Source organism: Pseudarthrobacter scleromae (assembly GCF_014644515.1).
GTDB classification, from domain to species: Bacteria; Actinomycetota; Actinomycetes; order Actinomycetales; family Micrococcaceae; genus Arthrobacter; species Arthrobacter scleromae.
The window spans coordinates 173,015-288,357 of the sequence record NZ_BMKV01000004.1 but is presented as its reverse complement, the minus strand read 5'-3'; the positions used below and the strand labels follow the sequence as shown (position 1 = coordinate 288,357).

The following is a 115,343-nucleotide window of genomic DNA, read 5'->3' as shown; positions in this document are numbered from 1 at the left end:
GGCGGGATCGGCCTCGCGGCGCGGCTGCGGCGGCTGGGCGTGCCCACCATCATCATCGAGAGGAACCAGAAGCCCGGGGACTCCTGGCGGAACCGCTACAAGTCCCTGCACCTGCACGATCCCGTCTGGTACGACCACCTGCCCTACCTGCAGTTCCCGGACGACTGGCCCGTCTTCGCCGCCAAGGACAAGATCGGCGACTGGCTGGAGCACTACACCCGCATCATGGAGCTGAACTACTGGTCCGGCACCGAGTGCGTAGGCGCGGAGTACGACGACGGCACGCAGGAATGGGCGGTCAGCGTCCTCCGCAACGGCGAACCTGTGACCCTCCGGCCCAAGCAGCTGGTATTCGCCCTGGGCGTCTCCGGCTACCCCAGCATCCCCACGTTCGACGGCGCCGAGAGCTTCCTCGGGGAGCAGCGGCACTCCTCGCAGCACCCCGGCGGTGGGGACTGGACCGGGAAGAAGGCCGTGGTGATCGGCTCCAACAACTCGGCGCACGATATCTGCGCGGACCTCTGGGAGCACGGCGCCGACGTCACCATGGTGCAGCGCTCCTCCACCCACATCGCCCGGAGCGAATCCCTGATGGACCTGGCGTTGGGCGGGCTGTACTCGGAGAAGGCGCTGGCCAATGGGGTTACCACCGAGAAGGCCGACCTCCTGTTCGCCTCGCTGCCCATGCGGATCCTGCCGGAAACCCAGGTACCGGTGTACCAGCAGATGGCTGAACGGGACGCGGAGTTCTACTCGCAGCTGGAGGCAGCCGGGTTCGATCTGGACTTCGGCGTGGACGGCTCCGGGCTCTTCGTGAAGTACCTGCGGCGCGGCTCCGGCTACTACATCGACGTCGGCGCCTCGCAGCTGATCATCGACGGGCGGGTGAAGCTGAAGTCAGGGCAGGTTTCCAAGATCACCGGCAACGCCGTGGTGATGGCGGACGGCACGGAGCTGGAGGCCGACCTGATTGTCTACGCCACCGGCTACGGCTCAATGAACGGGTGGCTGGCTGACCTGGTCTCGCCCGAAGTAGCGGACCAGGTGGGCAAGTGCTGGGGATACGGCTCAGACACGCCAAAAGACCCTGGTCCGTGGGAGGGGGAGCTGCGCAATATGTGGAAACCAACCAACGTTCCCAATCTCTGGATCCACGGCGGCAACCTGCACCAAAGCCGGCACTACTCCTCCTACCTGGCCCTGCAGCTTAAGGCCCGGATGGAAGGGCTGGAGACGCCGGTGTACGAACTGCAGCCCAGCCACCACACCCGCTGAAAGGTAGAGACCATCATGAAGGCAGCACGTTTCCATGGACGCAAGGACATCCGCATCGAGGACATCCCGGAGCCGCAGCTCCGCGCTGGAGCGGTAAAGATCGACGTCGCGTGGTGCGGCATCTGCGGCAGCGACCTGCACGAGTACCTGGAAGGCCCCATCTTCGTCCCGGCGCCGGGCCATCCGCACCCGCTGTCCCACGAGGAGGCGCCGGTGACCATGGGGCACGAATTCTCCGGGACTGTCTCCGAAGTCGGCGAAGGCGTGGAGGGGCTGGCAGTGGGTGACAACGTCGTCGTCGAGCCGTACTTTGTGGACGGTGACTGCGACATGTGCCAGGCCGGCAGCTACCATCTGTGCCGGCAGATGGGGTTCATCGGGCTCTCCGGCGGCGGCGGAGGCCTGAGCGAAACCATCGTGGTGGACAAACGGTGGGTGCACCCCATCGGGGACATCCCGCTGGATGAGGCGGCGCTGATCGAGCCGTTGTCCGTGGCGCACCATGCGGTGGAGCGCAGCGGCGTGAAGGCCGGCGATACGGCGCTGGTGGGCGGATCGGGGCCGATCGGGCTGCTGACCGCCGCGGTGCTCAAGGGTATGGGCGTGACCACGATCGTCAGCGAACTGACCCAGGCCCGGAAGGAGAAGGCCACGTCCAGCGGAGTGGCGGACCATGTGCTGGATCCGAGCAAGGAGGACGTCCCCGCGCGGGTACGGGAACTCACCGGCGGGACCGGCGCGGACGTCGCCTTCGAGTGCGCGGGCGTGAACGCCGTGCTGGACACCATGCTCGACGCCGTCCGGCCAGGGGGAGTGGTGGTCAACGTGGCCATCTGGGGCGCTCCCGCAACCATCGATATGCAGAAGCTGGTGCTCAAGGAAATCGATCTGCGCGGCACCATCGCCTACGTCCGCGACCACCCCGCCGTCATCAAGATGGTGCAGGAGGGCAAGGTGGACCTCAAGCCGTTCATCACTGGGAGGATCGCGCTCGATGACCTGGTGGATCAGGGCTTTGACACCCTGATCAACCACAAGGACACGGCCGTCAAAATCCTGGTGCATCCGTAGCGGACCCCGGCCGGGGAGGCGGGCGTGGCGGTCACGGCCGCGTCCCCGCCGGGTCCCTAGGATTGCACTCCATGGCGTACACACCGGCAGGCAGCTTCACCACCCGGCCCACCCTCCAGGGCACGTTCGGCATGACGGCCTCCACCCACTGGCTGGCCACGGCCTCGGCGCAGGCTGTGCTGGAGCGGGGCGGGAACGCGTTCGACGCCGCCGTGGCCGGCGCGTTCGTCCTGCACGTCGTCGAACCCCACCTGAACGGCCCGGGCGGAGACATGACGGGCGTGTTCACCACCGCCGGCAATCCCTCGGAACCGGTTGTGCTGATGGGGCAGGGACCCGCACCGGCGGCGGCAACCCGGGAGCACTACCTGGCCGAAGGGCTGGAGCTGGTGCCCGGGGCCGGTGCGCTCGCCGCCGCCGTGCCCGCCGCCGTCGACGCCTGGCTGCTGCTCCTCCGCGACCACGGCACGTGGGACCTGGCGGACGTGCTCTCCTTCGCCATCGGCTACGCCCGGAACGGGCACCCCGTCCTGGACCGCGTGGCCAGAACCATCGCCTCGGTCGCAGCGCTCTTCACAGAGCACTGGCCGACGTCGGCCGCCCTCTGGATGCCGGACGGGAACGTTCCGGCAGGCGGAGACATCGTGAAGAACGTGGCCTACGCGGACGTCCTGGAGCGGCTTATTTCCGCCGGCCAGGGTGTGGAGGACGACGGCGGCACGCCAGCGCAGCGGTCAGCGCGGATCGACGCCGCGCGGCGGGAGTGACGGGAGGGTTTCGTGGCCAAGGCGGCAGTTGCGTTCCTCGCCACACCGCACCGCCACTCCTCCGGCACGGACCACGCCGGCGTGATGACGGAAGCTGACTTCGCGGGATTTTCGGCCGGATACGAGCCCGCCGCCACCCTGGAGTTCCGCGGCCACACCATCGCCAAGACTGGTCCGTGGGGCCAGGGACCGGCGCTGCTGCAGACGCTCGCGATCCTGGACGGGTTCGACGACGAGTACCTGGATCCGTCCACCGAGCTCGGCGCGCACACCATCCTGGAGGCGCAGAAGCTGGCCATCGCGGACCGCGAGGCGTACTACGGCGACGCCGCGGTGCCCCTGGACTACCTGTTGAGCAGGGAGTATGCCGCGGAGCGCCGGCAGCTGATCGGGGAGAAGGCCTCGCACGCGTTCCGGCCCGGCGAGGTTCCCGGCCACACGCCTTTCCTGCCGCCGCTGCGCACGGAGTACCTCCCGCCGTCGCTCGCTGCCCGCGGGGAAGATGCGTTCGCCGGGGTGGGTGAGCCGACGGTGCAGCCCACCGGGGAGACCCGCGGCGATACCTGCCATATCGACGTGGTGGACCGGTGGGGAAACATGGTCTCAGCCACCCCGTCCGGCGGCTGGCTGCAGTCCTCCCCGGCGATCCCCGAACTGGGCTTCTGCCTGGGCTCGAGGCTGCAGATGACGTGGCTTGAGGATGGCGCCCCGTCCACGCTGACCCCCGGCAAGCGACCGCGCACCACGCTGACGCCTACGCTCGTGCTCCGGGACGGCCGGGCGGTGGCGGCTCTCGGGTCACCGGGCGGCGACCAGCAGGACCAGTGGCAGCTGTTGTACCTGCTGCGGACGATCGTGGGCGGGTATGAGCCCCAGCAGGCCATCGACGCGCCCGCCTTCCACACCACGTCCATCCCGGGTTCCTTCTGGCCCCGCACCTGGACGCCGGGCGGGGCGGTTGTCGAGGACAGGATCGGGGAGGATGTCATCGCCGGACTCGAGGCGCGCGGCCACGTGGTGTCCCGGGCGGGGGACTGGTCCCTCGGACGCCTGTCGGCTGTGGTTCGCTGTCCAGAGACCGGCGTGCTGAAGGCTGCGGCCAACCCCCGGGGCGGGCAGGGCTACGCGGCCGGGCGGTAGCTCATGGCGGTACCCGGCGCCGTGGGTTGGCGCCTGGCTCAGCGGACCTCAATGACTCCCATCATGCCCTGGTCCTCGTGGTCCAGGATGTGGCAGTGGTACACGGAGCGGCCGGTGAAACCCGTGAAACTGACCCGGACCTTCACCTGGCCATTGGCGGGGATATTCACCACATCCCGCCAGGTCACCGAGTCCGGGGCGGTCCCTGCCTCCTCAACCACCTGCATGGGCCAGACATGCAGGTGGAAGGGGTGGTCCATGGGGCTGGGGTTGAGCAGCGTCCACTCTTCCACCGTCCCTGCAGCCACAACGGTGTCTGTCCGGTCCGGATCGAAGGTCCGCGCGTTGATGGTGAATGTCATCATTCCCCTGCCCATCCCCATACCCGTGCCTGTGGCGAGGGTCAGTTGCCTGCGGGCTGCGACCACCGCGTTCCGCAGGTCTTCCGGTGCCGGCCGGGCGGGCGGCGGCGCCGGCGGCGTGGGCGGTGTGGTGGCCGGGGCTCCGGACGCCGAGAACGTTGCCAGCACCAGGTCCCCGGTGCCTCCGGCATCCGGTCCGCGGCCGGCCCGTCCCATCATGCCTGCCATGCTTCCCCGGTTGTAGTAGCCGGACCTGAGGGCGGACACACCAGCGGTGGCTGTGACCAGGACATCGGCACGGTTGCCCGGCGCAAGCAGCACCTCGTCCACCGTCTGCGGTTTGGGGAAACGGGCCAGGTCAATGCCCAGCAGCTCCCACTGATGTCCGTCCAGCCGGAGCCGCAGGTAGCGGGCAACGCACGTGTTCACGATCCGCCACCGCTCGCGCTCGCCTGGCCGGGCGGAAAGCTCCGGGCTGCTGTGGCCGTTCACCAGGACCAGCCGGCCTTCGCGCCCGAGCATCCGATCCATTGGTGTGGCCTCCGCCAAGGCACCTGAGCCGTCCACGGTTAGGTCCGAAACCACCAGGATGCGTTCCCGGCTGACGGCGGGCGCATCCTCCTCTTCAACGATGATGGCGCCGAAAAGGCCGGCGGAAACCTGGTCTGCCACCATGCCGTGGTGGTGGGGGTGGTACCAGTACGTTCCGGGAGGGTGGTCCGCGGGGAGGCGGTGCTCATAGCTGAACGACTGGCCCGGCGGGACCATGACGAAGACATTGTCACCATTGCCCTGGGGCGAGACGTGGAGGCCGTGGACGTGCAGGTTGGTGGGGACACCCAGGTTGTTGACCAGCTCGATCTGGAGTGCGTCTCCGCCCCGCACCCGCAGTGTGGGGCCGGGGACGCTTCCGTTGTAGCCCAGGATGGATGCCTGCAGGCCGCCGAGGGGCACCGATACGGGCGAAGCCTCGAGCCGGACCTTCAGTTGTCCGTCAGTGCTGCGCAGCTCCTCCGGCTCGGTGAACCCACCGCCGGCTTCGGGGGAGAAACGGGACGTGGCCGTCCACCAGAGCCCGGCTCCGCCGGCCACCGTGGCCGCCGCTCCCAGGCCTCCCAGCAGCAGCGCCCGCCGCCGGCTGATGGCACGCATCAGCGGCCCTCGCCGAGGACCCTCAGCCGTTCGCGGTATTCCTCCTCCGCGATTTCACCCCGGGCAAAGCGTTCATCGAGGATCTGCTGCGCCCGGGTCCGGCCGGCATCAGGTCCGGGCAACCGCGGCGGTCCAGGATGGCGTTCTGACGTCCTCCCGGTGCCTGACAACCGCACGGCCACCAGCACCAGCAGGGCGATGCCCACCAGCAGGAGGAGGCCCCAGAGCCACATCATCCAGCCCATGTTCGAGCCGTAACCCCACATCATGACCGGCGCCCTTTCGCCCGCAAACCGCTGATAGGGCGATCCTCCGCCGGTACACAGCCGGCCGCCAGAGTCCGAAGTCCTTTCAGGCGCGGTTTGTCTAAAGTCCCGGTCAACCCAATCCCGGTTAACCCGACAGGCGTGCCAGCACCCAGTCCCAGCGGATGAGTTCCTGCTCCAGCCGGACAGCTGTTCCGTATACGTCGTTTTGCAGTTTTTTGTAGAGCGCTGCCTCATCGGCAGTCAGCCGGCCAAGGGCCGCCGTGGACGGTGCCGGCTCGCTGCCCCACACGTCCCGGTGCGCCAGGAGCGTCGCTTCGTCCATCAATACGCTCACCACATGCGGGTGGACTGCCCTGAGCTGGTCGAGGATCTGGAACCCGTGGGTATCCAGGTCGCCCCAGTACAGGACGTTGCAGTCCCGCAGCCACGATGCATCCCGCAGTGCCGAGAAGCCGTACCCGCCGCCGTAGATCGCCAGGGTTCCGGGCTGTTCCGGGACCGCCAGGAAGTTCACCAGGTTCTCCGTGACCAGCACTCTTGTGACGGGCAGGCGCAGGGTGCTGAACGCCTCAGCCGTCACCGTGACATCCCGGGCGCTGCCCAGCAACGGCACAGCAGCATCCAGTGAACGGAACCGCACGAGCTCCGGAGGGTGCAGGAACCCATGCCGGACGGCAAATCGGGCGGCGGGAGTCCGCGGGGCTGGCTGCCCCAGGAGCGAGCCGGGTTCAGCGGCCACCCCGGCTACCTGCTCTGCGTCAGCCACCTGCTCTGCGGCAGCCACCAGCTCCGCGGCAGCCTCCGGGGCATCCCTGGTCGCCGTTTCCGCGGACAGCGCTCCGAGCAATTCATCGATCACCGTCCGGTTGCCCTCAATGAACTTGGTATGCACGCCGGAGAGGCTCAGCTGGCGGACGTAGACACCGGGCTCCGGGTTGTCCCGAAGCCACAGTGCAACGCGCGCTGCGGTGAGGGCATCCCCACCGAGGTCCAGCAGCTTCAGCGGACGCCGCAGCGCCCAGGTGCGGAATGCAGGATCCAGCCCGGCCAGCCCCTCGGCCAGGGCCACGAACCAAGCGGCATCTCTTGCCTTGCCTGCGAACGAAATTTCATCCTGTGCCGAAGCGAAGACCACTGCGGCCGGCAGATGATTGGCCCCAATGGTGTTGCGCCCCACCTCGGTAGTTTCCAGGGTGAAGGGCCCCGCGGCGGCAAACAACCCGGCCGCCCAGGCGCGCGCCGCCGCGTAGTCACGGAGGAGGGCCGCCGCCGTCGGCCGCTTTAAGGCACGACGGCGGGGGTACGCCCCGCTGGGATCCAGCAGTTCGCGGAGGAGGGCGCCGCTGCTCCAGGCCTTCAGCGTCAAGGTGCGAAGGTCCGCCGGCGTGGTCCATCCCTGTGCCCGGCCCGCGGAGCTGTCAGCGCGGAGGTCCCTTCCCGAACCTCGCAAGCTCGCTTCGGGCCCCTCGGGACGCCGCTTAGGCATGCCGGTCGCGCTCGTCCCGGTACTCCTGGATGGTCATGTTCCGCAGTTTCGAATCGTTGCCATTCGTATTTGCCACGAAGCCCACGTGTGCCACAAACGGCTCTATCACGTGGATCTTCTGCAGGGGAGTGACAATAAGTAACTGCAGCTTCATGCGCTGGAACAGCTCCAGGCCGTAGCGTGCAGACTCGTCGGAGCCGCGCCCAAACGCTTCGTCGATCACCACAAAGCGGAAGCTGCGGCCCTTACCCGCGCTCGTCCCGGCCCCGGCAGGAGCCTGGTTGGCGCCCAGCCCGAACTGGAATGCCAACGCTGCAGCCAGGATGGTGTAGGCCAGCTTTTCCTTCTGGCCGCCGGACTTTCCGCCGGAATCGGTGAAGTGCTCAAACTCCTCGCCGGTCTCGGTCCACTTCTCGGAGGCGGAGAACGTAAACCAGTTCCGCACATCCGTTACCTTCGCCGTCCAGCGCTCGTCCAGGGCGGTGAAGCCGTCCCGCCCGCGGAACCGTTCAATTAGTCGCTCCACCTGCAGATACTTCTGTTCGGAGTACTGGTCCTCGTCGCCGATGGTTCCCTCCGAACAGGCCCGCAGGTCCGTTCCGAACTGCCGCACGTCCAGGTCCGTGGTGTTCTGGTGCTCCAGCTGGATGTGCCGGCCACGGTTGTACTCAATGGTTGCCAGGGACTCGTTGATTTTGTTGATCCGGTTGACGATGTCCTGCCGGCGGCTGTCCAGGAACGCATTGAACGCCACCACCTCGTGGATGGTGTTCTGGTTCAGGGACTCCTTGAAGTGCGCCTCGAACTTGGGCAGGTCGTTCTTTTCCAGCTGATCAAGCAGGCGGCTGTAGTCTCCGGCGGCATCGAGTGAAGCGTCGATCTCCGTGGTTTCGTTCGGATACTTGTTCCGGAAGTCGGCCATTAGGCGCACCGTGCCGGCCTCCGCCGTGGCCAGACGCTTGGACAGCGCATCGATGGCCTTTGTCAGCTCCTGCCGCACCGCGCTTTCCACTGCGACCGTGTTCTTGTAGGTGAGGAGTCTTTCCCCGGGCGCGCCGGCGGCGAGGCTGGCCACGGATGCCAGCAAGCCGGCGTCTTCCGTCAGCGGGTCCTCCGCCAGCACAGCACGGCACTCGGCGATGGCCTCCGCGAGGTTCTCGGTGTCCTTCTCGTTGGCTCCGAGCCGCTGCTGGATCTTGCCGGCCCGCTCTTCGAAACGCAGCAGGTCAGCCTTCAGGACAGCCTCCCGGGCAGCCAACTCCTGGAGGATGTTGCTGGCTGACTCCAGCGCCCGCCGCTCCTCCTTGGACTCCTCGATCCGCCGGGCGGTGAGCTCCCAGCTGACCTCGCCGAAATCCGCCACCGAGCGCACGGTGCCCAGTTGCTGGTTCTTCCGGCCGAGGTCGCCCAGCTGGCGGTCGACGCTGGCCAGCTGCGTGGCGGCCACCTGGAGCTGGCCTTTTGCCTCGTCCAGCTCGGCCAGGAACCTATTGACCTTGTCCTGGTTGTCCCAGCCCAGCACGTAATTCCGCCGATCCGCGATGTCCTTGCGATCATCCTTCTCATGCCGTCCCCTGCCGCCCTTGAGCTGCCCGTTGGCGGTGAGCGCTTTGGGAAAGCGCCGGAATTCGGCCAGCGTGTCACAGCAGACGTAGTCGAACCGGCCGGCCAGTTCCTCCAGCAGGAAATCATGGAACGGCGTGCCCTGCTTGATGGCGATCTTGGCAGCCAAGGTTCCGGGTTCGGCGGTCCGGGCGGAGTACGAGTCAGCCACCTTCAGGTAAACGAGCTTGCCCTTGAGGTTATTCGAGTCCACCCAGCTGCTGACCGCAGCGTAGTGCTCGGCCGGTACCAGCAGGGACAAGGCGAAGCCTTTGAGGGTCCGTTCGGCTGCGCCTTCCCAGGCGGCTTCGCCGTCGCGGACGCGCAGCAGCTCGCCGACGAACGGCAGCGCCTTCTCCGGCACGCCGGTTCCCTCGCACAGCCGGCGGCGGATCCCCACCTGGTCCAGCGGCAGCAGGTTCCGCCGGGATTGGAGGCTGGTGAGTTCCGCTGTGAGGTCTGCAGCGCGTGCGGTCTGGACGGTGCGCGTCATGGTCAGCTCGGTGCGCTGCTCCTGGAGGTCCCTGTTCTGTTCCGCCAGCCCGGATTCGACGGCTCCCAAGCCGTCCCGGTTGGCGTCGAACAGCACCCGGTCCTCCGGTGCCCGCAGGCCCAGCTCCGCGGCGGCGGCAGCATAGGCCTGGTACCGGGTCCTTTGGACGGCTGCTTCCCGCTCGAGGCGGGCGATCTCAGCGTCGATGGCCGCGAGCCGGCCGCCGCCGTTGGAACGGATGTCCTCGGCAACCGCGCTCAGATCGTGCCGGAGTTCGGTGATGCGGGAGGTGACGGCTGCGTTGTCCTCGCGGAGCCGCTGCCCGGTGCTGTCAAGCTCGGCGGCATGCTCGAGGCTGAGGATCAGCTTCTGGTTGGTGAACCAGGGGTGCAGCTGGTCCCGCTGGTCCCTGGCTTCCTGGTCCTCATGCGTGAGCTGGGCATGCCGGGCGGCACCTTCTCGGATGGGGGCCAGCATGGCGATCTGGTCCTTGGCGCGCAGCACAGCGCCATGGGCCTTCTTGAGGTCGTCAAAGTGGTGGATCAGGTTCTTGATCCGGCTCTCGACGTCGTCCTCGTCCAGCATGTTGGTGCGCACGAAGGAGGTGATGTTCTCCACCTGCTTCATGGACACCGTCCGGTGGAACAGCTCCATGGCCTGGTTCCCGCTGATGCCGAACTGGCGCTTGAACGCTGCCGCGTAGGGCTCGAAGGTGTCGTGCACCGCGGCGCCGGCAGCCTTGAGCTTCTTTTTCAGCTTGAACGGGTCCTGGCCGAAGTTGGCGAAATCCGCTGCGATGCTCTGGTCCGTTTCCGCGAGTGAATAGAACCGGTTGGGCTGGCCTGCCTCCTGGACCGCCCACAGGGTGACGGCCAGCGTGACCGACTTGTCCAGCACAGCATTGCGGAAGACGGCGAGCACGACGGTAAGCGAACCCGTGCCGCGCAGCGACACAGGTTTGGAGTTCTCGCCGCCGGTGCTGCGGGTGCTCTTGTGGTACCCCCGCACGTAGGACATGAGGGTGCGTTCCTTCTTCTGGGCACCCGCAGCCTTGTTGTATTCGATCTTGTTTGCGGGCAGCAGGAGCGTGGTGATGGCATCCACCACCGTTGACTTTCCCGAGCCGATGTCGCCCGTCAGGAGGCTGTTCGCCCCGTCCAGGCGGAACGTGCGCACACCCTGGTGGAAGGTGCCCCAGTTGAGCAGCTCCAAACGGTGCAGCCGGTAGCCCGGGGGAGTGCCGGCGTCGTCCTCTGTGTTCTGTTCCGGCGACTCTGGCGCCTCCGCGGGGTCCTCGAGGCCGAACAGGCTGTCCTGCAGGTCCGCGGTCACGGCAGTTCCCCTTCCGTGGTGCTTTCAGGCGTTTGCGGTGGAGCGCCTGCGGGTTCCTCCAAGGACGCCCGGTAGTCAGCGAGCCGGGCGTCGAACTCCTCCAGCCATTGGGCGTCGACATAGGCCTTCAGGATCCTGGCGACCTCGTAGGTTTCCGACTGGCCGCGGAGCCTGCGGAGGAAGCCGAGCTCCACCACCTTTTTAAGGGTGGCGCCCAGCTTGTCCAGGATCTTGGCCTGGTTGCTGGACTCAGGCAGGAAAACCGCCACCATGTCCACGATGTCCTGCTCCGTCATGATGAGGCGGAGCTCGCTGCTGTTGGTGTCAAACTCAAGCATCCGGCCGCGCAGCAGGGCCAGCAGGAGGCTGACGTCGAACGTGAGCCGGCGGCGCGGGATCAGCCGGGGCAGGTTGCCTTCCGGGTCCTCCCTCGACCGCAGGAACGCGTAGCCCTCGGACTCGTCCAGGATCAGGTCCAACCCCAGCACGGCCACATAGTCCCGGGCCTGGGATTCCAGCGTGAGCAGGGACTGCCACGCTTTCTCGTCCGATTCGGCGTAGAGGACGCCGCGGAAGAGGCGGGTCACGACGCCGGGCAGTTCCTCGGGCGTGCGGGCGGTTTCCGTCATTTCACTCGGGTTCATGCCGGCCTCACAAAGATGATCTGATCGATGGTGGCTTCGCGGGTGCTGCCGTCGGGAAGCTTCCACTGCAGCTGCTGGGGAACGTCGTCATGGATGTTGGCCCATTCGGATTCGCTGGCCAGCTGGTAGTACGCCACGATCTCGGCGAGCCCCTGCTGCAGCGGATGGGCCTGGGTCACTTCAACGAGCGTGGCCTGCTCGGCGCCGGCCAGGACGGCATCCACATTCGCCTGCAGGCGCTCCTTATCCACGTGGAACTGGCTGAACAGGGCGCCGGCGTCCACGTCCGAATCATCGGCGGCCAGCACGTCGTCGTCCACCATCATCTTCCGGCTTGGCTCGTACAGCGGCCGTTCGAAGGGCAGCGCGACATCCACCGACTGCGCGGCGATCTCCATGAAAACGCCCGACGGCGGCGCCTCCCGGCTGCCCAGCGCACTGGATTCGATGCTACGCACAAGCCGCATGATGCGCTTGTTTTCGAGGAAGACTTTGTCATCCAGGAGCCGGCGCATCTGTTCGGAGAGTTGGCGGACGGTGCCCTGTGTCTGGTCGACGGCGGGCAGCCAGTCCTGGTGCAGCCTTGTCACGGCGTGCAGGTCCTCCACGCCGGAGAGCGCTTCGATTTCCGTGGCACGCTGCAGCAGGTCCTGCAGTTCGGTACGCAGCTGGGGCGACATTAGGTAGTCCCAAAAACCTTGGAACGTGCGGCCCTGGAGTGAACTGCTGATGCCCTGCTGGTTGGCGAAGATGGTCTCCAGAAGTTCGCCCTGGGTCCCGTCCCAGGTGGCGATCTGTTCGCGTACCTGCCGGTCCAGCTTCCGGAAGTTCTGCTCCACCTCCCGGAAATCGGACAGCAGATCCTTGGCGAGGGTGGTCAGCTGCTGGAAGTGGTCCAGCGCCTCAGGAGCGGTCATCACCCTGATGTTGCCGTCCCTGATCCGCTGTATCTCGGCATCGATGCCGTCCCGCTGGCGCTGCAGCTCGGCCAGCCGGACCTCGGGGTCCGTCTCCGACTGCTGCACCAGGGCCTTCAGGACTGCGAAGATGCTGGTAAGCCTGGACTGGGTGGCAACGAAGTCCCGCCCGCGAAGGTTCTCCACCCACCGGACCACGTCCTCGGCGGCGGGGGTGAGGTCGTAGTGCGGTTCGTCCTGGCCGGGAACGTAATACTTCCGCAGCCAGGCCTTTTCCGGCGCTGCCCAGTCGTCCAGGTACTCCCCGGCGGGCCGGGGGAACTTGTCCTCGCCGTAGACGTCCCGGAGGCCGAACAGGACGTCGTCGAGGTGGTCGACGAGCTGCTGCCGGCCGATATCCCTCTGGTTGGGCCCGGTGAAGGCCTTCATGAAGAAGGACAAGGCCAGCGGCGCGTTCTGTGCCCGGAGCAGGGACCAGCCGGCGTGGTTTTCACGCAGGCTGTTGATGGCGAAGAAATCCAAGGCGTCCTCAGGGGGCTTCCGGCGGCCGAATGACTTATGTGCCCAAGCTACACGCAGCCGCCGACAATTGCGGAGGAGGAGGGGTGAGTCACGTCCTCGTTACGGCCCGGTCCGCATTCCCGGGGACAGGACGTTGATGCCGGCATCAACCGCTGCGGTGAGGAGTTCGACGTCGTACGAGACAAGAACGTCAACCTGCAGACGGATAGCAGTGGCCAGGTGAATGGCATCCGCGCTGCGAAGCCTGCCCGGCAGAGCCGCTGCGTACATGAGGTCCGAACGTACAAGATCGACCAGGTTGATGCCGCCGAGGGCTGCATTGACCAGTTCGCCGTGTATCGCACGGCGGCGCGCTGCACAGTGGAGTTCTGTGTAGAGGAGCATGGAGGCAACCAGGCTGTGGGTCTGGGACGCTGTTGACAGGTACGCCGCCAAGGTGGGCGATTCCTGCTCCTCCACCACGAGTTTGAGGACTGCCGATGTATCCGCGTAAATGATCAACGGTCACCGCGAAGGTCGTCCAGAATCTCCTCCGTGCTGGATTCCAGACTGACCCGGTGCAGGGCGGTGAAGTCGACGGGTCCAGTTGCGGGGCGTACCTGGCCTGCCAGCAGCAACCGTTCAAGGGGGGAAGCTGACGGCGGGATGAGTGTAGCGGCGATTTCGCCATTGTTGGTGACGTCGATTGTCTCCCCGTTCTTCACGCGTTCGAGGATCTTGCTGCTCTCGTTCCGCAGTTCACGGTGTGGAATTGTTGCCATAACGCACCTCCGTAGCAAGTGTAGCAACCCAGCTGGCCTAAGGGCAGATTCAGCCGCGGCCTTCCGCCTGCTCCCAGTGCCGCCGCAGCAACTCCGCCAGCCGGACGGGCTCTATCCGGTGGGGCGGGTCGAAGTGGTGGCGCTGTGGGAAGACTTCAAGATGGAAGTCCGGGAAGAAGACCCGCGCCAACCGGCCGGCAATCTCGCCGTAGTCATCCGGGTTGCTCAGTCCGCCGAGGGCGCAGAACACGGGCGGGCGGAACGCCGCCAGGCGTTCCCGGTCCAGGTCGTAGCTCCTGAAGGTGCGCAGGAATGCCTTGATCCCTGCCGGCCGCCTGGCCATCCACGGCGGCGGGGGACCCGGCGGTGGTGGCGGCAGGACGACGTCGGGCTTGACTCCCAGCCTCATGAAGGCGGGCATGATCTGCTCCGGAGGGAGGGTCTCCAGCTGTTCGTACTTCTTCCAGACCTCCGCGTGGGCGGGGCTCCAGTCCCAGGTCCCGGCCCAGGCGGGCTCAAGCAGGGCGAGGCTGAGCAGCCGTTCGGGGTATTTCGCGGCGAAGGCCAGCGCCGCAGCCCCGCCGCCGGAATAGCCCACAAGGTGGAACGTTTCCCATTCGCGTGCATCGGCCTCCCTCTGCACGCCGCCCACCTCCGTGTCAAGGCTCCAGCCGGGCGGAGGCTCCTCGTCCGCATAAAGCTCCAGGTCCTTGGCCACTGCCTGGACATCCGCTCCCAGGGCTTCAATCAGAGCGCCGTACGCATCCTGCGCGGGGAGGACTGCGCCAGGAAGGAGGATGGCCCGCATCGGTTCCATGGCAGAACCATACGCCTGGTGCCGCTGCTCCTGACAGGCCTGCGGAAGGGGACTGGGGGAACCGTGGAGGCCGGTTGGTAATTGCTGTCCGCAATCTCCTGTAGAGTAGATCCTGTTGTTGTGTTTATGCAGTTCGTAGTTCAGGCAGTACGCACGGTCGAAAGCCCGTGTTCTTCTGAAGCAGCGGTTTTGAGCACCCCAAACAGGAGGACCCGAAAGTCGGGACAGTTCCTCCACCTTCACGAAGGACAAAAATAATGGCTACTGGTACCGTCAAATGGTTTAACGCTGAAAAGGGCTTCGGCTTCATTTCCCCCGATGACTCCTCACAGGACGTTTTCGCACACTACTCTGCGATCGCCTCCTCCGGCTTCCGCTCACTCGAAGAGAACCAGAAGGTCTCCTTCGAAACCGAGCAGGGCCCCAAGGGTCCCCAGGCCGTAAACATCCAGTCCCTCTAATTCCTTAGAGAAACTGGGGCCTTAGGGTTTCAAAGTTTGAAAGCATGGCCGGTCACTGACCGGCCATGCTTTTGTTTAACCCGCGTGTGCCAGCACACCGCACGACGCCCTGGCGCCGGGGCCTGGCGTGAACGTTTGTGCAGTCGACATGAACCACTGGCCTGGCCCGGGCACTGCCCGGGCATTGCGCGCGCGGCCCGCAATTAGCTACTGACCAGTAACAACGCGTGCTGAGCGCGCCAGGCGGTCCACGTCCCGCCGCCTTGCAGTCTGGTCCGCAAGTGGCGCACGTCCGTGCACTTCATGCCGGTGCCGCACCCGGCGTGCCTAGCATGGAAACCGGGCCCACAGCCTGGCTTCCGGCCCTGCACCCGCTGACACAAAACAAAGAGGTTTCCATGTCGCTGCTTACCAGAACCCTGTCCCTTGCCGCCTCCGCTGTCCTGGCCTCATCCCTGGCCGTGGCACCCGCCCAGGCGGGCGTCGTCGAAATTCCCCCTCCCGGCGCGAACGACTGGTCCTGCAAGCCAACCTCCGAACACCCCTATCCGGTGGTCCTGGTGCCCGGAACCTTCGAGAGCATGGTGAAGAACTGGTCCACCCTCTCGCCCTACCTCAAGAGCCAGGGCTACTGCGTGTTTGCCCTGAACTACGGCGAGACGAACGGCGTCTACGCCACCGCCCCCGTCGCGGACTCCGCCCAGGAACTCGCCCCATTCGTTGACGCGGTCCTGGCCGCCACCGGCGCCAGGAAGGTGAACCTCGTTGGCCACAGCCAGGGCGGCATGATGCCCCGCTACTACATGGGCTTCCTCGGCGGGGCCAAGAACGTCAACCATCTCATCGGCATCGCCCCCTCCAATCACGGGACCGAGGGCGTGATCATTCCGCCGCCCGAAGTCCTGGAAGACCCGGACTTCACCGCGCTCGGGTGTGCGGCGTGTGCCGACCAGCAGGCCGGCTCCGCGTTCATGCAGAAGCTCAACTCCATCGGTGACACCGTGGTCGGACCGTCCTATACGGTGATCTCCACGGTCTATGACGAAGTGGTGATCCCGTACAACAGCCAGTTCCTCGCCGGCCCGGCGCGGCAGGTCACCAACATCACCATCCAGGACAAGTGCCCGTTGGACGTCTTCGAACATGACCAGGCACCCAACGATCCCGTGGTCCACCAGATCGTGGCCCACGCCTTGGGCAGGAGCTCAGGCCCGGCCGACCCGGCCTACCAGCCCCGCTGCATCTAGCCTTTTTGTCACTCGTCCGGACTCGGGCTGCGGACGTCCTTCTGGCCGATGTCGGCTGCGCCCAGGGCCGCCGCCGCGGGGCTGTGCGTGGTGTCGTGCTCGCGGACCCGGAGCTCCGGGTGGTGCAGGTCCAGGGCCGGCCGCTCCGAACGGATCCGGGGCAGGGAGGTGAAGTTGTGCCGCGGCGGCGGGCAGGACGTGGCCCACTCCAACGAGGCGCCGAATCCCCATGGATCGTCCACGGTGACCTTCTTCCCGGTCCGCCAGGTGATGTAGACGTTCCAGAAGAACGGAAGCAGGGAGGCCCCCAGGAGGAAGGACGACATGGTGGAGAACTGGTTCATCCACGTGAAGTTGTCCTCCACCAGGTAGTCGGCGTACCGGCGGGGCATGCCCATGACGCCCAGCCAGTGCTGGATCAGGAAGGTGCCGTGGAAGCCCAGGAACAGCATCCAGAAATGGATCTTTCCAAGGCGCTCGTTGAGCATGGTTCCGGTGAATTTGGGCCACCAGAAGTAGAACCCGGCGAACATCGCGAACACTACGGTTCCGAACACCACGTAGTGGAAGTGGGCCACCACGAAGTAGGTGTCCGACACGTGGAAGTCCAGCGGCGGGGACGCCAGGATGATGCCGGTGAGGCCGCCGAACAGGAACGTGACCAGGAAGCCGATGCTCCAGAGCATGGGGGTCTCGAAGGTCAGCGAACCGCCCCACATGGTGCCGATCCAGTTGAAGAACTTCACGCCGGTGGGCACCGCGATCAGCATGGTCATGAACGCGAAGAACGGCAGCAGCACCGAGCCTGTCACGTACATGTGGTGCGCCCAGACTGTCATGGACAGTGCGGCAATGGCGATGGTGGCGTAGACCAGGCCCTTGTAGCCGAAGATCGGCTTGCGGCTGAACACCGGGAAGATCTCGGAGACGATGCCGAAGAACGGCAGGGCGATGATGTACACCTCGGGGTGGCCGAAGAACCAGAACAGGTGCTGCCAGAGGACTGCGCCGCCGTTCTCCGGATCGTAGATATGGGCACCGAAGCGCCGGTCGGCACCGAGCGCGAACAGGGCTGCGGCCAGCGGCGGGAAGGCCATGATCACCAGGATTGAGGTGACCAGGGTGTTCCAGGTGAAGATCGGCATCCGCCACATGGTCAGTCCCGGGGCGCGCATGCAGATGATGGTGGTGATGAAGTTGACCGCACCCAGGATGGTCCCGAAGCCGGACAGCGCCAGGCCGAACACCCAGAGGTCACCGCCGATGCCGGGGCTGAAGGTGGTATCCGAGAGCGGCGCATAGGCGAACCAGCCAAAGGACGCGGCGCCCTGGGGCGTGATGAAGCCGGACATCGCAATGGTGGAGCCGAAAAGGAAGAACCAGAAAGCCAGCGCATTGAGCCGCGGGAAGGCCACGTCCGGAGCACCGATCTGCAGCGGCATGATGAAATTGGCGAACCCGGCGAACAGCGGGGTGGCGAACATGAGCAGCATCGCAATGCCGTGCATCGTGAAAAGCTGGTTGTACTGCTCCTTGGTCTGCAGGATCTGCATGCCCGGCTCGAACAGCTCAGCGCGGATGAGCAGGGCCATCACCCCGGCCAGGCAGAAGAAGGCAAACGACGTGATCAGGTACATGTACCCGATGGTCTTGTGGTCAGTGGTGGTGATCCAGTTGACCACCAGGCTGCCTTTGCGGCGCTTCGTGACAGCCGGCGCGGCGGTGGCGGCGAGCCCTTCAGTTGAATGTTCCGCAGTGGCCATCTTCCACCTCACAGAGTCTTCCGTATGGCGCGGCAGGTCCTTCATGGGCCCTACTTTGAAGGCTACTCAGGATCATGGCCTCCGGGAAGGGGCCCGGACAGCCGCTGCGGCCCACCGCCCTCCTGCACGGCCCCGCTTTGCTCAGTGCGGCAGTGCCTGCCGCAGCGGGCCCACCCGGTTGCGCTCCGCCAGGAACGCCACCAGCGCGGGATTGTCGATCTCCTTTGCCAGCCAGGGAACTGCCTGTGCAGCAGCTTCGTCGCCGAGGACAGCCCGGTGGGACTGCCCCCGCACCACGAATTCCCGCATCCCGCTCCGGCTCGCCAGCTCTACCAGCTGCTCCACGAACGCGGCCGCACGGGGGGACATGCTGGCAATGGAAACCTCCGCCGCCGTATCCAGAAGCCGGGCGGAGTACCAGAGGTACCAGGGTGTGGGTTCGAGGCCCCGGTCTATCCAGTGCTCCGCTGCCGCCAGATCGCCGTGCACCATCAAGAGCCGTGCTTCGGCTCCGGCGGCCAGGGCCATGTAGCAGTGATCGCCGGCGAGCTCCGCCATCACCCATGACCGGTCAATCAGGGCCGCAGCCTTCTCCACCTGCCCTGCGGCAAGGTACGTCTCTCCCCGCACGCCGGCAACAAACGGTTCAAACGCCGTCCAGTGTTCCTCCGCAATCCACGCCTGCGCCCGGTCCAGGGAGTCAGCCGCCTGCTCCAGTTCCCCGCGGAGCAGCCGTACCCTGCCCAGCAGTGCCTCGCTGAAGGCCTGCTGCCGGCGGTTCCGCACGGCCTTCGCCAGCTTTCCGGACTCTGTCAGGGCCGTCACGGCGTCCCCGTACCGTGCGGTGTCTGAGGCCAGCATGCCCTGGATGGCCAGGATTCTCGCCTGTTCGTCGGGGAATCCCCTGGCCGCCAGCATGGCCCGGTCCAGCCACCCGGCAGCCCGGTCCGGCACACCCCTTTGGACAGACAGGTAGCCCAGCTCGCGGTATGCGGCGGCGGCCGTCCGGGAGGCGCCGTCGGGCCCTTCCGCCTGGAGTGCACGGTGCAGGAAGTCCGCCACCTCGGCGCCGCGGCCGCCCGCCTGGTGGATCAGGGCGCCGGACAAGGTGACCAGGGACTCTGCGATCAGGTGACTATCGTCAATGCGCTGCGCCAGCACCACCGCGAGCCGCAGCTGGTCCAGCCCCCGGTCCACCGCACCCGCCCACAATGACGCGCCGCCGGCGTCAAGGTAGGAACGCACAGTCGCCGCGGTGGCCGGCATTCCCGGATCTGCCTCCGGCGCAGCATCGGAGAGGGCACGCCGAATTTCCGCGGGCAGCGGCAACCCCAGCTCCTGCCGGTAGAGGGCGCCGCACGCGGTGACGTGCCTGCGGGCCCGGCGGTGCTCACCCAAAGCCACCAGCGCCTTGACCAGGACAGCGTTACAGTCCGCGTGGAAGGGATCCCGGTGCAGCGCCAGGGTGGCCAGCTCAGCGGCCTCGCCCGGAGCACCTGAGCCCAAGGCAGCCAGCGCGGCCTCGTACAGCAGGGACTGGACCACGTTATCCAGCCGGAAGCGCTGGTCGGCCAGCCAGGAATCGAAGACGGGGCAATCGGCGAAGGACAGTCCCTCCAGCAACTGGCCGGTGAAGCCGCGGGGGTCCAGGCCGGGCCTGGCGGCAGAGCCCACCACTTCGAGTGCGTCGCAGCGCCACGGCGGCCGAAGCACCAGCCGCAATGGATCGCCGGCCACCGTGACGCCGTCGAGGGTCCGCCGCAGCTCGGACAGGTTCCAGCGCAGGGCACCGAGCGGGTCGGCGGCATCCGGAAACAAGAGCGACGCCGTGCGGGACCGGCCGGTGCCCTCGGCCTGCAGCGCGAGGTATGCCAGCACCGCCCAAGCCTTGCGGCCTCTGGGCTGCAGGGGAGTTGCGTCGGGGGACTCGACCGCGGGCGGACCAAGGAGCCGAATCAAATACTCGGCCATACGGCCCATGGTACGCCGCCGGAACAGCGGCGTCTGCGGGCCTCACACGCTTGGTCACACGCGGCCCGCACACACTGAAATCGCCCAACCGGCACACCACCACGAGAGGTACAAAACCATGGAATTGCTCGGCATCCTGCTCTTTGGACTCTGGGTTCTGATTGTCACTGTCTGCGTTGTCCTGACCGACGGCCGGGGCCACACGCCCGAGATCCGGTCCACGGATCCGTGGTCCGTAGGCAACCTTCCCAGTGAGCCATACGCGTCGCTGCGGATGTAGGTTCCACAGCCCCAGCCACCGGGACGAACGAGCGGCCCTACACCACCAGGGCGCTCAGCATTCGCGGCCCTGGTCCGCATAGACGGTGCTGGCAAGCGCCGCTTGTGCGGGCCAGGGCCGTCCTTGTGGGAAGTCACCCCACACAGCGCCAGCGCAGGGAGTTAACCCAGGCCCATCGCTTCCCGCACTTCGTCCAGGATGTGGTGCATCGCCGATTCAGCCACGGCCGTATCGCCGCGCGCCACTGCTGCCGCCACGTCCTCGTGCGCCTGCAGTGCCTCATCCCGGGGCTTGAACGGCATGAGCCCCTGCTGGGTCCGGCTGGTCAGCACTTCCGCCACCATGCCTTCCAGCGCCTGGAACATCTCGTTTCCGCAGCTTCGCAGGAGCAGCTGGTGGAACTCGATGTCCGCGGCCAGGAACCCCTGGAGGTCGCCGGCTTCACCCAGCCGCCGCAGCGCAGCCCCGAGGGCAACGAGCTGGGCCCTTTCCGCGGCACTGGCACGCCGGGCGGCACCGGCGGCGGCGATGGGTTCGACGGCGATGCGCAGCTCGGTGAGGCTGCTGTACTGGAGCTCACGCCGGTCTGAAGCCAGCCGCCAGCGCACCAGCTTAGGATCAAAAACGTTCCACAGGGACCGGTCCTGCACCACAATGCCCACGCGCCGCCGCGAGTAGACCAGGTTCATGGATTCCAGGACCTTCATGGTGTCCCGGGCTACGGTCCGCGATATCCCGTACTCCTGCTGCAGCCCCTCGAGGGTGAGCCGGCTGCCGGGGGCCAGATTGCCGGAAGCGATGGCAACCCCCACCGCCTCCAGGACCCGCTCATGCATCGCGGGGGAGGCCCCGCCGTCGTGCGCTTTATCCGCGCCCTCACCTGTCGCCGTCGACATTCTGTCCGCCTCTCCTGCGCCGCAGCGCCTTCCCAGAATACCGGGAAAAAGAAGAAAGGTATGACCTGTAACACGAAAAGATAGTATCTTTCCCCTAAAAAGGTGATACCTTATGGCGTAGCCCACTTCTTAACGGGCCAACAGCGAGCTTCTTCGAAAGCCAAAGACGTCTTCTCCGGAGGTATGACATGCAGTATCCCCCCACGCACCTTGTGGTCATGGGCGTTGCCGGCTCAGGCAAAACCACCCTCGCGGCCGCCCTGTCCTCGCAGCTGGGCTGGGCCTGCGCCGAAGCGGACGAGTTCCACCCTGAGGCCAACATCACCAAGATGACGCAGGGCATTGCGCTCCAGGACGAGGACCGCTGGCCCTGGCTGCAGGAAATCCGCACCTGGATGACCGCCCAGGCGCAGGCCGGCTGCAGCACCGTCCTGACATGCTCCGCCCTCAAGAAGAGCTACCGCAAGCTCCTCTCCGAAGCGGAAGGCCGCGTGGTCTTCCTCCACCTCGACGGCGGCGCGGACCTGATCGGCCAGCGCATGCAGGGCCGGGCGGGTCACTTCATGCCGCCCACCCTGCTGCCCAGCCAGCTTGCCACCCTGGAGCCGCTCAGCCAGGAAGAGCTCGACGCCGGCAGCCTCCGCCTCGACATCTCCCAGTCGCCTGAGCAGCTGGTCGCCGCCGTCGTGCAGGCTCTGCAGCTTCCCACCGGCCAGGCGCCCTGCGCGCCCTGACCGCCCCCTAAACCCCCCAAAGTACTGTTTCAAAGGAGAACCATGACCATCGAAGGATGGACCCAAACGCTGGGCGCAGGACCCCTGCTGCTCATCGCCGGAGCAGCGATCCTCGTCCTGCTGTTCCTGATCATCAAGCTGCGTATGCACGCCCTGATCGCCCTGATCCTCATCAGCCTCGCCACCGCCTTCGCCACCGGCATTCCCGCCAACCAGGTGGTCCCGGTGCTGATCAACGGTTTCGGCACCACGCTTGGCACGGTGGCACTCCTGGTGGGCCTGGGCGCCATGCTCGGCCGCATCGTGGAAACCAGCGGCGGTGCCAAGGTGCTGGCCGACTACCTCATCGGCGTCTTCGGCGAAAAGCGTGCCCCCTTTGCGCTTGGCCTGGCCTCCCTGATCTTCGGCTTCCCCATCTTCTTCGACGCCGGCCTGGTGGTCATGCTGCCGGTCGTCTTCGCAGTGGCCCACCGCCTGGGCGGGGGAGTGCTCCGCTACGGCCTGCCTGCCGCGGGCGCGTTCTCCGTGATGCACATCTTCCTGCCCCCTCACCCGGGTCCGGTGTCCGCGTCCGCGTTCTTCGACGCCAACATCGGCCTGGTCACCCTCGCCGGCCTGATCGTCGCCATCCCCACCTGGTACGTCACCGCCTACCTCTTCGGCCTCTACACCGGCAAGAAGCTGGTCCTTCCCGTACCAGAAATCCTGGGCCACGCCTCCGCCGAAGCGGAATCCAACCCGCCGCGTTTCCGCACCGTGGTGGGCCTGCTGCTCCTGCCGCTGGTCCTGATCTTCATGAACACCGGGCTGAACACCCTGGCCTCCTCCGGCGTGCTCGCCGAAGGCGTCAAGGATGAGCAGTGGTACCAGGTCCTGCGGACGCTGGGTGAAACCCCGGTGGCGCTGCTGATCTCGGTGCTGGTAGCCCTGTTCGTGCTGGGCAGCAAGCGCGGCAAGGACGCCGGAGCCCTTGAGAAGCTCCTGGAATCCTCGCTCGGCCCGGTCTGCTCCGTCATCCTGATCACCGGCGCCGGCGGCATGTTCGGCGGCGTCCTGCGCACCTCCGGCATCGGCCAGGCACTCGCCGACGTCCTGGGCGACCTGGGCATCCCGCTCATCCTGGCCGGCTTCCTGATCTCCAGCATCCTGCGCATCGCCCAGGGATCCGCCACCGTTGCACTGACCACCACCGCAGGCCTGATCGCCCCGGCCGTGGCCCTGGCCGGACTGAACGGCATGCAGGTGGCCGCCATGGTGATCGCCGTGGCCGCCGGCTCCGTGGTGGTCTCCCACGTGAACGACTCCGGCTTCTGGCTGGTGGGCCGCTTCTTCGGAATGGATGTCAAGACCACGCTGAAGACCTGGACCGTTATGGAAACCCTCATCGGTGTGATGGGCTTTGCCATCGCGGCCGTGATCTTCCTGGTGGCCGGAGTGGCGGGCTAGCACCCTTCCCAGCCACGGCTGACTGAACAACAGCGGCGGGGCGGGCAGCAGACATGCTGGCCGCCCCGCCGTCGTCGTACCCGGAGACATTAAGCCGAGCCGCCCGGGGCGGGGTGGACCGGCGAAGGTGGGCCCGGCGGATGGCAGGTGCTAGGTGCGGGCGTCGATGTCCTTCTGGACCACCGCGGCGAGTGTCCGCAGCACCTGCTGGTCGGACGGGGAGAAGGTCCTGGGCTGCTGGTCGATGACGCAGAGCGTTCCGATGTTCCAGCCTCGCGGCCCGTGCAGGGGGTAGCCGGCATAGAAGCGGATGTAAGGCTCACCCGTGACCAGCGGATTGGAGGCGAAGCGGTCATCGGCAAGGGTGTCGTTGATGACCAGCATCGAGTTCCGCTCCACCGTTTCCGCGCACAGCGCGATGACGCGGGGAGCCTCCTCGCGCAGCGGCCCGACGGCCGACTTGAAAAACTGGGCATCCTCGGCGATCAGGGACAGCGACGCTGCACCCACGCCGAAGAACTTCCAGGCGGCGGCAACAACGCGGTCGTACACTTCCTCCGGGCCGGTGTACAGAAGGTCCGTCTCGTGCAGTGACTTCAGGCGTTCCGCTTCTGCCCGCTCCGGGGACAGCAGGGATTTGCCGGCGGCACCCAGGGCGGCAAGCGCATCTTCTTTGCCCGGTTTCTTGCCGTCCAGCGGGTGTCCGGGGCCGCCGCTCTTCGGCTTCACGGACCGGAACCGCCGCTGTCCTGCCTTGAGTTCCTTCACTGCATCAGGCCCGCGTTCGATCGCCGGCAGGGCCAGGGCTTCATGAAGATAGGCGTCCAGCTCGAACGCGGAACAGTGCGACCTGCCGAAGTAGGAAGGCCAGAGTTTCTGTGGATCCAAGCCGATTGTGGCAGCGAGTTCGAGCCGCCGCTTCACCTCTTTGTCGATTGCGTCCACCTCCCAGATGACGCGTTGCTGGGGTCCGCGTACTCTGTAGTTGCAAAAGCCATGTTGATAAGCTTACTTAGTAATTCGGCCCCCGGCTACCTGGGAGGTTCGGAGGCTTCCGGGGTGCCGCCGCCTATGGCCGCGTTGCAGGACTACGTGCCGGCGGTACGGGTCTTGCTTTTGGGTTCTTTCGGCGGCAGGCCCGCCACGTGTTCATAGGCTTTGTGGATCCATGCTTTGGCGCGGGCATCGTCGCCGTCGCCTTCCTCGTTCCAGATTTCCGGCAGGCCGGAGTACTCGCGCATCGGCCGGTCCGCCGGGCCGAACGGGACGGTCCGCTCACCGCTTTCGAGCTGCTGCCTGTCCTCCGGGGAGAGCCGGATGCCGATGGTGGGCCCGAAAAGCCCCGCGAACATGTTGCCGTTGACGAACGCGCCCAGGTTGCCGAACATCGGCTTCACGGTCACGTCCGGGACGTCCGGGACCAGCGACCGGAAGCGCTCCTTGTCAGCCTCCGTCGCTTTGGGCATCTCCATTGCTTCCCCCTGGGATCGGACGGCTGGTGTGTGCAGGATATGCCCTGCGGGGTGGGCTGGGGAACACCGGCCGGTCCGCCGTCGTTGTGCCGGTAGGCAGCGCGTCCACGCCGGGCGCCGGACGTTCCCCAACCAAAGGACACCCCTTGACCCCTCGCACCATCGTGATCACCGGCGCCAGCGACGGCATCGGCGCAGCAGCCGCGCGTACCCTGGCCAAGGCGGGGGACCAGGTGGTCGTCGTCGGCCGCTCTGAGGAAAAGACGCGGGCCATCGCCAAGGAGCTGGACGCAGACTACTTTGTCAGCGACTTCTCCGAGCTCGCCCAGGTCCGCACCCTGGCCGCGCAACTGGAGTCCGACTACCCGCGCATTGACGTCCTGGCCAACAACGCCGGCGGCATCATGGGCAAGCGCACCCTCACCGTGGACGGCAACGAGGCAACGTTCCAGATCAACCACCTGGCCCCGTTCCTCCTCACCACGCTGCTGATGGAGACCCTCGTTGCCAGCAACGCCAAGGTGGTCAACACGTCCAGCGGCGCCAACAGTTTCGGCAAGCTGGACCTGTTCGACCTCAACGCCGAGCACGGCTACTCCACCAACCGCGCCTACGGCACCGGCAAGCTCGCCAACATCCTCTTCACCTCCGAGCTGCACCGCCGCTTTGGCGGGCAGGGAATCACGACGGCGGCGTTCCACCCGGGCGTTGTGCGCACCAACTTCGCGGCGGACTCCACCAGCCCGTTCCGGCACGCCTACAAGACCCTGCTGAACCGCTTCATGCTGACCCCGGACCAGGGTGCCGACACCCTGCTGTGGCTGATCAACGGCACTGCGGGCAAGGACTGGATTTCCGGGGCGTATTACTACAAGCGCGCCCTGGCCAAGGCCAACCCCCAGGCCTACGACGCAGAGCTGGCCCGCCGCCTGTGGGAGCAGAGCGAGGAGCTGGTCAAGGCCGCCTAGGGTCTGGGGGCGGTGACGTCACGGAGGTGCGGGGATAAAAACTGGGTCGCGCTAAGTGTCGTTATGGGCCGTCAAAACGACACTTAGCGCTACCTAGTTGGGCCGGCGGGCGCGCTCTACATCCGCAGCGGCCCCTGACTGACCGCGGGCTATCAGGCCCGCCACTACGCCGTCCACGTCCGCTTCCGGCCGGTTCTGGCTCAGCTTGGCCTTGGCCTCGATCCGGGTAATGACCAGTTCCACGCCCACGATTGCCCGCAACTGCCCGGCAATGAAACGCTCCGGTGCGTCGTCCACGTCCCAGGGGTGGTCGAAGCCGGACTCGTGCACGCCGGTGAGCCGGCGAACCTGCCGGTCCAGCCACGCCGGATCGTCATGGATCACGAGCCGCCCGTACACGTGCGCCGTGGTGTAGTTCCAGGTCGGGACAACCCGCCCGTGCTCGGCCTTGGAGGCGTACCAGGATGGGGAAATGTAGGCGTCCGCACCCTGGATGATGGCAAGGGCCTCCCCGACGGCGGGCGCAGACCACTGCGTGTTGTTCCGCGCCAGGTGCCCCTGCAGCGCGCCGAACTCCCCGGCGTCGGGGTCGTAGACAAACGGCAGCAGTGTCGCCACGAGGCCTTCCGGGGTCATGGTGACCAGGTTCGCCGCACCCGGCCTGGTGAGCAGGTGCTGGACGGTTTCAGGAACAGCGGCGAAGTGGGCTGGAATGTACATGGGGCTAGTCCTTTACCGGCTGGAGTGATGCGGGATGAAGTTGGGAGGACGGGGCCGGTTTGAGCCGAACCCGGACGGCGGCCGCGGCGCACAGGATGACGGCCAGTCCGCCCAGGGCCGTGGACCAGGTCAGGGCCTCACCCAGCAGGAGCGCCGCCCAGCTGATGGTGAGGACGGGCTGGATGAGCTGGATCTGGCTGACCCGGGCGATGGGGCCGATGGCCAGGCCGCGGTACCAGGCGAAGAATCCCAGGAACATGCTCACCACGGCGAGGTACCCGAAAGCGGCCCACTGTTCTGGAGTCGCCGACGGCGGCTGCTGGGCGGCGGAGGCGGCGGCCAGGACCAGCATCAACGGCGAGGCAAGAACAAGCGCCCACGAAATGGTCTGCCAGGAGCCGAGTTCCCGGGCCAGCAGGCCGCCTTCCGCGTAGCCGATCGCGGCGGCCACCACGGAACCGAGGAGCAGCAGGTCCGCCCAGTGGAGGACGCCAAAGCCGCCCGACTGGACGGATGCGAAGACGGTCACCGCAAGGGCGCCCACACCGCTGACGAGCCAGAAGGCCACGGGCGGGCGTTCCCGCCCGCGAATGACGGCAGCGGTGGCCGTCGCAGCAGGGAGCAGGGCGATGACAACGGCGCCGTGGCTTGCGGCGGTGCTGGTCAGGGCAAAGGAGGTGAGTAGCGGAAAGCCAATGACGACGCCGGACGCCACTACCGCCACACGGAACCATTGCGTCCCGCGGGGGAGCGCCTGCCGGGTAAGTGCCAGTGCCGCACCCGCCAGAGCAGCCGCCACTACTGCCCTGCCTGACCCTATAAAGAGCGGCGCCAGGCCTGCGACCGCCACTTTGGTGAACGGGACCGTGAGCGAGAATGCCGCGACTCCAAGGAAACCGAGCCACAACCCGGCTGAGCCGGAGGGGGATAACGCTGTGCGCCGCCGAAGAGTAGCGCTACTATTGTCTCTCATGAACAACGATAGCAGTTCGCGGATTGTGGCGCATCTGAAAACGTGGATGGCCACTGCGGCGCCGGGCGCGAAACTGCCCTCCACTCGGTCCCTGGTGTCCGACTACCAGGCAAGTCCCGTTACGGTGCAGAAAGCGCTGCAGACCCTCACGGCGCAGGGGCTCATCGAGAGCAGGCCGGGCGTGGGGACCTTCGTGCGGGCGGTCCGGACAGCACGCCCATCCGATTACGGCTGGCAGACGGCGGCCCTCCGCTCCCCGCTGGCGGCCCTGCCACCAGCCTCCTCCACCATGCGGGAGGTGCCGCAGGACGCGATCTCCTTCCATTCGGGCTACCCTGCCAGGGAGCTCCTGCCCGAGCGGCTGGTCCGGGCAGCACTCACCCGAGCCGCCCGCGGAGACGCGGCGCTTTCCCGGCCTCCCGCCGCGGGGATGCCGGAGCTGCAATCGTGGTTCGCGCATGAGCTCGGCGCGTCCACGCCCGCTGGGATAACCCCGCCCAACCCGAGCGACGTCGTCGTACTCCCTGGCAGCCAGAGCGGACTGAGCTCCATCTTCAGTGCCCTGGTGGGCAGGGGGCAGCCGCTGCTGATGGAGTCACCCTCCTACTGGGGCGCCATCTTGGCTGCGGCGCAGGCTGGTGTCCGTGTTGTGCCCGTGCCCAGCGGACCGGACGGGCCGGAACCGGGGGAGCTGGCCCGAGCCTTCGACGAATCAGGCGCCAGGGTTTTCTACGCACAGCCCAACTACTCCAACCCCACGGGCGCGCAGTGGTCAGCGGAGACGCGCGACCAAGTCCTTGACGTGATCCGTGCCAAAGGTGCGTTCCTTGTGGAGGACGACTGGGCGCACGATTTTGGCATCAGCTCCCACCCCGTGCCGGTCGCCTCCCGCGACGACTCCGGGCACGTCGTGTACCTGCGCTCGCTGACCAAAAGCGTCTCCACCTCCATCCGGGTGGCAGCACTGATTGCACGCGGCCCGGCGCGGGAGCGCATCCTCGCTGACAGGGCCGCGGAATCGATGTACGTCAGCGGGCTTCTGCAGGCGGCAGCGCTCGACGTCGTCACGCACCCAGGGTGGCAGACGCACCTGCGCAGCCTGCGGCACCAGCTGGAGTCACGCCGGGACCTGCTGGTCACCAGCGTCCGGGAACACATTCCCCAGGCGCACATTGAACAGGTGCCGAAAGGCGGACTTAACCTGTGGCTGCGCCTGCCCGACGGGACGGACCTGCAGCGGCTGGTCCGGGACTGCGAGACCTCCGGCGTCATCGTCGCTCGCGGGGACGAATGGTTTCCGGCGGAACCGGCGGGTCCTTTTATCCGGCTCAACTTTTCGGGCACGAATCCGGGCGCCTTCCCGGAAGGCGCCCGGATCGTAGGGGAGATGCTGGAGCGGAACCTGGGCTAGGACACCGGAGCCAGCAACTTGCAGAGATCGGTCACTTTGCCTTTCCCAGTGAACATGTCACCGACTTCATTCCCATCGGCGTCAAGAATCCAGTTGACGGTTCCGGCCGTGTAGTAAACCCCTGCAGGATGGTCGTTGATCTCGGGCACCGTGATGACGTTAGTTCCAGTCGCGGTAAAGAGCACATTGCCATCCTTCAGCTTCTCGGTTGTCGTTGCCCCGGTGGCGATGTAAGTGCGAGACTCCCCCGTTGGTCCTGTAACCGTGACACGCAAGCCCGGAGCCGTGTAGATTTTCCGGCCTCCCGGAAGCGTGATTTCTCCCACCTTGCCCACCGCCGTGAAGGCTAGGATGTTGTCCTCGGATCCGGGACAAGGCGCGGTGTACTCATAAACAATCGGTTGAGGAACGGGGGTAGCTGCTACGGCAGGCACTGGTGCGACGAGCGCTGCTGCAGCCAGGGCAGCCGGGGCCAGTGTGCGCGCAATTGTGGTTTTCATCGGATCTTCCTTTCAGATGTACTCGGTGTGAGTGGCTCAAGAGTGGCCCCGGGGGCTTAATGGAGCCTTAATCCAACGGCTAACTCTGGATCCAGCACGGGCCCGGGAGCATGATGAAGGTGATGTCGCTCCTCGGGGCGCGTTAGGACAGGGCGGGCGCTCGGGGCCGCTGGTCGATAAACGCCGCGGGAGAGGGCACAGCCCGCTCCCGTGGCCGGTCAGTGAGGGGTGCTCGGCGATGGGCGCACTGTGGATCAGGGCACTGGGTCCCTTGGAGGTGATCACTGACGGCGTCCAGGTTCCCTTCAGCAGCCGCAACCTGCGTATTGTCCTCGAATGCCTGGCGCTGCGGGCGAACTCGGTAGTACCGGCCGATTTCCTGGTTGAAGTCCTCTGGGACGGCCACCCGCCCGCGCGTCCAGGCCCGCAGCTGCAGGTGCACGTCGCGAACCTGCGGAACCTGCTTGAGCCCAACCGCCTCAAGGGGGTTGCCTCGCACCGCCTGGCAAGCCGGCCCGGCGGCTACCTCCTGGCTGTTGAAGACGACGAACTCGACCTGTTGCAGTTCCGCGCGCACGTTGAAGCCGGAGAACGAGCAGTCGAAGCGGGCGAACTTGCCAGCGGTGCGGTCCGCCTGCGCCAGGCCCTCGAATTGTTCGTGTGCCCTGCTTTTCCGGACCTTGCCGACATTGAGCTGCTGGTTCCAGACCTGGAAGAGGTGGAAGAGACCCGGCTGGACACATACCAGGACCTCTTCGACGTTGAACTGGCACTGGGCCGCCACGCCAACGTTGTGGGGGAGTTGCAAAGGCTGGTAACGCAGCATCGCTTCCGGGAGCGCTTGTGGGCGTCCCTGGTACTTGCCTTGTATCGCTCCGACCGGCAGGCAGACGCCCTTGCCGCCTGCCGGATGGCCAGGAAAACCTTTGCGGCGGAGCTGGGCATTGATCCCGGGGAACGCCTGCGGGAGCTGGAAACGCTGGTGCTGCGGCAGGATGCATCCCTCGGGGCACCCGCCGTGAACGAAAAGCGCCGCGCCAGGCAGCGTCTCGACAACCTGCCTGCCGCACTCACCCCCATGGTGGGTCGGGATGCTGAACTTGGGGAGGTATGTTCGCTCTACCGCTCCGACGGATGCCGGCTGGTCACCGTAACGGGGGCGGGCGGGACAGGGAAGACCCGTCTCGCGATGGCGGCGGCCGCACGCTTGGGTGAGCGCATGCCTGACGGCGCGGGCTGGGTTAATTTGTCCCCGCTCACCCAAGTGAAGCAGGTGCCCGGCGCCATTACGGCGGCACTCGGACTGGAGGCGCCGGTGGGCGAAGACCCGCTGAAAATCGCGTCCCGTTTTCTGCAAGCCCGCCGCTTGCTGCTGGTCCTGGACAACTTCGAGCACCTGGAAGACGCCTGGCCAGTGGTGCTGGACCTGCTAACCGCAGCCCCGGAGCTTCGGATCCTCACTACCAGCCGGAGGCGGTTGGGGTTGCGTCCTGAGTACGAATTCGAACTTGCACCACTTGAGCTGCCGCCCCTCGACCCGCCCCTGCCTCTCCACCGGTTGCGGGAGGTGCCTGCAATGGAGCTGCTCCTTAGCCGGGGCAGGGCGGTCCGCCCCCGTTTCACAGTGGATCCGGGAAACGCGGCAGTGTTATCGCGGCTGTGCCACCGCCTTGACGGCCTGCCGCTGGCCATCGAACTGGCTGCAGCCCAACTGCGTCAGTTGAGCGAGCACGATCTCCTCATTGACCTGGAAGCCAGCCTGGCCGCGCTGCCTGCCGCCTTCCGCGACCTTCCCGACCGTCAGCGCACTCTCACGGCCACAATGGAGTGGAGCTACCAGCTGCTGGAGGATTCGGAGCGCCTGCTCTTCGTCCAACTCGGTGTTTTCGCCAACGATCCGACGACGGAAGCGATTGACGCCGTGCGCGGCCCTCTTCCCATTGGAGCGCCTTCCACCGAAGAACTGTTGTCCGCACTCGCCGGCCACAGCCTGCTCCGGCGCTACACCGACCAGGCAGGGCGCAGGAGAGTCTTCCTGCTCCAGTCCATCCGCGAGTTCGCCCGTGATCGGCTCGCGATGCTTCCAGCGGAACCCGAGGTGCGGCGCCGGCATGCAGGGCACTATGTCGCCTTGGCCGAGGCACTATGCCCGCTGCTGTGGAGCCAGGACCAAGTAGACGCTTTCCGGGAGCTGAAGGCTGATGCCCTGGATTTGCGAGCGTCACTCCTATGGGCAATGGGACCCGACGGCTCCAAGAACGTGGCACTGGCCTTAGTGGGGCAGCTCTGGCATTACTGGGAGCTGACGGGCGACGTGGCGGAACCGTGCGGGATCGCCCTGGAGCTGCTCGGCAGCACGCTTGACGCTCCACCGGCGCTGCAGGCACCCGCCCTCAGCGGAACCGCCACGCTGTGCTGGATGCTCGGCCGCGGCGACCAGGCGTCCGGGCTCCACCACCGAGCGCTTCAGGCGTTCCACAACGCCGGCAACGACCAAGGCGTTGCGTGGGCCACGATGTGCCTGGCAGTGCAGGCAATGCAGCGTGACGACGCCGCCAACGCCCAGCGACTCGCTGCAGAAGTATTGTCGATGCCACGTGCCGCCCAGATCACAAGAGTTGGCGCTTTGATTCTCCTGGGCATACTTGCCTTCTACGCTGGCGACCACGACCAAGCCCTGGAGTTGCGCCACGCGAGCGTCGAGCTTGCCCGCCCGATCGGCGATCGATGGTTGCTCGGAATAGCCCTGACCAACCTGGCCGAAAGCACACAGCAAGCCGGGGACTATGGTGCCGCCGAGCGCCTGCTCGTCGAGGCAGTCACCGCCGCACTTGAGCTCGATGCGCAGGGCCAGGTTGCAGCTTTCCTGGAACACATTGCGGACGTCTACGTCAGTACGCACCGCGTCGAGCGGGCCATCCACCTGCTGGCGGCCACTGACAGCTACCGCGCTGACCGCGGACTTCCGCTCTACTCCGCTGAACAGCAACACATTTCATCGATTCTCACTAGGGCGCGCAAGGTAGCAGGCCCCATCCGCTTCGGCCTGGCCTGGGAGCGCGGACGAGGTCTTACGCTACGGCAGGCGTTCAATGAGGTGCTGGAGGGCGCATGCTCCACCGAAGCGGCGCCAGGCCCTGCCCCGGGCCCAACGGAGCGGTATCGGTCCATGCCGGAGAGCGTCGTGGACCCTGCCCCGTGGTCTTGACGCCCGGCCAGTTGGACCGTCGCCCAGCGTAACAGCGTGCAATATAAGCATGACCACATGTATTTGATGACTAAAAATTCGGCTGCCGTGCTACTTTCAACACTGCCGCCGCGCATATCTTCGTTGCCAAGGACCGGGACCAGGGGACTGCGCGCGCTCCCATTGCTGAGTCCGACCCTTGGAGACGCCCGTGGAACCCACAACAGACGTGAAGCTGGATGCCCAGCCGGCCAGGCCCGCCGTTGCCGACTCCGGACTCCGCCGGTCCATGGGCCCGCGCCACCTGGTGATGATCGCCATGGGCGGCGTGATCGGCTCCGGACTGTTCCTCAGCTCCGGCTACACCATCTCCCAGGCCGGCCCGCTCGGTGCGGTCATCGCCTACCTCATCGGCGCCTTCGTGGTGTACCTGGTGATGGCGTGCCTGGGCGAACTCGCCATTGCCTACCCGGTGTCCGGTGCGTTCCACATCTACGCCGCCCGCTCCATCGGCCCCGCCACGGGATTCGCCACCGCCTGGTTGTACTGGCTGTGCTGGGCGGTGGCTATCGGCTCCGAGTTCACTGCCTCCGGCCTGCTCATGCAGCGCTGGTTCCCGGACGTGGAGGTCTGGGTCTGGTGCCTGGTCTTCGCGGCCGTCCTCTTCGGCTTCAACGCCGTGTCCTCCAAGTTCTTCGGCGAGTCCGAGTTCTGGTTCGCCATCGTGAAGGTCGCTGCGATCATCGGCCTCATTGTCCTGGGCGGTGCGGCCCTGTTCGGTTTCCGGCCGCTCGGCGGCGGGGGAGAGCACCCCTTCCTGTTCGAGAACTTCGCCACCGAGGGCGGACTGTTCCCCAACGGATTCACCGGCGTCCTGGTCACCGTGCTCGCCGTTTTCTATGCCTTCTCCGGCTCGGAACTCATCGGCGTGGCCGCCGGTGAAACCAAGGACCCGGCTACCAGCATCCCCAGGGCCCTGCGCACCACGGTGATCCGCCTGCTGATCTTCTTCGTCGGAGCCATTGCGGTCATCGCCGCCACCATCCCGTACAACGAGGTGGGCCTGGACGAAAGCCCGTTCGTGACGGTCTTCTCAGCAATCGGACTCCCGTTCGCCGCCGACATCATGAACTTCGTCATCATCACCGCACTGCTCTCCGCCGGCAACAGCGGCCTGTTCTCCTGCGCCCGCATGCTCTACTCCCTGGCCGACGAAGGCCACGCCCCCCGCTCCTTCAAGAAACTGACCCGCCGCGGCATTCCCCTTATCGCGCTCTCGGTGAGCATGGTGGGCGGGGTGGCATCCCTGATCAGCAGCGTGGTGGCCCCGGAGACCGTCTACCTGGTGCTCGTGTCCGTGGCCGGGTTCGCCGTGGTGGGCGTCTGGATGTCCATCACCGCCTCGCATTTCTTCCACCGCCGCGCGTTCGTCCGCAACGGAGGCGACGTCTCCACCCTCGCCTACAAGGCCCCGCTCTTCCCCCTGGTGCCCATCCTGGCGTTCTCGCTGTGCGTCATCTCCCTGGTGGGCATCGCCCTGGACCCCACCCAGGCCGCCGCGCTCTACTTCGGCATTCCCTTTGTGGCCGCCTGCTACGCCTGGTTCCACTTCCGCTACGGCCGCAAGGCCGTGACAGCCGGGTAACAAGGAAGCAAGAAGCGGACGACGGCGGCTGCCGGCAAGGTGCGTTGGGGCACCTTGCCGGGCGGGCGCCGTCGTCCTTTCCGGCTAAGTGCGTGACCCGCCCAAGGAGGGCACGGCCCATGGAACAATGGGGCGTGGTGACCGGCCGGGAGGGGCAGATAAGCGTGGATTCGTCCGCTGAGGCGTCGTCAATGGCGCAGGGGCTCCGAATTGTCCGGCTGGTAGCTGACAGGGAGAAGCTGGGACGCCAGCTGCTGGGCGTTTCACAGCTGGCGGCCGAACTGGCCATGGAGCAGAGCCGCGTCTCCCGCCTGGCGCAGGAACTGTGCGATCTCGGACTGCTGGAGCGGGTGGACCGCGGGCCGTTCCGGACAGGTCAGCGCTTCTTCAGCCTGGCCGCGGCACTGAATACCGGCTGGGTCCGGGAGGCAAGAACCGAACTTGAGGCGCTGGTCGCGGCGCTGGGACTGCGCGCGCGGCTCTCCGTCCGGGACGGCTACCGCGTGACCCTGGTCCGGGCTTCCAGCAACGACGCCGTCCCCGGCAGCTTCGTCAAGCCGGGCATGGTGACTCCGGCCTGGTGCACCGGCGCGGGCCGGGCGCTGCTGTGGGACCTTGACCGGCCGGCACTGGATGCCCTGCTGCAGGACGTGAACTACATCGGCATCGGGGGACCGGGGGCCGCCCACTCCACCGATGGGGTCTGGGACCTCATGGTCCGCGACCGTGGCGCCGGCTTCATCACCGCAGCCGAGGAATTCGAACACGACGTGCTGGAACTCGCGGTTCCTGTCCGCGACGCCGGCGGTGCCATCCTTGCCTCGCTGAGTGTGCTGGGCAGCCGCGCCGGGATCGGTCCGGATGCGGCTGCTGTGCTCAGCAGCGCTGCGGAACGGCTCGGATCCCGCGCGGGTGGCCGCTAGGGCTGCGGCCGGTACCCCAGCCGCTGCTCGAGCCATGCTCCCTGGGCCACCAGTGCGTCCGCGCACGCTTCCCGGCGCGGTTCCAGGCGGTCCCTGATGCCAACGATCTGCAGCGCAGCCACAACGTCGCCCTTGAAATCGCGGACGGGGACGGCCAGGGAATAGAGTCCCGGCTCTGCCTCCTCATCCACGATCGAATAACCCCGCTTCCGGGCAGATCCACGCCGCGCCAGGAAATCGTCCACGTCGGCCGGCGTATTGGGGCCGTGCCGCACAAAAGCCACATCCGCGAAGACGGTCCGCACTTCTGCTTCGGAGGCCTCCCACAGCACGGCCTGCCCGGCGTCGCTGCAGTACGCCGGGTAGGGCCGGCCCAGCCAGGAGCCCACCAGGTTGCTGCTGGCCGGGACGCTTTCGCCGATGGTCACCGTGCTGTCCCCGTGAAGGACGCCCAGGAAACATGCCTCATCCGTTTCTTCCGCCAGCGTGTCCAGGGCGGTGCCGCCGTCCGACTGCAGGCGGCGTTCGGTCAGCAGTTGGGCGTCGGTGAGGACGGACCAGTCCAGGCTGTAGGTGCGCTGGCTGGTCTTCCGGAGGAAACCCTCGTGTTCGGCGGTGCGGAGGCTGCGCGAGACCTGGCTGCGGTCCTTGCCAAGATCGGCGGCGGTTTCCGCCACTGTGCCTCCGGGATGCCCCGCTGCATGGCGTGCGCCCACAGCAAAGAGGGCCATGATTCCGCGGCCCATGCTGGAGGTATTTGGCATGGTGTCGAGTCTAGTTGAGGTGCTTTCCCTGGCCGGGCTGCCGGGTGCTTCGCCGCTGGATCGCCGGAATCGCCGGAACAGTGCCGGGACGCCGGAACGTAACGGCGACCGTGCACTTTTCCGGCGACTTCGGTGCAGGCCTGCGACCTCGGCTGAGGCGGACGCAGGGCAGGGGTGCAAAGTAGCGTCAGCAGATGGCAAACACCCGCGCCGGGAAGCCGCTGCCGCCCAGGGGCTTTGGCCAGGAAGCGACGACGGCGGCGCCGGATTCCGGGAGTCCGTCCAGGTTGGCCATCAGTTCGATCTGCCAGCGGCCCTGGTCCAGGACATACGTTTCCAGGCTGAAGTCCTGCCGGGACGTGGCCAGGCCGGGGTCGGTGTCCGTCTGCTCGTGCCCGATGGCGGCCACGGCACGCTGCTCAACCAGCAAGGAGAGCACTTCCCGGGACCAGCCGGGCGTGTGGCTCAGGCCCTCGCTGTCCCGGTTGGCCATTGCCTCTGGATCGGGCCAGCGGCGGCTCCAGCCGGTACGGAGGGCAACAAAGGAACCCGCCGGGACGGTGCCGTTCCGGAGTTCCCAGTCCTGTACGTCCTGCAGGGTGGGGGTGGCGTCCGGGTTGCCGGCCACCCGATGGCTGATGTCCAGGACCACCAGCGGGAGGATCATCTCCTCCACCGGAATCTGGTCCAGCGTCCTGCCGCCGCGGATGAAATGCGAGGGCGGGTCCACGTGGGTTCCCCACTGGCCCACGATCGTATAGCGGTGGGCGGTGAAGCCGTCACCCCTGTCCAGGTCGAAGAGGGCTTCGCGCTGCTCATCCGGAAAAGCGGCGAAGTGCGGCTGGCCCGGGTGGAAGGCGTGCGTCAGGTCCACGAACTGCCGGCCCGCGATCACGGACTGCAGGCCCTCCCAGAGCGACGTGGTGCTGGTGTCCGTCATGATGCTGCTGCTCCTTCTGCCATGGGTACTTCTGCCGTTGGGGCCAGTGCGGTGCTGGAGACGCTGATGGGGCCGGTCACTTCGATGACCGGGACTTCCCAGGGATGGATGTCCACGAGGTGGCGCATGAAACGCTCGACGGCGGCGTCCTCCAGTGAGGCGTCGAAATAGGTGGTGAAAACGAAGGTTGGCGAGAGGGTCTGCTCACCCACGCGTCCCAGGGTGGGGTTGGCGCCCTCGGCAGTAGTGAAGCCCTCGAAACCCAGGCTGGACTCAAACACGTGCTTGTAGTTGCCGAAGTCGCCGAGTTCCCGGAATTCGGCCAGGGCCTGCAGCAGGTGCGCGATTCCCGGATCATCCCGGAAGGCGTCCGGCTCGCCCTTGGACAGTTGCTCGAAGGTGGTGCCGCTGATGGGCCAGTGCACGCGCAGCTTGCGTACCGGGTGAAGTTGAACGTCCAAGAACCCTGCCTCTTTCCTCCGCCGGGTGACGGCTGCCAGCCATCGTGACAGAAAGAAATAATCATTACAAGCATAGGCAAATGCGTATTATGACTACTATGCCTTCGACCATGCAGCTCTCGTCCTTGCTGGAATCCGGGGAACACCTCGTGACCGACGGCGCCCTGGCCACGGAACTCGAGGCCCGCGGCTGCAACCTCGACGATCCCCTGTGGTCGGCCAAAGTGCTGCTCGAAGACCCGCACCTGATCAGGGACGTCCACCGCGACTACTTCTCCGCCGGTGCCAGGATTGCCACCACGGCCAGCTACCAGGCAACGCCGCAGGGCTTCGCGCGGCGGGGAATGAGCGGGCAGGATGCGCTGGGGCTGGTGGCGTTGTCGGTCCGGCTGGCGGACGAAGCCCGCCGCGCCCATCTGGCTGCCACCCCGGGCGCGGGCGCACTGCTCATCGCCGGGTCCGTGGGCCCTTATGGCGCCTACCTGGCAGACGGCTCCGAATACCGCGGCGACTACACGCTGGGGAAAGAGGAGTTCATGGACTTCCACCGGCCAAGGGTCGCCGCACTCGTCGCTGCCAGTGTGGACTTCCTGGCCTGTGAGACGCTCCCGTCGTTCGCCGAAGCCGAGGCGCTGGCGTCACTCACAGAGGAGTTCGGCGTCGAATCCTGGTTCTCCTTCTCCCTGCGGGACGGCGCCCATGTCAGCGACGGCACGCCGCTCACGGCAGTGGCAGGGCTCCTTGACGCGAACCCCCTGGTGGCAGCGATTGGCGTGAACTGCGTGCCGCTGCACCTGGTCACCCCCGCGCTTGCCGCCCTCCACAGCGCGACGGAGAAACCGCTGGTGGCCTACCCCAACTCAGGCGAAACCTATGATCCCGTCACCAAGACCTGGGGCCCAACCGCGGCATCCGGAGAGGGAAGCGGGGACGCGCACCCCGTGGACCCCGCCGGCGGGGCCGCCACCTGGCTGGACCACGGGGCCCGCATCATCGGCGGATGCTGCCGCACGACGCCAGCCGACATCGCCGCCGTCGGACAGGCCATTGCCGCGCAGCGCTGAATCCGAGGGCGCTGAATCCGAAGGCGCTGGACCTGACGGTCCTTAGCCGCCCTCCTCCTTGGTCTCCTTTTGATTGGTGTCCTTGTCCGGGGTGTCCTGTTCCTCCGCGTGGCCAGCCTTCTCCCGGGCCTCCTGCTGGTGCTGCTCAAGTTTCGCTTCGGCGTCCCTGCGCCGGTACCCGATGGACCGGGCCTGCTCAGGGGTGGGATGCCGGTGCTCCCGCTCCCAGGCGTGGTCATTGACGCCAGTGCCGGGCACAGCCTCATCGTCAGGCCCGATATTGTCTTCACCCATATCCAAACCCTGTCACAGTCGCGGGACGGTGAGTAGGGCCCTATGCCCCAAGCCGCCCGTAGGTGGTGATTACGTTGCCCTTGCTGGTCCGGGACTGGTCCAGGAGGACCAGCCTGGTGGTGGGGTCGCCGTCCTGGAAGAGGCGCCGGCCGCTCCCTGCCACCACCGGATGGGTCATGAGCGTCAGGGAATCCAGCAGGCCGGCGAACAGCAGCTGCCGCGTGACCGAGATGCTGCCGCACACGGCAATTTCGCCGCCGTCACGCTCCTTGAGCCCTGCTACGAATTCCTCCAGCGGCGCGTCCATGAGGCGCGAGTTTTGCCACTCGAGAGGTTCCGCCAGGGTCCGGGACGCCACGAACTTCTCCACCGGGTTGATGAAGGCGGCAAAGTCCTCGTCCACCGGCGCGGTGGGCCAGTACCCGGCCCACTCCTGGTAGCTCACCCGGCCCAGCACCACCGTGTCCACGGTTTCCATCATGGTGGTCAGGCCGGCTCCCAGTTCGTCGTCAAAGCTGTCGAACTGGAACTTATAGGGGTCGGACACCACGCCGTCCACGGAGTGGAACAGGCCGGCAGTGACTTTGCGCATGGGGACCTCCTGCAGGGCATTGTGAGCGGACACGCTTCACGCTAGTGCGCCCCTTGAGCCAGCGGAAGATCCCTGCAGCAGCGGACGACGGCGGCCGCGCCAGTAACGTTCATCACTCGCCGAGGCGTCTTGCACGGTTTGGCCGATCCTGAGCCCCATACTTGTGGTGAGCGGCTGTTGCCGTACCCCGGCCAGGCAGGAGGAAAGTGCATGGAAACCCTGAAAAAGATCGTGAGCAACCAGTATTTTCCGGCCGCTGCAGTCCTTACCGCCGTGCTGCTGTTCTGGGCCGTGGGACTCCTGGGCGGGCTGTCCCTCCTGCACAACAACCAGCCCCCGCTGACCACCCTGACCTGGATGCTGTTTGTCTACACGGCCGCGGTCCTCTCCCCGCTGGCAGGCATCCTGGCCGCCGCCGACCTGCTCCGCCGCTGGCGCCGCAACCGCGACGCCCAGACGGCCTACGCCGGGTACCCGGAAGACCAGCATTCAATGGTCCATCACGTGGTGCCCGAGCATGCACCAGAAGCGAAGTCAGCGGAAGCACAGACGGTGGCCCAGCAGGTGGTGCCCGAGCATGCAGCCGAAGAATCGGCAGTCCAGCACGCAGCGCCCACTGCCCCCGCAGCGTCCCAGCCGACGAAATCCCCGAAGCAGGCAGGACGCAAGCAGGCTGCTTAGCAGGCCTCCCGCCGTCGTCCTTCCTACCGATCCTTCAGCGCCGTGAGGGCTTCCTCCGCCTGCTGCAGCGCCTTCTCCATCCGCCGGCCCGGCTGCGGCAGCGAAAACAGGTATCCCTGCAGCGAATCGCACTCCAGGGCCGCCAAGTAATCCGCCTGCGCTGCCGTTTCCACACCTTCCGCGGTAACGGTCAAACCCAGGCTGTGGGCCATGTTGATCATGGAGCTGAGGATGGGCAGCCGCTCGCTTCCCGTGCGCACCATGGAGATGAACGTCTTGTCGATCTTCACCGTGTCCACCGGCAGGTCCTGCAGCCTGCCCAGGGAGGAGTAGCCGGTGCCGAAGTCGTCCAGGGCAACCCTGGCTCCCTCCTCCCGCAGCGTGCTGAGCTGTTTGATGAGGCTGCAGTCGGCGTCGAAAAACACGCTCTCGGTGACCTCAAGGACCAGCTGGTAGGCGGCGACGCCGCTGGCCTCCGCAAGCTGGAGGACCGTCTGGGCAAACAGGGGTTCCTGCAGCTGGACCCCCGAAACGTTCACGGCGAGCGACCGGGAAGGATCCTCGTTCAGCCACGGTGCCAGCTGCACCATCCCCAGCGCCATCACTTCAGCGCCGATTTCGTTGATCAGCCCCGTGCGTTCGGCCAGCGGAATAAAGACCGACGGCGGGACGCGCCCGCCGTCCCTGTCCCACCGGGCCAGTGCCTCGAACGTGACCACCTGCCCCATGCGGTGGGAAACGATGGGCTGGAAATCCACCGTGATTTCGCCCCGGGCCACGGCCAGCTGCAGGCCGGCTTCCATGTGGGTCCGCTGCACCAGGGCCGTCATCATGTCCGGATGGAACCGCAGGAACCGGTTCTTGCCGGCGGCCTTTGCCGCATACATTGAGATGTCCGCCTGCCGGAGCAGCTCTGAGGCGCCCACGCTGTCCCGGCCCAGGGAAGCGAGCCCCAGGCTGAGGCTCGGCCGCAGGACCGTGCCCTGGATGGTCACGGGGACATGCAGGCACCGGACGATGCATTCGGCGATCGCGTCCGCGTCGGGGCAGGCGGTCAGGAGCACCACAAACTCGTCTCCGCCCAGCCGGGCCACCACATCGGCAGTGGGGGTGCAGCCACGGAGCCTCCGGGCCACCTCAACCAGCATGTCATCACCGGCCTGGTGGCCAAGGATGTCATTGACTTCCTTGAAGTCGTCCAGGTCCAGGAGCAGCACGTCAACGGCCTTGAGCCGCGGTTCCCGCAAGGCATTAGCCAGGGCGTCGTTGAACACGGCCCTGTTGGCCAACCCCGTCAGCGGGTCCTGGAACGCCATCGCCCGCAGCTTCTCGGCCTGCGCCGCCAGGTCCAGCATTGCCTGGTGGGCCTGCTCCTGGGCCTGGCGCCGTGGCGTGACGTCCCGGAAACTCCACACCCGTCCAACGATTTTGTCGCCTACCCGCTGCGGCCGCGAATACCGTTCAAAGGTGCGCCCGTCCGTAAAATCCAGGACGTCATGGCTTTCTGCTGCCGGGTCTTCCTCCAGCGCGCTGATCCGTGCCAGGAAGCCCGCGGGATCTGCAACCTGCTCGATGATGAGCCGCATGACGGGCTCTTCACTGGTCCCCTCAAGGAGATCCGGCGGGATACCCCACATGGTGAGGAACTGGTCATTGAAACCGGCCACCCTGCCCCCAGAGCTCATCACCAGGATGCCGTCCGCGGTTGATTCCAGCGTGGCGGTCAGCAGGGACATCGCTTCCCGCAGGTCGGCGTCCGCGGCCTGGCGGTGGGAAGTGTCCCGGACCGAGAGCAGGAGCAGCGGGTGCGCGCGGCCGCCGTCGCCCGGTCCCGGCGTCCCGTCCGGAGCCACCGGAGGTACTAAAGGGAAAAGCGGTGCCGCATCCCATGGCAGCAATGATCCCGTTGCCTCGGCCGGGAATTCCGTTCCGTTGCTGTGGAGCCCATAGATTTCCCGCGGCGGCGGATGGTCCCCGGGCAGGGCTCGGAGCCGGGCGAAAAGATGGTCCGCTTCGCCGCGGAAGCCTTCAGCGAGGAGTGAGCGGTGGTCCCGCCCCGTGAGGTCACCGGCCGAATAGCCGAACAGCCTCCCGGCTGCAGCATTGGCCAAAGCGATGCTGCCATCCGCGGCTATGGCCAGCAGCGCGTCCGGGCTGGCATCCAGGACAGTTCCGAAAGTTCGTGCTGACGCACCCGTGCTGTGGTTCCAAGAATCAGTCAAGACACCACCCCCCTCGGACATCATAGAGCGCAGGAGCTGAAATGTGGCGGGCTGCCCGGAACCGGTTCCGGGTGGACTGCTCCGGCCCCTTGGCCGTCCTTGCAGTGCCAACGCAAAAGCGCTGCCCCCGCATGGAGGACAGCGCTTTTTGGGTTGTCTGAGTAAAGGGGCCGCTATGCCCGGCGGGAACTGCGGTTGGTGATCGCACCGTAAACGAGCAGCACGATGATTGCACCAAGAATTGCCAGCAGCCAGGTGCGGAGGTCGAAGAATTCCGCCAGGCCACCACCGAAAATCAACGAACCGATCCAGCCGCCCAGGAGGGCGCCGACAACGCCGAGGACCAGGGTAACCACCCAGCCTCCGCCTTGACGGCCGGGCAGGATGGCCTTTGCAATGGCTCCGGCGATCAGGCCCAAAATGAGAAATCCGAGAATGCCCATGGTGTCACTCCTTGTCAGTAAGTTGTGCCGGGCCCCCATTTCCGGTTCCATAATTCAATCAGCGTGCTTACTGCTCTGCAAGACTTTGATTATCACGGGATGACTATCAGTTTTCACGGCAGTAATGCGCCTCTTCGCTATTTGACCGTGTCCGCCGCCCCGGGCTACCGGCAGCCGCTTCGATAGGATTGACTGTCCCCGCAACAAACCAAGGAGTTCCGGCATGTGCAGCCAGCAGACCACTCGGCCACGTGCCATCTTCCTCGACATCGACGGCACCTACGCGGACCACGGACTGGCGCCTGCCGCGCACGTCGACGCGGTCCGGACAGCACGCCGGCTGGGACACCTGGTTTTCGTCTGCACCGGGCGGCCGCTGTCCATGGTCCCAACCCACATCCTGGAAGCCGGTTTCGACGGCAGCATCACCGGCGCCGGCGCCCGGGTGGAGCTCGGGGGAGAAGTCCTGAAGGACACCCGCTTCGACCCGGACCTGGCAGCCCTCATCGTGGAAACACTGGACGCACATGGTGCCGCCTACATCCTGGAAGCACCCGAGGCGCTGCACGGCCGGACGGGCGTGGACCAGAGGCTGCGGGAGGTGCTCGGCCCTATCTTCGCCGGGCGCCCGCAGCACGACGGAGTCCTCAGCACCGATGTTGACCCCCTGGAGGACATCCTGGGACCCATGCAGTACAGCGACGACCTCCGCTCCACGTCCTACGCCAAAATATCCTGCTTTGATTCCCCGGTTCCGCTGACGCAGCTGGTGGCGGGGCTCGGGCCGCAGGTGGGCCTGATCCCCAGTTCCCTCTCCGCTTTGGGCGACCGGGCCGGCGAGATCTTCATGGCCGGAACGCACAAGGCCGTGGGCATCCAGGTGGTGGAGGAGCACCTGGGCCTTGACCGCGCGGACATTGTGGCCATTGGGGACAGCGCCAACGACATTGAGATGCTGGAGTACGCAGGTGTGGGCATCGCCGTGGAAGGCGGGCACCCTGCGGTGCTGGCCGTCGCGGACCGGACCACCGCCGGGCCGGCCGGCAACGGCGTGGCACTCGCTTTTGAAGAGCTGGGACTGCTGGGCTGACCGGGCTTCCTGGCGCGGGCCGTCAGGAAGTGAGCGGTGCGGGTGCGTGCACGGGCGTGTGTGCCGCAGCGTCGCCGGTGCCCAGGCCGCGCACCGACCAGCCGGTGGCCTGCCAGGCCGCGGCGTCCAGCACGTTGCGCGCGTCCAGCACCACCCGCCGTCGTACCCGTGCCCCGGCAGCGGCGGGGCAGAGGCGGCGGTATTCATCCCATTCGGTAAGCAGCAGCACCAGCTCGGCGCCCTCGAGCGCCCGTTCCGTTGACGCTTCGAACCGCAGGCGCGGGTAACGCCGCCAGGCGTTGTTTATTGCCTTGGGATCCGTGACGGTCACATGCGCCCCGGCCGCCGCGAGCCGGTCGGCGACGTCCAGGGCGGGGGAGTCCCGGATGTCGTCGGTGTCGGGTTTGAAGGATGCACCCAGGACAGTGATGGAGCGGCCGGCCACGCTGCCCCCTGAAAGGTCCGCAGCCAGGGCAACGGTGCGTTCACGCTGGCCAAGGTTGACCGAATCCACCAGCCGCATCCAGTCATCCAGGGCTGTGACCCCTGCATGGACGGCCTGTGTCCGGAAGCTGCGGATGTCCTTGGGGAGGCAGCCGCCGCCGAAACCCAGGCCGGCGTGCAGGTACCGCCCGCCGATGCGCGGGTCCATGCCCATGGCCTCGGCCAGCTCCGCCACGTCCGCTCCCGACGCGTCGCACAGCCCGGCCACCGCGTTGATGAAACTCACTTTGGTGGCAAGGTAGGCGTTCGCCGCCGACTTGATGAGCTCCGCCGTGGCGAAGTTGCAGACCATGCGGGGAATGCCGGCCCGGAGAAGCGGTTCGTAGACGGCGTCCAGCGCCGCCGTGACGCCGAGCGGGGCGCCGCTGCGGGGATGGAACGCGGCTCCGCGCCCGCCGTCCACGCCGTACACCAGCCTGTCCGGCACCAGCGAGTCCTTCACCGCGGTCCCCTGGCGGAGGAACTCCGGGTTCCACCCCAGCAGCACGTCCGGCCGCCGGGCCAGAACGCCGCGCAGCATCTCCACCGTGCCCACGGGCACCGTGGATTTACCCACGACGACGGCGCCTGCGGCCAGGTGCGGAAGCAGCGCTTCGATGGCGGAGACCAGGAAGGTGAGGTCGGCGGCGTCGGACGTTTTGTCCTGCGGGGTGCCTACGCACAGGAAGTGGACCTGCGCGTCCTTCGCGCTGGCGGCGTCGGTGGAGAAGGTGAGCCGGCCGGTGCTCCGGCCGTCCCGCAGGAGTTCGTCCAGTCCGGGTTCGTGGAACGGGGCGGCACCGCGTGCCAGCTGGTCCACTTTGCCGGGGTCGACGTCGACCCCCACCACGGTATGGCCCATGGAGGCGAGCGTGGCCGCATGGACGGCACCGAGGTAGCCGCAGCCGATCACCGAGACCTTCACTGTTCCCACCCGCGCCCTAACCTCGCAGGCCCGGCCAGGGAACCCGGCGGGCGTGGGCCCACGGCAACTACCGGCTCACCACTGATCACTGAGTGGTAATGCCCGACGAGTTGTTCACAGAGCGCCGGCCACGTCCTGTCCTGCACGGAAGCATGGGCTGCAGCAGCGAACGCCCGGCGTTTGGCGTCGTCGCCCATCAGGTCGAGCACGTGGCCGCGCAGGCCGCACAGGTCGCCGGGTTCGTAGAGCCAGCCTGTCCGTGAGTTTTCCACCAGATCGAGCGGCCCGCCCCGGCCGGTGGCCACCACCGGGACACCCGATGCCATGGCCTCCTGGATGGTCTGGCAGAAGGTCTCGAACTCACCCGGATGCACAAAGAGGTCGAACGATGCGACGGCCCGGGCCAGCTCCTCGCCGCCCAGGAAGCCGGTGAAAAGGGCGTCGGGCAAGGCGTCTTGGAGGGCAGCACGCTGGGGTCCGTCACCAACAACCACGAGCCTGGTGTTGGGAATCCCGGCCAGGGCAGCCAGGTCCTCCACCTGTTTCTCCACGGCCAGCCGTCCCACGTAGCCGATGATCCGCTGCCCGCCGGGAGCCACGGAAGCCCGCCATCCGTCGTCGCGCTTTTCCGGCGAGAACCGGGCCGTATCCACTCCCCGGCGCCACATCTGCACCCGTGGGATGCCGCGGCCGCGCAACTGGTTCAGCGCGAACGTGGACGGCACCAGGGTGCGGGTGGCGAGCAGATGGATGTTTTCAACCCGGTTCCAGGCCCAGTTCTCCAGGAACGGCACACCGTATCTCGCCGCATAGCTGGGGACTTCGGTCTGATAAATGGCCACGCTGGGAATGCCCAGCTGGTGCGCCGCCTGTGCCGCCCGCCAGCCAAGGACGAACGGCGAGGCGAGGTGGACAACGTCCGGTGCGTAGTCGGCAAGGATTCGCTTGACCCGGTACACACCGCCCATCGCCACCCGGACGTTCGTGTAGCCAGCCAGCGGCACGGCGGGCAGCCGGAGGATCTCCGCGCCCCGGACATGGTCCGGCGCTTCCCCGTCCAGCGTGGAAGGCGCGATCACCAGGACGTCGTCGCCCCGGTTTTCGAGGTGTTCCAGCACGCGCAGGATGGAGTGCGTCACGCCGTTCATCAGCGGCAGGAATGATTCAGCAACAATTGCGATCCTCACCCCTCCACGGTGGGCGGGCGGCGTTGCCGCGCGGGGGATTGGATATGACTGCGGGGGAAAGGCTGTGTGAACAGCAGGACGCATCACTGAAAAAATTACTAAGTAAGCTTTGCATTTGATGCTAAGCATGCTTAGTGTAGAAGTGCAGCCAACGCAGAGCCTCAAGCAACGGGGCGGAGGCCAGCGCCGGGAACTCCCGGTGCCGGGACATCCACAATGTTGGCAAAGCCCAGCGCAACGACACATCCAAGGAGACGTCATGCTCAACAGGGAAAACATTGAAAACCTGCTCACCAAGGGTGGCAACGTCATCGGTTCAGATGGCGAGAAGATCGGCTCCATCGGCCAGCTGTACGCGGACGACGACACGGGCGAGCCCACCTGGGTCACTGTCAAGACGGGCCTTTTTGGCACCTCGCAGTCCTTCATTCCTGTCGAGGGAGCGCACAGCCAGGGCGACGACCTGGTGGTTCCCTACACGAAGGAACACGTCAAGGATGCGCCGCGCGTCGATGTTGACGGCCACCTCACCCCCGAGGAAGAGGACCGCCTGTACACCTACTACGAGCGTGGTGCCCGCACCTACTCGGACACCCGGAACGACGACGTGGACACCCGGAAGGATGTCGACTTCCAGGGCGATGCAGACCTGAACGCCGGCACCCCCACCGCTGGTGTGAGTGGAAACCGGGACCGCGACTTGGACCGGGACGCCACCGAGCGCCACACGGTTGGCCATGACACCTCCGGCCCCACCACGGACGACGCTATGACGCGCTCCGAGGAAAAGCTCCATGTTGGCACCGAGCGCCAGGAGACCAGCCGCGCCCGGTTGCGTAAGTACGTCACCACGGAAAACGTCACCAAGACTGTTCCCGTGCAGCGTGAAGAGGTCCGCCTGGAGCGCGAGCCCATTACGGACGCCAACCGCGGCGAGGCCCTGGGCGGCCCGGACATCAGCGAAGAGGAGCACGAGGTGATCCTGCATGAGGAGCGCCCCGTCGTGGAGAAGGAAACCGTTCCGGTGGAGCGGGTCCGCCTCGACAAGGACGTTGTCCAGGACGACGTCACGGTTAACGAGGAAGTCCGCAAGGAGCACATCGACGCGGACGGCGTGGACCGCGACGCGCGCCGCTAAGCTTCACCGCTAACGTTTGGTGCACCGCTGAGGCGGCATTGGCCGGACAGCCGCGGAGGCAAGCGCACAGCACACGACGCCGGGAGTCCATAGACGGGCTCCCGGCGTCGTTGTGCATGCGGAACTTTCTTGAACGCTGGTGCAGTCCCCGCGTACGGCGGCAACTGCACCAGCCAGTAGGACGAATATCTTCAGAACTTAGGGTTCTTCTTCATTCGCGGCTCCTGTTTCCCGGTTTACGGATTCCGGGCTATGGCCTGCGGGCCGCCGTCCTGGAGAACAGCCAGCCGGCAACAATCATGACGATGCCCAGCACCAGGTGTGCCCAGTTGTCCATCATGTTCAGGGCCAGGAAGTTCGCCGCCGAATCTACTCCGACGATCAGCCCGAAGATGGCCAGGACGATGTACAGCGCGCCCGCCCCCAGGAGGAAATTCCGTGCTCCGTGTTCTGTCCGGGACATGGCCCAGCCGGTGGCACCGATGGCCAACTGCACGATATTGAGCAGCATGGACACCTGGAACAGCCCCAGGAACATGGCGTGCGACGCCGGTCCGAGGAGCATCAGTTCGCTGTATTGCGTGGTGACACCCGGGATGAAGCCGAGCACACCGACCAGCATCAAAAGAATTCCCACTCCCATGCCAGCGTTTTGGACGTCTGCCCGGCCAAAATGAACGCCGTGTGCATGTGGGGATGCGGTAGTCATTTCTTCCCTCCAATCCACTCGTTGTGGACAGTTAAATTTTACGGCGGACCACCACGAAAAGCGCCGGAACAGTGTGCGCCGGACTTTCCGCCGATCCGGCGGATGAGCCTGTCGTTCCCGGCCCGGACGCCCCTGCCGTGACACCATGGGGCACGATGAAAATGCGTGCTGACCAGACCGGAGACCGTGGCCTTCCCATGCCCCTGTGGCTGCAGGGTGCCCTCGAAACGGCGCAGGCAGCCATCATTTCCGCGCTGGTGGTGATTGCCCCGATCATCGCCGTGTGGGCCACTGCCGGCTTCCAGGACAGCTCCTTCGACGTCCTGGCCCGGCTGGCGGGACAGTCCTGGCTGCTGGTCCATGGAGTTCCGCTGGAACTCAGCGCCGCGGGCTCCGACGCTGCCGGCAACGGGGAATCCGGCGTCCTGTCGCTGATCCCGCTGGGCCTTACCCTGCTGCCTTTCCTCCTTGCGTGGCGGGCCGGACGGCGCCTTGCCCGCGCTTCCTACACAGACCAGCTCTGGCAGGCATTGCTCGGCTCATGGGTTGTCTACGCCGCCTTCGGAACGGCCACCGGCTTCGTCTGCCGTACCCCGGATGTGGGCATCAACCCCTGGTTCTCCATGCTGATTCCTCTCATTCCCTACGCACTCGGCATGGTGATCGGCGCGCGGCGCGAAGCCGGTTCCTGGAGCCGGCTCATCGGCGTCGACGCCGTGGACTGGATTTCCCGCACCAGCCAGCATTCGCGGTGGGCGGGCTCCTACCTCGCTTCCGCCGGCAAGGCCGGTTTTGTGGCCACCGTTTCCGCGCTGGCCCTGGCTGGCGTGCTGCTGGCGGTTGACCTTTTCATCCACTGGAACCTTGTGGTTGCCGTCTATGAGGCGCTCGACGCCGGCGCCGTAGGGGGTGCCGCCCTGACCATCGCACAGCTCGGCTTCCTTCCCAACCTTGCGGTCTTCGCCCTGGCCTGGACGTCGGGGGCCGGCTTTGCCATGGGGGTCGGTTCACAGGTGGGTCCCCTGGGAACCGCCGTCGGACCGCTGCCCTCCATCCCGGTGCTGGCCGCCATCCCTTCCGGGCCGCTGGACTACGCCTTCGTGGCCCTGATCGTCCCGGTGCTGGCGGGCGTGCTGGCCGGCTGGTGGTTCCTGCGCGAAGGCGAAAACCACTTCGATGAGTGGCTTTCCATCAAGGTCCGTGCCCGCTGGTTCACGGCAACAGTCTCCACCCTGGTGCTGGGGATCCTGGCCGGTCTGACAGCCGGGGTTCTGTCCTTTGGCCTTGCCTGGCTGGCCCGCGGCTCGGCGGGAATCGGCCGCCTGACGGACATCGGTCCGGACCCGCTCTGGACCGCGGTGTGGCTGGCTGCGGAAGTGGCTGTCGGCGTCGTGATCGGTTACGCGGCCGGGCCGTGGCTGGAACGTGAGCAGGCGGCGTCGGACGAGGAAGCGGAACTGGTTTCCCGGGCTTAGCGGCAGCGCCGCTGCGCGGGGTGAGGGTGGCGCAGCTGGCTAGGGGAGCTGCCGGGGCAGCGAGCTTTCCAGCTGGACCCGGCACGCCGACTGCGCCTGGTCCGTGAGCGCCCGGCCCATGCATGCCTGGTACTGGCGCACTTCGTCGAAGAACACTGCGGTCACCAGGATCAGCAGCGCCATGATGGCGGACACCACCAGGCCGGAGATGGTGCCAATCAGGACGAGCTTGGATTCCTTCAGCTTCGCGGCCCGCACCAGGAGGACAACGCCCAGGGCCACACTGGCCACCGTGAGGATCCCGGTCAGCCAGAGGTAGTTGACGTCCAGCTGGTAGACGAAGAAGGAGCCGATCACGGCGATGACGAACATCCGGAACAGGGTATGGGTCTTGGACAGCGAGGCTTTGGCTGCCTCGCTGAGCGGCGGCCTGGTCCGCTGCTGCCCAGCCGGTTCGGGGGAGGTGTTCATGTTTTCCAGCCTACGCGAGCCTGCCCATAAGCTAGAGCCATGCGCATCGTAGTCCTCGTTTCCGGTACCGGGTCCAACCTCCAGGCTGTCATCGACGCGGTCAGGGCGGGGGAGCTGGACGTGGAAATCGCCGCTGTGGGTGCCGACCGTCAGGGGACCTTCGGGGTGGAACGGTCCGCGGCCGCAGGCATCCCGACGTTCGTGGTTGACTTCAAGGCGTACCCGGACCGCGCTGCCTGGAATGCCGCGCTGACCGGCGCCGTGGCCCGGTTCCAGCCCGATGTGGTGGTCTCCTCCGGGTTCATGCGCATCGTCAGCCCGGAGTTCATCGATGCCTTCAACGGCAAGTACCTGAACACCCACCCGGCACTGCTTCCGGCCTTCCCGGGCGCCCACGGGGTGCGGGATGCGATGGCTTACGGCGTTAAGGTCACCGGCTGCACCGTGCACTGGGCTGACGCCGGCGTGGACACCGGGCCCATCATCGCGCAGGAGGCCGTGGCCATCGAGGATTCCGACACCGAGGAAACCCTGCATGAGCGCATCAAAGTCGTAGAGCGCCGCCTGCTGGTGTCCACCCTGGCCTCCCTCGCCGCCGGCCACCGCGCCGGCGCCTCGAACCTCCCCGCCTGACCCCTCCGCCCCACCCAACTAGGTAGCAGCAGATGTCGGAATAGGGGCCCAAACCAACATCTGCTGCTACCTACTTGGGGAGCGGGGCCCCTCCTGTGGATAACTTCGGCGGTCCCGGCCGGAAATTTGCCACGATGAGCCATGAGAACTCCGCGGCCAATGCCAGAACTGCTTCCATCCGGCGCCTTTACTTTCCGGGAAGCGGCCGACGCCGGAGTTACAGTAGGGCGGCTGCGGCACCATTCGCTGGACACTCCGAGCCGGGGGATCAGGCAGACGTTTCACCCTCGGCTTTTTGACCGGGAGTCGATTGTCCGGCCGTTGACACTGGTCACCGGATTCTCTGCAGCCTCCCATGCGACGGCCTTCACGTTGTGGTCCTTCCCAGGGTTTCTCCCTGGGAAGGACGACCCCATTACCCACATCTCCAGGCCGGACACTAAAGCCATTCCGCGCCGTAGCGGAGTCCGGGGACACCGCGGCCAGTTTTTTGCTGACGAGATCGTGACCCATAACGGCCTTCTGATCACCTCTCGGGCGAGGACCTGGTTGGACTGTTCCCGCAAGATGAGCATCGAAGAATTGACTGTTGTTGCCGATCACCTGCTGCGGATTCCGCGGCCGGACTTCGAGGGCAGGTCCGGGCCCCATGCAACCCGGGAGGATCTTGAGGAAATGCTCGACCGGCACAAAGGGACGCCCGGTATCAGGAAGGCCCGGGTTGCGGTTGACCGGTCCCGGGTAGGGGCGGACTCCGCGCAGGAAACCAGGCTGCGGCTTGCGCTGGAGGACGCCGGATTGCCCGAACCTCTGCTGAACATGGTCAGGGACCTGGGTTCCGGCGTCTTCCGCCAACCCGACCTGAGCTATCCGGAACAGAAAGTAGCGGTGGAGTACGACGGCGAAGGGCATTCCGAGGCTGCTCAGATCGTCCGCGATATTGCCCGTGAGGAGGACTTTGCCCGGGCAGACTGGCTGCTTGTGAGGATCTCGAAGCGGCACATGGAGAACGAGGCGCGGTCCGCCGTCGCCAAAGTCCGTTCGGCACTGCTGAACCGAGGCTGGTCGCCCAACTAGGTAGCAGCAGATGCCGGAATACGGGCTCAAAGCGACATCTGCTGCTACCTAGTTGGGGTGGGGGAGGGGGTTACTCGAGGCGGCGCTGCTTGGTCTCCGGGGAGAAGAACGCCATCCACAGCACCGCAATCAGCACCAGCCCGCCGGCGAGGGCGAAGGACGTGGCCAGCCCCAGCTCGGGCCAGAAGTAGTTGGCGAAAATCAGCGGCCCGAAGCCGGCACCCAGGCGGGAGAACGTGGACGCCCAGCCGAAGCCGGTGCCGCGCAGCTCGGTGGGGTAGAGCTCGGACACGTAGGCGTACAGCACCGGGATGGCCACCTGCACCACGAACCCGAACACCAGCAGCCAGAACACCGCCGCCGTGGGGATGTCCACCACAAAAGCCACGATCACCAGGGTCAGCGCGGACAACGGGCCGGTGATGGCCAGGATCCATTTGCGCCCAACCCGTTCCACCAGCAGGGCGGCCACAACCACACCCAAAAGCCCGACGGCGGCCATGGACGCCGTGGTGACGAACGCTTTGTACTCTGCGAACCCTGCGCCGATCAGGATCCTGGGCATCCAGGTCAGTGACAGGTAGTAGACCAGCAGGATGCTGAAGAACAGGGCCCAGGCCGTGGCAGTAATCTTCCAGTTGAACTGCCAGACCAGCCGCAGCTGGTGCCAGGCGCTGCCGGCCGAGAGCCGCGGCACTTCCTTGGCGTCGGGCAGGCTGTAGGCGCGGGGTTCTGCTCCGGTTGCGGCCACCAGCCCGTCGATCACCTTGGCCGCCTCCTCACGCCGGCCCTTGCGGATCAGGAACAACGGGGACTCGGGAACGCTGCGCCGGACCCAGAACACCAGCAGGGCGGGCAGGACCATCACCAGCATGGTCAGCCGCCAGTCGCCGTAGAGGGCCACAAGCCCGGCGGACACAAAGCCTGCCAGGGCTGCCCCCACCGGCCACCAGCCGTCCATCGCCGTGAGGACCTTGCCGCGCTGCTTGCGGGGGGTGAACTCACCCACCAGTGCGTAGTCCACCGGGATGCAGCCGCCCAGGCCAAACCCGGCCATAAAGCGGAACACACAGAACCAGATGAAGTCGGGGGAAAAGGCGCCCAGGACAGTGAAGAGCGAGAAGATCAGCAGCGTGGCTGTGAAGGCCTTTTTGCGTCCGATGGTGTCGGCGATGGTGCCCCACACAAACGCGCCCACGGCCATGCCGATGAGGTTCGAGGTGCCCACCCAGGCCACCTCGCCCGGGGAAAGCGCCCAGTGGGTTGAGAGCAAAGGAATGAGGATGCCATTGAGCGTCACGTCCCAGGCATCGAACATGAAGCCGAGGCCGCCGATCAGAAAGATCTTGCCCTGGACTTTCCATCGCCAGGGCAGTTCCTGGACCACCTGTTCGCCGCTCGGCACAGTGGTGTAAGTATTCATCGCAGCCTCCTGGGAAAACTTTAGCCGGGCGTACTGGGGTTCACACTCCGGCCGACTCGCGGGGCAACCTCCGCTTCGGGATAAACTGGGCCGTATCCCCACCAACCGCGGCACTGTTCCGCGACATAAGACGGAGACATTTGTGAGCTTCACGCAGCATGAGCGCGTATCCATCGACCGTGTTCCCATCCGCCGGGCACTGATCTCGGTTTACGACAAGACCGGTCTGGAGGAGCTCGCGCAGGGCCTGCATGCAGCGGGGGTGAAGCTCGTGTCCACCGGTTCCACGGCCAAGAAGATCGCCGCCGCAGGCATCCCGGTCCAGGAAGTCGAGGAAGTCACAGGTTCCCCGGAGATGCTGGACGGCCGGGTCAAGACCCTGCACCCGCGCGTGCACGGCGGCATCCTGGCGGACCGCCGCGTGGCAGCCCACATGGACACCCTCACGCAGATGGAGATCGAACCCTTCGACCTCGTGGTGGTGAACCTCTACCCGTTCGTGGAAACCGTCAAGTCCGGCGCCGCCCAGGACGACGTCGTCGAGCAGATCGACATCGGAGGCCCCGCCATGGTGCGCTCCGCCGCGAAGAACCACGCCGCCGTCGCCATTGTGGTGGATCCGTCCTTCTACGGCCAGGTGGTCACCGCGGCCGCTGAGGGCGGCTTTGATTTGAAGACACGACGCCGGCTGGCCGCCAAGGCGTTCGCCCACACGGCTTCCTACGACAACGCCGTGGCCACCTGGACCGCGAGCCAGTTCCTGGATGAAGACGGCGACGGCGTCATCGACTGGCCCGCCTACGCCGGCCTGTCCCTGGAGCGCTCCGAAGTGCTGCGTTACGGCGAGAACCCGCACCAGCAGGCTGCCCTGTACGTGGACAAGGCTGCCCCGGTGGGCATCGCCCAGGCTGACCAGCTGCACGGCAAGGCCATGAGCTACAACAACTTCGTTGACGCGGACGCCGCCCTCCGCGCCGCCTACGATTTCAGCGAGCCGGCCGTGGCCATCATCAAGCACGCCAACCCCTGCGGCGTTGCCGTCGGGTCCGCGGATGCCGCAGACCCGATCGCCGACGCCCACGCCAAGGCCCACGCCTGCGATCCCGTCTCGGCTTTCGGCGGCGTGATCGCAGCCAACCGCCCGGTCACCGCGGCAATGGCCAATACCGTCAAGGACATCTTCACCGAGGTGGTCATCGCCCCGGGGTTCGAACCGGAGGCCGTGGAGATCCTGTCCAAGAAGAAGAACATCCGCCTGCTCGCCCTGCCGGAAGGCTACGGCCGCTACCCCACGGAGTTCCGCCAGGTCTCCGGCGGCATGCTGGTCCAGGTCAGCGACAAGGTGGACGCCGACGGCGACAACCCCGCCAACTGGACCCTGGCTGCGGGTGAAGCCGCCGACGAGAAGACGCTCGCGGACCTCGCCTTCGCCTGGACCGCCTGCCGCGCGGCAAAGTCCAACGCCATCCTCCTCGCCCAGGACGGCGCCGCCGTCGGCATCGGCATGGGCCAGGTCAACCGGCTGGACTCCTGCCGCCTGGCCGTCGAGCGGGCCAACACGCTGGGCCTCCAGGTGGAGTCCGACGTCGAAGGTGCGGGCGGTGCCTCGAACGCCAGCGGTGCCGGCGCACCTGAGCGCGCCCGCGAAGCCGTTGCAGCTTCCGACGCGTTCTTCCCGTTTGCCGACGGCCTGCAGATCCTGATCGACGCCGGCGTCCGCGCCGTGGTCCAGCCCGGCGGTTCCGTCCGGGACGAGGAAGTCATCGCCGCGGCCAACGCCGCCGGCATCACCATGTACTTCACCGGGGCACGCCACTTCTTCCACTAGTCCCACGCATTGCTCCCCACCGGCACCCTAGCCTCGCTGCGTCCGCACCGGCTCCCTGCCCTCGCAAGCTCGGGCCGGTTGCCCTCGCCGGAGCGGCTCCACGGCCAGGGAACCCTGCCGACGTGGGCCCACGTACCTGACGTTTTCGCATCCGATAACGGCAGGTATGGAGCAATCGATGAGTTAACGACGACGGCGCCCGCCCCGCGAAGGGGACGGGCGCCGTCGTCGTTGCCAGGCTTTGTCCTACCCAGGGGTTCCGGACCCCTGGCCATCAGCGTCCGCGCCCCTCTGCTTGAGGCGCGGACCCTCCTCCGGAAGCCGCAGCTCCCGGGGCTTGGCCTCCGCCATCCGTTCCGCTGTCCAGTACTCGAGGATCTCCTCGTGCGTCTGGCCCAGTTCGGCGCGGCTGACGGGATCCTGGCCGGACGGGGTGTCTCTAGGAGGCTGCTGCACTGGCGTAGGTCTGCTGGATGACGGATCCCCAGTACGGGCCGTACATCACTGCGGAGCGGTTGTAGCCGTAGCTGTTGACGGAGTTCTGGACGCCCGCGGAGCTGGTGCCGATGAACCACGGGCCGCCGGAGGAACCGCCAGTCATGTCGCAGGGGATGCCCTGGGTTTCAAACTGCGGGTTGTTGGGATCGTTCGTGGCCGTTCCGGTGCAGCTCTTGAGGGTTTGGCCGTTGAAGGGCGATGCCGCGGGGTAGCCGAAGGACTTGTAGGTGAGGCCGCGGGCCTCGTTGAACGCCACACCGGATCCGCCCACGACGTCCGTAAGGGTCTGGCCGTTCAGCGTGTTCATGACGGCAAAGCCGGTGTCGTAGGCCATGTCCCCGTTGGCGCTCCATTGGGTGGGGGCGTGGAGGGATTTGGCGGTCCACTTGCCGTAGGGCTCGGCGCCGTTCTCGTAGGCCGGCACAAAGGCGAAGTTGGTGGCGAAGGCTCCCGGCCCCTCGTTGAGGCAGTGGCCCGCCGTGGAGACGGTGCTCTCATTGGCGGAGGTTACGGCGTTGCCGGAGCAGACGTAGTTCGAGCCGGCCAGGGTGAAGAAGACCTTGCCGATGTGCTTCACCGGCGCCTCGCTCTGCGCGATGGTGGGCTTGCCCTTGGTGGCCTTGACCTCAGACTTCTTGCCCTTTTCCACGAGTCCGGCGTTGGAGCGGTTGCCCCGTTCCAGCGCCTTTCCGGCGAGGACGTCTCCGGGGATGGCGCTCTGCATCCGGTCGGCCGTCCAGTAGTCGGCCACGCCCGCGGCATCCACGACAGTGCTGGTGACGGAGGGGTTTGCCTTGTCCTTCGCCGGAGCAGCGGTGGCTCCGCCGGCGGAGGTGAGTGCCAGAACGGCAGCGGCTGAGAGGCTCAGGAAGCCGGTAGCCAGAGACCTGGTGCGAGTCATTTTTGTCCTGTCGTAACGGGGAGATGGCCCCGGTAGGGGGCGGAGTGACCCTGCGAATTTATCGCCATATGACAAGTTTGTAAATAGTAGTGACGTATCATGTATGGCCGTCAGCGGCCTGCCGGGGTGCAAAGGTGAGGAAAGCGCGACGGCGGATGGGCGCCCCAGGTGCGTGCCGGCGTCGTCCGTTCTCCATCGCTGTAATCCTGCCCGGGCCGGGGGTAACGCTGTAGTCCCGGTAGGGGTGAAATCCCTGTGCTCGGGTAAGTTGTACATGGTGAAATAGACCGAATTTTCACAACCAAGCCGACCCACAGGGAGACGCCCGCGCATGTCCAAGATTATCTACACCCACACCGACGAAGCGCCGATGCTGGCTACCTATTCGTTCCTGCCCATCATCGAGGCGTTCGCCTCGACAGCAGGTGTGGAGGTGGAGACCCGCGACATTTCGCTCGCCGGCCGCATCATCGCCGTCTTCGGTGACTACCTGACCCCCGAGCAGCAGATCGGTGACGCCCTTGCTGAACTCGGTGAGCTGGCAAAGACGCCGGAAGCGAACATCATCAAGCTGCCCAACATCAGCGCTTCCATCCCGCAGCTGAAGGCCGCCATTGCCGAGCTGCAGGAACAGGGCTACGCCCTCCCGGACTACCCGGACAACCCCTCCTCGGACGAGGAGACGGCCATCCGCTCGCGCTACGACAAGATCAAGGGCTCCGCCGTGAACCCGGTCCTGCGTGAAGGCAACTCGGACCGCCGCGCACCGCTGTCCGTCAAGAACTACGCACGCCAGAACCCGCACTCCATGGGCGCCTGGACTGCTGACTCGAAGACCAACGTGGCCACCATGGGCCAGGATGACTTCCGTTCCAACGAGAAGTCCGTGGTTGTGGAGTCCGAGGGCACCATCGCCATCCAGCTGGTCCGCGAAGACGGCTCGGTCAAGGTCCTGAAGAAGGCCTTCCCGGTCCTGGCCGGTGAGGTCATCGACGGCACCGTGATGCGCGCCGCCGCCCTGGACGAATTCCTGAAGGCGCAGGTTGCCCGCGCCAAGGAAGAGGGCGTGTTGTTCTCCGCCCACCTCAAGGCCACCATGATGAAGGTCTCGGACCCCATCATCTTCGGCCACGTGGTCAAGGCCTACTTCTCCGAACTGTTCGAGACCTATGGCAAGCAGCTCTCCGCCGCCGGCATCAGCCCCAACAACGGCCTGGCCGCTATCCTGAGCAGCCTCGAGGACCTGCCCGAGGACGTGCGCGAAGGCGTGCAGAACCTCATCAAGAAGGGCCTTGAGGAAGGTCCCGCGCTGGCCATGGTGGACTCGGACAAGGGCATCACCACCCTGAACGTCCCCAGCGACGTCATCGTGGATGCCTCCATGCCCGCCATGATCCGCAGCTCCGGCCACATGTGGGGCCCGGACGGCAAGGAAGCCGACACCCTGGCCGTCCTGCCGGACAGCTCCTACGCCGGCATCTACCAGGTGGTCATCGATGACTGCCGTGCCAACGGCGCCTACGATCCCACGACCATGGGCACCGTGCCGAACGTCGGCCTCATGGCGCAGGCCGCGGAGGAATACGGCAGCCACGACAAGACGTTCGAAATCCAGGAAGCCGGCACCGTCCAGATCGTTGACGGCTCCGGGAACGTCCTGGTTGAACACCAGGTTTCCGAGGGTGACATCTGGCGCGCCTGCCAGACCAAGGACCTGCCCATCCGCGACTGGGTCAAGCTGGCCGTGACCCGCGCCCGCGCCTCCCAGACTCCGGCCGTGTTCTGGCTGGATGAGGAACGCGCCCACGACGCCAACCTCATCGCCAAGGTCAACGAGTACCTGAAGGAGCACGACACCGAGGGCCTGGACATCCAGATCATGTCCCCGGTCAAGGCGATCGCCTTCACCCTGGACCGCATCCGCAAGGGTGAGGACACCATCTCGGTGTCCGGCAACGTGCTCCGCGACTACCTCACGGACCTGTTCCCCATCCTTGAGCTGGGCACCAGCGCCAAAATGCTCTCTGTTGTTCCGCTGATGAACGGCGGCGGGCTGTTCGAAACCGGCGCCGGCGGGTCTGCCCCCAAGCACGTCCAGCAGCTTCTCAAGGAAAACCACCTGCGCTGGGACAGCCTGGGAGAGTTCCTGGCCCTGGCCGTCAGCTTCGAGCACCTGGCCACCACCACCAACAACGCCCGCGCGCAGGTCCTGGCCGACACCCTGGACCGCGCCACCGGGACGTTCCTGCTGGAGAACAAGTCGCCCAGCCGCCGTGCCGGCGAGCTGGACAACCGCGGCAGCCACTACTTCCTGGCCCGCTACTGGGCTGAGGAACTGGCCAAGCAGACGGACGACGCCGACCTGGCCGCCTCCTTCAGCTCCATCGCCGGAGAGCTTTCCGCCAAGGAAGAGGCGATCGTCGGCGAGCTGGCTGAGGTCCAGGGCTCGCCGGTGGACATCGGCGGCTACTACCGCCCGGACGACGCCAAGGCAACTGCGGTGATGCGTCCTTCGGCAACACTTAACAAGGTCATTGCAACCCTGAGCTAGGACTGCAGCAAAGCGGCGTTCCGGATGTCCGGAACGCCGCTTTTGTGTTTTCAGGGTAGGCGCAGAGCTTGTGGCCGCAGGAATCGTTGCTAGGGTACTAAGTACGCTTAGTATCTCGGTTTGCGCCGAGACTGCTGACGTTGCCGATCCTGAGGAGAAAAAATCGTGCCAGAAGACAGCAACATCCAGATTCCCGGCGTCCCCGCCAGCGAACCTGCCAGCCTCCAGGAACCTACCACCCCACGCGAGCCGCTGCCTCCGAAGCCGGACCAGCAGGCCCCTGAGGCTGTGTCGCCGACGGGAAGCCCCACCGGCGCGCCGGCTACTGCCCGTGCCCAGTCCGGCCAGTACCTGACCACCGCGCAGGGGCTTCGCCTTGGCGATACGGACCACTCGCTGAAGGCAGGTTCCCGCGGACCCATCCTGCTGCAGGACCATCACCTGCGCGAAAAGATCACCCACTTTGACCATGAGCGCATTCCCGAGCGTGTGGTTCACGCCCGCGGGGCGGGAGCCCACGGTGTGTTCCGCTCCTACGGGACCGCGTCCAACATCACCCGTGCGGGCTTCCTGGCCAAGGACGTGGAGACGCCCGTCTTTGTCCGTTTCTCAACCGTGCTCGGCTCCCGCGGCTCCGCGGACACGGTCCGCGACACCCGCGGCTTCTCCACCAAGTTCTACACGGACGAGGGCACGTATGACCTCGTCGGCAACAACATCCCGGTCTTCTTCATCCAGGACGGCATCAAGTTCCCGGACATCGTCCATGCCGCGAAGCCGCACCCGGACCGGGAGATCCCGCAGGCCCAGAGCGCCCATGACACCTTCTGGGACTTCGTTTCCCTGCACACCGAGGCGCAGGCCCACACCATGTGGAACATGTCCGACCGCGGCATCCCGCGTTCGTTCCGGACCATGGAAGGCTTCGGCGTGCACACGTTCAGGTTTGTGAACGCCGAGGGCAGGACCACCCTGGTGAAGTTCCACTGGAAGCCGAAGCAGGGCGTCCACTCGCTGGTGTGGGAGGAAGCGCAGATCATCAACGGCATGGATCCTGACTTCCACCGCCGGGACCTGGCCGACGCGATCGAGGCAGGCGCCTTCCCTGAGTGGGAACTCGGCGTCCAGACCTTTCCGGACACCGAGGACCAGATGTTCGAAGGCATCGACCTGCTGGATCCCACCAAGTTCGTCCCCGAGGAACTGGCCCCCGTCCAGCCCATCGGCATCATGACTCTCAACGCCAACCCCACCAACTACTTCGCCGAAACAGAACAGGTGGCCTTCCACCCCGGCCATCTGGTGCCCGGCATCGACGTCACGAACGATCCCCTGCTGCAGGTGCGGCTGTTCTCCTACCTGGACACCCAGATCTCCCGGCTGGGCGGGCCGAACTTCGCCCAGATCCCCATCAACCGCCCGCAGGCCCCGGTAAACGACATGCTGCGCGACGGCATGCACCAGCAGGCGGTCCATGGCGGAGCGGCCCCTTACCGGCCCAACTCGCTTGACGGCGGCTGCCCGTTCCTGGCCGGCCAGGATGTGGGGGCCTTCATCGACGTGCCGGAGGAACTGGCCGCATCCATCAAGGAGCGGAAGAACCCGGCGTCCTTTGACGACCACTTCAGCCAGGCACGGCTCTTCTTCCGCAGCCTCAGCCCAGTGGAGCGGGACCACGTCATCCAGGCCTACACGTTCGAACTGGGCAAGTGCTACGAGAAGTCCATCCGCGAACGCCAGCTCGCGGCCCTCGCCAACGTGGACGCGGAACTGTGTGCCGCCGTCGCCAAGGGACTGGGCCTTCCCGCACCGGAGGCAACAGAACAGGTAGCGGACTCAGAGCCCAGCCCCGCGCTGTCCCAGATGGGCGGGACCTGGCCGGTCGCCGGCAGGGTTGTGGGCATCCTTGCGGACGCGGACAGCGACCTGGCAGCCGTGAACGCGGCTCGGAAGGCGCTGGATGCGGAAGGCATCGTCCCGCTGGTCATCGCCCCGGCGGGCGGCTTCCTTGGACCCGAGAACGACGGCGGGGTCCCCGTCCAGCGGACCTACCTCACCGCACGTTCCACCGAGTTCGACGCCGTCATCGTTGCGGCGGCCGCCCTGCCTGCCCCCGATGCTGCGCCCGGACTGGATGCCAAGGCCGGCGCTCCCGGCGGCGCCTCCGACCCGCGGGCAGTGCTGCTGCTCACGGAAGCGTACCGGCACGCAAAGGCAATCGGTACCTGGGATTCCGGCGCCGAAGCCCTGGCCGCAGCGGGCATCCCGAAGGACACCCCGGGCATCGTGTCCGCGGGCGACGCCGAGTCACTGGTCTCAGAGCTGACGGCCCTGCTGGCAGCCCACAGGGTGTGGGAGCGGTTCCCGGCATCACCGGCCCAATCCTGAGCGGTCGCGGCCGCTGACGCAACAGCCGGCTGACGCCTTTGGCTAACTCTGGCGCCGCCCGGTGATGCCACCGCCGGAGGGGAGCGCCGCCGTCGTCATGACGGGGTGCTCCCTTCCGCATGTGGCGTCAGTCGTTGCCTTTGCCCTTGCCCTCGTTGTCCTTCTTGTCGTCGTCCTTCTCACCTTCCGGCGCTGGCGCAGGGGCTGGCGCGGGGACCGGGACCTCGACGGCTGGCGGGGGAGTGGCCGCCGCGGCCTGCTCCTCAGCGATCCGTGCCTCTTCGGCCGCCTTGTCCGCCGCCGCTTTCTCCGCCGCAGCTATCGCTTCGGTGAGATCCGCCCGGACGGCCGTGGCGATCGTGGTGATGCTCCGGCGTCGTTCCTCGGAAATCTGGCCTTCAGACTGGGCGGCCTCCAGTTCGGCTTCAAGCCCCTCCAGCGCCCGCAGTGCGGCGGCGGGGTTGTTCTCCGACGACGCCTGTGTCACCTCGAGGACTCGTGCCTGCAGCTGCCGTGCCGCCTCGCGCTCAAGGCCGGCCTCCGCAGCCGCGCAGCCGCTCAGCAGCGCGGCCGCCACGAAGGCACCGGACCATGCGAGCACGGACGCGCGTCCAGCGGCAAAGCTCAGCCTCACGGTTCCACGCTCTTCTGGAGTTCCTCGAGGTGCTCGCCCAGGACACCGGTCACCGTGGGGTAAGGCACGACGTCGGGCGGCGACTGGGCTGACAGGGTCATCAGCGCTGCAGCCACCGCGGCCGCCACCACCACGAGGGCCAGGACCGCCGCGAGCCAGAACCGCTTTGTCCGCTTCTTACTGTCCTTCGCCCGGTCCTGGTTCAGGGCTTCGTGCGCGGTTCCCGGAACTTGCCCAACAGCGAGGGAAGCATTCGGGCCTGCCGCTTCCCGCAGCTCATCTACGGATTCCTCGGCGGTGATGGACGGCGGGTGGAAGGGCATCGCGGGCAGCACCCGGGTGGTCTCCGGGGCAAGTTCACCCGGCGTGGAGGCTGGTGAAACCAACGCCTGCCGCAACGCCGTTTCGATGTCCGCGGCGGCGGGCCGTTCGAGTGGTTCGATGGCGGTCATGGAGCGGATGAGGTCAGCCCATTCGGCGGGCAGGTCCTCGGGGATTTCCGGTGCGCGGTGCAGGCGCGCCACCGCAGATTCCACCGCGCTGCCCGGGTATTCCACGGTGCCTTTGATGCATTCGAGCAGCACCAGGCCGAGCGAGTAGATGTCGGTGGAGGGGCCGAGTGGCTTGCCGAGCGCCTGCTCGGGACTGAGGTAGGCAGCTGTGCCCACCATGGTTCCCGTTGCGGTCAACCGGGTTGCGTCCACGATCCGGGCGATGCCAAAGTCCGTGAGCTTGGGCCGCAGCGGTTCACCGGGGCGGATCTGGACCAGCAGGATATTGCCGGGCTTGATGTCACGGTGGATGACGCCGAGGCCGTGGACGTACGCCAGGGCGTCGGCGATGCCGGCCCCGATGACTGCCAGTTCCTCCAGCGGCACGGTGCTGTGCCGGATCCGGGCACGCAGGTCCTGTCCCTCCACGAGTTCCATGGTCAGGAAGGGCCTTGGCTCGTCAGGGATGCGGGTATCGATCCCGGCGTCGAACAGCGTCACCAGGCCGGGGTGGTTCAGGGTTGCCAGAAGCTGGATCTCCGCTTCCTGGCGCTTGAGTTCATCGGCGTCCGGGGCTTGGGGAGCGAAGAGCTTGAGTGCCACGTCGCGGCCCAGATTTTCGTCCCGGGCACAGTAGACCGACGACATACCGCCGCGGCCAATCACCTCACCCAACCGGTAACGTCCGCCGACCACTTCATTCTTGATGGAGCTAGGCGATTCCGCCACCATGACCCGTTCCTCCCGGTGCGCTGCGGCACTGTCGTACCTCAAATTATACGGGCGGTGGAGTAAACGGACGATTCACCCGGGGCCGCCGAGCTGCCGCACACCGGTGGTCCGGCGGCAAAGGTGTGCTTTCGCCGCCGGACCACCGTTCACAAGGACATGTGTGCTGAATACATGTTGTGCGTGGTCTTGATGTGGTGTTTTCCGGACCTCCTTTCCTTCAGCCCGCTCCGTTGCAGCCGCTTCAGGCGCGTGGTGCAGGCACTGTCAGCAGGTGGCCGGCGCTACGACAGCTTCCGCTTACGAAGCATCAGGAGTCCTGCCACCAGAAGCAGGAGGGCGAGGGGCGCCAGGGAGGCATCCACACCCGTGTTGGCCAAAGCAGTGGCCCCTTGGGCCGGGGAGCTGCCGGTGCCGCTGCTTGCACGGGTGTCCACTGCAATGGCACCGCCAACTGCGGTGGAACCGGCGGCAGGTGCTGTGGAGAATCCGTCGGTCAATGCGCCAGTGCCACTTCCGTTGCCCGTGGTGCCCGTAGTCCCAGTGGTGCCGTTGTCAGCGCCGGGATCCGTGGCCCCTGGGTCAACGGTGCCGACGCCGTCCGTGGTGCCGTTACCCGGGTCAGTGGTGCCGGGGTTCTCGGTTCCCGGTGTTCCCGTTCCCGGGTTTTCGGCGTCGGTCGTACCGGTGCCGCCGATGATGAGGTCAACGTTGGCATCGACAATCGCGCCGCTGCCGCCGGTGGTGCTGTTGCCGCCGATGGTGAGGTCGATGTTGGCGTCGGCGAGTTCACCGGTGGTGCCGGTGTTTCCGCCGATCGTGGCATCGACGTTGGCGTCGATGAATTCCCCGTTGCCGGTGGTGCCAATGCCGCCGATGGTCAGGTCAACTTTGGTATCCACGAGTTCGCCGGTGGTGCCGGTGTTTCCGTTGGCGCCGATGGTGAGGTCGATGTTGGCGTCGGCGAGTTCACCGGTGGTGCCGGTGCCGCCGATGGTGGCATCGATGTTGGCGTCGGCGAGTTCACCGGTGGTGCCGGTGCCGCCGATGGTGGCATCGATGTTGGCGTCGGCGAGGTCGCCGCTGGTGCCGGTGCCGCCGATGGTGGCATCGATGTTGGCATCTATGAGGTCGCCGCTGGTGCCGGTGCCGCCGATGGTGGCATCGACGTCGGCATCTACGAGTTCGCCGGTTGTGCCGGAGGCTCCGTTGGCGCCGATGGTGAGGTCGGCGTTGGCATTTACGAATTCCCCGGTGGTTCCGGTGCTGGACTCGTTGCCGCCGATGGTGAGGTTGACGTTGGTGTCGACGAGGTCGCCGCTGGTGCCGGTGCCGCCGATGGTGGCATCGGCGACAACGACGGCCGCCGCGGCGAGGCCGGTGGCGTCCGTCGTCGCGCCGGTGGCGTCTCCAAGCGCAACGTCGGCTGCGACGGCAGCGTCAGCTGAAACGGACGGCGTTGGGTCACCCAGCTGGCCCAACGATGTCGAGTCAACGGACGCCGCCGCCGAGATGAGGGCGAATGCGGAAAGGTCCGATCCACTGGTGGTGTCCGCGGCATGTGCCGCAGTGCAACTGAGGGCTAGGAGCCCGCCTGCAAAGAGGGTGCCGAGCATTCCCCGGCGGAGGTTCGAGTTCATGGTGATGTCTCCTGAAAAGTTGAGTACAGGCTGCTCAGCAGCAACCCGGATGGCCGTTTTCTGCCGCAATGGCAGGCGGCGTCAACTAGTCAGGAGATGAACCGGGGTCGAAAGACACCGGTGCGGGGGCATGCTCGGAGAACTCACCGGCAAGGACAACACCGGTGGTAGGAAGCTTGAGGTCGAAGGGGCTTAGCCATGCCGCCGCCCCGGCGGAGGCAGCCGACGTTGTGCTGCTTCCCGTGGCGGAACCAGGGGCGGGAGGAGCCTGGGCAGGGGCGGTCGATGGGTCTGCCGCCCCCGGCTGCTCCTCGCTGACATTGGGTACCAAAACCGCAGTTTGAAGTGCCGCGTAAGTGGTGGCTACGTCCACCGGACCCGCTGCGGGGGTGTCGGTTCCCAGGCCCTCAAAATGGCCGGTGGCAGCTAGTTCAGCCGACACCGCAGGTGCCGCCGCCACAGCCACGCTGGTTGCAGCATGGGCCCGTACCGCGCCGGGCACGGCTGCAGACAGCACCACATCATCAGGGACCGCCACGGGGAGCTCCGGAAGCACTGGCCCGGCGGATACCAGGTCTTCAACGGGCTGCAGGGCCGGCTCGAGGACCGGAAGTACTTCGGTCACAGGTGGAATAACAGTTTCCACTGCTTCCGCCACCGCCACGTCCACGGATTCGGCGATCGGAACAGCTATGACGGACACCGTTCCCGGAGGGATAACGTTGTTGACGACCGGTACCGACGAAACAATCTGGTCCGCAAGCCCGGAAACCTCTCCCGTCAGGGGCTGGAGCAGCCCCGTCGGCGAGTCCGGCGCCGGTGCCGAGGTGGCGGGTGCGGGATCAGCAAGACTGGCTACGGAAAGGGGCAGCTCTTCCGCCACCGAAGATACTGAACTGGTGACGCCCCCCAACAGGGAAGTTGCATCCTGCAGCGTGTCTGCCGAAGCGGCTGGCGCCGAAAAGGTCAGCCAGGTGAGGGTGGCGGCGCCTGCAAGGAACACAGGACGGAGGGCACGCCACGGCGAGCGACTACCAGCCATGCGTACCACCCCCAGTACTGATGCATTCGACGATGGCTACAGCCTAAGACCGAATGTTGCAGGAAGTCTAGGGTCTGCTCAAACAACTCGACAAAACTGAAAACTTCACATCTCAGGGATTATAGAGCCCCGGAACTGGTCATATGTCATACGTGACGTTGGGGCGAAGCTTCCCGTTGCGAAGCTCAGTGCCGGTCGTTCGGATAGCTGACACCGAGCTGCGCACGGACGCCGTCAAAGAGCCGCATTGTATTCAGGGTGTCCTCCAGCGGCATCACCGGGCTTTCCGTTAGCCCCTGCTGGATGCAGCGTGTTACTTCGCGCAGCTCGTACACGTATCCGCGGCCCACTGATTCAAAGGCTTCGGTCCTGCGGGAGTCCCAGCCCGTGGATACCGTCAGTTCACCGGGATTATTAATGGAGCCCACGCTTTGAAGGAAGCCGAGGCTTCCGGCCACTGTGGCGGTCCGGGGACCATGCGCCAGCAGCGAGGACGTAAGCTGGACCTGCGCCCCGTGGTTGTATCCCAACGTCAGCGCGTTTTGGGCGTCCACGCCGTCGTCATTGATGAACCCGGTGGCACTCACGGTCTGCGGAAAGCCGAGCGTGCCCAGCGCCCACAAAAGGGGGTACACCGATAGGTCCAGCAGGGCGCCGCCGCCGTCCTTCCTGGCCCACAACCTGGCGGTAGGGGAGTAGGGGGCCGGGAAGCCAAGGTCTGCCGTGACCCAATGGATGTCGCCGAGCTCGCCGGACGCGGCAATCTCGAACGCCCGCTGCATGCTCGGCAGGAAGCGGCTCCACACCGCTTCCATGAGGAACAGGTTGCGGCTCCTGGCAACGTCGATGAGCTCGGACGCTTCCCGGGCGTTAATGGTGAAGGCCTTTTCACACAGGACGTGCTTGCCGGCGTTGAGCGCGGCGAGGACGATTTCATGGTGCTGGGCATGGGGCGTCGCCACGTAGACGACGTCCACCTGCTCGTCCGCGAGCAGCCGCTGGTAGCCGGGCACGCCGCCGTCGTCACCGTAAGCCTTCGCGAAGTCATACGCCACCGCAAAGGCATCCGCCGTGTCCTGGCCCCGTGAACTGACGGCATACAGCTCCGCGTCCGCCAGCAGGGCCAGGTCCTGCGACACCGAGCGGGCGATACCGCCCGTGGCGATGATCCCCCAACGCAGGGGAGAACCGGTAGCGGAACGGGGGTCCTGGTCGGACTGGCTGGACAGCCACGGCTTGGCGATGGGAGCACTCATGGTGACCATCCTCTCATTGAGGTGGGCGAGGGTTCGGTTATGACCTGCAGTAAGTGCAAGAGCGCCGGGTAACTCCTGAAAATGCCGGGCGGCCGGTTGTGACAAACCCTTGACAGCATTGTCGCGGGAGACATATGAATAGAGAACCGCCATTAGAAACCGTTTTCTTGCGCGGCAGCTACCCTTCCATGATCCGCACCCACCTAGGCATGTGGTCTGTTTGGCATGCCGGAAAAAAGGCCAATGACGTCCACAACACACACCAGACCCACTACCCCAGCCGTCCCGAGCAGATTCCGCATCGGAGCAGGAGTCACCGCCTCCGCCTCCGTACTTGCGCTCGCAGCGGGGCTGGCGGTAGCCGCCCCGGCAGCCGCGGGTATGGCGCCCGCCAGTCCGGCACCGACCGGAGGAGGCATTATCCGGGCGGACGACGCGGCACCCACGGGGTGGGCCGCCGTCGGCAGCGGTACCAACGGCGGTGCGGGGGCACCCGCTGAAAGCCGCTACGAAGTCAGCACACTCGCCGGGCTCAAGGCTGCGCTGGCTAACGACGGCGATCCCAAGGCGCCTAAGATCATCTTTGTCAACGGGACCATCGATGGCAACCAGGCGCCCGATGGCCGCATCTTGGGGGAGCAGGACTATGCGCCGGGGTACGACATCCACAAGTACATATCCTGCTTCGGACCGGAGGGAAAGGTCTGGAGCGACCAAACCTATGAGTACTGCAAGAAGCAGAGGCAGCTCCGGCAGACCGGCAGCAACAACATGAAGCGGCAGATCGAAGTAAGCCTGCCCAGCAACACCACCCTGATTGGCCTCGGCGCTGATTCAGGTCTCGTTGGGGCCAACATCGTGATCCTCAGCGCCACCAACGTGGTGATGCGCAACTTGAGCGTCGAGGCACCGGTGGACTTCTTCAGCACCTGGTCCCCTGACGACGGCGATGGTGCCTGGAACGCGAGGTTCGATGCAGTATCTTCCGTTACCTCTGACCATCTGTGGATAGACCACGTCCGGCTGACCGATGGGAGGTTCCCTGACAGCGAGGCGCCGATCGGACCCGACGGCAAGCCGGCAAACCGGCACGACGGCCTCCTGGACCTCAAGGACGGCACCGATTATGTGACCATCTCCAACAGCAAGCTCGCCAACCATGACAAGACCATGCTGCTCGGGTCAGGTGACGAACACGTGGGCAAGGACGGCGGGAAACTGCGCGTCAGCTACATCGGCAACCACCTCGAAAACATCCAGCAGCGCGGTCCGCGGGTACGGTTCGGGCAGGTGCATGTGCTGAACAACTACTTTGTGGCCAGCACAGAACATCCGCAGTACCCCATGATCAGCGAGGGCCAGGGCGGTAACAGCTACTTCCTGGGTGCAGGCTACGAGTCGCGGATCTTCTCCGAGCGCAACGCCTTCGACTACACCGGACCCGGGGCTGACGAATCAATCATGGTGAGCAGCTACAACGGACACCGCTTCAAGGACATCGGGTCCTGGTTCAACGGTGAGGAGGCTGACCTCCATGCCGTGGCGCAGGCATCTTTCGAGCAGAACCGCGCGGAGGCCCTGGCGGAGGCGGCGTTCAACGGGGAGCCGGCCCCGGACTGGACGGGCTGGGACTTCAGCACCGACGTCGGCTGGGACCCTGCGGATGCATACAACTACAAGGCATTCGCAACGCCCCAGGCGGTACGGAACCACGCGCTGCACTTCACGGGTCCGGGGATCCTCACCGTTAAGCAATAGATCGAAGGACAGCCAGGCACAAGGAACGCCCGGCCCCCAACGGGGGACCGGGCGTTCTGCTTGCAGATGGCTACTTGGTGATCGGTTCGAGAACCGGGTCGCCTTCGTAAGCGGTCTTGACGTTCGCAGCGGTGACGATGACCGGCTCCAGCAGGTAGGCCGGAACAGTCTTCACACCGTTGTTGTAGGAGTTCTCGTCGTTGATTTCCAGTTCGTTGCCGGCCTGGAGATCCTTCACCATGGTGATGGCGTGCTCAACGAGCTTGCGGGTGTCCTTGTTGATGGTGGAGTACTGCTCGCCCGCCATGATGGACTTCACGGACTCAACCTCGGAGTCCTGGCCGGTGACGACCGGAAGCTCCTTGCCGGCTGCCTTGACGGAGGTCAGGACTGCGCGGGCCAGGGTGTCGTTCGGGGACAGGACGCCGTCCAGGGACTCGCTGGAGTAGCTGCCGGTGAGCAGGGTGTCTGCGCGGCGCTGGGCGTTTTCAGCCTTCCAGCCCTGGGTCACAGCCTGCTCGAAGCTGGTCTGGCCGGAGAGGACCTTGAGCGTGCCGTCGTCGATCTTCGGCTGCAGGACGCTCATGGCGCCGTCGAAGAAGACCTTGGCGTTGGCATCGTCCGGGGAGCCTGCGAAGAGTTCGACGTTGTAGGGACCCTCGCCCTTCTTCTCCTCGAGTCCTTCCAGCAGGGCCTGGCCCTGGAGTTCGCCCACCTTGAAGTTGTCGTAGGCCACGTAGTAGTCCACGTTCTCGGTGTTCAGCAGCAGGCGGTCGTAGGCGATGATCGTTGCGCCGGAGTCTTTCGCCTGCTTGAGCTGCGTGCCCAGCTGGGAGCCGTCGATGGCACCCACGATGATGACCTTGGCGCCCTTGGTGACCATGGCGCTGATCTGGTTCTGCTGTTCGGACACGCCGCCGTTGGCGAACTGTACGTCAGGCTTGAACCCGGCCTCGGTGAGGCCTTCGTTGAACAGCTTCTCCGCGAGGACCCAGTTTTCACTGGTCTTCTGCGGAAGCGCGACGCCGATGGCGGAGTCCTGCTCGAAGCCGCTGGCGCCCTCGGTGCCGCCGCCTGTGGAGGTCTCAGACCGTCCGCAGCCCGTCAGCGCCAGTGCTGCGATGGCAGCGACCGCTGCTGCCTTTCCTGCTTTACCAATCATTCGCATTGTTGGTTCTCTTTCTTTGTGGTGGTGTAACGCTATTCAGGCCGCAAGGCTCAGGCTTCCCTGGCGATCGCTTCCTTCGTGGAGGTGGTCTCGTCCGGCTGGTTGGGGTTGGAGGGCCCCTGCCTGCGGTTGAAGTTCTGGGTGAGCAGGCCGATGATCGACTTCTTGCCCTGGCTCTTGTTGTAGACGTCGAAGGCGACGGCGATCAGGAGCACCAGGCCCTTGATGATCTGCGTGAGGTCGGCGCCGACGCCGAGGAGCTGGAGGCCGTTGTTCAGCACAGCCATGACCAGGCCGCCGATGATGGAGCCGACGACGGTTCCTACGCCGCCGGTCACTGCTGCGCCGCCGATGAAGACGGCCGCGATGGCGTCCAGTTCCCAGCCGACCCCGTCAAAGGGTCCCGATGCGGTGGAGCGTCCTACGAAGATCATGCCGGCCAGGCCGGCCAGGATGGACATGTTCATCATGACCAGGAAGTTGACCTTCTTGGACTGGACGCCGGAGAGTTCGGCAGCGTGGCGGTTGCCGCCGACTGCGTAGACGTGGCGGCCCAGGACGGTGCGGGAGGAAATGAAGCCGTAGATCAGCACCAGGACGGCGAGGATCAGGCCGGGAATCGGGAACGACGTGCCGGGCCGGCCGGTGGCGAACAGGTACGTGGCGTAGAGGATGGCACCGCAGATCAGGACCAGCTTCAGCGCGGTGACCCACATTTCCGGAACCTCGGCGCCCAATGCCTTGGCCCGGGCACGGGACCGCAGTTCGCCAACCACCACGAATGCCGCGGCGGCGATGCCCAGCAGCAGGGTCAGGTTGTTGAATCCTGTGTTGGGTCCCACTTCCGGGAGGTAGCCGGAACCGAGGTACTGGAAGTCGGCCGGAACGGGGATGGTGTTGGACTTACCGACGAACTGGTTGAAGCCGCGGAACAGCAGCATACCGGCGAGGGTCACAATGAAGGCGGGTATCCCCACATAGGCCACCCACCAGCCCTGCCAGGCGCCGATCAGCGCTCCGAGCGCCAGGCCCAGAAGCACTCCGGCATACCAGGGGATGCCCCAGTCCCGGATGGCCAGGGCAACCGTGACCCCCACGAAGGCTGCAATGGAGCCCACGGACAGGTCAATGTGCCCCGCGATGATCACCAGGACCATGCCGATGGCGAGGATCAGGATGTAGGAGTTGCCGTTGAAGAGGTTGATGACGTTGCCGGGGGTGAGGGTCCGGCCGTCGGTGGCGATCTGGAAGAAGACGATCAGTGCAACCAGGGCGAAGATCATGCCGAATTGGCGGGTGTTTCCGCCAAACAGCTTTTTGAGGGCGTTCATGGTGTCAGTCCTTGTGTCCGGAAGGTTCTGGGATGATCCAGAGGGTCAGGCGGCGTCGGCTTTGCGGGCGGAGGTCATCAGTTTCATCAGGCTTTCCTGGCTGGCCTCGTCTTTGTTCAGGACACCTGTGATGGCGCCTTCGAAAATCGTGTAGATGCGGTCGGACAGGCCCAGGAGCTCGGGGAGTTCCGAGGAAATGACAATGACTCCCTTTCCCTGGTTGGCAAGCTGCTGGATGATGCCGTAGATCTCGTACTTGGCGCCAACATCAATGCCGCGGGTCGGTTCGTCCAGGATCAGCAGGTCGGGGTCGGTGAACATCCACTTGGCGAGGACCACCTTCTGCTGGTTGCCGCCGGAGAGCTTGGCCACGCCTTCCTCCACGGACGGGGTTTTCGTGCGCAGTGACTTGCGGTACTGCTCCGCCACAGTGAATTCCTGGTTCAGGTCCACCACCGAGTTGTGGCTGATCTTCCGCAGGTTCGCTGCCACCGTGGTGGTCTTGATGTCATCGAGCAGGTTCAGTCCCAGGGACTTGCGGTCCTCGGTGACGTATCCCAAACCGGAGTCGATGGCCTGGCGCACTGACTTGAGGGTGATCTCCTTGCCGTCTTTGTAGATGTGGCCGTCGATGAAGCGGCCGTAGGAGCGGCCGAAGACCGAGCGTGCCAGCTCGGTGCGTCCCGCGCCCATGAGCCCGGCGAAGCCGACGATCTCCCCGCGTCGGACGAAGAAGCTCGAGTCCTTGCACACCAGCCGGTCCGCCACGTTGGGATGGCCCACGGTCCAGTCCTTGACTTCGAAGAACACCTCGCCGATGTTGGGCGTATGGTCCGGAAAACGGGACTCCAGCGTGCGCCCCACCATGCCCTTGATGATCCGGTCCTCGTCCACGCCGTCAGCCTTGACGTTCAGCGTTTCGATGGACTTGCCGTCACGGATGATGGTGATGGAATCGGCGATCTGCTCGATCTCGTTCAGCTTGTGGGAAATGATGATGGACGTGATGCCCTTGGCCTTAAGGCCGAGCATCAGGTCCAGCAGGTGCTGGGAATCAGACTCGTTCAGCGCGGCGGTGGGCTCGTCCAGGATGAGGATCTTCACGGACTTGTTCAGCGCCTTGGCGATTTCCACCAGCTGCTGCTTGCCGACGCCGATTTCCTTGATGGGGGTATCGGGGTCCTCGCGCAGGCCCACCCTGGCCAGCAGGTCCAGGGAGCGCAGCCGGGCTTCGGCCCAGTTGATGACGCCGCGCTTGGTGGGCTCGTTGCCCAGGAAGATGTTCTCCATGATGGACAGCTCGGGGATGAGCGCCAGTTCCTGGTGGATGATCACGATCCCGGCGTGTTCGCTGGCCCTGATGTCCTTGAACTGCTGCACCTGGCCCTGGTAGACGATGTCGCCGTCGTAGCTGCCGTACGGGTAAACGCCCGAAAGGACCTTCATCAGGGTGGACTTGCCTGCACCGTTCTCGCCGCAGATGGCGTGGATCTCCGCGGCTTTGACCCGCAGGCTCACGTTATCCAACGCTTTAACGCCCGGGAATTCCTTGGTGATGGACCTCATCTCAAGGATGATCGGTTCCGTTTGCGTGGTCTGGGACGTCATGAACCCTAACCCTCCAATGCAATGACTTCTTTGTCCGGCCGGCAAAGCGCAGGGCCGTCTGATCCAAAAGTAAACTGGATCACGCCTATTGTCGTCAAGTCTTTAACGCAATCGGCGGGTAACGAAACGGTCTAGGTTTTCCGTATCCCGGCGTGCTGGAACACCAAGGCGGCCGCCCCGAGGGCCTCGGCACGGTCGCCCAGGGAGGACATGGCCAGGGTTGTGGTTTCGCCGATCACCGGGACGGCGTGCCTCACCAGGCCGCGCCTGATGGGGTCCAGCAGGATGTCGCCAAGGCCCGCGAGCGGCCCTCCCACCACAATGACTTCGGGGTTGATCAGGTTGGCGACGTTGCCCAGTGCCCGGCCGACTGAGAGCCCGGCGTCGTCCACCACCCGGAGCGTCGCGGCGTCCCGGTTAAGGGCCTTCTTGACGATATCCGCGGGCGTCAGGGGCCTGTCCTCGCCCCGGCTGAGGAGCTCGATCATGGTGGTGGTGGAGGCAATGGTCTCCAGGCATCCACGGTTGCCGCAGCGGCACACGAGGCCCTGCTCGTGGATGGTGGCATGGCCTATTTCGCCGGTGATGCCGACGTTTCCGTAGTAGGGGGCCCCGTTGAGGATCAGGCCCGCGCCGATGCCCGATCCGATCTTCAGGAACATCAGGTTGCTGACCCCCGAATGCTGTCCCCACGTGACCTCGGACCAGGCGCCCAGGTTGGCGTCATTATCAACGAACACGGGGATCTGCAGCGTCTCCTCGAGGTGCTGGAGGATGTTGATCCCCACCCACTCCGGGAGGATGGCACCTTGGGCCACGGTTCCGGTGCGCCGGTCTATAGGGCCGGGAATTCCGACGCCGGCGCCCACCACGGCGCTGCGCTCGATGCCGCTCTCCCGCAGCAGTTTTTCCAGCAGGGCCACGGCGGCCCGGATGCCTTCTTCGGCCTGGTGGCCGAGCGGAAGCATCACGGATTCCTCGGCGATGACGTGGTAGCTGAGGGAGGCCAGCACCACCCGGAGGTGGCGCCGCCCGAAGTCGATTCCCACTGCGACCGCGCCGTTGCTGTTGAGCCTGACGTTCAATGCGCGGCGGCCGGAGCTGGTGATTGGCTCTGCCGAGGCAAGGCCGGAGTCCAGCATGATTTTGACGATGTTGGAGACCGTCGCGGTGGAGAGGCCGGTCTGCCGGGCGAGTTCAGCCTGCGTGGCCGGTCCGCCCATCAGGGTTTCGATGATCCGTTGCTGGTTCAGCTGGCGCAGCGCGGACTGCGATCCCGGATTTTGTTGCTTGCTCCTCGTTGAGCGCGGGGTTGCGGACATGCTAAGAAGATTGCCCTATCCCGGCTCTTGTAGTCAAGAAGTTAACGCAAGGGGCGGTTTCGGTCCGGAATGTGGGAGCCGGGACAATCCGACCCCGCAGCCGCCCGCAGGGGTGCAAACAGCCCCGATTGCGCGAACGGGGCCTCGCTAGGCTGGAGGAAGGCCCAATCCGCGGCCGCTCCAACGAGGGAAGGTGGTAGCAGTGCTGCTGGCACTCCTGCAGGAAAACTCTGTGGTCCTTGACGTGGAGGCGAACTGCCGCGTAATCGCCGCTGCTGCCCGGACCGCGGCAGCCCGCGGGGCGGCCGTCCTGGTGACGCCCGAGCTTTTTCCCGTGGGCTATGCTCCCCGCAGGGTGCGTTCCGGCCTGGATCCTTCCCTGCTGCCGGCACTGGAGGAGCGGCTGGCGGGCATTGCGCGCAGCAATGGCATTGGGCTGGTCTACAGTCTCCCGCGGGTTATTGGGCAGGGTGACTGGCAGATCAGCGCGACCCTCCTGGACGCCAGCGGTGCCTCCCTGCTCAGCTATGGCAAGGTGCACCTGTTCGGCGATGACGAGCGGGCGGCGTTCAGCCCCGCCCGGGAGGCTCCCGCCGTCGTGGACTTCAACGGCATCCCCACTTCCCTGGTGATTTGTTACGACGTCGAGTTTCCGGAGTCCGTCCGCGCCGCTGCGGTCAGGGGCGCGGAACTGCTGCTGGTCCCCACCGCCCTGGCGCACGGCTTTGACGACGTGCCCCAGGTCCTGCTGCGGGCGCGTGCGCTGGAGAGCCAGCTGACGATTGCCTACGCGAACCACTCCGGGGAAGAGGACGGCTGCAGGTTCCTGGGCCGCAGCGTTGTTGCCGGGCCCGACGGCGGATTGCTGGCCGAGGCGGGCGGGGAACCACAGCTTCTCTTCGCGGAGGTGGATCCGGGCGCCGCCGCCCGTGAGCGGCAGAATGTGCCGTACCTGGCAGAACGCCGCCCTGACCTCTACCGACTGTGGGGCTCCTAGGCAGGGTCCGCCGGCTCGGCGTCATCCACGTACTGAAGCGCAATCCAGAGCTCGGCCCGGGCCTGGGCCTGCCCCAGGTCAATGCCCAGCAGCTCTGCCACGCCGTTGATCTGGCGGCGGACGCTGTTCCGGTGCAGTCCCAGGTCCTTGGCGGTTGCATCCCAGCTCCCGTGCGCGCCCAGCCAGGACCGGAGCACACGAAGCTGTGACGCCCTTCGCTCGGCGTCCAGCTCCAGCACCGGCGCCAGGAGCCGTGCGGCCAGCAGCGCACCGGCATCGCTTCCCAGCAGGCCGGTGACCGACCACGTCAGCTCCTCCTCCCGGAGGCTCTCGCGGGCGGTGGCCACGCGGGGGCGCAGCGCGCTGGCGCGCCGGTAGGCGGCGGCCAGCCCAGGCAGCTCAGTGGGTTCGCCCACCACCAGGCGCCAGCCCAGCTGTTCCACCTCTGCCAGCAGGGTTTCATCCACTTTGAGCCGGGTCACGGCCGCGAAACCGTAGTCCGTCAGCTCCACCATCTTGGTGTCGAAGAACCTGCGCCACTGGAGCAGCTCCCGGACCGGGCCATCGGCCATGGCGGTGGATGGTTCCGCGCGCACGCCCTGCACCACCCGGACCGGTCCTGGCCTGGTTCCGGAAACGCTCTGGGCCAGCAGGTCCTGGAGGCTGTTCAGCTCGCGGCTATTGCCCCCGGACAGGCTCTCCGGGCGCAGCAGCAGGGCTGTGGCCAGTTGGCTGGGGGCCAGGGAGCCGCTGGTCCGCTGCCGGACCAGCAACTCCAGCAGTCCCACCACCGACGAAACCACGTTGTTCTGCGCCGGGGTGAGGGGCTTCTCCGTCCCAAGCACCAGGCTTCCAAGGGTGGCGTCCCGGGTGCTCCGCAGCGGGTGGCCGAACACCAGCACCGGCCCTCCGGTTGCTTCCAGGGTTTCCGTTTCCACGCGCGGGCCGCTGCCGCCGAGGAGCTTCTTCAGCAGCGGCTGGAGCTGGGAAAGTCCGACGGCGGCGCCCGCCCGGGCGCGTACCCTCCCGTCCGAGCCCACCAGCACAGCCCACACTGGAACGCGCTGGATCAGCGCCGCCAGCAGTTCATGTTCCGGACGGGCGGAGAGGACCGCCCGCATCAGGTGGCGGTTGGTCTCCGCCAGCTGCCTGAAGACCCGTGCGTTGCCGGATTCGAGAAGCTTGGAAAACTCGAGCCCCAGCGCAGCGAACGGAACGCTGGCCGGAACCTCCACCAGCGTGAGCCCGTGCCGCCGGCAGGCCTGCACCAGGTGGTCCGGTACGGCGTCGTAGTACGGCTCCAGGCCGAAGCCCAGGGCCGCGACCCCGGCCGCCACGAGCCGCCGGACGTATCCGTCCGCCTTCGCCTCGCTGCTGCCGCCGCCGCGGAAGGGCAGGCCTGCCGTCAGGACGAATTCACCGTCCATCAGGTAGGGGGTGGGGTCATCCAGCTCGCTGGGCTCCACCCAGCGCAGGGGGACCTCGGCGGCGCCGGCGTCGTTCACCACGGAAACTTCCGGAGGAAGCGCACCGAGGAACTGCCCCAGCGTGACGGCGTCGAGCTGATCCTGGGTGCCGTCCTTGACTGGTGCATTGCGTCTCATGGATGAACACTATAGGTCATTCTGCACACTGTGAGATGCCGCTCACACACCTACGCTGGGTGAGGGGAAAACCAGACCAACCAGCCAACGACATGAACGGACGTCAACGATGACTGTGCCTACACTTACCGGCCCGGCAACGGGCGGCCCCGGCGGACCCCAGGCCCGTCCCGCCCTGGGCGCGCAACTTTTGCGCCGCAAGCCGATCGCCCAGATGGTCAGCGAGGCCGAAAACAACGGCGGCGGCCCCCGCCTGGTCCGGAGTTTCGGTATCCTTCAGCTGACCATGATCTCCGTGGGCGCCACGCTGGGGACCGGAATCCTGGTGATCCTGGGGGAGTCCGTTCCACTGGCCGGACCGGCCATCTGGATCTCCTTCACCATCGCCGGCCTGGCCGCCCTGCTGTCCGCCGTTTCCTATGCGGAGATGGCCGGCATGGTCCCTGCGGCCGGCTCCAGCTACTCCTACACCTACGCCACCATGGGCGAAGGCATGGCCTGGATCTGCGGCTGGTGCCTGGTGCTGGAGTACGCCGTCTCAGTGGCCGCCGTCGCGGTGGGCGCGGGACAGTATGTCAATGAGACCCTGGCGGTGTTCGGTTCCGTCCTCCCGGACGCGGTGTCACAGCCCCCCGGCGCCGGCGGTGTGGTCAACATACCGGCCATGGTGATCGTGGTGCTGGCAACCATCCTCCTGGTCCGCGGAGCGAAGGAGAGTGCTTGGATCAACACCACGATTGTCGTCATCAAGGTGGGCATCCTCCTCTTCTTCTGCGCCGTGGCGTTCACCGCCTTCAACGCGGGCAACTTCGAGCCCTTGCTACCGATGGGTGCCGCCGGCGTCTCGGCAGCCGCCTCCACCGTCTTCTTTTCCTACATCGGCTTCGACGCCGCCTCCACTGCCGGGGAGGAGGCCCGCAATCCCAAGCGGGACCTGCCGCGTGCCATCATGCTGTCCATGCTGATCGTCACGACCATTTACGTCCTGGTGGCAGTAGCGGCGATCGGCGCCCGCCCTTGGGGCTGGTTCGATGGAACCGATGCCGCGCTGGTCCGGATTCTCGAAGAGATCACCGGCCAGCCGTGGATTGTGCTCGTTTTCGCTGCCGGAGCAGTGCTGGCGATTGCGAGCATCGTGCTGATTGTCCTCTACGGCCAGACGCGTATCCTGATGTCGATGTCCCGCGACGGCCTCATCCCCAGCATCTTCGGCCGCGTTTCCCGCCGCACCGGCACCCCTGTTGCCGGCACGCTCCTGGTGGGAGCCGCCGTCGCGCTCACTGCCGGGCTGGTGCCCCTTGGCGCGCTCGCCGACGCCACCAGCATCGGTACCCTGTTTGCTTTCGCCCTGGTCAACGTGGCCGTCATCTACCTGCGCCGCACCCGGCCGGAGCTGGAGCGGACCTTCCGGGTGCCGCTCTTCCCGCTCACGCCCATCCTTGGGGCCGCGATGTGCGCCTACCTGATGGCCAACCTGGGCGCTGACACATGGGTGGTGTTCGCCGTCTGGATGCTGGTGGGCGTGGCCGCCTATTTCGGCTACGGACGCCGGAACTCCAGGGTGGCTGCCATGAGCAACGAGGAATACCGTGAGTTGTCCGGTCGCCAACTTCCAACCACACAAGCCCCCGAAACGACGAAGGCAGAAATCTCATGACCATCGCTACCGAACTGCCGGCCTCGGACCCGTCCAGCACCTCCGCCGGCCCGGCTGCTCCTGCCACCGCGGGCGGCGCCGCAGCCGGTCCCATCACCATGCTGAACCCGGATTTCCCTTTCAGCTACGACCACTACCTGGCCCACCCGGACGGGCTGGGATCCGTGCCGGCCGAACTGCTGGGAACGGAAGTCGCCGTCATCGGAGCAGGGCTCTCCGGCCTGGTCACGGCCTACGAACTCATGAAACTGGGCCTGCGCCCGGTTGTCTATGAGGCGGACCAGATCGGCGGACGCCTCCGCACGGCGGCGTTTCCCGCGGCGCCCGGAGTGGTGGCCGACCTCGGCGGCATGAGGTTCCCTGTATCCGGCAAGGCGTTCTACCACTACATCGACCTGCTGGGCCTGGACACCCAGGAGTTTCCCAACCCGCTGTCCCCGGCCACGTCCAGCACCGTGATCGAACTGGCGGGCAAGAAGCACTATGCGGAAAAGCCGGGGGACCTCCCGCCGTTCTTCCGGGAGGTGGCGGAGGCCTGGAAGGCCGCTGTGAATGACGGCGCCAGGTTCGTCGAGATGCAGGATGCCATCCGGTCCAGGGATACCGCCCGGATCAAGGAACTGTGGAACGAGCTGCTGCCCCTGATGGACGAGCAGACCTTCTACGGCTTCATCGCGGCCAGCGACTCCTTTAAGAAGGCAGGGTTTGCGCACCGGGAGGCCTTCGGCCAGGTGGGCTTCGGCACGGGCGGCTGGGATACGGACTTCCCGAACTCTATCCTGGAGATCCTCCGCGTGGTGTACACCGACGCCGATGACCAGCACCGGCTCATCAGCGGGGGAGCGCAGCGGCTGCCCGAGGCACTTTGGCGGCACGCGCCGTCGGGCATGGTGCACTGGCCGGACGGAACGTCCCTGGCGTCACTGCACTCCGGTTCGCCCCGCGGTGCCGTGGGAAAGATCAGCCGCGACCCCGACGGCAACCTGCGCATCCGTGAACGCTGGGGCCGCGAAGCCAGGTACCCCGCGGTGGTAACCACCTGCCAGTCCTGGCTGCTCTCCACCCGGATCCACACGGAAGAGGCGCTGTTCCCCGCGGAGCTGTGGACCGCCATCGAGCGCTCGCACTACATGCAGTCGTCCAAGACCTTCGTGATGGTGGACCGGCCGTTCTGGAAGGACATCGATCCGGACACCGGCAACGAGGTGCTCTCCATGACGCTGACGGACCGGCTCAACCGTGCCACCTACCTGCTGGACAACGGGCCGGACCAGCCCGCCGTCATCCTGCTCTCCTACACCTGGAACGATGACGCGCTCAAGTGGCTGGCGTTGGATGCCGACGAACGGGTGGAGCTGATGCTGCACTCGCTGGAACAGATCTACCCGGGAGTGGACATCGCCAGCCACATCGTGGGCCAGCCCATCACGGTGTCCTGGGAGGCCGACCCCAACTTCATGGGCGCCTTCAAGGCCAACCTGCCGGGGCACTACCGCTACCAGCAGCGGCTCTTCACGCACTTCAAACAGGATGCACTGCCCGAATCACAGCGGGGCATCTTCCTGGCCGGCGACGACGTCTCCTTTACCGCCGGCTGGGCCGAGGGCGCCGTAACCACCGGGCTGAACGCGGTGTGGGGCGTGGTGAACCACCTGGGCGGTTCCTCCGCTCCGGGCAACCCGGGTCCGGGCGAACTGCTGGATGCCATCGGGCCTATCAGCCTGGACTAGGAGGCGTGCAGGTCGCGGTGGGCGGCGGCCAGTTCGCGGTAGCGGGCGGCGTTGGCCCGGACGCCGTCGTACTCCTCCTCGGTGAGTTCCCGGCGGACCTTGCCCGGAACTCCGGCCACCAGCGAGCGGGGCGGCACCACCGTGCCTTCCAGGACCACGGCGCCGGCCGCAACCAGCGAGCCGGCGCCGATCACCGCACCGTTGAGGACGGTGGCGCCCATCCCGATCAGGCAGTCGTCCTCCACAGTGCAGCCATGCACGACGGCGGCGTGCCCCACGCTGACGCGTTCGCCCACCGTGCAGGGGAAGCCGGGATCCGCGTGCAGCACCACGTTGTCCTGCAGGTTGCTGCCTTCACCCACGGAGATGGCAGCGGTATCGGCCCGGACGGAGACGCCGTAGAAGGCGCTTGAATCCCGGGCGAGGGTGGCGTTGCCGATGATCGACGCCGTCGGGGCAACAAAAACGGAGTCGTGGACGGCCGGGGTGGTCCCGGCGAAAGGATACAGAGGAGCCATGGGCCAAGCCTAGGACACCGCGCGCACCGGCGTCCGGATGTCCGCTCCCCGGGGGGACCTTGGGCCTGATGACGGGGCAGGTCCCGATGGCTACGATGGGCCCCATGGAACTACGGCAAGCGGGTATTCCGGGCCTGCACCTGCGGACGGCCGGGCGCGGCAAAACCAGTCGGTTCCGCCAGCTCATGGGAAGCATTGAGCGGCTCAAGGCCCTCGACATACCTGTTGATGCGGCCAGGCCGCTGGCCGGACGGCTCGTGCGGAATGAGCGCCTCCGGAACGTGCTGCACGGCCAGGCCACCGGCATACCGCTGCACCCTGTCCTCACCGACGTTCCCTTCGGGGCCTGGTTCATGGCCGTCTTCCTCGATCTGTACCCGGATGCCGGCACGCAGCGGGCGGCCACCCGCCTTGTTGGACTCGGTGTGCTCTCCGCGGTGCCCACGGCGCTGAGCGGATGGGCGGAGTGGGCTCTTGCCGACAGGAAAACGCAGCGGATTGGCGTGGTGCATGCCGGCTTGAACGCGTCAGCGGTGCTGATCTTTGCCGGGTCCTGGGCTGCACGGCGGCGGGGCAGGCGCCGGCTGGGTGTCGGGCTCGCGCGGCTCGGGGCAGTGGTGCTGATTGCGGGAGGCTTCACCGGCGGCTACATGGGCAGGGACCGGCAGGAAGACCGGACCTAAGGTCCGGCCCGCCTCCCCGCGGTGTACATACCCGTCAGTTAAAGACCACAGTCCGGTTTCCGTCCAGCAGCACCCGGTGCTCCGCGTGCCACTGGACGGCCTGGACCAGTGTGCGGCCCTCCACGTCCCGGCCCATCTGGACGAACTGCTCCGGGGTGCGGGCGTGGTCCACGCGGATGACTTCCTGCTCGATGATGGGGCCCTCGTCCAGTGCCGCCGTCACGTAGTGCGCTGTGGCACCGATCAGCTTCACGCCGCGCGCATGGGCCTGGTGGTACGGCTTGGCGCCCTTGAAGGAGGGCAGGAACGAGTGGTGGATATTAATGGCCTTGCCGGTGAGTTCGGTGCAGAGCTCGTCGGAAAGGATCTGCATGTAGCGGGCCAGGACGGTCAGCTCGATGTCGTGCTCGGCGATGAGGGCACGGAGCTTGTCCTCAGCCTGGACCTTGGTGTCCTTGGTGTCCTTGGTGACCGGGATGTGGTGGAACGGGATGCCGTAGAACTCGGCCAGCCCGGCCAGGTCCTGGTGGTTGGAGACGATGGCCGGTATCTCGATGGGGAGCGTCCCGGACCGCTGCTGGAAGAGCAGGTCGTTCAGGCAGTGGGCGGAGGTGCTGGCCATCACCAGGGTGCGGACCTTCTGTCCCACCGCGTTCAGGCTCCACTGCATGCCAAAGGCCTCGGCGACCGGCTCCAAGGCTGCCCGGAGCTCTGACGCGGGGGCCGCCGTGGTCACCTCCACCCGCATAAAGAAGTTGCCGGTGGCGGGGCTGCCGTACTGCTGCGAATCCGTAATATTGCATCCCGCCACCAACAGGGCGCCGGCCACCGCGTGGACGATTCCCGGGCGGTCCGGGCAGGACAGGGTTACTACGTACGATTGCTTCAGCTGCTCTTCACTCACGCCTCATAGCCTACCCGCGCAGCGGCCCCCGGTTTTGGTACGCTGTGAGGGTCGCAACTGGCGTTGGGTGGCTAACCACCAGGGAGCGGCAATCACGAAGACCACGGATCGTACGCCTGGGCCGAGGGTCATGTCTTGCCGGATTTGGGGCTGCACCTGCGTCAGTACCGCAGCGCCATGCCCGCAGCTTCCACGCGCTGTCATCAGTGCGGCGTGAAGGTGCGCCAGCCGGTAGCCTGACCTTAGCAGTGCCCGTACGCCTAGCCAGGAGTTCTTTCGTGACTACAGCCACCTCCACCACCGCCGTCAGCAACCAGCCGCTGGCTGAGCTTGACCCAGAAATCGCAGCAGTCCTTGACCAGGAGCTCGGCCGCCAGCGCGGCACCCTGGAAATGATTGCCTCCGAGAACTTCGCCCCCCGCGCCGTTATGGAAGCACAGGGCTCCGTCCTTACCAACAAGTACGCCGAGGGCTACCCGGGCCGCCGCTACTACGGCGGCTGCGAATACGTTGACGTGGCAGAGCAGCTGGCCATCGACAGGGTCAAGGCCCTCTTCGGCGCCGAGTACGCCAACGTCCAGCCGCACTCCGGTGCCCAGGCCAACGCCGCTGCACTCTCCGCCATGATCACCCCCGGCGACAAGATCCTGGGCCTGTCCCTGGCCCACGGCGGCCACCTGACCCACGGCATGAAGCTGAACTTCTCCGGCAAGCTCTACAACGTGGCTGCCTACCAGGTGGAGGAAGACAACTTCCGCGTGGACATGGACAAGCTCCGTGAGCAGGCCATCGCCGAAAAGCCTCAGGTCATCATCGCCGGCTGGTCCGCCTACCCGCGCCACCTGGACTTCGCCGCCTTCCGCTCCATCGCGGACGAGGTTGGCGCGCTGCTCTGGACCGATATGGCGCACTTCGCCGGACTGGTTGCCGCCGGACTGCACCCCAGCCCGGTGCCGCACTCCGACGTCGTCACCTCCACCGTGCACAAGACCCTCGCCGGCCCGCGCTCCGGTGTGATCCTGGCCAAGCAGGAGTGGGCCAAGAAGCTTAACTCCAACGTCTTCCCGGGCCAGCAGGGCGGCCCGCTCATGCACGTCATCGCCGCCAAGGCCGTGGCCTTCAAGATCGCCGGCACCGAGGAATTCAAGGAGCGCCAGGAGCGCGTCCTGGAGGGTGCGAAGATCATCGCCGACCGCCTCAACCAGGCCGATGTTGCCGAAGCCGGCGTCTCCGTCCTTACCGGCGGCACGGACGTCCACCTGGTCCTCGTTGACCTGCGCAACTCGCAGCTGGACGGCCAGCAGGCCGAGGACCTCCTGCACTCGGTGGGTATCACCGTGAACCGCAACGCCGTTCCGTTCGACCCCCGCCCGCCGATGGTCACCTCGGGCCTGCGCATCGGCACCCCGGCGCTGGCCACCCGCGGCTTCGGCGCCGCCGAGTTCACCGAGGTGGCAGAGATCATCGCCACCGCGCTGAAGGCTGGCAACAGCGCCGACGTGGAGTCCCTGCAGGCCCGCGTGGACAAGCTCGCCGCCGACTTCCCGCTGTACCCGCAGCACGAGCAGTGGTGATCACATGACTGAAATGACCAAGACCGCACGGATCCTGGACGGCAAGGCAGCCGCTGCCGCCATCAAGTCCGAGCTGGCTGAACGCGTGGCCGCGCTCAAGGCCAAGGGCGTCACTCCCGGCATTGCAACCGTGCTCGTGGGTGCAGATCCGGCCTCGCAGCTGTACGTGTCCATGAAGCACAAGCAGTCCGAGGAAATCGGGATGAACTCGATCCAGCGGGAGCTGCCGGCGGACGCCACCCAGGCGCAGGTTGAGGACCTCATTGACGAGCTCAACGCGGACCCCGCCTGCCACGGGTACATCGTGCAGCTGCCGCTGCCGAAGCACTTGGACACCGACGCCATCCTTGAGCGCATCGACCCCGCCAAGGACGCGGACGGACTGCACCCCACCAACCTTGGCCGGCTGGTGCTCAACGTCAACGGGGAGATCACCTCGCCGCTGCCGTGCACGCCCCGCGGCGTCATCGAGCTCCTGGAGCGCAACGGCTTCAGCCTTGCCGGCAAGCACGTAGTGGTGGTGGGCCGCGGTGTCACGATCGGCCGTTCGATCGGACTGCTGCTGACCCGGCGGGCCGTGAACGCCACCGTGACCCTGACGCACACCGGAACCAAGAACCTGCCGGAGCTGTTGCGGCAGGCTGACGTGATCGTGGGCGCGGCGGGTGCCAAGCACATCGTCAAGGCTGCGGACGTAAAGCCGGGTGCCGCCGTACTCGACGTCGGTGTCACCCGCGAAACCGACCCCGAGACCGGCAAGAGCAGGGTCTTTGGCGACATCGATCCCGCCGCTGCCGAGGTTGCCGGCTGGATTTCGCCGAACCCCGGAGGCGTCGGTCCCATGACCGTGGCGCTGCTGATGACCAACGTGGTGGAAGCCGCCGAACGCCAAGCGGCACAGGCAAGCGGCCCGGCCACCGCCAGGTAGCCAGGTAGCCCCTTTTCATCGCCCGACGGCGGTACCGCACCTTGTTGGACAAAGGTGCGGTGCCGCCGTCGTCCTTTAAGCGAAAAGCTTGAGCGCAGAAGTGGAAGTCCCCTTCCACCTGCCCGCCGGCTCTACTAGTCTGCGGAGGGTGCACAACAAAGCCACCATGTCTTCCGGCGGCGCAACCGGCGCCGTCCAGCCAGCCGATGAGCCTCCCACCGAAGCCCGCCCGACCGTCATCACGGCAGAAAACCTGACCAAGACCTACGGCGACGTTGCCGCCGTGGACGGCATTTCGTTCAGCGTCCCCGCGGGGGAGTCCTTCGGCCTGTTGGGGCCCAACGGCGCCGGCAAGTCCACCACCATGAAGATGATCGGCGGCGTCACCCGGCGCACCTCCGGAGCCCTCCACATCATGGGACTCGACCCCGACTCGCACGGGCCCGAGGTTAGGGCGCACCTGGGCGTGGTGCCGCAGCAGGACAACCTGGACGAGGAACTCCGGGTCCGCGATAACCTCCTGGTCTACGGCCGGTACTTCGGCCTGCCCATGAGCTACCTGAAGCCGAAAGCCGATGAACTGCTGGAGTTCGCCCAGCTGACGGATAAGGCAAAGTCCAAGGTGGACGCGCTGTCCGGCGGCATGAAGCGGCGGCTGACCATCGCCCGTTCGCTCATCAACGAACCCCGGATCCTCTTGCTGGACGAACCCACCACCGGGCTCGACCCCCAGGCCCGGCACATCCTCTGGGACCGACTGTTCCGGCTGAAGGAACAGGGCGTCACCCTCATCCTGACGACCCACTACATGGACGAGGCCGAGCAGCTCTGCGACCGGCTGATCGTGGTGGACAAGGGCAGGATCATGGCTGAGGGATCGCCCGCGCAGCTGATCCGCGAGCACTCCACCCGCGAGGTGGTTGAGCTCCGGTTCGGATCCGAGCGGAACACCACCATCGCCTCGGAGCTGCAGGGCGTCGGGGAACGGCTGGAAGTCCTGCCGGACCGGGTGCTGATTTACGCGCACGACGGCGAGTCCGCCCTTGAGCAGGTGGCGTCCCGCGGCCTGCGGCCGCTGACATCGCTGGTGCGGAGGTCCTCGCTGGAGGACGTGTTCCTGCGGTTGACGGGCAGAAGCCTTGTTGACTGACGGCACGGCAAGGGAGGCGTTGCGGGCCCACAGCCCGGACATTGCGGCTGCCAGGGCACGGCGGTGGGGCGCGTTCTATTACGCCGAGCAGGTCCTGCGGGTGATGAAGGGCTACGGCTGGTCCATCATCATGTACAGCGTGGGCCACCCGGTGGCGTACCTGTTTGCCATGGGCGTGGGCCTGGCCACCCTGGTAGACGCGCAGGGCGCGGAGGCCTTCGGGGGAGTGGGCTACGTGACCTTCGTGGCCCCGGCGCTGCTGGTGTCCGCGTCCGTGATGACGGCCACCAACGAGTTCACGTTCCCCGTGATGGACGGGTTCAAATGGCGCCGCACCTACTACGGGCCGCACGCCTCGCCGCTGACTCCCCAGCAGATCGCGGCGGGCCACATCATGGCGGTAACCCTGCGCCTCCTGCTGCAGTCCGCCGTCTACTTCGCCGCTATTGTCCTGTTCGGTGCCGCGCCCGGCGGCTGGGGTGGGCCACCATCCTGGTGGCAACGCTCGCGGGCCTTTCCTTTGGCCTGCCGCTGATGGCGTACTCGGCCTCCATCACCGAGGACAAGGGCCAATTTGCGCTGGTGATGCGGTTTATCGTGATGCCGCTCTTCCTGTTCTCCGGGACCTTCTTTCCGCTGGACAGCCTTCCGCTGGCGGTGCGCTGGGTGGGCTGGATCTCGCCCATCTGGCATGGCACCGAACTGGGACGCGTCTTCAGCTACGGGTACCAGCAGCCGCCGCTGCTGACCGTCCTCCACGCGGTGGTGCTCGTGGCTCTTGCAGTGCTGGGCTGGTTCCTGACCCGGCGGCAGTTCGCGGCAAGGATGGGCAAGTGAGCGCCGGCCTGCCAGTGGAAAGCGCACCGGACCAGGCCCGCAGCAGGACGTTCGGGCCGCTGTATTCGCGCAACGCCAGGGCCGTCATTTCGCGCGGCCTGCTGGCCACCCGGAGCACAAACTGGCTGGTGATGCTCTCCGGGTTCTTCGAGCCGGTCCTGTTCCTCATCTCCATGGGGGTGGGGCTCGGCGCAATCGTGGGCTCCGTCCAGGGCCCCGGCGGCGGGGAGATCAGCTACGCCGCATACATTGCCCCGGCCCTGCTGGCAGTCTCGGCGATGAACGGCGCGGTCTATGACTCCACCTGGAACGTGTTCTTCAAAATGAACTTCGCGAAGCTGTACCAGGGCATGCTGTATACCTCGCTGGGGCCGCTGGACGTTGCCCTCGGGGAGATCTTCCTGGCGCTCCTGCGCGGCCTGCTCTACGCCACGGGTTTCACGGCGGTGATGGGGCTTATGGGCTTGATTACCACGCCCTGGGCGCTCCTGATGGTGCCTGCCTCCGTGCTGATCGCGTTCGGGTTCGCGAGTATCGGGATGGGGATCACCAGTTTCCTGAAGACCTTCCAGCAAATGGACTGGGTCAACTTCGTGATGCTGCCCATGTTCTTGTTCAGCGCCACCTTCTACCCGCTGAGCGTCTACCCGCAGGCCATCCAATGGCTGATCCAGGCCATGCCGCTCTGGCACGGTGTCGAGCTGCTGCGCCAGATCAGCGTGGGCACCTTCACCGCGGCCACCCCCGTCCACATCGGCTACTACCTGATGATGACCGCCGTCGGCATGCTGCTCACGACTGTACGGCTGCGGCAGCTCTTCCTGAAGTAGGGGTGTGTTCGCCTCGGGTGGAAGGCGGCGGGAGCATACTCCGGCATTTGAGAGAATGGGTGCATGCAATCTCTGGGCAGCTCCAAGTCATCCTCCAAACCCGCCAGGGGCGGATTCTCCATGTTCCGCATCAGCGGGCCGGGACTGATGGTCCTCGTCACCGCCTTCGTTGTGGCCGTCATCTTCGCGGCAAACCAAAACGACGTCGTGGGCTGGGTTGTTGCCATCATCGCCGCCTTCTGGCTGGCGCTGGCCTGCTTTGTTGTCTTCAGCATCCAGAAGGCCGCCAAGAAGGCAGGAGCAAAGCTGACGGAAGCCCAGAATGCCTTCAGCACCGCTGCAGGGCGGGGTCCGTACGCCTCGGCCGACCAGGGCGGAACCCGGGTGGTTGCCGAGCGCAGCCAGGCGGACGAGGTCCGTGACCTTAAGCTGGACCACTCGTTCAAGATCGTCCAGGTGCAGATCCGCGTGGTGGAAGAGGAACGCGCCAAGGGCGCCGCTGCCAACCAGGACACCATCAACCGGGCCCTGGAAACCATTGAGATCACAGCCACCAATGCACGGGACATGATCAAGTCCTCCGGCGGCAGTGGAGAGCCGGTCACCGGAACCATCATCGACTAGAGTGGAGCGGGTGATCTCGGCATTGAAGAAGGACCACCTTCGCATCGCGTCCGTTAATGTCAACGGCCTCCGGGCTGCCTACAAAAACGGAATGGCGGCGTGGCTTGAGCCGCGCGGAGTGGACATCCTCTGCCTGCAGGAAGTCCGCGCCCCTGACGCTATCGTCCGGCAGCTGCTGGGCGAAGGGTGGCACATCCTGCACGCCGAGGCTGAAGCCAAAGGCCGCGCCGGCGTCGCAATCGCTTCCCGGGAGGAACCCCTGGCAACCCGTAACGGCATTGGCGACGATTACTTTGCCACGGCCGGACGCTGGGTGGAAGCCGATTTCCGTTTCGCAGATGCCGCCGGACACCCGGTCCAGCTCACTGTTGCGAGCGCTTATGTCCACTCCGGTGAGGTAGGCACGCCCAAGCAGGATGACAAGTTCCGGTTCCTGGACGTCATGACCACACGGCTGCCGGAACTGACCAAACACAGCGACCACGCCCTGGTGGTGGGTGACCTCAACGTTGCCCACACACCGCTGGACATCCGCAACTCGAAGGCCAACCTCAAGAAGGCGGGCCACCTGCCGGAGGAACGCGCCTACTTTGACCGGTTCTTCGGCGAGGAAATCGGCTGGCAGGACGTCCACCGCAACCTGGCCGGCCCGGTGGACGGTCCCTACACGTGGTGGTCCCAGCGCGGAAAGGCGTTCGACAACGACACCGGCTGGCGCATCGATTACCACCTGGCCACCCCGGCCCTGGCGGCGGCCGCCATCTCGGCCGTGGTTGACCGGGCACCCTCGTGGGACACCCGCTTCTCCGACCATGCCCCGCTGGTAGTGGACTACCAGCTCTGAGCCCCGAAGGTTTCCTCTCCCATGACTAGCCAGATCTCCCCGGCAACCAAGAAGCGCATCCTCTCCGGCGCCAAGCCCACAGCCGACTCCCTGCACCTGGGCAACTACATCGGAGCCGTCCGCAACTGGGTTGACATGCAGGCGGAGTACGACGCCGTGTTCTTTATTCCGGACCTGCACGCCATCACGGTGGACTTCGATCCCGCTGAACTGGCCAAGCGCACCCGGATTGTGGCCGCCCAGTACATCGCCGCGGGCATCGATCCGGACAAGAGCATCTTTTTTGTCCAGTCCCATGTGCCGGAGCACGCGCAGCTCGCCTGGGCACTGAACTGCATCACCGGATTCGGCGAAGCCTCGCGGATGACCCAGTTCAAGGACAAGACCCAGAAGTCCGGCGCCGACGCCGCCACCCTGGGCCTGTTCGCCTATCCCACCTTGATGGCCGCGGACATCCTGCTGTACCAGACCGACCTGGTGCCCGTGGGAGAGGACCAGCGCCAGCACCTGGAACTCACCCGCAACCTGGCCCAGCGGTTCAACACCCGGTTTGGCCACACGTTCACTGTTCCCGAGGCGACCATCGTCAAGGAAAGCGCCAAGATCTACGATCTTCAGAACCCCAGCGCCAAGATGTCCAAGACGGGGGAGTCGCCCAACGGAGCCATCCAGCTTCTGGAGGACCCGAAGGTCGCGGCCAAGCGCATCAAGTCGGCAGTGACCGACGCCGGAACCGACATCCGCTTCGACGCTGAAGAAAAGCCGGGCATCTCAAACCTGCTGACCATCTACTCGTCCCTGACGGGCAAAACCATCCCTGAGCTCGAAGCTGAATACCAGGGCAAGATGTACGGCCACCTCAAGGTGGATCTTGCTGAGGTCATGGTTGAGTTCGTTACGCCGTTGCGGAACCGCACCAATGAGCTGATGTCCGATCCTGCGGAGCTGGACAGGCTGCTCGCACACGGCGCCGAGCGCGCCCGCGAGATCGCCTCGGCCACCCTCGCGCAGGTGTACGAGCGCGTGGGCTTCCTTCCGTCCCTCAGCCTTGCCGGAGTCCGTTAGCGCCATGTCGTCCAGCAAAGTCGCGGCAAGGGAAGCTGCCCGTGCCACCCGCCGGGTGGCGGGAACCCCCGGCGGTTCGCACGCAGACCCTGCGGATCACCGTGCTGCGGCTGCCAGCCCCGTGTCCCGGCCGGAAGACATCAGCGTTGGCGTCATCCTGGGTTTCCCGGCCGACATTGCCGAAGAGCTGCAGCGCTGGCGGGCATCCTTCGGCGATCCCCTGGCGGACGTCGTGCCGGCCCACATCACGTTGGTCACCACCACCACCACGCGGGACTGGGAGGGCACGCTGGAGCATGTCCGCGAGGTGGCCCGCCAGCAAAGCCCTTTCGACGTCACCATCGCAGGCACGGGGACGTTCCGCCCTGTTTCCCCGGTGGTCTTCATCAATGTGGAGGACGGGTTCGAGGACTGCGTCGACCTCCACGAAAAGCTCCAGCAGGGCCCCCTCCACCGTGAGCTGCCGTTTGCGTACCACCCGCACGTCACCATCGCGCACGATGTGGCGCCGGAAAACCTCGATGAAGCCGAAACGGTGCTGAGGAACTACAGGGCCACCTTCCCCGTGGTTAGCATGGGACTTTACGAGCACGATGCCAACGGCATCTGGCAGCTACGGGAAGAGCTGGACTTTGGGACCCAAACTGACAACGACGGCACCAGACCCGCGGATTCCGCCCCGGGCACAGCCGAAACAGGCGGGACAGCAACCGCTTCCCACTGACCAGGCCCACCTGAAGCTGGCCGCCATCCAAAAACGGATGGAATGGAACAGGGCCCGCAGGGCCGGCGGTGGACCCGTAGCCGGCCTAATGGCCATGTCCCAGTGGCTGCTTGCACGCCTGAACGCTTTCCGCCCCATGCGTGCCTTCCGGCACTACAGCCTCCAGCACGGCCCGCTGATGAGTGCAGGCATCGGGTTCAATATGTTCTTCTCGATCACCGGCCTCCTCGCCACCGGCTTTTCCATTGCCGGGCTGGTCCTGAGGGGGCAGCCCGTACTGCTGGAGACCATTATCGGCAGCGTGGCCCAGAGCGCGCCGGGCCTCCTGAAGGTCAACGGCAGTGAAGGATTGGTTGACCCCCAGGACCTTCTGAATCCGGACGGACTGGGCTGGACGGCGGCCATCGCGGCAGCCGTTACCGTCTATACGTCGCTGCGGTGGATTGCGAGCCTGCGGGACGGCCTCCGCGGCGTGATGGAACTGCCCCCGTCACTGGTCAATCCCATCCTCCTGAAACTGCGCGACGCCGGAACCCTGCTGCTGCTGGGCGTGGCCCTGGTCATCAGTGCCGGCGCGTCCCTCGTCTTTGGCACGGCCGCGGGATGGGTCGCGGACTTCCTGCGGCTCGACGACGCACTGGCTGTCCCGCTGAGCACCTCCATCAAAATTGGCGTGCCCCTCGTTTTGAACTGGGTGACCGCGCTCGTCATGTTCCGGCTCGCAGCGAACTTGAAGCTCTCGCGCCGCGCACTGCTGGAAGGCACCATCCTGGCGGCGTTGGGCACCACGGTCCTTCAGATCTTCAGCACCGAGCTTCTCGCCGGTGCCGGCCGCAACCCCCTCCTGGCACCATTCGCCATCATCATCGGACTGTTGATCTGGTTCAACCTGGTGAGTCAGGTGTACCTCGTTTCCGCAGGCTGGTCCGCGGTCCGCGAGGCTGACCACGGCATCTCATCCTCCGGCCACGAGAAGGGAACCTGGGGCGCCCGGCAGGTCCAGCCGGGAAAAGTGCCGGTACAGCCGGGCAAAGTGCCGGCACAAGCTGAGGCCGGCATGCGGAGCCCGGCCCGTGCCGCAGCTGCCCGGCGCAGGGGCAACGGGCGCACGCGGCAGCGCTGACCCCTGCCGCCGCCCGCCGCCTCAAGCCCCGCGCCCGGAATTGCTGCCTGACCGCCTGGACGTTGCTACGGTGCAGCCACCAGTCCTTCCCAGGCCACGGTCCAGCCGGCGGGAAATCCGGGTGCATGCCGGTCCGGTCCGCCGTCCCAGCCCGCTGCCATCAGCGCGGCAGCGGCAAGCAGTCCGCCGTTGCCGGGGAGGTACAGCGGCAGCGAATCAGTCTGGCGGTTGTGCCCGTTGGGCAGCACTGTATTCTTCCCGGCGTCCAGCAGGAGGGCGTTGACGGCGGCTTCCGGGTCCTCAAGGCGCGCGGCGGTCATGGCCATCACCGGATAGTCCCAGCCCCAGGTGCTGTCCCAATCCCAGTCGGCAAGGACGCTGGCGAGCGTTGCCCGCATGGTGTCCTTGTCGATCAGGTCGGTTGCGGGCAGGACGCCCAGTGCGCACAGCATCGAGGGGTGGTCCGTCCGGATGGTGAAGGGGTCCACGTCAATGGCCGCGTAGACGCCGTCCCGTACCCGTGGCTTCACCAGGTGGCTGGCTACTTCCTGCCACGCCGGAACGGGCTCAAGCCCCAACCGGTCCCGCCAGGCCGCTGCAACCCGCAGGGCCCACTGCCAGTAGGCCAGTTCGAAGGTGGGATTGGTGACAGACGCCCGGATGGAGCCGTAGCTCTCCTGCGCGGGAATCAGGGGCGGGCCCAGCTCAAATCCCCGCGGCGTCGGGTGCGCGAAGCTTGCCATGAACGCGGCTGATTCGAACACGATCTCCGCAAACTCCTCGAGCACCTCCCGGCTGGGGTTGGCGCGGTAGGCAAGTTCCGCCAGGTGGATGGGATGCGGCTGCTGCCAGACCAGGAAGGTGCCGATAGGGCTGGGGCTCTCCCTCCCGTCCGGACCTACCTGCTTGGGCCAGCGGACGCCGTCGAAACCCTGCGCCCTGGCGGTCTGCCGCGATGCCTCCATCACGGTGGAGTACCAGCGCAGCGACGGGAGCAGGTGTTCCACACGGTTCCAGTGGGCGAAGTGGGCGGCGTGCCACCAGTGCATTTCCAGGTGGAAGCGCCCCCGCCAGGAGTTGCACACCAGCCCGGTTTCCTGCGGAGGCAGGGACCCGGAGCAGTTGATGGCCGTCAGGTACTGCGAGAGGACGATCCTGCGTTCCAGCTCCTTGGCCCGGGGGTCGTCCGTCGCGGCAAGCTCGATGGCGCCGCCGGACTGCCAGAAGCCGGGCCAGTACGCCTCCGAGGCCGCTGCCACGCTGCTGCCCGCTGCAGCGCCTGGCGTGCCGGAAAGCACGACGGCGGGCCCGGCTGGCGTGCCCGCGCCCGGCTTGGCTGCGGCCAAGGTAGCACCGGTTTCACCGCGGGGGACGCAGTCCCCGTCCCCGGCGGAGACGAAAGCAATAGCCAGGTCCATCACGCCCTGGCCCTCGCTGCCGCCCGGGTTGGGGCATATCCGGAGACGGTGCTGCCCGCTCTGCAGCACGGCGAGGTCGCGTGCACTGATCACAACCTGGTAGCGGGATCCATCCAGCTCACGGTGGGCGGTCCAGGCGGTGGATCCGGCATGCAGTCCAGAGGCGGCCGGTTCCCCGAGCGTGGTGGTATGGGAGTCCGGGCTGGTCCAGTCCGCGGCGTCGTGCCATGCCTCCGAGCCGTAGGGGAAGTCGATGGTGATGGCCAGGCGGCCCTGGAGGCCCGCGGACTCCACGCGGATGCCGAGCTCGTCGCGTTCGGGGTGGCACGCCGTTATGACCGTCACCGGGTGGCCGGCCAGCGTGAAGCGGCTCGTGACTGTCCCCGTCCACAGGTCGAGCATCTGCTCGGCGTCGGTGACGTCCCCTTCGGAAAGGGCATGGTCTCGTCCTGCATCCACCAGCCTGAAGCCGATGCGTCCCAGATCCAGGCGGTGCGGGTTGGCCCGCAGCCACGTTTCGGCGAGGGACGTCCCGGTTTCGCGGTCGTTGACGATGCCGCCCACCATGTCCACGTAGGGCACAGGTCCATGCGGTGAGTCATAGAGGACCGTGGAGCCTGACAGTTCATAGGCCTGGGCGGGCGGTGTGGCGTGCCATGCCCACTGGGCCTGCGTGCCAAGGAGTGTTCCCGGCGGCAGTTCGTCCCTTGCCCCCACAGGATAGGAGCCAGGGAGTGACTGGAGGCCGGTGAGGTCCATCGTGAAGGCGAATTCACCATTGCCTACGGACACAGGGCTCCGCGGGTCCAGGGACTGCTGGCGGACGTTGTGGCGCCGGACGAGTGCGTTCCTGTCAATGGGGCCGCTTAGGTGTATCCCCGGGGACGGTGCCGCAGGCCTGGAGGTGCTGTTGGTGTTGCTCACTGTGTCCGCCTTCCTGGCGTTGACGCTTCGGCAGCATCTTGATACGTTTCACGAAACCGTTTTCTGATGCCAGAAGGAAGCATACCCAATGGAGCGTAGCCTTTTCCGGTCATTGCGTACATCAGTTGCAGCCATCGCTGCGATAAGCCTGGTGAGCCTCACCGCAGCCTGTTCCAGTGCGCCGTCCGACGAAGCGCAGGACGGGCCCGTTGAAATACGTTTCTCCTGGTGGGGCAATGAGGGGCGTGCGCAGCTGACCACCAAGGCCATCGCGGAATTCGAGGCCGCCAACCCGGACATTAAGGTCAAACCCGAATACGGCGATATCAGCGGCTACTTTGACAAACTGGCCACGCAGGTGGCCGCCAACGACGCTCCCGACGTCATCACCATGGGCGGGGCCTATCCCGCCGAGTATGCCAACCGCGGCGCACTGCTTGATCTGTCCAAGGTCGGCGGGTCGCTGGACCTGTCCACAATGGACCCGGGAGCCCTGGAAAACGGCCAGGTCCAGGGCACGCAATACGGGGTTTCCACTGGTGCCAACGCCCTCGCCATCGTTATCAATCCCACTGTTTTCGCCGCAGCCGGGGTCCCGCTTCCGGATGACAGCACGTGGGGCTGGGACGACTTCGCGAAGACCGCCGCGGACGTGACGGCCAAGAGTCCCAAGGGGACCTACGGAACGGCCACCGTCCTCACCCACGATTCGCTGGATGCCTTTGCCCGGCAGCGGGGTGAATCGCTCTACACGCAGGACGGCCAGCTGGGCCTGGGCAAGGACACCGTGCAGGACTACTTCGACTACTCGTTGAAACTGAGCGAGTCCGGGGCAGCGCCAAATGCGTCCGAAACGGTGGAGAAGTTGAACGTCAGCACCGAACAGACCCTCATGGGCATGGGCCAGGCCGGCATGATGCTCACCTGGAGCAACTCGCTCTCCGCGCTCAGCAAGGCCTCCGGCGCCGACCTGAAGCTGCTCAAACTCCCCGGCGAAACACCCACCGCGGGCATCTGGCTCCAGTCATCGCAGTTCTACACCATCTCGGCCCGCAGCAAGCACACCGAAGCTGCGGCAAAGCTTGTGGACTTCCTGGTCAACGACGAGTCCGCCGCCAAGATCATCCAGAGCGACCGTGGCGTCCCCAGCAATTCCGGCATGCGCACCGCCATCCAGGACCTGTTGACGCCGCAGGGGAAGGTGGAGGCGGAGTACATCGACCAGATCGGCAAGATGGACTTCGCCCCTACCTACATCGGACCCACCGGATCAACGGCAGTCTCCGAGATCACCGCCCGCATGAACACCGACGTCCTCTTCAAGCGGCTCTCGCCCGAGAAGGCTGCCGAGCAGTGGATCAGCGAAAGCAATGCCGCAATCGGCAAGTAGGCGCCGGAGCCGGGCAGGAGGCGGCACCCAGCAACCGGTTACTGCCCGGCGTCGAGGTACTGGTCCGCCCAGGCGGCGATGATCCGGGCAGCCCGCGCCGCCTGGCCCTTTCCGGTGAGGAGATGGTCGCTTCCCTCGAGGGAAACGAAGTTCCTGGGGTGGCGGGCTGTCTGGAAGATGGTGCTGGCATTCTCGATCCCCACGGTGTTGTCCGTGGGGGAGTGGAGCACCATCAGCGGCTTCTGCAGCTGCTTGATGCAATCCGTCAGGTCCGCGTTCTCCAGGTCTTCCACGAAGTGCTTGCGGATCTCCACCCGTTTCCCGCCAAGGTCCACTTCGGCGCTGCCCTCACTCAGGATCTTGTCCAGGGCTGCGTCAAAGACGTGTGCCACGTGCTTCGGCGAGAAGGGGGCGCCAACGGTAGCTACGGCGTCGAGCTCCGGGATCTCCCGGGCCGCAGCCAGGACGGCCGCGCCGCCGAAAGAATGGCCCACGAGCAGGGAAATCTGCTTCCCCTCGGCGCGCATGAACTCAGCAGCCTTGACGGTGTCCGCCACCTTGTGGCTGAAAGATCCTGCGGACCACTCACCGGCGGATCCGCCCAGGCCCAGGTTGTCGAACCTCAGCATGCCCACGCCACTGTCCGCCAGCGCCTTGCACATCCGCGAGGCGGACGGGCTGTCCTTGCCGAGCGTGAAACCGTGCGAAAAAACGCCCCAGCCCTTGACCGGCCCTTCAGGGACATCGATGATGCCGGACAGCGTTTCGCCGGTGGAGCCTTCGAAGGTGACTTTTTCGGAGCGGGACACGGCGTCCCCTTTCGTTTGGTACAACTGGCTGTGGGCCCACGCCCGCCGGGTTCCCTGGCCGAGCTTGCGAGGTCAGGGGGCGGGTGGGGAGAAACAACGACGGCGCCGCATCCCCGCAGTGGGGAGGGGCGCCGTCGTCCGCTGGATCCGTGTGGTCAGATCTTGCGGGAGAGAATCGCCTGCTTGACCTCGGCGATGGCCTGGGTCACCTGGATGCCGCGCGGGCATGCTTCGGAGCAGTTGAAGGTGGTGCGGCAGCGCCACACGCCTTCCTTGTCGTTGAGGATCTCCAGGCGCATGTCGCCGGCGTCATCACGTGAATCGAAGATAAAGCGGTGGGCGTTGACGATCGCGGCAGGACCGAAGTACTGGCCGTCGGTCCAGAACACCGGGCAGGACGACGTGCACGCGGCGCAGAGGATGCACTTGGTGGTGTCATCGAAACGCTCACGGTCCTCGGCGGACTGCAGGCGCTCCCGGGTGGGCTCGTGGCCCTTGTTGACCAGGAAGGGCATGACCTCGCGGAACGACTGGAAGAACGGTTCCATGTCCACGATCAGGTCCTTCTCCACCGGAAGGCCCTTGATCGGCTCGACCGTGATGGGCTTGGACGTGTCCAGGTCCTTCAGAAGGGTCTTGCAGGCGAGGCGGTTGCGGCCGTTGATGCGCATGGCATCGGAGCCACAGACGCCGTGCGCACAGGACCGGCGGAAGGAGAGGGTGCCGTCCGTTTCCCACTTGACCTTGTGCAGGGCATCCAGGACGCGGTCCGTGCCGTACATGGTCAGGTGGAAGTCGTCCCAGGTGGCTTCCTCGGAAACCTCCGGGTTGTACCGGCGGACGCGCAGGTGCACATCGAACGTGGGGATCTCGCCGCCACCACCGACGCCGGCAGGCAGTTCGATCTTTGAGGCTGGCTCAGCAAGTTCAGCTGACATCTTAGTACTTCCTCACCATCGGCTCGTAGCGGGTAAAGACGACCGGTTTGGTGGCCAGGCGGATGCCGGCGATTGACTCTGCCGATCCGTCTGCCGGCGCGTGGTCATCCTTGTACGCCATGGAGTGCTTCATGAATTTTTCGTCGTTGCGGTCCGGGAAGTCCTCGCGGAAATGTCCGCCACGGGATTCCTCGCGGTAGAGGGCTGCAACGGTCATCACCTTGGCCAGTTCCAGCAGGAAGCCGAGCTCAACGGCTTCGAGCAGGTCAAGGTTGAAGCGCTTGCCCTTGTCCTGGACGTTGATCCGCTTGTACCGCTCCTCGAAGGAGGCGATGTCGCGCAGGACCTGGTGCAGGGTTTCCGCCGTGCGGAACACCTGCATGTTGGCGTCCATGGTGTCCTGGAGTTCCTTGCGGATCACGGCCACCTTTTCGTCGCCGGTGCCGTTGCGGGCAATGTCCAGCAGTTCGGTGGTGTAGGCCAGCGGGTTCTCCGGCAGTTCCACGAAGTCGGCCGTCTTGGCGTACTCGGCCGCCGCGATGCCCGCGCGCTTGCCGAACACGTTGATGTCCAGAAGCGAGTTGGTGCCCAGGCGGTTGGAGCCGTGCACCGATACGCAGGCCACTTCGCCGGCTGCGTACAGTCCGGGGACCACGGTGTCGTTGTCCTGCAGGACCTCGGTGGTGATGTTGGTGGGGATGCCGCCCATGGCGTAGTGGGCAGTCGGGAACACGGGAACCGGCTCCGTGTACGGCTCGACGCCGAGGTAGGTGCGGGCGAACTCGGTGATGTCCGGCAGCTTGGCATCGATGTGCGCCGGCTCCAGGTGCGTCAGGTCCAGGAGGACATAGTCCTTGTTGGGGCCGCAGCCGCGGCCTTCACGGACCTCGTTGGCCATGGAGCGGGCAACGATGTCGCGGGGCGCCAGGTCCTTGATGGTGGGGGCGTAGCGCTCCATGAAGCGCTCACCCTCCGAGTTGCGGAGGATGGCACCCTCGCCACGGGCGGCCTCGGACAGCAGGATGCCGAGGCCCGCGAGGCCTGTCGGATGGAACTGGAAGAATTCCATGTCCTCCAGGGGGATACCGCGGCGGAAGGCGATGCCCATGCCGTCACCGGTGAGGGTGTGGGCGTTGGAGGTGGTCTTGAAGACCTTGCCCGCGCCGCCGGAGGCGAACACCACGGACTTGGCCTGGAAGACGTGCAGTTCCCCGGAGGCGAGGTCGTAGGACACGACGCCGGCAACACGCTTCTGCTTGTAGGGCGTGCCGTCCTCGCGGACAGCATCCTCTTCAACCGTCAGCAGGTCCAGGACGTAGTACTCGTTGTAGAACTCGACGTTGTGCTTGACGCAGTTCTGGTACAGGGTCTGCAGGATCATGTGGCCGGTGCGGTCCGCGGCGTAGCAGGCACGGCGCACGGGGGCCTTGCCGTGGTCGCGGGTGTGTCCGCCGAAGCGGCGCTGGTCAATCCGGCCCTCGGGCGTGCGGTTGAACGGCAGGCCCATCTTCTCGAGGTCCAGCACGGCGTCGATGGCTTCCTTTGCCATGACCTCCGCGGCGTCCTGGTCAACCAGGTAGTCGCCGCCCTTGACGGTGTCGAACGTGTGCCACTCCCAGTTGTCTTCCTCGACGTTGGCGAGTGCTGCACACATGCCACCCTGCGCGGCACCTGTGTGCGAGCGGGTGGGGTAGAGCTTGGTCAGTACTGCTGTGCGCGCGCGCTGACCGGATTCGATCGCGGCGCGCATGCCAGCGCCACCGGCACCGACGATGACGACGTCGTACTTATGGACCTGCATACCAGACGCTCTTTCTCTCAAAATTCGCTATAAAACAACGGGCCGGCGTTGCCTGCTCCGCAAAACAAGGCCCGCGGAGATGCCCGCGGGCCCGAGGTGGTGCCGGTGCTAGGCAGGGCAGAAACCGCCAGGCAGGGGCACACCGTCAACGACGGGGCAGGGATCGAAGGTGAAGATCACCAGGGTGCCCAGGACGATGATGACGGCGGTGGCCGAGTAGAGGACCGTCTTCAGCCAGCGGCGGGTTGAGTCCTTTTCGGCGTAGTCGTTGATGATGGTGCGCACACCGTTGGTTCCGTGCAGCATGGCCAGCCACAGCATTGCAAGGTCCCAGAACTGCCAGAACGGATCGGCCCACTTGCCGGCCACAAAGCCGAAGTCGATGGCCTTGATGCCTTCACCTACCAGGAGGTTCACGAAGAGGTGCCCGAAGATGAGCACCACCAGGACCACACCGGAGAGGCGCATGAAGAGCCATGCGATCATCTCGAAGTTGCCCTTGCTGCCGCCGTGGCGGCGGTACTCGGGTGCGATCCGCCCACTGCGTGGATTTTCGATGGTTGCACTCATGGACTAGTGACCTCCCAGGGCGAGGGACAGGTGGCGGATGGAGAAGGCGACCATGGTGACCAGCCACAGGCCCAGGACTGCCCAGAGCATCTGCCGCTGGTACTTGGCGCCCTTCTTCCAGAAGTCAACGGCGATGATGCGCAGGCCGTTGAACGCGTGGAAAACAATGGCGGCAACAAGGCCGGTCTCGCCCAGGGCCATAAGGGGGTTCTTGTACGCACCGATCACGGCGGTGTAGGCCTCGGGTGACACCCGTACCAAGGAGGTGTCCAAAACGTGGACCAACAAGAAGAAAAAGATCACTACACCGGTAATGCGGTGTCCTACCCAGGACCACATGCCTTCACGGCCGCGGTACAAGGTGCCAGCTGGTTTTGTCGGCACTGATAAACCTCCCTGCAACACAGCGGCGCTGGCATGAGATCCACGCGGGGGGAACGCCTGCTGCGAGAGCACTCGTAGCTCAGGCCTAAATTTAGGCTCCGCTCACAGCTTATTCAATTTAGGAGCTCCTTGGTGACCAGCAGTGGCGCGGATCTTCCTAATTTATGAGACAAAGGACACACTGCCCGCCAGCAGGTGCGCTGTGCAGGACTACTGTCCCGCCGGCGTTCGTGCGCACCCAGGGGCGGAAACTGCCTCCGAAGGCGCCGCGCCGGGGTTCCGCTAAAGTAGGCGGTGATGAGTACAGACAAAGTGACAAGCCCGGCATCACCCCTTGACCGCTTCATTGCGGTGATCCCGGCCGGCGGTGTGGGGACCCGCCTCTGGCCTCTGTCACGCGCCGCAGCTCCCAAATTCCTTCACGACCTCACCGGATCGGGCAGTACACTCCTGCGCGCCACCTATGACCGGCTGCAGCCGCTGGCCGGGAGCAAGGTGCTGGTGGTAACCGGAAAGGCCCACCGGGACGCCGTGTGCCGGCAGCTTCCCGAAGTCCAGGATTCGGACCTCGTCCTCGAATCCGAGCCTAAGGACTCCGCCGCCGCGATCGGCCTTGCCGCTGCAATCCTGCACGAACGCGACCCGGACACCATCATGGGTTCCTTCGCGGCCGACCAGGTGATCAGTCCGGACAACCTCTTCCAGCAGGCCGTCCGGGAGGCCATCCACACGGCCGCGGCCGGCAAGATCGTGACCATCGGCATCAAGCCCACCCACCCGTCCACCGGGTTCGGGTACATCCGGTCCGGCCAGGAACTGCACATTGATGGCGCACCCAGCGCCCTTGACGTGGTGGAGTTCGTGGAAAAGCCGGACGAGGAAGTGGCCCAGCAGTACGTGGACAGCGGCAACTACGTCTGGAACGCCGGGATGTTCGTGGCGCCGGTGGCGCTGCTGCTCAAGCACTTGGAAGCCAACCAGCCCGAACTGTTCCGGGGCCTGCAGGAGATCGCCCAGGCCTGGGACACCCCCGCCCGCGAGGAGGTCACCGCGAGGGTGTGGCCCACCCTGCCCAAGATCGCCATCGACTACGCAGTGGCCGAGCCTGCCGCCGAAGCCGGGGACGTCGCCGTCGTGCCCGGTTCCTTCCGCTGGGACGACGTCGGGGACTTCGCCTCCGTGGGCCGGCTCAACAGTGCCAAGGAAGTGGATGACGTCACGGTGCTGGGCGAAGGCGCACGCGTCTTCACGGAAAATTCCAGCGGTGTGGTGGTTACCGACACCAAGCGCGTCATTGCCCTGATCGGAATCCAGGACGTCGTCATCGTCGACACGCCGGACGCGCTCCTGGTGACCACCATGGCAAACTCCCAGCGGGTGAAGGCCGCCGTGGACGCCCTCAAGGCCAGCGGAGACACCGACGTCCTTTGATGTAATCCTGCGACCGTGATGGCCGGTAATCAGCTGACCCTCGCTAGAGTGAAACAGTGCGCAATTACACTACTGAAGCCGAGCCCACCGACCTGGTGGCTCCCTGGCTCGAGCCCCTCCTGCCGGAACTGATCGACTTCCGGCGGGACCTGCACGCGCATCCGGAACTGTCCTTCAAGGAGTTCCGCACCACGGACAAGCTGGCGGAGCGGCTCGAGGCTGCCGGACTCGCGCCCCGCCGCCTCGAGGGAACCGGCCTCACGGTGGACGTGGGGGAGGGACCTATCGCCACGGCTCTCCGCGGTGACATCGACGCCCTGCCCATCATCGAGGAAACAGGGCTGCCCTTCGCTTCGAAGAATCATGGTGTCACCCACGCCTGCGGCCATGATGTCCATACCACCACCATGCTGGGCATCGCCCTGGTGCTGCACCGGATGCACCAGGAAGAGCCGCTGGGCGCCACGGTCCGTATCATCTTCCAGCCCGCCGAGGAAACCATGCCCGGCGGCGCCCACGCCTGCATCGAGCAGGGGGTGCTGGAGGGCGTTCCGCGGATCCTGGCACTGCACTGCGATCCGCGGATCGAGGTGGGCAAGATCGGCACCCGCATCGGCGCCATTACCTCAGCGTCCGACACCATCCGGATCGAGCTGTCCGGGCGCGGCGGGCACACCTCCCGCCCGCACCTGACCGAAGAGCTGGTGTTCGCACTGGCGCAGATCGCGGTCAATGTGCCCGCCGTCCTCTCGCGCCGGGTGGATGTCCGCAGCGGAGTCTCCGTGGTCTGGGGGCAAATCTCCGCAGGATCCGCACCCAACGCAATTCCCGGCACCGGCTACATGGCGGGAACCATGCGCTGCCTGGACCGCGATGCCTGGCACGAGGCCGGCGAGCTCCTGGACGAGGTGGTCCACCAGGTGGCGGCACCCTACGGAGTGGATGTCCGGCTCGAACACACCAGGGGAGTGCCCCCGGTGGTCAACTCCGAACATGAAACCGCCATCATCGAGGCGGCCGCCCGCGCCGAAATCAGCGAAGATGCCGTGGTCCTGACGCCGCAGTCCATGGGCGGGGAGGACTTCGCCTGGTTCCTCGCCGAACTTCCCGGTGCCATGATGCGGCTGGGCACCAAGACTCCCGGCGGCGAGGAATATGACCTGCACCGCGGTGACTACATCGTGGACGAGCAGGCCCTCGGCCTGGGGATCCGGGTCCTGACCGCGGCGGCGCTGCGCACCATCCGCCACCGGTAGTCGCACGCCGCCCGCCGTCGTCGGGCTTTCACCTCACACCAAACTGTTCGCATCCCCATCTAAGTTGTGCACAACTTACTTGTGTACTATCGTTTTCTTCATGACCGATGCACCCAGGCTGGACCACCAGGTCTGCTTCGCGCTCTACTCCGCCTCCCGGGCCGCCACCGCGGTGTACCGCCCGGTCCTCGAGGAGCTGGGCCTGACCTATCCCCAATACCTCGTGATGCTGGTGCTGTGGGAAAACGAACCCCGCGGCGTGAAGGAGATCGGCGAAGAGCTCGGCCTGGACTCCGGCACCCTGTCGCCGCTGCTGAAGCGGCTGGAGGCCCTGGGGCTGTGTGAGCGCCGCCGTTCGGGCGAGGACGAGCGCCGCGTCGCCATCCACCTCACCCCGGCGGGGCGGGAGCTGAGCAGCAAGGCCGGTTCCATCCCGCAGCGGCTCGCGCAGGCGGCGGGGCTCACCGCGGAGGAGCTTGACCAGCTGCGCCACACGCTTGGGCGCCTGACCGCCGCGCTGCACGACGCGCACTGACGGCACCGGTCCGGAACTTTTCATCCCACCAACAGGACGGATACAACCCGTGAAAACTCTTTACACTGCCGAGGCCCTCGCCTCGGGCGAAGGACGCGACGGCACCGCGCGGACCAATGACGGCAAGCTGGACGTCGCACTGTCCAGTCCCGTCGAACTTGGCGGAAACGGCCAGGGGACCAACCCCGAGCAGCTCTTCGCCGCCGGATATGCGGCCTGCTTCCACTCGGCCCTCCGGCTGGTAGGCCGCAAGGAACGGGCCGACCTGACCGACTCCGCCGTGGCCGCGAAGGTTCACCTGGGCCAGCTGGACGGCGCCGGCTTCGGGCTTGCCGCGGAGCTGCAGATTGCGCTGCCCGCCCTGGACCTGGCCACTGCAGAGGCGCTGGTCGCCAAAGCCCACCAGATCTGCCCGTACTCCAACGCCACCCGAGGCAACATTTCCGTAGACATCAAGATCCTGGAGTTCGCCGCATGAGCCTCCCCTCCGTAACCCGCGAAATCCAGCTGGCCTCCCGGCCCGTGGGCCGGCCCGTTCCGGAGAATTTCAGGCTGGCCGAGTCCTTGCTGCCGGAACTTGGCGACGGCCAGATCCTGGTCCGGAACCTGTTCATCTCCGTCGATCCCTACATGCGCGGCCGCATGAATGACGTGAAGTCCTATTCCGCCCCCTTCGCCCTGGACGAAGCGCTCGACGGCGGCGCGGTGGGCGAGGTGCTGGCGTCCCGTTCCGGACAGTACAAGGAGGGGGACGTCGTCGTGCATTCCCTCGGCTGGCGGGAGTACGCGGTGGTTGAGGGGAAGGCGGCCACCAAGGCCGACACCGGGCTGGCACCGGCGCCCGCGTTCCTCGGGGCCCTGGGGATGACCGGCCTCACGGCGTATGCAGGGCTGCTGAAAGTTGCGGAGTTCGCGCCGGGAGATGCGGTATTCGTCTCCGGGGCGGCCGGAGCCGTGGGCTCGCTGGTGGGCCAGATTGCCAAGGCAATGGGCGCTTCACGCGTCATCGGCTCGGCTGGCTCGCCCGCCAAGGTGGCCCGGCTGCTGGAGCTCGGCTTTGACGCAGCTTTCGACTATCACGACGGGCCGGTTCGGGAGCAGCTGGAAAAGGCTGCGGGCCCCGGCGGAATCGACGTGTACTTCGACAACGTGGGCGGGGAACACCTGGAAGCCGCCCTGGCCGTCCTCAACGTGGGGGGACGCGTGGCCATGTGCGGCGCGATTGCCCAGTACAACTCCACCGAGCCGACCCCGGCGCCCCGCAACCTGATGCTCGCCATCGGCAAGCAGCTCACCCTTAAGGGGTTCCTGGTGGGCGGCCAGCGGCAGCACGCCGCGGAGTTCGCCGGGAAGATGGCGGGCTGGCTGTCCGACGGCACTGTCCGCTACGACGAGACCATCGTGGAGGGCCTGGACAACGCACCGCAGGCCTTCATGGACCTCCTTGACGGTGCCAACACCGGAAAAATGCTGGTCCGGCTCTAAGCCTGACCGGCCCGAACAACCAGGAGGGGCGCCGCTTTCACGCGGCGCCCCTACTGGTTGGTAACAACTTGTAAACAATCTTCGGGATACCCTGCCGCCGTGCTACGGGCACGTGGCGCAGGCCACTAAAGTTGGTGCCATCAGTGCGCTCCGGCGCAGTGCTGCGTGCCCTCAGTGAAAACAGAATTTCAGTGCAGAAACGGACACTCATTGAATTCGAGCCGTAGCGCCTCTCTCTTCATCCTGGAGGAAAATTGAAGAACTCACTGCGTGCAAGGTTCAAGCGGGGTTCAATGGCCGGCGTGGCTACCCTCGGTGCTTCGGCGCTTCTGTTGACCGCCTGCGGCGCAGCGCCCGAAGCCGGAAGCACCTCAACCGCGGAAGCCAGCGACTACACCGGCTGCATCGTCTCCGACTCCGGCGGGTTCGATGACCAGTCCTTCAACCAGTCCTCCTACGAAGGACTGAAGAAGGCCGAGACCGACCTGGGGATCAAGGTCAACCAGGTCGAATCCAAAACCAACAACGACTTCGAGCCGAACCTGCGCGCCATGGTCAGCGCCGGCTGCGACCTCACCGTCACGGTGGGGTTCCTGCTGGGAGACGCCACCAAGGCCCAGGCCGAGGCCAACCCGGACAGCCACTTCGCGATTGTCGACTTCGGTTACGAGACGCCTATCGCCAACGTCAAGCCGATCATCTACGACACCGCCCAGGCCGCGTTCCTTGCCGGGTACCTCGCAGCCGGCACCACCAAGACTGGCACGGTTGCCACCTTCGGCGGCATTAAGCTTCCCACCGTCACGATCTTCATGGACGGCTACGCGGACGGCGTCAAGTACTACAACGAGCAGAAGGGCAAGGACGTCAAGCTCCTTGGCTGGAACAAGGAAGCCCAGGACGGCAGCTTCACCGGCGACTTCGAGAAGCAGGACGTCGGAAAGCAGCTCACCCAGAACTTCCTGGACCAGGGCGCAGACATCGTGATGCCCGTAGCAGGTCCGGTGGGCAAGGGCGCCGGCTCCGCACTCAAGGAAGCCAAAGCTGCAGGCAAGGACGTCAAGCTGATCTGGGTTGACTCCGATGGCTACCTGACGGCTCCCGACTACAAGGACATCATGCTGTCCTCGGTCATGAAGACGATGGGCGACGCCGTGGAGGCCGTGGTGAAGGATGACAAGGAAGGCAACTTCGACAACACCCCGTACGTGGGCACGCTGGCCAACGAAGGCGTCCAGCTGGCACCGTTCCACGACCTCGACTCCCAGGTCCCCGCAGAACTGAAGTCCGAGCTTGAGCAGATCAAGAAGGACATCATCGACGGAAAACTGACGGTCGAATCCGAGGCAAGCCCGAAGGCCTGATCCCTGCCTGAGCGCCACCCCCGGCCGGTTACCGACTGGCCGGGCGGTGGCGCTTTTTGCTGGCTGCCCCGCACCGGACCGCAGCCCGCGTATCCCAGGACTGCACCCACTAGGCTGGTGCTGCAGCCACATATCCCGTCCGGTCGATCACTGGACGCTTCGAGATTGGTCAGAGTTTTGAAACTTGAACTCAGAGGGATCACTAAACGCTTTGGCACCCTGCTTGCCAACGACCACATCGACGTGGTGGTTGAGCCCGGACAGATCCACTGTCTCCTGGGTGAAAACGGGGCCGGCAAATCCACCCTCATGAATGTGCTGTACGGCCTTTATGAACCGTCCGAGGGCGAGATCCTCGTCGACGGCAAGCCCGTCTCCTTCCGAGGGCCCGGTGACGCCATGGAGGCGGGCATCGGCATGGTCCACCAGCACTTCATGCTGGTCCCCGTCTTCACCGTCGCGGAGAACGTGGCGCTCGGCGCGGAGCCCACCAAGGCCGCCGGCTTCCTCAACCTGGACGAGACGCGCCGCCGGATCAAGGAAATTTCCGATCAATACGGCTTCGACGTTGACCCGGACGCCCTGGTGGAGGACCTGCCCGTGGGCGTTCAGCAGCGGGTGGAAATCATCAAGGCGCTGGTCCGCAACGCCAAGGTCCTCATCCTGGACGAACCCACGGCCGTCCTGACACCCCAGGAAACCGACGAACTGCTGGACATCATGCGGCAGCTCAAGTCCGGCGGGACTTCCCTCGTCTTTATTTCGCACAAGCTGCGGGAAGTCAAGGCAGTCTCGGACACCATCACCGTGATCCGGCGCGGCAAGGTGGTGGGGACGGCTGACCCGGCTGCCTCCACCACCGAACTGGCGTCCATGATGGTTGGCCGCGCCGTCAGCCTCACCCTGGACAAGGCCCCGGCACAGCCCAAGGAGAAGACGTTCGAGGTCCGGGACCTCACCGTCATCGCCCCCAACGGCCAGCACGTCGTGGACGGACTCAGCTTTGACATTGCCCGCGGGGAAATCCTTGCGGTAGCCGGCGTGCAGGGCAACGGCCAGACGGAACTGACGGAGGCGATCCTCGGCCTCCAGGAACGCGTCCACGGTTCCATCCTGCTGGACGGGCAGGAGCTCCTGGGCCGCACCGTCAAAGAGGTACTGAACGCCGGCGTCGGCTTTGTCCCCGAAGACCGCTCCGTTGACGGCCTGATCGGCACCTTCTCCATCGCCGAGAACCTGATCCTGGACCGGTATGACCAAGCGCCCTTCGCCAAGGGCATCAGCATGAGCCCGGCCAGGGTGCTGGAGAACGCCAAGAGCCGGATCGACGAGTTCGACGTCCGGACCCCGTCGGGTGCACTGGCCGCCGGAACACTGTCCGGCGGCAACCAGCAGAAAGTTGTCATGGCCCGCGAGCTGTCCCGCCCGCTGCGCCTTTTCATTGCCTCCCAGCCCACCCGCGGCGTGGACGTGGGATCCATCGAATTCCTGCACAAACGGATTGTGGCCGAACGGGACCAGGGCACGCCGGTGATGATCATCTCCACCGAACTGGACGAAGTCATGGAACTGGCTGACCGTATCGCCGTGCTCTACAAGGGCAAACTCGTGGGTGTGGTCCCGGCCGGCACCAGCCGCGACGTCCTGGGCCTCATGATGGCCGGCATCCCGCCGGAGGAACATGTCCGTACCACCCAGGCCGGAAAGGCCGCGGACACCGCCACCATCAGCACCTCCGACGCCGAAGGAGGCGACCATGTCTGAAAAGCACCCACCCAAGCACGCTGGAGGCGAGCCCGCCGGGCGGGCGGAGCAGCCCACCCCCGCGGCGGAGGAGACCGCCGCAATCGTATCCGTTGATACCGCCGGCGGCGCCATGGAACCCTCGGCCGTCCCTGCAACGGCCCAGAGCGGCCAGCTCCCGGGCGGTCCCGACACCCTGCTCCGGAAAATCTTCACCGGCAGCGGCATGGTCTCGGTCCTGGCGGTCCTGCTGGCCCTCATCATCGGCGGGCTGCTCATTGCCAGCACGGACAGGCAGGTTGCCACCACGGCCACCTACTTCTTCGCCCGGCCCACCGACTTCCTGGCTGCCGTCTGGAACGCGGCAACACGCTCCTACATTGCCCTGTTCCAGGGCTCGGTCTTCAACCCACGGGGCAACGGGGTGGCAGCCCAGTTCGCGCCCTTCATGGAAACCCTCACCATCGCCACGCCACTCATCACGGCCGGCCTGGGCGTTGCCCTGGCCTTCCGAGCAGGTCTGTTCAACATCGGTGCGCAGGGCCAGATCATCGTGGCCGGCATCCTGGCCGCCTGGGTGGGATTCGCGCTCGACCTGCCGATGGGCCTGCACCTGCTCCTGGTTCTGGTGGCCGGCATCATCGGCGGTGCCTTCTGGGGCGGACTCGTCGGCGTCCTCAAGGCCCGCACCGGCGCGCATGAGGTCATCCTCACCATCATGTTCAACTACATCGCGCTGTATTTCCTGCGGTACCTCCTGAACACTCCCGCCTTCCAGCGGCCGGGGGAGTCGAACCCCATCTCGCCCATCCTGGACCCCACCGCCGTCTATCCGCAGATCTTCGGCAGCCAGTACCGGCTCCACCTTGGCTTCCTCCTGGCCATAGCGGCCACCGTCCTGGTGTGGTGGCTCCTCAACCGCTCCACGGTGGGCTTCGAGTTCCGTGCCGTGGGGGCAAACCCCAAGGCAGCGCAGACTGCGGGCATCAACGTGTCCCGCTCCACCATCCTGGTCATGGCCCTTGCCGGCGGCCTCGCCGGCATGTCCGGCGTGGCACAGGTGGCGGGTACGGAGAAAGTCCTCACCGACGGTGTGGCCGCCACGTACGGCTTTGACGCCATCACGGTTGCCCTGCTGGGGCGTTCGACGCCGTGGGGCACTTTCGCGGCAGGCCTGCTGTTCGGCGCCTTCCGCGCCGGAGCGGTCCAGATGCAGATCCAGACCGGAACCCCCATCGACATTGTCCTGGTGGTCCAGTCCCTGATTGTCCTGTTTATTGCGGCTCCGCCGCTGGTCCGGGCCATCTTTGGCCTGAACCCCCGCCGCCGGAAGCCCGCCCGCCCGGCCAAGTCCCGCGAGGCAGCAACCACCGGAGGTGCAGCATGAGCACGACAGTATCCTCATCAAGGCCCGGCAACCCGCAGCCCGGAAACGCCGGCAAGGATGCTGCCGCCGCCACTGTCTCCGCCAAGCCGGTGGGCTGGAAGACGCCGGTTTTCCTGGCTGCCTTCGCGTTGATCGCCCTCGTGTTCTTCGGGCTGCTCGCACCCAACCAGACCGCAAGCTTCGGGATCTCCACGGGCAGCGACTTCTTCCAGTTGCCGGCCATCCAGGTGAACGCTTTCGCCGGCGGGCTGGTGCTGTCCATCCTCCTGCTGGGACTGGCGGCCTACGCCATCTACCTCAAGACCAGGGACAAACCCGTCCCTGGCTGGCTCACCGTGGCGTTCATCGTCCTGTTCGTGGCCGCGTTCCTCATTTGGGTGGTGGGCGGCGCCCGGACCCCCAGCATCTCCCTGGCCGGGCTCATCGCCGGGTCGGTCACCCTGGCCGTTCCGCTGGTGTTCGGATCACTGTCCGGCGTCCTCTGCGAACGGGTGGGCGTGGTGAACATCGCCATCGAAGGCCAGCTGCTGGGCGGAGCGTTCACCGCCGCGATCGTCGCCAGCATCACGCAGAGCCCCTTCGTGGGGCTGCTGGCCGCCGCCGTGGCAGGTGCCGTGGTTTCCATGGTGCTGGCACTGTTCAGCATCAAGTACCTGGTCAACCAGATCATCGTCGGCGTGGTCCTGAACGTGCTGGTCTCGGGCGTGACAGGCTTCCTGTTCAGCACCGTGATGCAGGCCAACAAGGCACAGTTCAACTCCCCGCCAGGGCTGGACATCATCGAGATTCCCATTCTGTCCAGCATCCCGGTCATCGGTCCCATCCTGTTCCGCCAGTCCCTGGTGGGCTACCTGATGTACATTGCCGTCTTTGTGGTCTGGGTGGGCCTCTTCAAGACCAGGTGGGGACTCCGCGTCCGGGCTGTCGGCGAGCATCCGCAGGCCGCGGACACCCTGGGCATCAACGTCAACGCCACCCGTTTCTGGAACGTCACCCTGGGCGGGGCAGTGGCCGGCATCGGCGGGTCCTTCTTCACCCTGGTGGCCATCGACAGCTTCACCAAGGAGATTTCCGGTGGCCGCGGCTTTATTGCCCTGGCGGCCCTGATCTTCGGCCGGTGGAACCCGATCGGAGCTTTTTTCGCCGCGCTGCTGTTCGGATTCGCTGACAACCTGCAGAGCATCGTCACCATCATCGGCACGCCGGTTCCCAGCCAGTTCATGGCCATGCTCCCGTACCTGGTGACGGTCCTGGCGGTGGCGGGGCTGGTGGGCAAGTCCAGGGGACCCGCGGCCAGCGGCATTCCGTATGTCAAGGGCTGACGGCGTGGACGGACCTGCTGGCATGCGCGGCGCCGCGGACAGTGGCGGGGCCCAACCGGTTGACTGGGAGGCATTGAGGGCAGCCGCCGTCGCGGCGATGCACCACGCCTACGTTCCCTATTCGAAGTTCCCGGTGGGGGCCGCGGCCCTCACCGGCGACGGCCGGCTGGTCAGCGGCTGCAACGTGGAGAACGCCAGCTACGGCCTCACCCTCTGCGCCGAATGCGCTCTGGTGGGCAACCTGCACATGACCGGCGGCGGACTGCTCCGCGCGTTCTATTGCGTGGACGGGGACGGCAACATCCTGATGCCCTGCGGGCGCTGCCGGCAGTTGCTGTACGAGTTCCGCGCTCCGGACATGGAGCTCATGACCACCCAAGGCATCAAGACGATGGACCAGGTGTTGCCCGACGCCTTTGGTCCCCAACACCTGGAGGAAACACCGTGACTGACAAGGTGGCACAGACCCGAGCAGTGGACAGCAATGCCGAACCGTTCGACGCCGTCGACATCATCCGCGTAAAGCGGGACAAAGGTGCCCTGAGCCCGGAGCAAATCGACTGGACCATCGACGCCTATACCCGTGGTGCGATCGCCGACGAGCAGATGGCGGCCCTGAACATGGCCATCCTGCTCAACGGCATGAACCGCACGGAGATTGCGCGCTGGACGGCGGCGATGATCGCCTCCGGCGAGCGGATGGACTTCTCCAGCCTGCGCAGGCCCGACGGCGGCCTGAAGTACACGTCGGACAAGCACTCAACGGGCGGTGTGGGGGACAAGATCACCCTGCCGCTCGCGCCCCTGGTGGCGGTCTTCGGGGTGGCTGTTCCGCAGCTCTCTGGCCGGGGGCTTGGCCACACCGGGGGCACGCTGGACAAGCTGGAGTCCATCCCGGGGTGGCGTGCTTCCCTCAGCAATGAAGAGATCCTGGCGCAGCTCCAGGACGTGGGCGCCGTGATCTGCGCCGCCGGTGCAGGCCTGGCGCCCGCTGACAAGAAGCTCTACGCGCTGCGGGATGTCACCGGCACGGTGGAGGCCATCCCCCTGATCGCCTCGTCCATCATGAGCAAGAAAATCGCCGAAGGGACCGGCTCGCTGGTCCTGGACGTCAAGGTGGGCAGCGGCGCGTTCATGAAGGATGAAGCCAGGGCGCGCGAGCTTGCCGAGACCATGGTGGCGCTGGGCAAGGACGCGGGCGTGAACACCGTGGCCTTGCTCACCAACATGGACACCCCCTTGGGACTGACGGCGGGCAACGCCATCGAGGTTGAGGAATCCCTGGAGGTGCTGGCCGGCGGCGGTCCCAACGACGTCGTGGAGCTGACCGTGCGGCTCGCCGAGGAGATGCTCGCCTGTGCGGGAGTTACCGACGCCGATCCCGCCGCAGCGCTCAAGGACGGCCGTGCCATGGACGTCTGGAACCGCATGATCGAAGCCCAGGGCGGCGACCCCCGGGCCAAGCTGCCCGTTGCCCGCGAGTCCGAGGTGGTGTACGCCCCGGCGGACGGGGTGCTCGTGGAACTGGACGCCCTCGCCGTCGGTGTCGCAGCCTGGCGCCTCGGGGCCGGACGTGCCCGGAAGGAGGACGCGGTCCAGGCAGGCGCCGGTGTCCGGATGCATGCCAAGCCCGGAGCCCTGCTCCGGGCGGGGGAGCCGCTGATGACCCTCCTTACGGACACCCCGGAGCGGTTTGCGCGGGCCAAGGAAGCGCTGGAACATGCAGTCGTCATTGCACCGGAGGGATCCAGGCCGGCACAGCGGTTGATCATCGACCGAATAGCATAGGGATCCATGCAGGCCATCAATGACTTCATCCTCGCCGCGGCCGGACAGCCCTGGGTGCTGTTCGTCGTCCTTGCGTGCTGCATCATTGACGGCTTCTTCCCGCCCATTCCCAGCGAATCGGTGGTGGTGGGCCTGTCCGCAGTCGCCGCCACCGCCGACGTTCCCAACCCCTGGCTGCTGATGCTGGTGGCCGCGCTTGGTGCCTTCTCGGGTGACAACATCGCCTACCTGATTGGCCGCCGGGTGGGTACCCGGCGCTGGGCGTGGATGCGCGGGCCGCGGATGCAGAGCGCCTTCCGGTGGGCCGGCAGGGAACTGCGCAAGCGGCCGGCGTCGCTGATCCTGGTGGCGCGGTTCGTCCCGATCGGCAGGGTGGCAGTCAACCTCACCGCCGGCGTAACGCACTACCCGCACCTGCGTTTCGTGGGCCTGACACTTCTTTCAGCGACCCTCTGGGCCGGGTACTCGGTGGGAATCGGGCTGTTCTTCGGCCAATGGTTCGAGGACAACCACCTGCTGGGGGCGGTGATCGCCATTGTGTGCGCGGTGGCGCTGGGGATCGTGGTGGACCTTGTCATCAACCGCGTCAGGCGGCGGCCGCCAATGGTGGAGCGGATGAAGGAACCCGAAGCGTAGGTGAAGCGTTGTTCCAGCAGGTGGGGGCGTAGCGAAGGCGCCCTGGCCATGGGACACTTAGACACGATTTCCGCTTGGCTGGGCCACTGACGGCCACGCCAAATTGCATAGGAGCAAGACCCGCGTGGAGTTTATTAATGAGGCCGTGCTCCATGCAGCGGGTCAGTGGTGGATCTACCCGCTCCTGCTGGTGTTCTTCTTCGTTGACGGCTTCGCCATGGTGGTCCCCAGCGAAACCCTGATCGTGGCCCTGGCGGCCTTTTCCCGGCACAGCGGCGAACCGAACCTCTGGATCCTGGGCTTCACCGCCCTGGTTGGAGCCATCGCCGGGGACAACATGGCCTTCATGCTCGGCAGGCGCATCGGCCTGAAGCGGTGGAAATGGATGCGGCGCCCCAAGGTCCAGAAGGCCTTCAGCTGGGCACGCTACGAGCTGGACAAGCGCGGCGCCGTGCTGATCTTCACCGCCCGCTACATTCCCTGGGGCCGGGTTGCCGTCAACTACGTTGCAGGCAGCACAGGATTCCCGCACCGCCGCTTCTTCCTGCTCGACGCTTTCGCCTGCATCACCTGGGTGGGCTACTCCATCGGCATCGGGCTCCTGGCCAGTTCATTTCCGTGGCTGCACCACAATCCGCTCCTCAGCGCCGGCATCGCGGTGGTCTTCGCCATCGTGCTGGGCGTTCTCCTGGACCATGTGCTCCGGCTGTGGCACAAGCACCTCGCCCGGAACGACGCCCAGGAGGTTGACGGGTGGCTCGACGGCGGCCCGGCCGGCGCCCGCGGTCCACAGAACGGCAGCGCGGCGCACTTTGCTTCCGCGGCCGGGGACGGCGAACCGGCAGCCAAGTAGCGGCTGGCTTTGGGCTCCTGCCCACCCTAAGGTGGGAACGTGACTGAGCCCATTGTTGACGCTGCCCCTGCCATCGATTTCGACCTGAAGAACCTGCCCAAGGTCTCCCTCCACGACCACCTGGACGGAGGACTTCGCCCGGCCACCATCATCGAGCTGGCGGAAGCCGTTGGGCACACGCTGCCTTCCACCGATCCCGTTGCTCTGGGCGAGTGGTTCCGGGAGTCCGCCAACTCCGGTTCGCTGGTCCGTTACCTGGAAACCTTTGACCACACCGTCGCCGTCATGCAGACCCACGAGGGCCTGGTCCGCGTGGCCAAGGAGTTCGTTGAGGACCTCGCTGACGACGGCGTGGTGTACGGCGAGGTACGGTGGGCGCCCGAGCAGCATCTGCAGAAGGGCCTCTCACTGGATGAAGCCGTCGAGGCCGTACAGGAAGGCCTTGAAGCCGGTGTCGAGGCCGTGGGGGAGAGCGGGCGCGAAATCCAGGTGGGCCAGCTCATCACCGCCATGCGCCACGCGGACCGCGGCCAGGAGATCGCCGAACTCGCCGTCCGCCACCGCAACAAGGGTGCCGTAGGCTTCGACATCGCCGGAGCCGAGGACGGTTTCCTTCCCTCCCGCTTCCGGGATGCCTTCACCTACCTTGCGCAGCACAACTTCCCCGCCACCGTCCACGCTGGCGAGGCCGCAGGGCTGGAGAGCATCCAGTCCGCGCTGGTGGACGGCCGCGCCCTCCGCCTGGGCCACGGCGTCCGGATCGCCGAGGACATCATGGTGGAGTTCGAGGACGACGCCGAGGACACGGTCGGCCTGGTTACCCTGGGGGACCTTTCCAGCTGGATCCGGGACCGCGGCATCGCCCTGGAAATTTGCCCGTCCTCCAACCTGCAGACCGGTGCTATTGCCGGCTTCGGCGAGGGTATCGAGAGCCACCCCCTGGACATGCTGTACCAGCTCGGCTTCAACGTCACCATCAACACCGACAACCGGCTGATGAGCGGCGTTACGCTGACGGACGAGTTCGACCTCCTGGTGGAAACCTTCGACTACGACCTCGACGACCTGCTGGAGCTGACCCTCAACGCCGCCG

100 protein-coding genes, 2 pseudogenes and 1 riboswitch (2 of these 103 running past the window's edge) are annotated in these 115,343 nt (G+C 66.1%); of the genes and pseudogenes, 53 read left to right on the top strand and 49 right to left on the bottom strand.

The window, feature by feature from the left end:
- The 3 genes and pseudogenes from IEX33_RS12255 to IEX33_RS12245 form a co-directional block, all read left to right on the top strand.
- Positions 1–1,275: the 3' portion of an NAD(P)/FAD-dependent oxidoreductase gene (locus tag IEX33_RS12255; RefSeq protein ID WP_188730526.1), read on the top strand. It extends 525 nt beyond the left edge of the window; only the last 1,275 of its 1,800 coding nucleotides appear in the window; its start codon lies off the left edge, out of view; the stop codon is at positions 1,273–1,275.
- 15 nt (positions 1,276–1,290) lie between these two features.
- Complete coding sequence (locus IEX33_RS12250) at positions 1,291–2,346, top strand: 2,3-butanediol dehydrogenase (RefSeq protein WP_188730524.1); 1,056 nt, start codon at positions 1,291–1,293, stop codon at positions 2,344–2,346.
- Between the two features lie 71 nt (positions 2,347–2,417).
- Positions 2,418–4,253, top strand: a pseudogene (locus tag IEX33_RS12245) (gamma-glutamyltransferase family protein).
- A gap of 38 nt (positions 4,254–4,291) precedes the next feature.
- Here IEX33_RS12245 and IEX33_RS12240 read toward each other — a convergent pair.
- The 9 genes from IEX33_RS12240 to IEX33_RS12200 form a co-directional block, all read right to left on the bottom strand.
- Positions 4,292–5,767 (bottom strand): multicopper oxidase family protein, encoded by a 1,476-nt coding sequence (locus IEX33_RS12240; protein ID WP_188730522.1) that lies wholly within the window; start codon positions 5,765–5,767, stop codon positions 4,292–4,294.
- Complete coding sequence (locus tag IEX33_RS12235; RefSeq protein WP_188730520.1) at positions 5,767–6,036, bottom strand: SHOCT domain-containing protein; 270 nt, start codon at positions 6,034–6,036, stop codon at positions 5,767–5,769. Before IEX33_RS12235 ends, IEX33_RS12240 begins: the two co-directional genes overlap by 1 nt.
- Positions 6,037–6,160: 124 nt before the next feature.
- Positions 6,161–7,522 (bottom strand): Wadjet anti-phage system protein JetD domain-containing protein, encoded by a 1,362-nt coding sequence (locus IEX33_RS12230; RefSeq protein ID WP_268238415.1) that lies wholly within the window; start codon positions 7,520–7,522, stop codon positions 6,161–6,163.
- Positions 7,515–10,949, bottom strand: coding sequence for an ATP-binding protein (locus IEX33_RS12225; RefSeq protein WP_188730516.1), 3,435 nt, complete (start codon positions 10,947–10,949; stop codon positions 7,515–7,517). The genes IEX33_RS12230 and IEX33_RS12225 overlap by 8 nt, the downstream gene beginning before the upstream one ends.
- On the bottom strand, positions 10,946–11,593 hold the full coding sequence (locus IEX33_RS12220; RefSeq protein ID WP_229675355.1) for a DUF4194 domain-containing protein: 648 nt from the start codon (positions 11,591–11,593) through the stop codon (positions 10,946–10,948). Before IEX33_RS12220 ends, IEX33_RS12225 begins: the two co-directional genes overlap by 4 nt.
- The gene (locus IEX33_RS12215) at positions 11,590–13,032 is read right to left on the bottom strand and encodes a DUF3375 domain-containing protein (RefSeq protein ID WP_188730514.1); all 1,443 of its coding nucleotides are present in this window, start codon (positions 13,030–13,032) and stop codon (positions 11,590–11,592) included. Before IEX33_RS12215 ends, IEX33_RS12220 begins: the two co-directional genes overlap by 4 nt.
- Positions 13,033–13,131: 99 nt before the next feature.
- Complete coding sequence (locus IEX33_RS12210; protein ID WP_188730513.1) at positions 13,132–13,533, bottom strand: type II toxin-antitoxin system VapC family toxin; 402 nt, start codon at positions 13,531–13,533, stop codon at positions 13,132–13,134.
- Entirely contained in the window at positions 13,530–13,793 is a 264-nt protein-coding gene (locus IEX33_RS12205) for a type II toxin-antitoxin system Phd/YefM family antitoxin (protein ID WP_188730511.1), read from the bottom strand. The genes IEX33_RS12210 and IEX33_RS12205 overlap by 4 nt, the downstream gene beginning before the upstream one ends.
- Before the next feature lie 49 nt (positions 13,794–13,842).
- On the bottom strand, positions 13,843–14,610 hold the full coding sequence (locus IEX33_RS12200) for an alpha/beta fold hydrolase (RefSeq protein WP_188730509.1): 768 nt from the start codon (positions 14,608–14,610) through the stop codon (positions 13,843–13,845).
- Positions 14,611–14,867: 257 nt separating this feature from the next.
- Here IEX33_RS12200 and IEX33_RS12195 point away from each other — a divergent pair, with 257 nt between their 5' ends.
- Together IEX33_RS12195 and IEX33_RS12190 are read left to right on the top strand one after the other, a co-directional pair.
- Complete coding sequence (locus IEX33_RS12195) at positions 14,868–15,071, top strand: cold-shock protein (protein ID WP_066274236.1); 204 nt, start codon at positions 14,868–14,870, stop codon at positions 15,069–15,071.
- A gap of 398 nt (positions 15,072–15,469) precedes the next feature.
- A complete protein-coding gene (locus tag IEX33_RS12190; RefSeq protein WP_188730507.1) occupies positions 15,470–16,318 on the top strand; it encodes an esterase/lipase family protein in 849 nt (282 codons plus the stop codon).
- Between the two features lie 8 nt (positions 16,319–16,326).
- On the opposite strand, the gene ctaD is transcribed toward IEX33_RS12190, so the two are convergent.
- The gene (gene ctaD / locus IEX33_RS12185) at positions 16,327–18,081 is read right to left on the bottom strand and encodes an aa3-type cytochrome oxidase subunit I (RefSeq protein WP_188730900.1); all 1,755 of its coding nucleotides are present in this window, start codon (positions 18,079–18,081) and stop codon (positions 16,327–16,329) included.
- A 141-nt stretch (positions 18,082–18,222) separates the two neighbouring features.
- Positions 18,223–19,959 carry an SARP family transcriptional regulator gene (locus tag IEX33_RS12180; protein WP_229675354.1) on the bottom strand — a complete coding sequence of 579 codons (1,737 nt, stop codon included), beginning with the start codon at positions 19,957–19,959 and terminating at the stop codon, positions 18,223–18,225.
- 211 nt (positions 19,960–20,170) lie between these two features.
- On the opposite strand from IEX33_RS12180, the gene IEX33_RS12175 reads away from it, so the two are divergent.
- Entirely contained in the window at positions 20,171–20,332 is a 162-nt protein-coding gene (locus IEX33_RS12175; protein WP_188730503.1) for a hypothetical protein, read from the top strand.
- A gap of 161 nt (positions 20,333–20,493) precedes the next feature.
- Here the strand turns inward: IEX33_RS12175 and IEX33_RS12170 are convergent, their stop codons facing one another.
- On the bottom strand, positions 20,494–21,228 hold the full coding sequence (locus IEX33_RS12170; RefSeq protein WP_188730501.1) for a FadR/GntR family transcriptional regulator: 735 nt from the start codon (positions 21,226–21,228) through the stop codon (positions 20,494–20,496).
- 188 nt (positions 21,229–21,416) lie between these two features.
- On the opposite strand from IEX33_RS12170, the gene IEX33_RS12165 reads away from it, so the two are divergent.
- Together IEX33_RS12165 and IEX33_RS12160 are read left to right on the top strand one after the other, a co-directional pair.
- On the top strand, positions 21,417–21,962 hold the full coding sequence (locus tag IEX33_RS12165; protein ID WP_188730499.1) for a gluconokinase: 546 nt from the start codon (positions 21,417–21,419) through the stop codon (positions 21,960–21,962).
- A gap of 42 nt (positions 21,963–22,004) precedes the next feature.
- Entirely contained in the window at positions 22,005–23,408 is a 1,404-nt protein-coding gene (locus IEX33_RS12160; RefSeq protein WP_188730497.1) for a GntP family permease, read from the top strand.
- 150 nt (positions 23,409–23,558) lie between these two features.
- Here the strand turns inward: IEX33_RS12160 and IEX33_RS12155 are convergent, their stop codons facing one another.
- Positions 23,559–24,353: a GAF domain-containing protein gene (locus tag IEX33_RS12155; RefSeq protein ID WP_188730495.1), complete on the bottom strand. Its 795-nt coding sequence runs from the start codon at positions 24,351–24,353 to the stop codon at positions 23,559–23,561.
- Positions 24,354–24,496: 143 nt separating this feature from the next.
- A complete protein-coding gene (locus IEX33_RS12150) occupies positions 24,497–24,880 on the bottom strand; it encodes a TfoX/Sxy family protein (protein WP_188730493.1) in 384 nt (127 codons plus the stop codon).
- Between the two features lie 146 nt (positions 24,881–25,026).
- Here IEX33_RS12150 and IEX33_RS12145 point away from each other — a divergent pair, with 146 nt between their 5' ends.
- The gene (locus IEX33_RS12145) at positions 25,027–25,848 is read left to right on the top strand and encodes an SDR family NAD(P)-dependent oxidoreductase (RefSeq protein ID WP_188730491.1); all 822 of its coding nucleotides are present in this window, start codon (positions 25,027–25,029) and stop codon (positions 25,846–25,848) included.
- Between the two features lie 93 nt (positions 25,849–25,941).
- Here the strand turns inward: IEX33_RS12145 and IEX33_RS12140 are convergent, their stop codons facing one another.
- Together IEX33_RS12140 and IEX33_RS12135 are read right to left on the bottom strand one after the other, a co-directional pair.
- Entirely contained in the window at positions 25,942–26,568 is a 627-nt protein-coding gene (locus IEX33_RS12140) for an FMN-binding negative transcriptional regulator (RefSeq protein WP_188730490.1), read from the bottom strand.
- 4 nt (positions 26,569–26,572) lie between these two features.
- The gene (locus IEX33_RS12135; protein ID WP_188730488.1) at positions 26,573–27,541 is read right to left on the bottom strand and encodes a DMT family transporter; all 969 of its coding nucleotides are present in this window, start codon (positions 27,539–27,541) and stop codon (positions 26,573–26,575) included.
- On the opposite strand from IEX33_RS12135, the gene IEX33_RS12130 reads away from it, so the two are divergent.
- Positions 27,540–28,952 (top strand): aminotransferase-like domain-containing protein, encoded by a 1,413-nt coding sequence (locus tag IEX33_RS12130; protein WP_188730486.1) that lies wholly within the window; start codon positions 27,540–27,542, stop codon positions 28,950–28,952. The genes IEX33_RS12135 and IEX33_RS12130 overlap by 2 nt on opposite strands.
- Here the strand turns inward: IEX33_RS12130 and IEX33_RS12125 are convergent.
- Positions 28,949–29,452, bottom strand: coding sequence for a hypothetical protein (locus tag IEX33_RS12125; protein WP_188730484.1), 504 nt, complete (start codon positions 29,450–29,452; stop codon positions 28,949–28,951). The genes IEX33_RS12130 and IEX33_RS12125 overlap by 4 nt on opposite strands.
- Positions 29,453–29,690: 238 nt before the next feature.
- On the opposite strand from IEX33_RS12125, the gene IEX33_RS12120 reads away from it, so the two are divergent.
- The 3 genes from IEX33_RS12120 to IEX33_RS12110 all read left to right on the top strand — a co-directional run bounded on the left by IEX33_RS12120 (position 29,691) and on the right by IEX33_RS12110 (position 35,207).
- The gene (locus IEX33_RS12120; protein ID WP_188730483.1) at positions 29,691–32,660 is read left to right on the top strand and encodes a BTAD domain-containing putative transcriptional regulator; all 2,970 of its coding nucleotides are present in this window, start codon (positions 29,691–29,693) and stop codon (positions 32,658–32,660) included.
- Positions 32,661–32,850: 190 nt separating this feature from the next.
- Complete coding sequence (locus tag IEX33_RS12115) at positions 32,851–34,284, top strand: amino acid permease (RefSeq protein ID WP_188730481.1); 1,434 nt, start codon at positions 32,851–32,853, stop codon at positions 34,282–34,284.
- Between the two features lie 164 nt (positions 34,285–34,448).
- Positions 34,449–35,207: an IclR family transcriptional regulator gene (locus IEX33_RS12110; RefSeq protein ID WP_188730898.1), complete on the top strand. Its 759-nt coding sequence runs from the start codon at positions 34,449–34,451 to the stop codon at positions 35,205–35,207.
- Here IEX33_RS12110 and IEX33_RS12105 read toward each other — a convergent pair.
- The 3 genes from IEX33_RS12105 to IEX33_RS12095 form a co-directional block, all read right to left on the bottom strand.
- A complete protein-coding gene (locus IEX33_RS12105) occupies positions 35,204–35,971 on the bottom strand; it encodes an IclR family transcriptional regulator (protein WP_188730479.1) in 768 nt (255 codons plus the stop codon). The genes IEX33_RS12110 and IEX33_RS12105 overlap by 4 nt on opposite strands.
- Before the next feature lie 187 nt (positions 35,972–36,158).
- The gene (locus tag IEX33_RS12100) at positions 36,159–36,911 is read right to left on the bottom strand and encodes a cyclase family protein (protein ID WP_188730477.1); all 753 of its coding nucleotides are present in this window, start codon (positions 36,909–36,911) and stop codon (positions 36,159–36,161) included.
- Positions 36,908–37,372 (bottom strand): hypothetical protein, encoded by a 465-nt coding sequence (locus IEX33_RS12095; protein ID WP_188730475.1) that lies wholly within the window; start codon positions 37,370–37,372, stop codon positions 36,908–36,910. The genes IEX33_RS12100 and IEX33_RS12095 overlap by 4 nt, the downstream gene beginning before the upstream one ends.
- Positions 37,373–37,470: 98 nt before the next feature.
- Between IEX33_RS12095 and mmuM the strand changes: the two genes are divergently transcribed.
- Positions 37,471–38,436 carry a homocysteine S-methyltransferase gene (gene mmuM / locus IEX33_RS12090; protein WP_188730473.1) on the top strand — a complete coding sequence of 322 codons (966 nt, stop codon included), beginning with the start codon at positions 37,471–37,473 and terminating at the stop codon, positions 38,434–38,436.
- A gap of 42 nt (positions 38,437–38,478) precedes the next feature.
- On the opposite strand, the gene IEX33_RS12085 is transcribed toward mmuM, so the two are convergent.
- Positions 38,479–38,730 (bottom strand): hypothetical protein, encoded by a 252-nt coding sequence (locus IEX33_RS12085; protein WP_188730472.1) that lies wholly within the window; start codon positions 38,728–38,730, stop codon positions 38,479–38,481.
- Positions 38,731–38,770: 40 nt separating this feature from the next.
- Positions 38,771–39,322: a dihydrofolate reductase family protein gene (locus IEX33_RS12080; protein ID WP_188730470.1), complete on the bottom strand. Its 552-nt coding sequence runs from the start codon at positions 39,320–39,322 to the stop codon at positions 38,771–38,773.
- A 210-nt stretch (positions 39,323–39,532) separates the two neighbouring features.
- On the opposite strand from IEX33_RS12080, the gene IEX33_RS12075 reads away from it, so the two are divergent.
- On the top strand, positions 39,533–40,003 hold the full coding sequence (locus IEX33_RS12075; protein WP_188730468.1) for a hypothetical protein: 471 nt from the start codon (positions 39,533–39,535) through the stop codon (positions 40,001–40,003).
- 23 nt (positions 40,004–40,026) lie between these two features.
- On the opposite strand, the gene IEX33_RS12070 is transcribed toward IEX33_RS12075, so the two are convergent.
- Positions 40,027–42,225 carry a putative bifunctional diguanylate cyclase/phosphodiesterase gene (locus IEX33_RS12070; RefSeq protein ID WP_229675353.1) on the bottom strand — a complete coding sequence of 733 codons (2,199 nt, stop codon included), beginning with the start codon at positions 42,223–42,225 and terminating at the stop codon, positions 40,027–40,029.
- 173 nt (positions 42,226–42,398) lie between these two features.
- Positions 42,399–42,668: a GlsB/YeaQ/YmgE family stress response membrane protein gene (locus tag IEX33_RS12065; RefSeq protein ID WP_104185449.1), complete on the bottom strand. Its 270-nt coding sequence runs from the start codon at positions 42,666–42,668 to the stop codon at positions 42,399–42,401.
- Positions 42,669–42,891: 223 nt separating this feature from the next.
- Here IEX33_RS12065 and IEX33_RS12060 point away from each other — a divergent pair, with 223 nt between their 5' ends.
- On the top strand, positions 42,892–43,758 hold the full coding sequence (locus tag IEX33_RS12060; protein ID WP_188730466.1) for an HAD hydrolase family protein: 867 nt from the start codon (positions 42,892–42,894) through the stop codon (positions 43,756–43,758).
- 22 nt (positions 43,759–43,780) lie between these two features.
- Here the strand turns inward: IEX33_RS12060 and IEX33_RS12055 are convergent, their stop codons facing one another.
- Both IEX33_RS12055 and IEX33_RS12050 read right to left on the bottom strand, forming a co-directional pair.
- Positions 43,781–45,166: a UDP-glucose dehydrogenase family protein gene (locus IEX33_RS12055; protein WP_188730895.1), complete on the bottom strand. Its 1,386-nt coding sequence runs from the start codon at positions 45,164–45,166 to the stop codon at positions 43,781–43,783.
- A complete protein-coding gene (locus IEX33_RS12050) occupies positions 45,163–46,353 on the bottom strand; it encodes a glycosyltransferase family 4 protein (RefSeq protein ID WP_229675352.1) in 1,191 nt (396 codons plus the stop codon). The genes IEX33_RS12055 and IEX33_RS12050 overlap by 4 nt, the downstream gene beginning before the upstream one ends.
- Before the next feature lie 259 nt (positions 46,354–46,612).
- Between IEX33_RS12050 and IEX33_RS12045 the strand changes: the two genes are divergently transcribed.
- Entirely contained in the window at positions 46,613–47,491 is an 879-nt protein-coding gene (locus tag IEX33_RS12045) for a DUF2382 domain-containing protein (protein WP_188730464.1), read from the top strand.
- Between the two features lie 250 nt (positions 47,492–47,741).
- On the opposite strand, the gene IEX33_RS12040 is transcribed toward IEX33_RS12045, so the two are convergent.
- Entirely contained in the window at positions 47,742–48,200 is a 459-nt protein-coding gene (locus IEX33_RS12040) for a DUF4383 domain-containing protein (protein WP_104185445.1), read from the bottom strand.
- Between the two features lie 155 nt (positions 48,201–48,355).
- On the opposite strand from IEX33_RS12040, the gene IEX33_RS12035 reads away from it, so the two are divergent.
- A complete protein-coding gene (locus IEX33_RS12035) occupies positions 48,356–49,675 on the top strand; it encodes a cell division protein PerM (RefSeq protein ID WP_188730462.1) in 1,320 nt (439 codons plus the stop codon).
- A 39-nt stretch (positions 49,676–49,714) separates the two neighbouring features.
- Here IEX33_RS12035 and IEX33_RS12030 read toward each other — a convergent pair whose 3' ends face one another.
- Positions 49,715–50,146: a hypothetical protein gene (locus IEX33_RS12030; RefSeq protein ID WP_188730461.1), complete on the bottom strand. Its 432-nt coding sequence runs from the start codon at positions 50,144–50,146 to the stop codon at positions 49,715–49,717.
- Between the two features lie 39 nt (positions 50,147–50,185).
- Here IEX33_RS12030 and purN point away from each other — a divergent pair, with 39 nt between their 5' ends.
- Both purN and IEX33_RS19345 read left to right on the top strand, forming a co-directional pair.
- Positions 50,186–50,779 (top strand): phosphoribosylglycinamide formyltransferase, encoded by a 594-nt coding sequence (gene purN, locus IEX33_RS12025; RefSeq protein WP_188730459.1) that lies wholly within the window; start codon positions 50,186–50,188, stop codon positions 50,777–50,779.
- Between the two features lie 567 nt (positions 50,780–51,346).
- Positions 51,347–51,856, top strand: coding sequence for a hypothetical protein (locus IEX33_RS19345; protein ID WP_229675351.1), 510 nt, complete (start codon positions 51,347–51,349; stop codon positions 51,854–51,856).
- Positions 51,857–51,926: 70 nt separating this feature from the next.
- Here the strand turns inward: IEX33_RS19345 and IEX33_RS12015 are convergent, their stop codons facing one another.
- On the bottom strand, positions 51,927–53,279 hold the full coding sequence (locus tag IEX33_RS12015) for an MFS transporter (protein WP_104185440.1): 1,353 nt from the start codon (positions 53,277–53,279) through the stop codon (positions 51,927–51,929).
- Positions 53,280–53,421: 142 nt separating this feature from the next.
- On the opposite strand from IEX33_RS12015, the gene purH reads away from it, so the two are divergent.
- Positions 53,422–55,107 (top strand): bifunctional phosphoribosylaminoimidazolecarboxamide formyltransferase/IMP cyclohydrolase, encoded by a 1,686-nt coding sequence (gene purH / locus IEX33_RS12010; RefSeq protein WP_188730455.1) that lies wholly within the window; start codon positions 53,422–53,424, stop codon positions 55,105–55,107.
- A 246-nt stretch (positions 55,108–55,353) separates the two neighbouring features.
- Here purH and IEX33_RS12005 read toward each other — a convergent pair whose 3' ends face one another.
- A complete protein-coding gene (locus tag IEX33_RS12005; protein WP_188730453.1) occupies positions 55,354–55,563 on the bottom strand; it encodes a hypothetical protein in 210 nt (69 codons plus the stop codon).
- Entirely contained in the window at positions 55,547–56,506 is a 960-nt protein-coding gene (locus IEX33_RS12000) for a trypsin-like serine peptidase (protein WP_188730451.1), read from the bottom strand. Before IEX33_RS12000 ends, IEX33_RS12005 begins: the two co-directional genes overlap by 17 nt.
- Positions 56,507–56,837: 331 nt before the next feature.
- Here IEX33_RS12000 and IEX33_RS11995 point away from each other — a divergent pair, with 331 nt between their 5' ends.
- A complete protein-coding gene (locus IEX33_RS11995; RefSeq protein ID WP_188730449.1) occupies positions 56,838–59,057 on the top strand; it encodes an NADP-dependent isocitrate dehydrogenase in 2,220 nt (739 codons plus the stop codon).
- Between the two features lie 165 nt (positions 59,058–59,222).
- Complete coding sequence (locus tag IEX33_RS11990) at positions 59,223–61,445, top strand: catalase (RefSeq protein WP_188730447.1); 2,223 nt, start codon at positions 59,223–59,225, stop codon at positions 61,443–61,445.
- A 127-nt stretch (positions 61,446–61,572) separates the two neighbouring features.
- Here the strand turns inward: IEX33_RS11990 and IEX33_RS11985 are convergent, their stop codons facing one another.
- From IEX33_RS11985 to IEX33_RS11965, 5 genes are all read right to left on the bottom strand, one after another.
- Positions 61,573–62,079, bottom strand: a complete 507-nt coding sequence (locus IEX33_RS11985) for a hypothetical protein (RefSeq protein WP_229675350.1) — start codon at positions 62,077–62,079, stop codon at positions 61,573–61,575.
- On the bottom strand, positions 62,076–63,302 hold the full coding sequence (locus tag IEX33_RS11980) for a serine/threonine-protein kinase (protein ID WP_188730445.1): 1,227 nt from the start codon (positions 63,300–63,302) through the stop codon (positions 62,076–62,078). The genes IEX33_RS11985 and IEX33_RS11980 overlap by 4 nt, the downstream gene beginning before the upstream one ends.
- Positions 63,303–63,583: 281 nt before the next feature.
- Positions 63,584–64,939 (bottom strand): hypothetical protein, encoded by a 1,356-nt coding sequence (locus tag IEX33_RS11975; RefSeq protein WP_188730443.1) that lies wholly within the window; start codon positions 64,937–64,939, stop codon positions 63,584–63,586.
- Between the two features lie 85 nt (positions 64,940–65,024).
- Positions 65,025–65,981 (bottom strand): hypothetical protein, encoded by a 957-nt coding sequence (locus IEX33_RS11970; RefSeq protein ID WP_188730441.1) that lies wholly within the window; start codon positions 65,979–65,981, stop codon positions 65,025–65,027.
- 185 nt (positions 65,982–66,166) lie between these two features.
- Positions 66,167–67,237 (bottom strand): Gfo/Idh/MocA family protein, encoded by a 1,071-nt coding sequence (locus IEX33_RS11965; RefSeq protein WP_188730439.1) that lies wholly within the window; start codon positions 67,235–67,237, stop codon positions 66,167–66,169.
- Positions 67,238–67,480: 243 nt separating this feature from the next.
- Here IEX33_RS11965 and IEX33_RS11960 point away from each other — a divergent pair, with 243 nt between their 5' ends.
- A complete protein-coding gene (locus IEX33_RS11960; protein ID WP_229675349.1) occupies positions 67,481–68,995 on the top strand; it encodes a pectate lyase family protein in 1,515 nt (504 codons plus the stop codon).
- A 70-nt stretch (positions 68,996–69,065) separates the two neighbouring features.
- Here the strand turns inward: IEX33_RS11960 and IEX33_RS11955 are convergent, their stop codons facing one another.
- The 4 genes from IEX33_RS11955 to IEX33_RS11940 all read right to left on the bottom strand — a co-directional run bounded on the left by IEX33_RS11955 (position 69,066) and on the right by IEX33_RS11940 (position 74,424).
- Positions 69,066–70,163, bottom strand: coding sequence for a substrate-binding domain-containing protein (locus IEX33_RS11955; protein WP_188730437.1), 1,098 nt, complete (start codon positions 70,161–70,163; stop codon positions 69,066–69,068).
- A gap of 50 nt (positions 70,164–70,213) precedes the next feature.
- The gene (gene mmsB / locus IEX33_RS11950; RefSeq protein ID WP_104185429.1) at positions 70,214–71,494 is read right to left on the bottom strand and encodes a multiple monosaccharide ABC transporter permease; all 1,281 of its coding nucleotides are present in this window, start codon (positions 71,492–71,494) and stop codon (positions 70,214–70,216) included.
- A gap of 45 nt (positions 71,495–71,539) precedes the next feature.
- Entirely contained in the window at positions 71,540–73,102 is a 1,563-nt protein-coding gene (gene mmsA, locus IEX33_RS11945; RefSeq protein WP_188730435.1) for a multiple monosaccharide ABC transporter ATP-binding protein, read from the bottom strand.
- A 131-nt stretch (positions 73,103–73,233) separates the two neighbouring features.
- Complete coding sequence (locus IEX33_RS11940) at positions 73,234–74,424, bottom strand: ROK family transcriptional regulator (protein WP_188730433.1); 1,191 nt, start codon at positions 74,422–74,424, stop codon at positions 73,234–73,236.
- A 202-nt stretch (positions 74,425–74,626) separates the two neighbouring features.
- Between IEX33_RS11940 and IEX33_RS11935 the strand changes: the two genes are divergently transcribed.
- On the top strand, positions 74,627–75,421 hold the full coding sequence (locus IEX33_RS11935; protein WP_188730431.1) for a carbon-nitrogen hydrolase family protein: 795 nt from the start codon (positions 74,627–74,629) through the stop codon (positions 75,419–75,421).
- Here the strand turns inward: IEX33_RS11935 and IEX33_RS11930 are convergent.
- Positions 75,418–77,025: a PucR family transcriptional regulator gene (locus tag IEX33_RS11930; RefSeq protein ID WP_188730429.1), complete on the bottom strand. Its 1,608-nt coding sequence runs from the start codon at positions 77,023–77,025 to the stop codon at positions 75,418–75,420. The genes IEX33_RS11935 and IEX33_RS11930 overlap by 4 nt on opposite strands.
- A 109-nt stretch (positions 77,026–77,134) precedes the next feature.
- Between IEX33_RS11930 and IEX33_RS11925 the strand changes: the two genes are divergently transcribed.
- Positions 77,135–78,682 carry an amino acid permease gene (locus IEX33_RS11925; RefSeq protein WP_188730427.1) on the top strand — a complete coding sequence of 516 codons (1,548 nt, stop codon included), beginning with the start codon at positions 77,135–77,137 and terminating at the stop codon, positions 78,680–78,682.
- On the top strand, positions 78,679–80,412 hold the full coding sequence (locus tag IEX33_RS11920; RefSeq protein WP_188730425.1) for a flavin monoamine oxidase family protein: 1,734 nt from the start codon (positions 78,679–78,681) through the stop codon (positions 80,410–80,412). The genes IEX33_RS11925 and IEX33_RS11920 overlap by 4 nt, the downstream gene beginning before the upstream one ends.
- Here IEX33_RS11920 and IEX33_RS11915 read toward each other — a convergent pair.
- The gene (locus IEX33_RS11915; protein WP_188730423.1) at positions 80,409–80,930 is read right to left on the bottom strand and encodes a gamma carbonic anhydrase family protein; all 522 of its coding nucleotides are present in this window, start codon (positions 80,928–80,930) and stop codon (positions 80,409–80,411) included. The genes IEX33_RS11920 and IEX33_RS11915 overlap by 4 nt on opposite strands.
- Positions 80,931–81,034: 104 nt before the next feature.
- Here IEX33_RS11915 and IEX33_RS11910 point away from each other — a divergent pair, with 104 nt between their 5' ends.
- Positions 81,035–81,613, top strand: coding sequence for a DUF2231 domain-containing protein (locus IEX33_RS11910; protein WP_188730421.1), 579 nt, complete (start codon positions 81,035–81,037; stop codon positions 81,611–81,613).
- Positions 81,614–81,647: 34 nt separating this feature from the next.
- Here IEX33_RS11910 and purU read toward each other — a convergent pair whose 3' ends face one another.
- Positions 81,648–82,517, bottom strand: a complete 870-nt coding sequence (gene purU / locus IEX33_RS11905) for a formyltetrahydrofolate deformylase (protein ID WP_188730418.1) — start codon at positions 82,515–82,517, stop codon at positions 81,648–81,650.
- A gap of 43 nt (positions 82,518–82,560) precedes the next feature.
- Positions 82,561–82,646: riboswitch (ZMP/ZTP riboswitch) on the top strand.
- A gap of 149 nt (positions 82,647–82,795) precedes the next feature.
- Between purU and glyA the strand changes: the two genes are divergently transcribed.
- The 10 genes and pseudogenes from glyA to IEX33_RS11855 all read left to right on the top strand — a co-directional run bounded on the left by glyA (position 82,796) and on the right by IEX33_RS11855 (position 92,216).
- A complete protein-coding gene (glyA, locus tag IEX33_RS11900) occupies positions 82,796–84,091 on the top strand; it encodes a serine hydroxymethyltransferase (protein ID WP_104185421.1) in 1,296 nt (431 codons plus the stop codon).
- A gap of 4 nt (positions 84,092–84,095) precedes the next feature.
- Positions 84,096–85,019 (top strand): bifunctional methylenetetrahydrofolate dehydrogenase/methenyltetrahydrofolate cyclohydrolase, encoded by a 924-nt coding sequence (locus tag IEX33_RS11895; protein WP_188730416.1) that lies wholly within the window; start codon positions 84,096–84,098, stop codon positions 85,017–85,019.
- 166 nt (positions 85,020–85,185) lie between these two features.
- On the top strand, positions 85,186–86,169 hold the full coding sequence (locus tag IEX33_RS11890) for an ABC transporter ATP-binding protein (RefSeq protein WP_188730414.1): 984 nt from the start codon (positions 85,186–85,188) through the stop codon (positions 86,167–86,169).
- A 40-nt stretch (positions 86,170–86,209) separates the two neighbouring features.
- Positions 86,210–87,006 (top strand): annotated as a pseudogene (locus IEX33_RS11885) (ABC transporter permease).
- Positions 87,003–87,836: an ABC transporter permease gene (locus tag IEX33_RS11880; RefSeq protein WP_188730412.1), complete on the top strand. Its 834-nt coding sequence runs from the start codon at positions 87,003–87,005 to the stop codon at positions 87,834–87,836. The pseudogene IEX33_RS11885 and the gene IEX33_RS11880 overlap by 4 nt, the downstream one beginning before the upstream one ends.
- 63 nt (positions 87,837–87,899) lie before the next feature.
- A complete protein-coding gene (locus tag IEX33_RS11875; protein ID WP_104185417.1) occupies positions 87,900–88,460 on the top strand; it encodes a hypothetical protein in 561 nt (186 codons plus the stop codon).
- Between the two features lie 10 nt (positions 88,461–88,470).
- Positions 88,471–89,304, top strand: coding sequence for an exodeoxyribonuclease III (locus tag IEX33_RS11870; protein ID WP_188730411.1), 834 nt, complete (start codon positions 88,471–88,473; stop codon positions 89,302–89,304).
- A 21-nt stretch (positions 89,305–89,325) separates the two neighbouring features.
- The gene (trpS, locus tag IEX33_RS11865) at positions 89,326–90,369 is read left to right on the top strand and encodes a tryptophan--tRNA ligase (RefSeq protein ID WP_188730409.1); all 1,044 of its coding nucleotides are present in this window, start codon (positions 89,326–89,328) and stop codon (positions 90,367–90,369) included.
- Positions 90,370–90,373: 4 nt separating this feature from the next.
- On the top strand, positions 90,374–91,093 hold the full coding sequence (locus tag IEX33_RS11860) for a 2'-5' RNA ligase family protein (RefSeq protein WP_229675348.1): 720 nt from the start codon (positions 90,374–90,376) through the stop codon (positions 91,091–91,093).
- Between the two features lie 37 nt (positions 91,094–91,130).
- Complete coding sequence (locus tag IEX33_RS11855) at positions 91,131–92,216, top strand: YihY/virulence factor BrkB family protein (protein WP_188730407.1); 1,086 nt, start codon at positions 91,131–91,133, stop codon at positions 92,214–92,216.
- 65 nt (positions 92,217–92,281) lie between these two features.
- Here IEX33_RS11855 and IEX33_RS11850 read toward each other — a convergent pair whose 3' ends face one another.
- Positions 92,282–94,393 carry a hypothetical protein gene (locus IEX33_RS11850; RefSeq protein WP_229675376.1) on the bottom strand — a complete coding sequence of 704 codons (2,112 nt, stop codon included), beginning with the start codon at positions 94,391–94,393 and terminating at the stop codon, positions 92,282–92,284.
- A gap of 253 nt (positions 94,394–94,646) precedes the next feature.
- Here IEX33_RS11850 and IEX33_RS11845 point away from each other — a divergent pair, with 253 nt between their 5' ends.
- Positions 94,647–95,948: an ABC transporter substrate-binding protein gene (locus IEX33_RS11845; RefSeq protein WP_188730405.1), complete on the top strand. Its 1,302-nt coding sequence runs from the start codon at positions 94,647–94,649 to the stop codon at positions 95,946–95,948.
- A 38-nt stretch (positions 95,949–95,986) separates the two neighbouring features.
- On the opposite strand, the gene IEX33_RS11840 is transcribed toward IEX33_RS11845, so the two are convergent.
- From IEX33_RS11840 to sdhC, 5 genes are all read right to left on the bottom strand, one after another.
- On the bottom strand, positions 95,987–96,757 hold the full coding sequence (locus IEX33_RS11840; protein WP_188730403.1) for an alpha/beta hydrolase family protein: 771 nt from the start codon (positions 96,755–96,757) through the stop codon (positions 95,987–95,989).
- A gap of 155 nt (positions 96,758–96,912) precedes the next feature.
- Positions 96,913–97,695 (bottom strand): succinate dehydrogenase iron-sulfur subunit, encoded by a 783-nt coding sequence (locus tag IEX33_RS11835; protein ID WP_066274343.1) that lies wholly within the window; start codon positions 97,693–97,695, stop codon positions 96,913–96,915.
- Position 97,696: 1 nt separating this feature from the next.
- On the bottom strand, positions 97,697–99,496 hold the full coding sequence (gene sdhA, locus IEX33_RS11830; protein ID WP_188730401.1) for a succinate dehydrogenase flavoprotein subunit: 1,800 nt from the start codon (positions 99,494–99,496) through the stop codon (positions 97,697–97,699).
- A 108-nt stretch (positions 99,497–99,604) separates the two neighbouring features.
- Complete coding sequence (locus IEX33_RS11825) at positions 99,605–100,066, bottom strand: succinate dehydrogenase hydrophobic membrane anchor subunit (protein ID WP_104185411.1); 462 nt, start codon at positions 100,064–100,066, stop codon at positions 99,605–99,607.
- A gap of 3 nt (positions 100,067–100,069) precedes the next feature.
- The gene (gene sdhC, locus IEX33_RS11820) at positions 100,070–100,450 is read right to left on the bottom strand and encodes a succinate dehydrogenase, cytochrome b556 subunit (RefSeq protein WP_074446982.1); all 381 of its coding nucleotides are present in this window, start codon (positions 100,448–100,450) and stop codon (positions 100,070–100,072) included.
- A gap of 297 nt (positions 100,451–100,747) precedes the next feature.
- Here sdhC and IEX33_RS11815 point away from each other — a divergent pair, with 297 nt between their 5' ends.
- The 14 genes from IEX33_RS11815 to IEX33_RS11750 form a co-directional block, all read left to right on the top strand.
- Positions 100,748–101,881 (top strand): mannose-1-phosphate guanylyltransferase, encoded by a 1,134-nt coding sequence (locus IEX33_RS11815; RefSeq protein WP_104185410.1) that lies wholly within the window; start codon positions 100,748–100,750, stop codon positions 101,879–101,881.
- Positions 101,882–101,937: 56 nt separating this feature from the next.
- Positions 101,938–103,137 carry an amidohydrolase gene (locus IEX33_RS11810; RefSeq protein ID WP_188730400.1) on the top strand — a complete coding sequence of 400 codons (1,200 nt, stop codon included), beginning with the start codon at positions 101,938–101,940 and terminating at the stop codon, positions 103,135–103,137.
- Between the two features lie 100 nt (positions 103,138–103,237).
- A complete protein-coding gene (locus IEX33_RS11805; RefSeq protein ID WP_188730398.1) occupies positions 103,238–103,672 on the top strand; it encodes a MarR family winged helix-turn-helix transcriptional regulator in 435 nt (144 codons plus the stop codon).
- A 49-nt stretch (positions 103,673–103,721) separates the two neighbouring features.
- On the top strand, positions 103,722–104,150 hold the full coding sequence (locus IEX33_RS11800) for an organic hydroperoxide resistance protein (RefSeq protein ID WP_188730396.1): 429 nt from the start codon (positions 103,722–103,724) through the stop codon (positions 104,148–104,150).
- Entirely contained in the window at positions 104,147–105,157 is a 1,011-nt protein-coding gene (locus tag IEX33_RS11795; RefSeq protein WP_188730395.1) for an NADP-dependent oxidoreductase, read from the top strand. The genes IEX33_RS11800 and IEX33_RS11795 overlap by 4 nt, the downstream gene beginning before the upstream one ends.
- A 254-nt stretch (positions 105,158–105,411) precedes the next feature.
- On the top strand, positions 105,412–106,521 hold the full coding sequence (locus IEX33_RS11790) for a BMP family lipoprotein (RefSeq protein ID WP_446686946.1): 1,110 nt from the start codon (positions 105,412–105,414) through the stop codon (positions 106,519–106,521).
- 177 nt (positions 106,522–106,698) lie between these two features.
- On the top strand, positions 106,699–108,285 hold the full coding sequence (locus IEX33_RS11785; protein ID WP_188730393.1) for an ABC transporter ATP-binding protein: 1,587 nt from the start codon (positions 106,699–106,701) through the stop codon (positions 108,283–108,285).
- A complete protein-coding gene (locus tag IEX33_RS11780; protein WP_188730391.1) occupies positions 108,278–109,651 on the top strand; it encodes an ABC transporter permease in 1,374 nt (457 codons plus the stop codon). Before IEX33_RS11785 ends, IEX33_RS11780 begins: the two co-directional genes overlap by 8 nt.
- Positions 109,648–110,973: an ABC transporter permease gene (locus IEX33_RS11775; RefSeq protein WP_188730389.1), complete on the top strand. Its 1,326-nt coding sequence runs from the start codon at positions 109,648–109,650 to the stop codon at positions 110,971–110,973. Before IEX33_RS11780 ends, IEX33_RS11775 begins: the two co-directional genes overlap by 4 nt.
- A 22-nt stretch (positions 110,974–110,995) precedes the next feature.
- A complete protein-coding gene (locus IEX33_RS11770; protein WP_188730887.1) occupies positions 110,996–111,421 on the top strand; it encodes a cytidine deaminase in 426 nt (141 codons plus the stop codon).
- Positions 111,418–112,761, top strand: a complete 1,344-nt coding sequence (locus tag IEX33_RS11765) for a thymidine phosphorylase (protein WP_229675347.1) — start codon at positions 111,418–111,420, stop codon at positions 112,759–112,761. Before IEX33_RS11770 ends, IEX33_RS11765 begins: the two co-directional genes overlap by 4 nt.
- 6 nt (positions 112,762–112,767) lie before the next feature.
- Positions 112,768–113,397: a DedA family protein gene (locus IEX33_RS11760; protein ID WP_104185401.1), complete on the top strand. Its 630-nt coding sequence runs from the start codon at positions 112,768–112,770 to the stop codon at positions 113,395–113,397.
- A gap of 124 nt (positions 113,398–113,521) precedes the next feature.
- The gene (locus IEX33_RS11755; RefSeq protein ID WP_104185400.1) at positions 113,522–114,250 is read left to right on the top strand and encodes a DedA family protein; all 729 of its coding nucleotides are present in this window, start codon (positions 113,522–113,524) and stop codon (positions 114,248–114,250) included.
- 39 nt (positions 114,251–114,289) lie between these two features.
- Positions 114,290–115,343, top strand: the 5' portion of a protein-coding gene (locus IEX33_RS11750) for an adenosine deaminase (RefSeq protein ID WP_188730387.1). It continues 77 nt past the right edge of the window; 1,054 of the gene's 1,131 nt are visible here — the first part of the coding sequence; the start codon lies at positions 114,290–114,292; its stop codon lies off the right edge, out of view.

Excerpts from the sequence above, each read along its gene's own strand:
- IEX33_RS12250 (WP_188730524.1), top strand. The coding sequence starts at position 1,291 with ATGAAGGCAGCACGTTTCCATGGACGCAAGGACATCCGCATCGAGGAC.
- IEX33_RS12240 (WP_188730522.1), bottom strand. The coding sequence starts at position 5,767 with ATGCGTGCCATCAGCCGGCGGCGGGCGCTGCTGCTGGGAGGCCTGGGA.
- IEX33_RS12235 (WP_188730520.1), bottom strand. The coding sequence starts at position 6,036 with ATGATGTGGGGTTACGGCTCGAACATGGGCTGGATGATGTGGCTCTGG.
- IEX33_RS12230 (WP_268238415.1), bottom strand. The coding sequence starts at position 7,522 with ATGCCTAAGCGGCGTCCCGAGGGGCCCGAAGCGAGCTTGCGAGGTTCG.
- IEX33_RS12220 (WP_229675355.1), bottom strand. The coding sequence starts at position 11,593 with ATGAACCCGAGTGAAATGACGGAAACCGCCCGCACGCCCGAGGAACTG.
- IEX33_RS12205 (WP_188730511.1), bottom strand. The coding sequence starts at position 13,793 with ATGGCAACAATTCCACACCGTGAACTGCGGAACGAGAGCAGCAAGATC.
- IEX33_RS12200 (WP_188730509.1), bottom strand. The coding sequence starts at position 14,610 with ATGGAACCGATGCGGGCCATCCTCCTTCCTGGCGCAGTCCTCCCCGCG.
- IEX33_RS12195 (WP_066274236.1), top strand. The coding sequence starts at position 14,868 with ATGGCTACTGGTACCGTCAAATGGTTTAACGCTGAAAAGGGCTTCGGC.
- IEX33_RS12190 (WP_188730507.1), top strand. The coding sequence starts at position 15,470 with ATGTCGCTGCTTACCAGAACCCTGTCCCTTGCCGCCTCCGCTGTCCTG.
- ctaD (WP_188730900.1), bottom strand. The coding sequence starts at position 18,081 with ATGGCCACTGCGGAACATTCAACTGAAGGGCTCGCCGCCACCGCCGCG.
- IEX33_RS12175 (WP_188730503.1), top strand. The coding sequence starts at position 20,171 with ATGGAATTGCTCGGCATCCTGCTCTTTGGACTCTGGGTTCTGATTGTC.
- IEX33_RS12170 (WP_188730501.1), bottom strand. The coding sequence starts at position 21,228 with ATGTCGACGGCGACAGGTGAGGGCGCGGATAAAGCGCACGACGGCGGG.
- IEX33_RS12165 (WP_188730499.1), top strand. The coding sequence starts at position 21,417 with ATGCAGTATCCCCCCACGCACCTTGTGGTCATGGGCGTTGCCGGCTCA.
- IEX33_RS12160 (WP_188730497.1), top strand. The coding sequence starts at position 22,005 with ATGACCATCGAAGGATGGACCCAAACGCTGGGCGCAGGACCCCTGCTG.
- IEX33_RS12150 (WP_188730493.1), bottom strand. The coding sequence starts at position 24,880 with ATGGAGATGCCCAAAGCGACGGAGGCTGACAAGGAGCGCTTCCGGTCG.
- IEX33_RS12140 (WP_188730490.1), bottom strand. The coding sequence starts at position 26,568 with ATGTACATTCCAGCCCACTTCGCCGCTGTTCCTGAAACCGTCCAGCAC.
- IEX33_RS12130 (WP_188730486.1), top strand. The coding sequence starts at position 27,540 with ATGAACAACGATAGCAGTTCGCGGATTGTGGCGCATCTGAAAACGTGG.
- IEX33_RS12135 (WP_188730488.1), bottom strand. The coding sequence starts at position 27,541 with ATGAGAGACAATAGTAGCGCTACTCTTCGGCGGCGCACAGCGTTATCC.
- IEX33_RS12125 (WP_188730484.1), bottom strand. The coding sequence starts at position 29,452 with ATGAAAACCACAATTGCGCGCACACTGGCCCCGGCTGCCCTGGCTGCA.
- IEX33_RS12120 (WP_188730483.1), top strand. The coding sequence starts at position 29,691 with ATGGGCGCACTGTGGATCAGGGCACTGGGTCCCTTGGAGGTGATCACT.
- IEX33_RS12105 (WP_188730479.1), bottom strand. The coding sequence starts at position 35,971 with ATGCCAAATACCTCCAGCATGGGCCGCGGAATCATGGCCCTCTTTGCT.
- IEX33_RS12100 (WP_188730477.1), bottom strand. The coding sequence starts at position 36,911 with ATGACGGACACCAGCACCACGTCGCTCTGGGAGGGCCTGCAGTCCGTG.
- mmuM (WP_188730473.1), top strand. The coding sequence starts at position 37,471 with ATGCCTTCGACCATGCAGCTCTCGTCCTTGCTGGAATCCGGGGAACAC.
- IEX33_RS12085 (WP_188730472.1), bottom strand. The coding sequence starts at position 38,730 with ATGGGTGAAGACAATATCGGGCCTGACGATGAGGCTGTGCCCGGCACT.
- IEX33_RS12080 (WP_188730470.1), bottom strand. The coding sequence starts at position 39,322 with ATGCGCAAAGTCACTGCCGGCCTGTTCCACTCCGTGGACGGCGTGGTG.
- IEX33_RS12075 (WP_188730468.1), top strand. The coding sequence starts at position 39,533 with ATGGAAACCCTGAAAAAGATCGTGAGCAACCAGTATTTTCCGGCCGCT.
- IEX33_RS12065 (WP_104185449.1), bottom strand. The coding sequence starts at position 42,668 with ATGGGCATTCTCGGATTTCTCATTTTGGGCCTGATCGCCGGAGCCATT.
- IEX33_RS12060 (WP_188730466.1), top strand. The coding sequence starts at position 42,892 with ATGTGCAGCCAGCAGACCACTCGGCCACGTGCCATCTTCCTCGACATC.
- IEX33_RS12045 (WP_188730464.1), top strand. The coding sequence starts at position 46,613 with ATGCTCAACAGGGAAAACATTGAAAACCTGCTCACCAAGGGTGGCAAC.
- IEX33_RS12040 (WP_104185445.1), bottom strand. The coding sequence starts at position 48,200 with ATGACTACCGCATCCCCACATGCACACGGCGTTCATTTTGGCCGGGCA.
- IEX33_RS12035 (WP_188730462.1), top strand. The coding sequence starts at position 48,356 with ATGAAAATGCGTGCTGACCAGACCGGAGACCGTGGCCTTCCCATGCCC.
- IEX33_RS12030 (WP_188730461.1), bottom strand. The coding sequence starts at position 50,146 with ATGAACACCTCCCCCGAACCGGCTGGGCAGCAGCGGACCAGGCCGCCG.
- purN (WP_188730459.1), top strand. The coding sequence starts at position 50,186 with ATGCGCATCGTAGTCCTCGTTTCCGGTACCGGGTCCAACCTCCAGGCT.
- IEX33_RS19345 (WP_229675351.1), top strand. The coding sequence starts at position 51,347 with ATGAGCATCGAAGAATTGACTGTTGTTGCCGATCACCTGCTGCGGATT.
- IEX33_RS12015 (WP_104185440.1), bottom strand. The coding sequence starts at position 53,279 with ATGAATACTTACACCACTGTGCCGAGCGGCGAACAGGTGGTCCAGGAA.
- IEX33_RS12000 (WP_188730451.1), bottom strand. The coding sequence starts at position 56,506 with ATGACTCGCACCAGGTCTCTGGCTACCGGCTTCCTGAGCCTCTCAGCC.
- IEX33_RS11995 (WP_188730449.1), top strand. The coding sequence starts at position 56,838 with ATGTCCAAGATTATCTACACCCACACCGACGAAGCGCCGATGCTGGCT.
- IEX33_RS11980 (WP_188730445.1), bottom strand. The coding sequence starts at position 63,302 with ATGGTGGCGGAATCGCCTAGCTCCATCAAGAATGAAGTGGTCGGCGGA.
- IEX33_RS11975 (WP_188730443.1), bottom strand. The coding sequence starts at position 64,939 with ATGAACTCGAACCTCCGCCGGGGAATGCTCGGCACCCTCTTTGCAGGC.
- IEX33_RS11970 (WP_188730441.1), bottom strand. The coding sequence starts at position 65,981 with ATGGCTGGTAGTCGCTCGCCGTGGCGTGCCCTCCGTCCTGTGTTCCTT.
- IEX33_RS11965 (WP_188730439.1), bottom strand. The coding sequence starts at position 67,237 with ATGAGTGCTCCCATCGCCAAGCCGTGGCTGTCCAGCCAGTCCGACCAG.
- IEX33_RS11960 (WP_229675349.1), top strand. The coding sequence starts at position 67,481 with ATGACGTCCACAACACACACCAGACCCACTACCCCAGCCGTCCCGAGC.
- IEX33_RS11955 (WP_188730437.1), bottom strand. The coding sequence starts at position 70,163 with ATGCGAATGATTGGTAAAGCAGGAAAGGCAGCAGCGGTCGCTGCCATC.
- mmsB (WP_104185429.1), bottom strand. The coding sequence starts at position 71,494 with ATGAACGCCCTCAAAAAGCTGTTTGGCGGAAACACCCGCCAATTCGGC.
- mmsA (WP_188730435.1), bottom strand. The coding sequence starts at position 73,102 with ATGACGTCCCAGACCACGCAAACGGAACCGATCATCCTTGAGATGAGG.
- IEX33_RS11940 (WP_188730433.1), bottom strand. The coding sequence starts at position 74,424 with ATGTCCGCAACCCCGCGCTCAACGAGGAGCAAGCAACAAAATCCGGGA.
- IEX33_RS11930 (WP_188730429.1), bottom strand. The coding sequence starts at position 77,025 with ATGAGACGCAATGCACCAGTCAAGGACGGCACCCAGGATCAGCTCGAC.
- IEX33_RS11925 (WP_188730427.1), top strand. The coding sequence starts at position 77,135 with ATGACTGTGCCTACACTTACCGGCCCGGCAACGGGCGGCCCCGGCGGA.
- IEX33_RS11920 (WP_188730425.1), top strand. The coding sequence starts at position 78,679 with ATGACCATCGCTACCGAACTGCCGGCCTCGGACCCGTCCAGCACCTCC.
- IEX33_RS11915 (WP_188730423.1), bottom strand. The coding sequence starts at position 80,930 with ATGGCTCCTCTGTATCCTTTCGCCGGGACCACCCCGGCCGTCCACGAC.
- IEX33_RS11910 (WP_188730421.1), top strand. The coding sequence starts at position 81,035 with ATGGAACTACGGCAAGCGGGTATTCCGGGCCTGCACCTGCGGACGGCC.
- IEX33_RS11895 (WP_188730416.1), top strand. The coding sequence starts at position 84,096 with ATGACTGAAATGACCAAGACCGCACGGATCCTGGACGGCAAGGCAGCC.
- IEX33_RS11890 (WP_188730414.1), top strand. The coding sequence starts at position 85,186 with ATGTCTTCCGGCGGCGCAACCGGCGCCGTCCAGCCAGCCGATGAGCCT.
- IEX33_RS11875 (WP_104185417.1), top strand. The coding sequence starts at position 87,900 with ATGCAATCTCTGGGCAGCTCCAAGTCATCCTCCAAACCCGCCAGGGGC.
- trpS (WP_188730409.1), top strand. The coding sequence starts at position 89,326 with ATGACTAGCCAGATCTCCCCGGCAACCAAGAAGCGCATCCTCTCCGGC.
- IEX33_RS11860 (WP_229675348.1), top strand. The coding sequence starts at position 90,374 with ATGTCGTCCAGCAAAGTCGCGGCAAGGGAAGCTGCCCGTGCCACCCGC.
- IEX33_RS11855 (WP_188730407.1), top strand. The coding sequence starts at position 91,131 with ATGGAATGGAACAGGGCCCGCAGGGCCGGCGGTGGACCCGTAGCCGGC.
- IEX33_RS11850 (WP_229675376.1), bottom strand. The coding sequence starts at position 94,393 with ATGGACCTCACCGGCCTCCAGTCACTCCCTGGCTCCTATCCTGTGGGG.
- IEX33_RS11845 (WP_188730405.1), top strand. The coding sequence starts at position 94,647 with ATGGAGCGTAGCCTTTTCCGGTCATTGCGTACATCAGTTGCAGCCATC.
- IEX33_RS11835 (WP_066274343.1), bottom strand. The coding sequence starts at position 97,695 with ATGTCAGCTGAACTTGCTGAGCCAGCCTCAAAGATCGAACTGCCTGCC.
- sdhA (WP_188730401.1), bottom strand. The coding sequence starts at position 99,496 with ATGCAGGTCCATAAGTACGACGTCGTCATCGTCGGTGCCGGTGGCGCT.
- IEX33_RS11825 (WP_104185411.1), bottom strand. The coding sequence starts at position 100,066 with ATGAGTGCAACCATCGAAAATCCACGCAGTGGGCGGATCGCACCCGAG.
- IEX33_RS11815 (WP_104185410.1), top strand. The coding sequence starts at position 100,748 with ATGAGTACAGACAAAGTGACAAGCCCGGCATCACCCCTTGACCGCTTC.
- IEX33_RS11805 (WP_188730398.1), top strand. The coding sequence starts at position 103,238 with ATGACCGATGCACCCAGGCTGGACCACCAGGTCTGCTTCGCGCTCTAC.
- IEX33_RS11795 (WP_188730395.1), top strand. The coding sequence starts at position 104,147 with ATGAGCCTCCCCTCCGTAACCCGCGAAATCCAGCTGGCCTCCCGGCCC.
- IEX33_RS11780 (WP_188730391.1), top strand. The coding sequence starts at position 108,278 with ATGTCTGAAAAGCACCCACCCAAGCACGCTGGAGGCGAGCCCGCCGGG.
- IEX33_RS11775 (WP_188730389.1), top strand. The coding sequence starts at position 109,648 with ATGAGCACGACAGTATCCTCATCAAGGCCCGGCAACCCGCAGCCCGGA.
- IEX33_RS11770 (WP_188730887.1), top strand. The coding sequence starts at position 110,996 with ATGCGCGGCGCCGCGGACAGTGGCGGGGCCCAACCGGTTGACTGGGAG.
- IEX33_RS11760 (WP_104185401.1), top strand. The coding sequence starts at position 112,768 with ATGCAGGCCATCAATGACTTCATCCTCGCCGCGGCCGGACAGCCCTGG.